Annotated in this window: 113 protein-coding genes, 1 tRNA gene and 1 riboswitch (1 of these 115 cut by a window edge); of the genes, 65 read left to right on the forward strand and 49 right to left on the reverse strand. The window is 62.1% G+C overall.

The window, feature by feature from the left end:
- On the forward strand, positions 1-770 hold a 770-nt coding region (locus HG250_RS07920; RefSeq protein WP_170004470.1), incomplete at its 5' end, for a GtrA family protein.
- A gap of 4 nt (positions 771-774) precedes the next feature.
- Here HG250_RS07920 and HG250_RS07925 read toward each other — a convergent pair.
- Positions 775-2,046, reverse strand: a complete 1,272-nt coding sequence (locus HG250_RS07925) for a glycosyltransferase family 39 protein (protein ID WP_170004472.1) — start codon at positions 2,044-2,046, stop codon at positions 775-777.
- Positions 2,047-2,285: 239 nt separating this feature from the next.
- Between HG250_RS07925 and HG250_RS07930 the strand changes: the two genes are divergently transcribed.
- Both HG250_RS07930 and HG250_RS07935 read left to right on the forward strand, forming a co-directional pair.
- Entirely contained in the window at positions 2,286-2,522 is a 237-nt protein-coding gene (locus HG250_RS07930) for a hypothetical protein (RefSeq protein WP_170004474.1), read from the forward strand.
- Between the two features lie 163 nt (positions 2,523-2,685).
- Positions 2,686-3,894 (forward strand): trans-sulfuration enzyme family protein, encoded by a 1,209-nt coding sequence (locus tag HG250_RS07935; RefSeq protein ID WP_170004476.1) that lies wholly within the window; start codon positions 2,686-2,688, stop codon positions 3,892-3,894.
- Positions 3,895-3,963: 69 nt separating this feature from the next.
- Here HG250_RS07935 and HG250_RS07940 read toward each other — a convergent pair whose 3' ends face one another.
- Positions 3,964-4,155 carry a hypothetical protein gene (locus tag HG250_RS07940; RefSeq protein WP_170004478.1) on the reverse strand — a complete coding sequence of 64 codons (192 nt, stop codon included), beginning with the start codon at positions 4,153-4,155 and terminating at the stop codon, positions 3,964-3,966.
- A gap of 174 nt (positions 4,156-4,329) precedes the next feature.
- Here HG250_RS07940 and HG250_RS07945 point away from each other — a divergent pair, with 174 nt between their 5' ends.
- The 3 genes from HG250_RS07945 (at position 4,330) to HG250_RS07955 (ending at position 7,132) form a co-directional block, all read left to right on the forward strand.
- Complete coding sequence (locus tag HG250_RS07945) at positions 4,330-5,856, forward strand: SulP family inorganic anion transporter (protein WP_170004480.1); 1,527 nt, start codon at positions 4,330-4,332, stop codon at positions 5,854-5,856.
- A 64-nt stretch (positions 5,857-5,920) separates the two neighbouring features.
- The gene (gene apaG, locus HG250_RS07950) at positions 5,921-6,319 is read left to right on the forward strand and encodes a Co2+/Mg2+ efflux protein ApaG (RefSeq protein WP_170004482.1); all 399 of its coding nucleotides are present in this window, start codon (positions 5,921-5,923) and stop codon (positions 6,317-6,319) included.
- Positions 6,320-6,328: 9 nt separating this feature from the next.
- On the forward strand, positions 6,329-7,132 hold the full coding sequence (locus HG250_RS07955) for a LysR substrate-binding domain-containing protein (RefSeq protein WP_170004484.1): 804 nt from the start codon (positions 6,329-6,331) through the stop codon (positions 7,130-7,132).
- Here the strand turns inward: HG250_RS07955 and HG250_RS12970 are convergent.
- Positions 7,098-7,835, reverse strand: coding sequence for a hypothetical protein (locus HG250_RS12970; protein WP_240957005.1), 738 nt, complete (start codon positions 7,833-7,835; stop codon positions 7,098-7,100). The two genes, HG250_RS07955 and HG250_RS12970, sit on opposite strands and share 35 nt — an antisense overlap.
- 211 nt (positions 7,836-8,046) lie before the next feature.
- Here HG250_RS12970 and HG250_RS07965 point away from each other — a divergent pair, with 211 nt between their 5' ends.
- The 34 genes from HG250_RS07965 (at position 8,047) to HG250_RS08130 (ending at position 31,377) form a co-directional block, all read left to right on the forward strand.
- Entirely contained in the window at positions 8,047-9,144 is a 1,098-nt protein-coding gene (locus HG250_RS07965) for a DNA cytosine methyltransferase (RefSeq protein ID WP_170004486.1), read from the forward strand.
- Complete coding sequence (locus HG250_RS07970) at positions 9,141-9,944, forward strand: GIY-YIG nuclease family protein (RefSeq protein WP_205763578.1); 804 nt, start codon at positions 9,141-9,143, stop codon at positions 9,942-9,944. Before HG250_RS07965 ends, HG250_RS07970 begins: the two co-directional genes overlap by 4 nt.
- Positions 9,945-10,370: 426 nt before the next feature.
- Positions 10,371-10,742, forward strand: coding sequence for a 30S ribosomal protein S12 (rpsL, locus tag HG250_RS07975; protein WP_006831873.1), 372 nt, complete (start codon positions 10,371-10,373; stop codon positions 10,740-10,742).
- A 185-nt stretch (positions 10,743-10,927) separates the two neighbouring features.
- Positions 10,928-11,398: a 30S ribosomal protein S7 gene (gene rpsG, locus HG250_RS07980; protein WP_170004488.1), complete on the forward strand. Its 471-nt coding sequence runs from the start codon at positions 10,928-10,930 to the stop codon at positions 11,396-11,398.
- 149 nt (positions 11,399-11,547) lie between these two features.
- Positions 11,548-13,641 (forward strand): elongation factor G, encoded by a 2,094-nt coding sequence (gene fusA / locus HG250_RS07985; RefSeq protein ID WP_170004490.1) that lies wholly within the window; start codon positions 11,548-11,550, stop codon positions 13,639-13,641.
- A gap of 109 nt (positions 13,642-13,750) precedes the next feature.
- Entirely contained in the window at positions 13,751-14,941 is a 1,191-nt protein-coding gene (tuf, locus tag HG250_RS07990) for an elongation factor Tu (protein WP_170004492.1), read from the forward strand.
- Positions 14,942-15,072: 131 nt separating this feature from the next.
- Complete coding sequence (gene rpsJ, locus HG250_RS07995; protein WP_006831877.1) at positions 15,073-15,384, forward strand: 30S ribosomal protein S10; 312 nt, start codon at positions 15,073-15,075, stop codon at positions 15,382-15,384.
- Between the two features lie 184 nt (positions 15,385-15,568).
- Positions 15,569-16,471 (forward strand): 50S ribosomal protein L3, encoded by a 903-nt coding sequence (gene rplC / locus HG250_RS08000; protein ID WP_170004494.1) that lies wholly within the window; start codon positions 15,569-15,571, stop codon positions 16,469-16,471.
- Positions 16,472-16,475: 4 nt separating this feature from the next.
- The gene (gene rplD / locus HG250_RS08005; protein WP_170004496.1) at positions 16,476-17,099 is read left to right on the forward strand and encodes a 50S ribosomal protein L4; all 624 of its coding nucleotides are present in this window, start codon (positions 16,476-16,478) and stop codon (positions 17,097-17,099) included.
- On the forward strand, positions 17,092-17,400 hold the full coding sequence (locus HG250_RS08010) for a 50S ribosomal protein L23 (RefSeq protein WP_170004498.1): 309 nt from the start codon (positions 17,092-17,094) through the stop codon (positions 17,398-17,400). Before rplD ends, HG250_RS08010 begins: the two co-directional genes overlap by 8 nt.
- Before the next feature lie 17 nt (positions 17,401-17,417).
- Positions 17,418-18,254: a 50S ribosomal protein L2 gene (gene rplB, locus HG250_RS08015; protein ID WP_170004500.1), complete on the forward strand. Its 837-nt coding sequence runs from the start codon at positions 17,418-17,420 to the stop codon at positions 18,252-18,254.
- Positions 18,255-18,259: 5 nt separating this feature from the next.
- Positions 18,260-18,535 carry a 30S ribosomal protein S19 gene (gene rpsS / locus HG250_RS08020; RefSeq protein WP_170004502.1) on the forward strand — a complete coding sequence of 92 codons (276 nt, stop codon included), beginning with the start codon at positions 18,260-18,262 and terminating at the stop codon, positions 18,533-18,535.
- A complete protein-coding gene (gene rplV, locus HG250_RS08025; RefSeq protein WP_170004504.1) occupies positions 18,535-18,921 on the forward strand; it encodes a 50S ribosomal protein L22 in 387 nt (128 codons plus the stop codon). Before rpsS ends, rplV begins: the two co-directional genes overlap by 1 nt.
- A 3-nt stretch (positions 18,922-18,924) precedes the next feature.
- Complete coding sequence (gene rpsC, locus HG250_RS08030) at positions 18,925-19,620, forward strand: 30S ribosomal protein S3 (protein WP_170004506.1); 696 nt, start codon at positions 18,925-18,927, stop codon at positions 19,618-19,620.
- A gap of 29 nt (positions 19,621-19,649) precedes the next feature.
- Positions 19,650-20,084: a 50S ribosomal protein L16 gene (rplP, locus tag HG250_RS08035; RefSeq protein ID WP_170004508.1), complete on the forward strand. Its 435-nt coding sequence runs from the start codon at positions 19,650-19,652 to the stop codon at positions 20,082-20,084.
- Positions 20,084-20,302 (forward strand): 50S ribosomal protein L29, encoded by a 219-nt coding sequence (rpmC, locus tag HG250_RS08040; protein ID WP_170004777.1) that lies wholly within the window; start codon positions 20,084-20,086, stop codon positions 20,300-20,302. Before rplP ends, rpmC begins: the two co-directional genes overlap by 1 nt.
- Before the next feature lie 9 nt (positions 20,303-20,311).
- Positions 20,312-20,605 carry a 30S ribosomal protein S17 gene (rpsQ, locus tag HG250_RS08045; RefSeq protein ID WP_170004510.1) on the forward strand — a complete coding sequence of 98 codons (294 nt, stop codon included), beginning with the start codon at positions 20,312-20,314 and terminating at the stop codon, positions 20,603-20,605.
- A 78-nt stretch (positions 20,606-20,683) separates the two neighbouring features.
- The gene (gene rplN, locus HG250_RS08050) at positions 20,684-21,052 is read left to right on the forward strand and encodes a 50S ribosomal protein L14 (RefSeq protein ID WP_170004512.1); all 369 of its coding nucleotides are present in this window, start codon (positions 20,684-20,686) and stop codon (positions 21,050-21,052) included.
- Positions 21,052-21,372: a 50S ribosomal protein L24 gene (rplX, locus tag HG250_RS08055; protein ID WP_170004514.1), complete on the forward strand. Its 321-nt coding sequence runs from the start codon at positions 21,052-21,054 to the stop codon at positions 21,370-21,372. The genes rplN and rplX overlap by 1 nt, the downstream gene beginning before the upstream one ends.
- Complete coding sequence (rplE, locus tag HG250_RS08060) at positions 21,365-21,943, forward strand: 50S ribosomal protein L5 (RefSeq protein WP_170004516.1); 579 nt, start codon at positions 21,365-21,367, stop codon at positions 21,941-21,943. The genes rplX and rplE overlap by 8 nt, the downstream gene beginning before the upstream one ends.
- A 27-nt stretch (positions 21,944-21,970) precedes the next feature.
- On the forward strand, positions 21,971-22,276 hold the full coding sequence (rpsN, locus tag HG250_RS08065) for a 30S ribosomal protein S14 (RefSeq protein WP_170004518.1): 306 nt from the start codon (positions 21,971-21,973) through the stop codon (positions 22,274-22,276).
- Between the two features lie 11 nt (positions 22,277-22,287).
- Complete coding sequence (gene rpsH, locus HG250_RS08070) at positions 22,288-22,683, forward strand: 30S ribosomal protein S8 (RefSeq protein WP_170004520.1); 396 nt, start codon at positions 22,288-22,290, stop codon at positions 22,681-22,683.
- Entirely contained in the window at positions 22,683-23,216 is a 534-nt protein-coding gene (gene rplF, locus HG250_RS08075; RefSeq protein WP_170004522.1) for a 50S ribosomal protein L6, read from the forward strand. Before rpsH ends, rplF begins: the two co-directional genes overlap by 1 nt.
- A 1-nt stretch (position 23,217) precedes the next feature.
- A complete protein-coding gene (rplR, locus tag HG250_RS08080; RefSeq protein WP_170004524.1) occupies positions 23,218-23,562 on the forward strand; it encodes a 50S ribosomal protein L18 in 345 nt (114 codons plus the stop codon).
- Positions 23,562-24,386: a 30S ribosomal protein S5 gene (gene rpsE, locus HG250_RS12975; protein WP_338103892.1), complete on the forward strand. Its 825-nt coding sequence runs from the start codon at positions 23,562-23,564 to the stop codon at positions 24,384-24,386. The genes rplR and rpsE overlap by 1 nt, the downstream gene beginning before the upstream one ends.
- A 5-nt stretch (positions 24,387-24,391) precedes the next feature.
- On the forward strand, positions 24,392-24,577 hold the full coding sequence (gene rpmD / locus HG250_RS08090) for a 50S ribosomal protein L30 (RefSeq protein WP_170004526.1): 186 nt from the start codon (positions 24,392-24,394) through the stop codon (positions 24,575-24,577).
- 576 nt (positions 24,578-25,153) lie between these two features.
- On the forward strand, positions 25,154-25,675 hold the full coding sequence (gene rplO / locus HG250_RS08095) for a 50S ribosomal protein L15 (RefSeq protein ID WP_170004528.1): 522 nt from the start codon (positions 25,154-25,156) through the stop codon (positions 25,673-25,675).
- A 101-nt stretch (positions 25,676-25,776) separates the two neighbouring features.
- The gene (secY, locus tag HG250_RS08100; RefSeq protein ID WP_170004530.1) at positions 25,777-27,141 is read left to right on the forward strand and encodes a preprotein translocase subunit SecY; all 1,365 of its coding nucleotides are present in this window, start codon (positions 25,777-25,779) and stop codon (positions 27,139-27,141) included.
- A 25-nt stretch (positions 27,142-27,166) separates the two neighbouring features.
- Positions 27,167-27,811 carry an adenylate kinase gene (locus tag HG250_RS08105; protein WP_170004532.1) on the forward strand — a complete coding sequence of 215 codons (645 nt, stop codon included), beginning with the start codon at positions 27,167-27,169 and terminating at the stop codon, positions 27,809-27,811.
- 256 nt (positions 27,812-28,067) lie between these two features.
- Positions 28,068-28,436, forward strand: a complete 369-nt coding sequence (gene rpsM, locus HG250_RS08110; protein WP_170004781.1) for a 30S ribosomal protein S13 — start codon at positions 28,068-28,070, stop codon at positions 28,434-28,436.
- A 67-nt stretch (positions 28,437-28,503) separates the two neighbouring features.
- Positions 28,504-28,893, forward strand: coding sequence for a 30S ribosomal protein S11 (gene rpsK / locus HG250_RS08115; RefSeq protein WP_047820301.1), 390 nt, complete (start codon positions 28,504-28,506; stop codon positions 28,891-28,893).
- 111 nt (positions 28,894-29,004) lie between these two features.
- Positions 29,005-30,060, forward strand: a complete 1,056-nt coding sequence (locus tag HG250_RS08120) for a DNA-directed RNA polymerase subunit alpha (RefSeq protein WP_170004534.1) — start codon at positions 29,005-29,007, stop codon at positions 30,058-30,060.
- An 80-nt stretch (positions 30,061-30,140) separates the two neighbouring features.
- Positions 30,141-30,566, forward strand: a complete 426-nt coding sequence (rplQ, locus tag HG250_RS08125) for a 50S ribosomal protein L17 (protein ID WP_170004536.1) — start codon at positions 30,141-30,143, stop codon at positions 30,564-30,566.
- A 247-nt stretch (positions 30,567-30,813) separates the two neighbouring features.
- The gene (locus tag HG250_RS08130; RefSeq protein WP_170004538.1) at positions 30,814-31,377 is read left to right on the forward strand and encodes a hypothetical protein; all 564 of its coding nucleotides are present in this window, start codon (positions 30,814-30,816) and stop codon (positions 31,375-31,377) included.
- Positions 31,378-31,512: 135 nt separating this feature from the next.
- On the opposite strand, the gene HG250_RS08135 is transcribed toward HG250_RS08130, so the two are convergent.
- The 10 genes from HG250_RS08135 to HG250_RS08180 all read right to left on the reverse strand — a co-directional run bounded on the left by HG250_RS08135 (position 31,513) and on the right by HG250_RS08180 (position 42,759).
- The gene (locus HG250_RS08135; RefSeq protein ID WP_170004782.1) at positions 31,513-32,133 is read right to left on the reverse strand and encodes a trimeric intracellular cation channel family protein; all 621 of its coding nucleotides are present in this window, start codon (positions 32,131-32,133) and stop codon (positions 31,513-31,515) included.
- Positions 32,134-32,332: 199 nt separating this feature from the next.
- Positions 32,333-32,761, reverse strand: coding sequence for a VOC family protein (locus HG250_RS08140; protein WP_170004540.1), 429 nt, complete (start codon positions 32,759-32,761; stop codon positions 32,333-32,335).
- 13 nt (positions 32,762-32,774) lie between these two features.
- The gene (gene lpdA / locus HG250_RS08145; protein ID WP_170004542.1) at positions 32,775-34,181 is read right to left on the reverse strand and encodes a dihydrolipoyl dehydrogenase; all 1,407 of its coding nucleotides are present in this window, start codon (positions 34,179-34,181) and stop codon (positions 32,775-32,777) included.
- A 9-nt stretch (positions 34,182-34,190) separates the two neighbouring features.
- The gene (odhB, locus tag HG250_RS08150; RefSeq protein ID WP_170004544.1) at positions 34,191-35,456 is read right to left on the reverse strand and encodes a 2-oxoglutarate dehydrogenase complex dihydrolipoyllysine-residue succinyltransferase; all 1,266 of its coding nucleotides are present in this window, start codon (positions 35,454-35,456) and stop codon (positions 34,191-34,193) included.
- Positions 35,456-38,338, reverse strand: a complete 2,883-nt coding sequence (locus HG250_RS08155) for a 2-oxoglutarate dehydrogenase E1 component (protein WP_170004546.1) — start codon at positions 38,336-38,338, stop codon at positions 35,456-35,458. The genes odhB and HG250_RS08155 overlap by 1 nt, the downstream gene beginning before the upstream one ends.
- A 98-nt stretch (positions 38,339-38,436) precedes the next feature.
- Positions 38,437-39,327, reverse strand: a complete 891-nt coding sequence (sucD, locus tag HG250_RS08160) for a succinate--CoA ligase subunit alpha (RefSeq protein ID WP_170004548.1) — start codon at positions 39,325-39,327, stop codon at positions 38,437-38,439.
- The gene (locus HG250_RS08165; RefSeq protein ID WP_170004550.1) at positions 39,324-39,809 is read right to left on the reverse strand and encodes a hypothetical protein; all 486 of its coding nucleotides are present in this window, start codon (positions 39,807-39,809) and stop codon (positions 39,324-39,326) included. The genes sucD and HG250_RS08165 overlap by 4 nt, the downstream gene beginning before the upstream one ends.
- Entirely contained in the window at positions 39,802-40,791 is a 990-nt protein-coding gene (gene mdh, locus HG250_RS08170) for a malate dehydrogenase (protein ID WP_170004552.1), read from the reverse strand. Before mdh ends, HG250_RS08165 begins: the two co-directional genes overlap by 8 nt.
- Before the next feature lie 333 nt (positions 40,792-41,124).
- The gene (locus tag HG250_RS08175) at positions 41,125-41,457 is read right to left on the reverse strand and encodes a hypothetical protein (RefSeq protein ID WP_170004554.1); all 333 of its coding nucleotides are present in this window, start codon (positions 41,455-41,457) and stop codon (positions 41,125-41,127) included.
- 162 nt (positions 41,458-41,619) lie between these two features.
- Positions 41,620-42,759, reverse strand: coding sequence for a cell wall hydrolase (locus HG250_RS08180; RefSeq protein ID WP_338103885.1), 1,140 nt, complete (start codon positions 42,757-42,759; stop codon positions 41,620-41,622).
- A 259-nt stretch (positions 42,760-43,018) separates the two neighbouring features.
- A riboswitch (cobalamin riboswitch) is annotated at positions 43,019-43,235 on the forward strand.
- Between the two features lie 95 nt (positions 43,236-43,330).
- Between HG250_RS08180 and HG250_RS08185 the strand changes: the two genes are divergently transcribed.
- The 5 genes from HG250_RS08185 to HG250_RS08205 are packed head-to-tail and all read left to right on the forward strand — an operon-like array spanning position 43,331 to position 48,174.
- Complete coding sequence (locus tag HG250_RS08185; protein WP_170004556.1) at positions 43,331-45,238, forward strand: TonB-dependent receptor plug domain-containing protein; 1,908 nt, start codon at positions 43,331-43,333, stop codon at positions 45,236-45,238.
- Positions 45,235-46,125, forward strand: a complete 891-nt coding sequence (locus HG250_RS08190) for an ABC transporter substrate-binding protein (RefSeq protein ID WP_338103886.1) — start codon at positions 45,235-45,237, stop codon at positions 46,123-46,125. The genes HG250_RS08185 and HG250_RS08190 overlap by 4 nt, the downstream gene beginning before the upstream one ends.
- Positions 46,125-47,120: a FecCD family ABC transporter permease gene (locus HG250_RS08195; protein ID WP_170004787.1), complete on the forward strand. Its 996-nt coding sequence runs from the start codon at positions 46,125-46,127 to the stop codon at positions 47,118-47,120. Before HG250_RS08190 ends, HG250_RS08195 begins: the two co-directional genes overlap by 1 nt.
- Positions 47,117-47,878 carry an ABC transporter ATP-binding protein gene (locus tag HG250_RS08200; RefSeq protein WP_170004558.1) on the forward strand — a complete coding sequence of 254 codons (762 nt, stop codon included), beginning with the start codon at positions 47,117-47,119 and terminating at the stop codon, positions 47,876-47,878. The genes HG250_RS08195 and HG250_RS08200 overlap by 4 nt, the downstream gene beginning before the upstream one ends.
- Positions 47,875-48,174 carry a GCN5-related N-acetyltransferase gene (locus HG250_RS08205; protein ID WP_170004560.1) on the forward strand — a complete coding sequence of 100 codons (300 nt, stop codon included), beginning with the start codon at positions 47,875-47,877 and terminating at the stop codon, positions 48,172-48,174. Before HG250_RS08200 ends, HG250_RS08205 begins: the two co-directional genes overlap by 4 nt.
- Before the next feature lie 19 nt (positions 48,175-48,193).
- On the opposite strand, the gene HG250_RS08210 is transcribed toward HG250_RS08205, so the two are convergent.
- The 4 genes from HG250_RS08210 to HG250_RS08225 all read right to left on the reverse strand — a co-directional run bounded on the left by HG250_RS08210 (position 48,194) and on the right by HG250_RS08225 (position 52,903).
- Positions 48,194-50,380: a M3 family metallopeptidase gene (locus tag HG250_RS08210; RefSeq protein ID WP_240957007.1), complete on the reverse strand. Its 2,187-nt coding sequence runs from the start codon at positions 50,378-50,380 to the stop codon at positions 48,194-48,196.
- 236 nt (positions 50,381-50,616) lie between these two features.
- Positions 50,617-51,324, reverse strand: a complete 708-nt coding sequence (locus tag HG250_RS08215) for a hypothetical protein (protein WP_240957008.1) — start codon at positions 51,322-51,324, stop codon at positions 50,617-50,619.
- A gap of 121 nt (positions 51,325-51,445) precedes the next feature.
- A complete protein-coding gene (thpR, locus tag HG250_RS08220) occupies positions 51,446-52,018 on the reverse strand; it encodes an RNA 2',3'-cyclic phosphodiesterase (RefSeq protein ID WP_170004564.1) in 573 nt (190 codons plus the stop codon).
- An 84-nt stretch (positions 52,019-52,102) separates the two neighbouring features.
- Entirely contained in the window at positions 52,103-52,903 is an 801-nt protein-coding gene (locus tag HG250_RS08225; protein ID WP_240957009.1) for a lysozyme, read from the reverse strand.
- A gap of 489 nt (positions 52,904-53,392) precedes the next feature.
- Here HG250_RS08225 and uvrA point away from each other — a divergent pair, with 489 nt between their 5' ends.
- Positions 53,393-56,332, forward strand: a complete 2,940-nt coding sequence (gene uvrA / locus HG250_RS08230) for an excinuclease ABC subunit UvrA (RefSeq protein WP_170004566.1) — start codon at positions 53,393-53,395, stop codon at positions 56,330-56,332.
- A 92-nt stretch (positions 56,333-56,424) separates the two neighbouring features.
- Here uvrA and HG250_RS08235 read toward each other — a convergent pair whose 3' ends face one another.
- The 3 genes from HG250_RS08235 to HG250_RS08245 are packed head-to-tail and all read right to left on the reverse strand — an operon-like array spanning position 56,425 to position 58,363.
- Complete coding sequence (locus HG250_RS08235; protein ID WP_170004567.1) at positions 56,425-57,492, reverse strand: beta family protein; 1,068 nt, start codon at positions 57,490-57,492, stop codon at positions 56,425-56,427.
- Positions 57,492-57,965: an ImmA/IrrE family metallo-endopeptidase gene (locus HG250_RS08240; RefSeq protein WP_170004568.1), complete on the reverse strand. Its 474-nt coding sequence runs from the start codon at positions 57,963-57,965 to the stop codon at positions 57,492-57,494. The genes HG250_RS08235 and HG250_RS08240 overlap by 1 nt, the downstream gene beginning before the upstream one ends.
- Entirely contained in the window at positions 57,965-58,363 is a 399-nt protein-coding gene (locus HG250_RS08245) for a hypothetical protein (RefSeq protein WP_170004569.1), read from the reverse strand. Before HG250_RS08245 ends, HG250_RS08240 begins: the two co-directional genes overlap by 1 nt.
- A gap of 182 nt (positions 58,364-58,545) precedes the next feature.
- Between HG250_RS08245 and HG250_RS08250 the strand changes: the two genes are divergently transcribed.
- Positions 58,546-59,349: a hypothetical protein gene (locus HG250_RS08250; RefSeq protein ID WP_170004570.1), complete on the forward strand. Its 804-nt coding sequence runs from the start codon at positions 58,546-58,548 to the stop codon at positions 59,347-59,349.
- Between the two features lie 9 nt (positions 59,350-59,358).
- On the opposite strand, the gene HG250_RS08255 is transcribed toward HG250_RS08250, so the two are convergent.
- The 6 genes from HG250_RS08255 to rlmN form a co-directional block, all read right to left on the reverse strand.
- On the reverse strand, positions 59,359-59,913 hold the full coding sequence (locus HG250_RS08255) for a septal ring lytic transglycosylase RlpA family protein (RefSeq protein WP_170004571.1): 555 nt from the start codon (positions 59,911-59,913) through the stop codon (positions 59,359-59,361).
- Positions 59,914-60,056: 143 nt separating this feature from the next.
- Positions 60,057-61,274 (reverse strand): argininosuccinate synthase, encoded by a 1,218-nt coding sequence (locus tag HG250_RS08260; RefSeq protein ID WP_170004572.1) that lies wholly within the window; start codon positions 61,272-61,274, stop codon positions 60,057-60,059.
- A 91-nt stretch (positions 61,275-61,365) separates the two neighbouring features.
- Positions 61,366-62,106: a molybdopterin-dependent oxidoreductase gene (locus tag HG250_RS08265; protein WP_170004573.1), complete on the reverse strand. Its 741-nt coding sequence runs from the start codon at positions 62,104-62,106 to the stop codon at positions 61,366-61,368.
- Entirely contained in the window at positions 62,103-62,780 is a 678-nt protein-coding gene (locus HG250_RS08270; protein WP_338103887.1) for a cytochrome b/b6 domain-containing protein, read from the reverse strand. Before HG250_RS08270 ends, HG250_RS08265 begins: the two co-directional genes overlap by 4 nt.
- A gap of 26 nt (positions 62,781-62,806) precedes the next feature.
- Entirely contained in the window at positions 62,807-63,574 is a 768-nt protein-coding gene (locus HG250_RS08275) for an SDR family oxidoreductase (protein WP_170004575.1), read from the reverse strand.
- 29 nt (positions 63,575-63,603) lie between these two features.
- Positions 63,604-64,848 carry a dual-specificity RNA methyltransferase RlmN gene (gene rlmN / locus HG250_RS08280; RefSeq protein ID WP_170004576.1) on the reverse strand — a complete coding sequence of 415 codons (1,245 nt, stop codon included), beginning with the start codon at positions 64,846-64,848 and terminating at the stop codon, positions 63,604-63,606.
- Positions 64,849-65,088: 240 nt separating this feature from the next.
- On the opposite strand from rlmN, the gene HG250_RS08285 reads away from it, so the two are divergent.
- Positions 65,089-65,754, forward strand: coding sequence for an outer membrane protein (locus tag HG250_RS08285; RefSeq protein ID WP_170004577.1), 666 nt, complete (start codon positions 65,089-65,091; stop codon positions 65,752-65,754).
- Positions 65,755-65,824: 70 nt separating this feature from the next.
- Here the strand turns inward: HG250_RS08285 and HG250_RS08290 are convergent, their stop codons facing one another.
- On the reverse strand, positions 65,825-66,325 hold the full coding sequence (locus tag HG250_RS08290) for an invasion associated locus B family protein (RefSeq protein ID WP_338103888.1): 501 nt from the start codon (positions 66,323-66,325) through the stop codon (positions 65,825-65,827).
- 130 nt (positions 66,326-66,455) lie between these two features.
- Positions 66,456-68,435, reverse strand: coding sequence for a lytic transglycosylase domain-containing protein (locus tag HG250_RS08295; RefSeq protein WP_170004578.1), 1,980 nt, complete (start codon positions 68,433-68,435; stop codon positions 66,456-66,458).
- A 109-nt stretch (positions 68,436-68,544) separates the two neighbouring features.
- On the opposite strand from HG250_RS08295, the gene dapA reads away from it, so the two are divergent.
- The 7 genes from dapA to alaS all read left to right on the forward strand — a co-directional run bounded on the left by dapA (position 68,545) and on the right by alaS (position 78,141).
- Entirely contained in the window at positions 68,545-69,426 is an 882-nt protein-coding gene (dapA, locus tag HG250_RS08300) for a 4-hydroxy-tetrahydrodipicolinate synthase (RefSeq protein ID WP_170004795.1), read from the forward strand.
- 98 nt (positions 69,427-69,524) lie between these two features.
- Entirely contained in the window at positions 69,525-70,007 is a 483-nt protein-coding gene (smpB, locus tag HG250_RS08305) for an SsrA-binding protein SmpB (RefSeq protein WP_170004579.1), read from the forward strand.
- A gap of 141 nt (positions 70,008-70,148) precedes the next feature.
- Positions 70,149-70,736: a DUF2062 domain-containing protein gene (locus HG250_RS08310; RefSeq protein ID WP_240957010.1), complete on the forward strand. Its 588-nt coding sequence runs from the start codon at positions 70,149-70,151 to the stop codon at positions 70,734-70,736.
- A 53-nt stretch (positions 70,737-70,789) separates the two neighbouring features.
- Entirely contained in the window at positions 70,790-73,216 is a 2,427-nt protein-coding gene (locus tag HG250_RS08315) for a hybrid sensor histidine kinase/response regulator (protein WP_240957011.1), read from the forward strand.
- A gap of 105 nt (positions 73,217-73,321) precedes the next feature.
- Positions 73,322-74,392: a recombinase RecA gene (gene recA / locus HG250_RS08320; protein WP_170004581.1), complete on the forward strand. Its 1,071-nt coding sequence runs from the start codon at positions 73,322-73,324 to the stop codon at positions 74,390-74,392.
- Positions 74,393-74,589: 197 nt separating this feature from the next.
- Positions 74,590-75,408 (forward strand): class I SAM-dependent methyltransferase, encoded by an 819-nt coding sequence (locus HG250_RS08325; RefSeq protein WP_170004582.1) that lies wholly within the window; start codon positions 74,590-74,592, stop codon positions 75,406-75,408.
- A gap of 81 nt (positions 75,409-75,489) precedes the next feature.
- The gene (gene alaS, locus HG250_RS08330; protein WP_170004583.1) at positions 75,490-78,141 is read left to right on the forward strand and encodes an alanine--tRNA ligase; all 2,652 of its coding nucleotides are present in this window, start codon (positions 75,490-75,492) and stop codon (positions 78,139-78,141) included.
- A 17-nt stretch (positions 78,142-78,158) separates the two neighbouring features.
- On the opposite strand, the gene HG250_RS08335 is transcribed toward alaS, so the two are convergent.
- The 7 genes from HG250_RS08335 to HG250_RS08365 form a co-directional block, all read right to left on the reverse strand.
- Positions 78,159-78,344, reverse strand: a complete 186-nt coding sequence (locus HG250_RS08335) for a hypothetical protein (RefSeq protein WP_170004468.1) — start codon at positions 78,342-78,344, stop codon at positions 78,159-78,161.
- Positions 78,345-78,406: 62 nt separating this feature from the next.
- A complete protein-coding gene (locus tag HG250_RS08340) occupies positions 78,407-80,167 on the reverse strand; it encodes a cation:proton antiporter domain-containing protein (RefSeq protein WP_170004584.1) in 1,761 nt (586 codons plus the stop codon).
- Between the two features lie 69 nt (positions 80,168-80,236).
- The gene (locus HG250_RS08345) at positions 80,237-81,874 is read right to left on the reverse strand and encodes a bifunctional GNAT family N-acetyltransferase/carbon-nitrogen hydrolase family protein (protein WP_170004585.1); all 1,638 of its coding nucleotides are present in this window, start codon (positions 81,872-81,874) and stop codon (positions 80,237-80,239) included.
- Between the two features lie 44 nt (positions 81,875-81,918).
- Positions 81,919-83,139 (reverse strand): NADP-dependent isocitrate dehydrogenase, encoded by a 1,221-nt coding sequence (locus tag HG250_RS08350; RefSeq protein WP_170004586.1) that lies wholly within the window; start codon positions 83,137-83,139, stop codon positions 81,919-81,921.
- Between the two features lie 108 nt (positions 83,140-83,247).
- Positions 83,248-84,324: an NAD(P)/FAD-dependent oxidoreductase gene (locus HG250_RS08355; protein ID WP_240957012.1), complete on the reverse strand. Its 1,077-nt coding sequence runs from the start codon at positions 84,322-84,324 to the stop codon at positions 83,248-83,250.
- A complete protein-coding gene (locus tag HG250_RS08360; RefSeq protein ID WP_170004587.1) occupies positions 84,321-85,007 on the reverse strand; it encodes a methyltransferase domain-containing protein in 687 nt (228 codons plus the stop codon). Before HG250_RS08360 ends, HG250_RS08355 begins: the two co-directional genes overlap by 4 nt.
- On the reverse strand, positions 84,997-86,067 hold the full coding sequence (locus tag HG250_RS08365) for a type III polyketide synthase (RefSeq protein WP_170004589.1): 1,071 nt from the start codon (positions 86,065-86,067) through the stop codon (positions 84,997-84,999). Before HG250_RS08365 ends, HG250_RS08360 begins: the two co-directional genes overlap by 11 nt.
- A 181-nt stretch (positions 86,068-86,248) precedes the next feature.
- On the opposite strand from HG250_RS08365, the gene HG250_RS08370 reads away from it, so the two are divergent.
- From HG250_RS08370 to HG250_RS08390, 5 genes are all read left to right on the forward strand, one after another.
- Positions 86,249-87,886, forward strand: coding sequence for a TolC family protein (locus HG250_RS08370; RefSeq protein ID WP_170004591.1), 1,638 nt, complete (start codon positions 86,249-86,251; stop codon positions 87,884-87,886).
- Complete coding sequence (locus HG250_RS08375; protein ID WP_170004593.1) at positions 87,876-89,642, forward strand: type I secretion system permease/ATPase; 1,767 nt, start codon at positions 87,876-87,878, stop codon at positions 89,640-89,642. The genes HG250_RS08370 and HG250_RS08375 overlap by 11 nt, the downstream gene beginning before the upstream one ends.
- Complete coding sequence (locus HG250_RS08380; protein ID WP_240957013.1) at positions 89,639-90,961, forward strand: HlyD family type I secretion periplasmic adaptor subunit; 1,323 nt, start codon at positions 89,639-89,641, stop codon at positions 90,959-90,961. The genes HG250_RS08375 and HG250_RS08380 overlap by 4 nt, the downstream gene beginning before the upstream one ends.
- Before the next feature lie 239 nt (positions 90,962-91,200).
- The gene (locus HG250_RS08385) at positions 91,201-91,629 is read left to right on the forward strand and encodes a hypothetical protein (RefSeq protein ID WP_170004595.1); all 429 of its coding nucleotides are present in this window, start codon (positions 91,201-91,203) and stop codon (positions 91,627-91,629) included.
- Between the two features lie 45 nt (positions 91,630-91,674).
- Entirely contained in the window at positions 91,675-93,807 is a 2,133-nt protein-coding gene (locus HG250_RS08390) for a M10 family metallopeptidase C-terminal domain-containing protein (protein ID WP_170004597.1), read from the forward strand.
- A 178-nt stretch (positions 93,808-93,985) separates the two neighbouring features.
- Here the strand turns inward: HG250_RS08390 and HG250_RS08395 are convergent.
- Together HG250_RS08395 and HG250_RS08400 are read right to left on the reverse strand one after the other, a co-directional pair.
- A tRNA-Val gene (locus HG250_RS08395) sits at positions 93,986-94,060 on the reverse strand.
- A 104-nt stretch (positions 94,061-94,164) separates the two neighbouring features.
- Positions 94,165-94,554: a response regulator gene (locus HG250_RS08400; RefSeq protein WP_420821316.1), complete on the reverse strand. Its 390-nt coding sequence runs from the start codon at positions 94,552-94,554 to the stop codon at positions 94,165-94,167.
- Positions 94,555-94,646: 92 nt separating this feature from the next.
- Between HG250_RS08400 and HG250_RS08405 the strand changes: the two genes are divergently transcribed.
- Entirely contained in the window at positions 94,647-95,570 is a 924-nt protein-coding gene (locus HG250_RS08405) for an N-formylglutamate amidohydrolase (RefSeq protein WP_240957014.1), read from the forward strand.
- 223 nt (positions 95,571-95,793) lie between these two features.
- On the opposite strand, the gene HG250_RS08410 is transcribed toward HG250_RS08405, so the two are convergent.
- The gene (locus tag HG250_RS08410; RefSeq protein WP_170004601.1) at positions 95,794-96,612 is read right to left on the reverse strand and encodes a SapC family protein; all 819 of its coding nucleotides are present in this window, start codon (positions 96,610-96,612) and stop codon (positions 95,794-95,796) included.
- Between the two features lie 75 nt (positions 96,613-96,687).
- The gene (locus tag HG250_RS08415; RefSeq protein WP_170004603.1) at positions 96,688-98,127 is read right to left on the reverse strand and encodes an FAD-binding oxidoreductase; all 1,440 of its coding nucleotides are present in this window, start codon (positions 98,125-98,127) and stop codon (positions 96,688-96,690) included.
- A gap of 172 nt (positions 98,128-98,299) precedes the next feature.
- On the opposite strand from HG250_RS08415, the gene HG250_RS08420 reads away from it, so the two are divergent.
- Both HG250_RS08420 and HG250_RS08425 read left to right on the forward strand, forming a co-directional pair.
- Complete coding sequence (locus HG250_RS08420) at positions 98,300-98,833, forward strand: hypothetical protein (protein WP_170004605.1); 534 nt, start codon at positions 98,300-98,302, stop codon at positions 98,831-98,833.
- Positions 98,834-99,010: 177 nt separating this feature from the next.
- Positions 99,011-100,486 (forward strand): DEAD/DEAH box helicase, encoded by a 1,476-nt coding sequence (locus HG250_RS08425; RefSeq protein ID WP_170004607.1) that lies wholly within the window; start codon positions 99,011-99,013, stop codon positions 100,484-100,486.
- 42 nt (positions 100,487-100,528) lie between these two features.
- On the opposite strand, the gene HG250_RS08430 is transcribed toward HG250_RS08425, so the two are convergent.
- Positions 100,529-102,847: an ATP-dependent helicase gene (locus HG250_RS08430; protein WP_170004609.1), complete on the reverse strand. Its 2,319-nt coding sequence runs from the start codon at positions 102,845-102,847 to the stop codon at positions 100,529-100,531.
- Positions 102,848-102,954: 107 nt separating this feature from the next.
- Between HG250_RS08430 and HG250_RS08435 the strand changes: the two genes are divergently transcribed.
- Positions 102,955-103,542, forward strand: a complete 588-nt coding sequence (locus HG250_RS08435) for a hypothetical protein (RefSeq protein ID WP_170004611.1) — start codon at positions 102,955-102,957, stop codon at positions 103,540-103,542.
- Between the two features lie 72 nt (positions 103,543-103,614).
- Here the strand turns inward: HG250_RS08435 and rsmD are convergent, their stop codons facing one another.
- Genes rsmD through HG250_RS08450 form a run of 3 tightly spaced genes read right to left on the reverse strand, consistent with a single transcriptional unit; the run spans position 103,615 to position 106,244 of the window.
- Positions 103,615-104,181, reverse strand: a complete 567-nt coding sequence (gene rsmD / locus HG250_RS08440) for a 16S rRNA (guanine(966)-N(2))-methyltransferase RsmD (protein ID WP_170004613.1) — start codon at positions 104,179-104,181, stop codon at positions 103,615-103,617.
- Positions 104,178-105,014, reverse strand: a complete 837-nt coding sequence (locus HG250_RS08445; RefSeq protein ID WP_170004615.1) for a pseudouridine synthase — start codon at positions 105,012-105,014, stop codon at positions 104,178-104,180. The genes rsmD and HG250_RS08445 overlap by 4 nt, the downstream gene beginning before the upstream one ends.
- A gap of 39 nt (positions 105,015-105,053) precedes the next feature.
- Positions 105,054-106,244 (reverse strand): aromatic ring-hydroxylating oxygenase subunit alpha, encoded by a 1,191-nt coding sequence (locus HG250_RS08450; protein ID WP_240957015.1) that lies wholly within the window; start codon positions 106,242-106,244, stop codon positions 105,054-105,056.
- A 73-nt stretch (positions 106,245-106,317) separates the two neighbouring features.
- On the opposite strand from HG250_RS08450, the gene HG250_RS08455 reads away from it, so the two are divergent.
- Positions 106,318-108,033, forward strand: coding sequence for an AmpG family muropeptide MFS transporter (locus HG250_RS08455; RefSeq protein WP_170004617.1), 1,716 nt, complete (start codon positions 106,318-106,320; stop codon positions 108,031-108,033).
- 48 nt (positions 108,034-108,081) lie between these two features.
- On the opposite strand, the gene HG250_RS08460 is transcribed toward HG250_RS08455, so the two are convergent.
- The 6 genes in view from HG250_RS08460 to HG250_RS08485 are tightly spaced (at most 8 nt apart) and all read right to left on the reverse strand, a layout consistent with a single transcriptional unit that may run on beyond the window.
- Positions 108,082-109,392: a bifunctional folylpolyglutamate synthase/dihydrofolate synthase gene (locus tag HG250_RS08460; RefSeq protein WP_205763580.1), complete on the reverse strand. Its 1,311-nt coding sequence runs from the start codon at positions 109,390-109,392 to the stop codon at positions 108,082-108,084.
- 7 nt (positions 109,393-109,399) lie between these two features.
- Entirely contained in the window at positions 109,400-110,248 is an 849-nt protein-coding gene (accD, locus tag HG250_RS08465) for an acetyl-CoA carboxylase, carboxyltransferase subunit beta (RefSeq protein WP_170004619.1), read from the reverse strand.
- A gap of 1 nt (position 110,249) precedes the next feature.
- Positions 110,250-111,038, reverse strand: a complete 789-nt coding sequence (gene trpA / locus HG250_RS08470; protein ID WP_170004621.1) for a tryptophan synthase subunit alpha — start codon at positions 111,036-111,038, stop codon at positions 110,250-110,252.
- Positions 111,035-112,249, reverse strand: coding sequence for a tryptophan synthase subunit beta (trpB, locus tag HG250_RS08475; RefSeq protein ID WP_170004623.1), 1,215 nt, complete (start codon positions 112,247-112,249; stop codon positions 111,035-111,037). Before trpB ends, trpA begins: the two co-directional genes overlap by 4 nt.
- Before the next feature lie 8 nt (positions 112,250-112,257).
- The gene (locus HG250_RS08480) at positions 112,258-112,893 is read right to left on the reverse strand and encodes a phosphoribosylanthranilate isomerase (protein ID WP_170004625.1); all 636 of its coding nucleotides are present in this window, start codon (positions 112,891-112,893) and stop codon (positions 112,258-112,260) included.
- 6 nt (positions 112,894-112,899) lie between these two features.
- Positions 112,900-112,912: the final stretch of an MBL fold metallo-hydrolase gene (locus tag HG250_RS08485; protein WP_240957026.1), read on the reverse strand. 782 nt of this gene lie beyond the right edge of the window; only the last 13 of its 795 coding nucleotides appear in the window; its start codon lies off the right edge, out of view — the gene reads right to left on this strand; the stop codon is at positions 112,900-112,902.

The raw sequence follows: 112,912 nt of genomic DNA on the forward strand, positions 1-112,912 counted from the left end.
GTGCTCTTCCGATCGGGGCGGATGTGGCGGTCGCCTCGCGCTTCGCACCGGGCGGCAGCGTGGCGGACTGGGCGCAGCCCGCCCGCACGCGGCTCTCCACTTTCGCCAATCGCGCCGCGCGCCGCATTACAGGCGTCGAACTGACCGATCCGATGAGCGGTTTTTTCCTGCTGGAGACGGAACTCGCCCGCAAATTAGCCCCGCGCCTGTCCGGCATCGGCTTCAAGATCCTGCTCGACATGCTCGCGGCATCGGAGCGGACGCTGGAGGTGCAGGAGGTGCCGCTGTCCTTCGCCCCCCGGCGGGGCGGGATCAGCAAGCTGGACAAGGGCGTGGCCTTCGACTTTATCGCCGGTCTTTATGAACGCAGCCTCGGCCGCTTCATTCCGACGCGCTTCGCCATGTTCGGCACGGTGGGCGGCATCGGCGTCTTGGTCCATCTGGCGGTGCTGGCGCTGCTGCTCGGCGGTGTGACGGATCGCTTCCCCGTGGCGCAGGCCAGCGCCACGCTGGCGACCATGACGTTCAATTTCTGGCTGAACAACTGGCTGACCTATCGCGACCGCCGCCTGACGGGCGCGGGGCCATGGCTGCGCGGCTGGGCAGGGTTCTGCCTCGCCTGCTCGGTCGGCGCCTTCGCCAATGTCGCCGCCGCCAGCCTGCTGGAAGCACGCGGCGCACCGGTGCTGGCGGCGGCGCTGATCGGCATATTGCTGGGTTCGGTGTGGAACTACGCGCTGTCGTCACGCTTCGTCTGGGGCCGGTACTAAGCCGTCAGACCCAGCCGGGGAGCCACATGTACCGCTGGAACCCGTCCGCCCCCGGCAGCGCCGCCGCCGACAATATGGGATAGAACCACGCGAAGACCGCCACGCTGCCGCCCAGCACCGCCAGCGGCAGCAGCCGCCAGCCCCTCTGCCACGTGGCGTCGAGCGCAAAGGTCAGCGCCGCCAGCAGGAAGCAGGACGGCAGGAAATAATGGTAATAGAACTGCACCGGCTTCGCGGCGACGATCCAGAAACCCAGCGCCACGCCATACAGCACGAAAGCAGCCCAGGCCGCATTGTCGCCCCGCATCACGCCGCGCCAGCCGCACCAGGCAAGCGCCGGCAGGCCGAGCAGCATCGTCAGCGGGTTGCCGATCAGCAGCACCCCGCGCTGCACCCCGTCGACAGGTTCGTACAGATACCAGATCGCCCGCAGGTTCAGCACCCATTCGTCCCAGCGGCTCTGATAGGGGTGCGGCTGGACGACGCTTTCCTGCAGGGCCAGCATCTCGGCATGCAGCGCGATCAACCCGCCCGGCTGCAGGGGCGCGGCGGCGAAGAACAGCGCGGGCAGGAAGGTGAGCGCATAGGTCGCCAGCGGCACTGCGCCGAGCCACAGTACGGCTTCCAGCAGCGAAACACCCGGCACCGGCGCACCCCGGCGGCTCAGCAGCAGCCGCCGCCGCCCCGCGCCCAGGCGATAGAAGAAGAACGCCGCACCTGGCACCATCGCCAGCGGGACGGCGTTCCATTTCGTTGCCATGGCAAGGCCCAGCATGGTGCCCGCCACCGCCAGCCGCCGCCGACCGACCTCCGGTTCGCGCACCGCGCCCGCACATTGCCACAGCGCCACCAGCAGAAACGCTACCATGAACATGTCGAGCATGGCGATGCGCGCATGGACATAGGTAAAGAACCCCGTCGCCAGCAGGATTGAGCCGGCGATGGCAGCGAACCGCGTATCGCGTGCATACCAGCAGGCGCGGCCGAAGGCGAACACGGCGAGCCCCCCGGCCAGTGCGGAAAAGAACCGCCAGCCGACGGGATTGTCGCCGAGGATCGCAATGCCCAGGGCGATGATCTGTTTGCCGAGCAGGGGATGTTCGCGGTTCGGCCACGCGCCCGCACCCAGCATATCGCGCGCGGCGGGCAGATAATGCACTTCGTCGAAGAAGGGCTCCGACGGTATGCCCAGCCGCCACCAGGTGAGCAGCGTCGCCGCGGCTGCAATGGCGATAATCCAGGCGACGGGATCTTTCGGTCGGGGGTTCCGTTGCATCGAACGTGCCTGTATAATTGGAGGGTTGCGGCGGCAATCGGAAAGCGGAACCGGAAAGCGGGATGGGAGAGCGGTGATGAGCAGATGTCACCGTTTATCGACTGCCGGCATCGGTTCGTCTCGAAAGATCGCGCCAGGCGCTACGAAATATGTTGTATATGATAAGAGGCGGAACTATTCGGCCATCGTTTTGTTGATGTATTGAATCGCGCAATTAGGGCGTAACATAGGGCTTAATTATGAAAATTCGCAATCTCGCTTACGCGGCAGCTGCCGCATCTCTGGCCGCAGCGCCGGTCGCCGCACAGGCTGCTGCTCCCGTCGAACGGGTTGCCGCTCCTTCGGCTGAGGAAAACGAACTGTCCCGTTTTGCCAGCATCGGTCCGGCATTCATCATCATCGCCCTCGCGGCGGCTGGCATGGCCGTGCTGCTTCTGACGGATGACGATGATGACGATTTCCCGGTTTCGGTCTGACACCATCTGAATCGGAATTATGGGGGCGGTGCCGCAAGGCGCCGCCCTTTTTCGTGATTGCGGGGAAACGATACGCGCTTCCGCCGCGCAGGCATGCCCTTGCACCTGTCTATCGCCCATTTTCGGTTGCGCCCCGCCGATCCTGCCGCCTAATGCCCATGCCATGAAGAAGACCACCGGCACCGATCGTTCCGTCACCCGCAACTGGCGGCCCCAGACCCGTGCGATCCGCGGCGGAACCTGGCGCAGCGAACATGGCGAGACGAGCGAGGCGCTGTTCCTCACCTCCGGCTATACATTCGACGATGCCGGCACCGTCGCGGCGCGTTTCGCTGGCGAGCAGCCGGGCATGACCTATTCGCGGCTGCAGAACCCCACCGTCGCCATGCTGGAAGAACGCATCGCGCTGATGGAAGGGGCGGAGGCCTGCCGTGCCCAGGCCAGCGGCATGGCGGCGATGACGGCGGCGCTGCTGTGCCAGTTGTCGGCGGGCGATCACTGCGTGGCGGCGCGCGCGGCCTTCGGTTCGTGCCGCTGGCTGGTCGACAGCCTGCTTCCCCGCTTCGGCATCGAAACCAGCGTCGTCGACAGCGCCGACAATACTGCCTGGGAAGCGGCGATCCGCCCCAACACCAGGGTGTTCTTCTTCGAAACTCCGGCCAATCCGACGCTCGACATCGTCGATCTCGAAGCTGTCTGCGCGCTGGCGAAAGCGCACGACATTACCACGGTGGTCGACAATGCCTTTGCCACCAGCGCCCTGCAGCGGCCGATGGAATTCGGCGCGGATGTCGTCGCCTATTCCGCGACCAAGCTGATGGACGGGCAGGGCCGGGTGCTGGCCGGGGCGATCTGCGGCACCGAGGAGTTCATCACCGAAACGCTGCTGCCGTTCCAGCGGAATACCGGGCCGAATTGCGCGCCTTTCAACGCCTGGGTCGTGTTGAAGGGTCTTGAGACCCTGTCGCTGCGCGCCGAGCGGCAGAGCCGCAATGCGCTCGAAGTCGGCCGCTTCCTCGAACCCCGCGTCGCGCGGATGCTGCATCCGGGCCTGCCAAGCCACCCGCGCCACGCGCTCGCGATGCGGCAGATGGATGCCTGCGGCCCGATCTTCAGCTTCGTGGTGGATGGCGGCCGGGCGCAGGCGCATGCCGTGCTGGATGCACTGGAACTGATCGATATTTCGAACAATATCGGCGATGCGCGCAGCCTGATGTGCCACCCTGCCAGCACTACCCATGCGGGCATGAGCGAGGACGACCGCCTCGCCATAGGCATCGGCGAGGGCATGCTGCGGGTGAATATCGGGCTGGAGGATGTCGAGGATCTGATCGAGGATCTCGACCGCGCGCTGAAGGCCGCGGGCCTCTAGAACAGATTCCCGGACAAATACCGACTATCCCACCGCGGGCCTTCCGTGCTCCTTCCGTCCGCCGGTTGGTCAGTCGCGCGGATCGGTATGGCCCCTGGTTTCCAGGTCGTGCTGGATATCCTCTCGCAGGGCACGGGTGCCGGCGTCGGATCGTGCATCCTCTGCCGCGGTGGTCTTTTTGTTGCTCAGATAGGCGAAGATGACGGCGCCGATGAGCAGGATGGGCCCGGCAATGACGACGACGGTCCAGATGGATTCCATGGATTGAGACTCCTTTTGCCCGGACAACGCATGGCCGAGCATTTCTTTCCGCGCTGAACGGCTGGGCGATCTGCGTGCCGGCCACGCGGTTGTGCGTTGCAGCAAAACCTTCTAGGAGCGCGCTTTCATCGTTTCAGGCCCGACGGGGCAAATCACCACAAGCAGGACCGGTCCATGCTCGAAGCCGCGCCGATACAGGAACAGCGCCGCGCCGGCTGGCGCGCCGAGATTCGCAACGAATGGTTCGGCAATATCCGCGCCGACCTGCTCGCCGGGATCGTCGTGGCGCTGGCGCTCATTCCCGAAGCGATCGGCTTCGCCATCATCGCGGGCGTCGACCCCAGCGTCGGCCTCTATGCCTCGGTCGCGATCGCGATGGTCATCGCGCTGGTGGGCGGCCGCCCCGGCATGATTTCCGCCGCCACCGCCGCCGTCGCCGTCGTGGTCATCCCGCTGGTGCGCGACCACGGCGTGGAATATCTCTTCGCCGCCACCATCCTGATGGGCCTCATACAGGCCCTGGCCGCGCTGCTGCGGCTCGACCTGCTGATGCAGTTCGTCTCGCGCTCGGTCATCACCGGCTTCGTCAATGCGCTGGCGATCCTGATCTTCATGGCGCAATTGCCGCAACTGACGAATGTGAGCTGGGAAACCTATGCGATGGTGGCGGCGGGTCTCGCCATCATCTACGGCCTGCCGCGCCTGACCAAGGCGGTACCGTCGCCGCTGGTGGCCATCGTGCTGCTGACCATCGTCGCCGTCTGGTTCGGCCTGCCGGTGAACACGGTCGGACAAATGGGCGATCTGCCCGACGGGCTGCCGTCCTTCATCCTGCCCGACGTGCCGCTGACCTGGGAAACGCTGCAGATCATCCTGCCTTTTTCGCTGACCATGGCGGCGGTGGGCCTGCTGGAATCGCTGCTGACGGCGCAGATCGTGGACGACATGACCCATACCGACAGCAACAAGCAGCGCGAAACGGCGGGGCAGGGCATCGCCAATGTGGGCGCGGCGCTGGTCGGCGGGATGGGCGGCTGCGCGATGATCGGGCAATCGGTCATCAACGTCGCCAGCGGGGGGCGCGGGCGGCTTTCCACCTTCGCCGCCGGGGCGTTCCTGCTGTTCCTCCTCGCCGTGCTGGGCGACTGGGTGGGCCGCGTGCCGATGCCGGCGCTGGTCGCGGTGATGATCATGGTGTCGATCGGCACCTTCAGCTGGGTTTCGATCCCCAATCTGCGCCGCCATCCGCCCACCAGTTCTGTCGTGATGCTGGCGACGGTGGCGGTGGTGGTCGTCACGCATGACCTGGCGCTCGGCGTGCTGACCGGCGTGCTGCTTTCGGGCATCTTCTTCGCGGGCAAGGTCCGCACGATGTTCGCGGTGGAACGGGTGCGGCGCGAACACAGCGCGGTGTACCGGGTGACGGGGCAGATCTTCTTCGCCTCGGTCGACCGCTTCACCCGCGCGCTCGGCCCCGAAAGCGCTTATGCGGATGCCGCGAGCCATGTTGTGATCGACGTCAGCGGCGCGCATTTCTGGGACATTTCGGCCATCGGCGCGCTCGACAAGGTGGTGGACCGGATGCGCCGCAACGGCCGCCACGTGCGCGTGGTCGGCATGAACCGCGCCAGCAGCGACCTGGTCGACAAATTCGCGCTGGAGGACCGCACCGGCCTCGAAACCGGCCTCGCCCCGCATTGATGCGGCAGCGGTTCATGCAGGCGACTAGGCAGCGCGCCCTGCATTCGCTATCCTGCCCGGCGCAATGAGAGAATTCTTCCAGCACGCCGCGATCACGCAGGGCATCACCGTCCGGGTGGCCGCCAGCTTCCTGCCCGAACAATCGCGGCCCGAGGCGGGCAAGTGGTTCTGGGCCTATCACATCCGCATCGAGAACGGCAGCCACGAACGGGTGCAGCTGATCGCCCGGCACTGGCGTATCACCGACGGGCGCGGCATGGTGAGCCTGGTCGATGGCGACGGCGTTGTCGGCGAACAGCCCGTGCTGCACCCCGGCGAAACCCACGATTACGTCTCCGGCTGCCCGCTGCCCACGCCGCACGGGTCGATGGAGGGGCACTACACCTTCCACCGCGAGGACGGCAGCCTGCTCGAGGTGGCGATCCCGCATTTCCCCCTCGCGGCGCCCGCCACCGCGCGCTAGGGCGCAGCAATGAAGCGCACTCACCTCCCCCTCAACGCCCTGCGCGTGTTCGACGCCGCCGCCCGCCACCTCAGCTTCACCCGCGCGGCGGACGAGCTGGCGGTCACCCCCGCCGCCGTGGGCCAGCAGATCCGCGCGCTGGAGGACCACCTCGGCACCGTCCTGTTCCGCCGCACCAGCAAGGGGCTGGAACTGACCAAGGAAGGCAGCGCCGGCCTTGACCCCTTGCGCGAAGGGTTCCTCCGCTTCGAGGAGAGCGTGCAGGCCATGCAGGCCGGGCAGGCGAGCGACCGCTACACCATCGCCGCCCCGCGCGAATTCTACGCCCAGTGGCTCAGCCACCGCCTCGCCGCCTTCCGCCGCGACCATCCCGACGTCACCTTCCAGCTTGTCGCGGACGAGAATGCCGATTTCACCGAGGCCAATCTCGACCTCGCCATCCGCCTTGCCGACGGGCCGGGCGACCTGGAGGGCGTGCAACTCGCCCCGGCGCGCCGCGTGGTGGTCGCGGCGAAGGACGCGCCCGAGGAATGGATCAGCTGGCCCGGCGCGCCGTCATCTTCGGGCGAGGGCGACGGGGCGGAGGCGCGGGTGCAGGCCGGCAATGCGGGCCAGGCGCTCTCTTCCGTGCTGGCGGGGCTGGGCCGGGCGATGCTGCCGATGCTGCTGGTGGAGGATGCGCTGGCCGATGGCCGCCTGCATGTTCTGGAGGGGCCGGACGAGGGCCGCCGCGCCTATTGGCTGATGGCCCCGCCGCCGCAATGGCGGCAGAAGAAGGTCAGGACGCTGGCGGCATTTCTGACGGCGGAATAAGCCCCGCCGCATCTTCGGACCCATCTGCGAAGTCGCAATCGCCTCGCGCATATTCCGCCGCCGAACGCTGGCGGGCGATCATCGCATCCAGCTTGGCATCGATACTGGCGAACACCGCGTCCTCGTCCTCCACGCTGTCCAAGGCGTGCTGCGCCAGCACCTCGGCGCGGATGCTCTCATACAGCGGATGGCCGGGCCGCAGGTTCTGGATGCCATAGCGTTCGGGCATCCGGTGCTGCAGCAGGAAGCGCAGCAGCGCATTGTCATGCCGCACCCATGTGCCGAGCAGCTTCCCGCCCGAGACGATGGGCCGCTCCTCGCCGGCAAGCGCACGCTCGAGCGCACAATCCTCCAGCCGCTGCATCCCGCGCTCCAGCGCCGCATCCCAGGCAGAGGAAAAACCCTCCGCCCCCGGCCGCGCGCGGAGTTTATACAGCGCCTCCAGCGATTTCCCGATGGAGCGCGCCGCCTGTCTCACGATCCCCGTCGCCGCCAGGGTAGCGACGAATCGCCGCTGCAGATCGGGCGTGATCGAATTGGAACGCGGGCGCGCGTGAAGGTAAGGCGCAAAGCCGAGCAACGGATCGTCATCCCCCGGCACATCGCCGGGAAAAGCGGTGGCGGAAGTCCCCTGAGCCGCAATCGCCCGCGTGGAGCGGGAGGCGTTGAGGGACGGGCGATGCGGGTCACGAGGGTCTGCCATATCCCCGCCCAGATTGCAGAAAGCGAGGGAGTAGGAAAATGGTTTGTCGGCTGCATTAGGCATTGGATCATGCCCGGATTGATCCTGCCGGTCTCGGCTGAACGAAACTTTCTGGGGAATTCTCCTCCAAACTGGACATAACAGGAACAAAGGACTTCACAGAGCTTCTCGGGATAGTTACCGAACGCCGCACGGAAAGGATGATGATTTGATGGCAAGCAGCGTTGAGCTCTTCTCAGGATGCGGCGGTATGGCTTTCGGGCTTGCGCAGGCGGGTTTTGGTCACCGATCTCTCGTTGAGTTCAATGAGTGTGCAGTTGAAACTATGCTGCACAACAAGCGCAGAAAAGTTAATCTCGTTGAGAAATGGCCGGTAGTTCACGGCGATGTTCGGCAAGTCGATTGGTCTGAATTTTCGGGAACCGACCTAGTCGCGGGTGGCCCGCCTTGCCAGCCTTTTAGTATTGGCGGCAAGGCTGCTGGTCAAAATGATAAACGAGACATGTGGCCAGAGGCTGCTAGGGCTGTTGCCGAAATTGCTCCAAAAGCGTTTTTGTTCGAGAACGTGAGAGGTCTCGCCCGACCTCGTTTCGAATCCTACTTCAACAACATACAGAAGAAGCTTGCTCGCCCGACCAGCGACTTAAGCTATAGTGTAGCAGTTCAATTGGTGAATGCCGCTGATTTTGGGGCAGCGCAAAAGAGAAACAGGATTCTCATATTCGGCTTGAAAAATGCCGAGGAAGGCTATTTCCAGCCGCTGATGCCAACCCATTCTCGCGAGCGGCTGTTGTGGGAGCAGTGGATTACAGGCAGTTATTGGGATGAACACGAGATCCTTAAGAGTTCTCGAGAGATCGCGAGAGTAGATGCTGCGACTGTCGAGCGGATGCGAAAAAAGAGGATAGAGCCAAAAACAAAACGGTGGGTAACGGTTCGGGATCGTCTTAAGGGATTGGGCGAACCATCAGGGGAAGGCGATCATCGCCTGCAACTCGGTGCGAAAGTTTACTTGGGACATACCGGCAGCTTGCTGGACCAGCCAGCTAAAGCGCTAAAGGCCGGCGATCACGGCGTACCGGGTGGTGAGAACATGATGGTCAAGGATGATGGTTCGGTACGCTATTTCACTGTTCGTGAATGTGCGAGGCTCCAAGGTTTACCAGACGATTATCAGTTTCCAAGAAGCTGGACGGAGTCGATGCGCCAGCTTGGGAACGCTGTTCCAGTTGAGTTGGCAAGGATAGCTGGAGAGCGAATTATGAACTTGCTCTCGCCTAGGAATGAAGATTTTGCCATTGCTGCATGATGGATACGGAGCGGAAAGAAATCGATTCTCCTGAGGTTGCTGGCTATGTCGAATTCGAATTCGATTTGCCGAAGGCGCTTCTCCACCGTTTAATTGAAGTGTTTGATGAAATTTCTGCGGCGGCGCTTTCTGTCACCAACGTAAATGAAATTCCCGATGAGCAAGGTGTATACCAGCTTTTTCTGGATGGTGCGTTAGTTTACGTGGGGAAAACTGATGGGGAAGCAGGTTTGCGGTCGCGATTGAGTCGCCATGCAACGAAGCTTCTTCATCGGCATTCGTTGAGTGCTGACAAAGTTTCTTATAAGGCAGTTCGGGTTTTTGTCTTTACTGCCATGGACTTGGAGGGTGATTTAATCCGCCATTACGGTGGAGTTAAAATGCTTTCTTGGAATGGCAGTGGTTTTGGGTCTAATGATCCTGGTAAAGAACGAGATACAACGAAAGTTAAACTGACCAACTTCGATGCTCAATTTCCGATCGATATCGACCGTGAAATCCATTTCCCAATTGATGCAGATGAAAGTGCTGCATCAATTTTGGCAAGGTTAAAATCTCTTCTACCCTATACGCTTCGATTTGAAATGAGTGGTCCCAAAGGTCGTAAGCCCCACGCAGACCTTGAGGTTACCATTCCGGGAAGTTTAAATGGCCCGGCAACGGCGAGAACTGTTTTGGCGCATATCCTTTCCGTGTTGCCATCAGGGTGGAAGGCCACCGCTCTTCCTGGCTACATCATCATGTATAAGAATGATGCTCGAATTATCCCGAGTGGGTTGGTCGTTGCGACTGCACCTTGACCCGCAGCCAAATCCAACATAGACGGCCCCCCATCCGAGACTCGGCGCTCTAACCGGCGCTGCTTCGGTCAGATAGAGCTGAACATTGCCGGTCATGTCCGGGGGCCTGTCGCTTGATGCGGCTTGGCTCTTTTCTATTGGGGTGGCATTTGCCTCCCTCGGGCAGCCGTCAGAGTAACCCGGTGGCTTTGGGCCATTCGTGGTGGAGCGTTTCAGGCTCGTGCGAACAGACCGCTTCCGGCGCAGACATGCGCCGCGTGCGGCTTTTGCCCGATCCCCCGTTTCTCCCGAACAACTCAAACAGCTACCAGCCCCAATGGCCGGGAACCGCGCCCCTTCAGGAAAAGTGGGCACCGGTTTTCCGCCCGGAAGGGGCACCCCCGACGCGCACTAGCGCGCGTCGGGAAAACAAGGTGAAGAGAATTTATGCCGACAATCAACCAGCTGGTCCGCAAGGGCCGCGTTCCGCAGAAGGCCAAGTCCAAGGTTCCTGCAATGGAACAGAACCCGCAGAAGCGCGGCGTTTGCACCCGCGTCTATACCACCACGCCGAAGAAGCCGAACTCGGCGCTTCGCAAGGTGGCCAAGGTGCGTCTGACCAACCAGCGCGAAGTCATCTCCTACATTCCGGGCGAAGGTCATAACCTCCAGGAACATTCCGTGGTGCTGATCCGCGGCGGCCGTGTCCGCGACCTTCCCGGCGTGCGCTACCACGTGCTGCGCGGCGTGCTCGACACGCAGGGCGTGAAGGACCGCAAGCAGAGCCGTTCCAAATACGGTGCCAAGCGTCCGAAGTAAGGTTTAGCCACGGTAGAGGTCCGGCTCCGGCCCGCTTCCCCGCCCGGTATTGTTTTTTCCGGCCTGAATGGCCGGGCGCGGTGTCGGCCCGCTCCCCCTCCCAACCACCCGGTCCAGCATGGGATCCTATCGGGTGGTTGGGAGGGGGAGAGGGTCGGAGCCGCCCACTCCGAAGGAGTTCGAGAATGTCACGTCGTCGTCGTCCCGAAAAGCGGGTCATCCTGCCCGATCCCAAGTTCAAGGATCTGGTGCTTTCGAAATTCATGAACAATCTGATGCTGGACGGGAAGAAATCCACGGCCGAGCGCATCGTCTATGGCGCGCTGGAAGTGGTGGAAACCAAATCCAAGGCCGATCCGGTGCAGATGTTCCATGACGCGCTGAACAACATCAAGCCGCAGGTCGAGGTCCGCAGCCGCCGCGTCGGCGGTGCGACTTACCAGGTGCCGGTCGAGGTTCGCCCCGAACGCGCCCAGGCGCTCGCCATCCGCTGGCTGATCACGGCGGCGCGCGGCCGTCCGGAAACCACCATGTCGGCGCGCCTGTCGGGCGAGCTGATGGATGCGGCCAACAATCGCGGCAATGCGGTGAAGAAGCGTGAAGACGCGCACCGCATGGCCGATGCCAACCGCGCCTTCAGCCACTATCGCTGGTAAGGCGCTGCTTTTCTGACCGGCCAGAGCGTGGCCCCTGCCGGACAACCCGGCGGGGGCACGTCTTTAACCGGTCGGTGCAGTAACTATATAACCGGGGCGGGGCGCGTGTGGCGCACCCCCCATCCGCTCTAAGATCACAGGAAATCACCATGGCCCGCGAATATCCGCTGGAACGCTACCGCAATATCGGCATCATGGCGCATATCGACGCCGGCAAGACGACCACGACGGAGCGGATCCTTTACTACACCGGCAAATCCTACAAGATCGGCGAAGTCCACGACGGCGCCGCGACGATGGACTGGATGGAGCAGGAGCAGGAGCGTGGCATCACGATCACCTCCGCCGCCACCACGACCTTCTGGGCGAATGAGGATGGCAAGGGCGAAAAGCACCGCATCAACATCATCGACACCCCCGGCCACGTCGACTTCACCATCGAAGTCGAACGCTCGCTGCGCGTGCTCGACGGCGCGGTAGCGGTCTTCGACGGCGTCGCAGGAGTCGAACCCCAGTCCGAAACCGTCTGGCGCCAGGCCGATAAATACGGCGTTCCGCGGATGTGCTTCATCAATAAATTGGACCGCACCGGCGCCGACTTCTATTACTGCGTGCAGTCGATCATCGACCGCCTCGGCGCGAAACCTTTAGTGCTGTATCTTCCCATTGGCGCGGAAGCTGACTTGCGCGGTGTTGTCGATCTGGTGAACAACCGCGGTATCGTCTGGGAAAACGACGGGTTGGGCGCTGAGTTCAACTATATCGACATTCCTGAAGAGCTGGCCGACAAGGCCGCGGAATACCGCGAAGCCCTCATCGAAACTGTCGTCGAACAGGATGACGAGGTCATGGAGACCTATCTCGAAGGTCAGATCCCTGATGCGGCGACACTAAAGCGACTTATCCGCAAGGGCACGATGAATCGCGATTTCGTGCCCGTGTTGTGCGGCTCGGCCTTCAAGAACAAGGGCGTTCAGCCGCTGCTCGACGCGGTCGTCGATTACATGCCGTCGCCGCTCGACGTTGCCGACATTAAGGGCGTTCTGCCCGACAGCGACGAGGAAGCAACCCGCCCCTCCAGCGACGATGCGCCATTCTCTGCGCTGGCATTCAAGATCATGAACGATCCCTTCGTTGGTTCGCTCACCTTTACGCGGATCTATTCCGGACAGCTTGCCAAGGGCAGCGTGCTGAATTCCGTGAAGGAAAAGAAGGAAAAGATCGGCCGCATGCTGCTGATGCATTCCAATAATCGCGAAGACATTGATGAAGCTTTCGCGGGCGATATCGTGGCCATCGCGGGTCTGAAGGAAACGACGACCGGTGATACGCTGTGCGCCTCCTCGCATCCGATCATCCTCGAGCGCATGGAATTCCCCGAGCCCGTCATCGAGCTTTCGGTGGAACCGAAGACCAAGGCCGACCAGGAAAAGATGGGTGTCGCGCTCAACCGCCTCGCGGCTGAGGATCCGTCCTTCCGCGTGACGACCGACCATGAATCCGGTCAGACGATCATCAAGGGCATGGGCGAGCTTCACCTCGACATTCTCGTCGACCGCATGCGGCGCGAATTCAAGGTCGAGGCGAATGTCGGTGCGCCTCAGGTGGCCTATCGCGAATCGCTCGGCCGAGAAGTCGAAGTCACCTATACGCACAAGAAACAGTCGGGTGGTTCGGGCCAGTTCGGTGAAGCCAAGGTTATCGTCACCCCCGGTGAGCGTGGCCAGGGCGTCATTTTCGAAGACCAGGTCAAGGGCGGTAACATCCCACGCGAATACATCCCGTCGGTCGAGAAAGGCATGCGCGAGCAGGCCGAAAGCGGCTTCCTCGTTGGCTTCCCGATCATTGATTTCACCATCAAGCTGATCGACGGAAAATATCATGACGTCGACTCCAGTACCGTGGCCTTCGAGATCACGGGGCGCGGTGCAATGCGGGAAGCGGCGCAGAAGGCCGGTATCAAGCTGCTGGAGCCGGTAATGAAGGTCGAGGTAGTGACGCCTGACGATTATCTGGGCGATGTCATCGGCGATCTCAACAGCCGCCGCGGCCAGATCCAGGGGACCGACACCCGCGGTAACGCACAGGCTGTCGAGGCTCATGTGCCGCTGGCCAATATGTTCGGTTATGTGAACGAGCTTCGTTCATTCACCCAGGGCCGTGCCAATTACTCGATGCAATTCTCGCATTATGACGAAGTGCCCGCAAGCGTGGCACAGGAAGTCAAGGAGAAGCTCGCCTAAGCGCCCTTGCGTTTAGCATAGCAAGCCGCTAGGGGCGGCGCCTGCTGAGCGGGTGCCGTCCTTCTCCCGCGATAGAAGTTACAAACATTCCAACAGAGGTTACATTCACATGGCGAAGGCAAAATTCGAGCGGAACAAGCCGCATTGCAACATCGGCACCATCGGTCACGTCGACCACGGTAAGACCACGCTGACGGCCGCGATCACCAAGGTCATGGCGGAAGAGCATGGCGGTGCCGCTGTCGATTTCGCAAATATCGACAAGGCTCCGGAAGAGCGTGAGCGCGGCATCACCATTTCGACCGCACATGTCGAATATGAAACCGGCGCACGCCACTATGCGCATGTCGATTGCCCGGGTCACGCCGACTACGTCAAGAACATGATTACCGGTGCGGCGCAGATGGACGGTGCGATCCTGGTTGTGAACGCTGCTGACGGCCCGATGCCGCAGACTCGCGAGCACATCCTGCTCGCCCGTCAGGTCGGCGTGCCTGCTCTGGTCGTGTATCTGAACAAGGTCGATCAGGTCGATGACGAGGAAATCCTCGAACTCGTTGAACTCGAAGTGCGCGAACTGCTCTCCAGCTACGATTTCGACGGCGACAACATCCCCATCGTCAAGGGTTCGGCTCTGGCTGCTCTTGAAGGCCGTGACGACAACATTGGCAAGAACTCGATCATCGAACTGATGAACGCAGTCGACGAGCACATCCCGCAGCCCGAACGTCCGATCGATCAGGCCTTCCTGATGCCGATCGAAGACGTGTTCTCTATCTCGGGTCGGGGTACTGTCGTTACGGGCCGCGTCGAAACCGGTATCGTGAATGTTGGCGACGAAGTTGAAATCGTCGGCATCAAGGACACCTCGAAGACGACCGTTACGGGCGTTGAAATGTTCCGCAAGCTGCTCGACCGCGGCGAAGCTGGCGACAACATCGGTGCACTCGTTCGCGGTGTCGGCCGTGATGATGTCGAGCGTGGCCAGGTTCTGGCCAAGCCGGGATCTGTCAACCCGCACACCGAATTCAGCGCCGAAGTCTACGTGCTGTCGAAGGACGAGGGTGGTCGTCACACGCCGTTCTTCGCCAACTATCGCCCGCAGTTCTACTTCCGTACCACGGACGTGACCGGCGAAGTGATCCTTCCCGAAGGTACGGAAATGGTCATGCCTGGTGATAACGTGACGATCTCGGTCAAGCTCATCGCTCCGATCGCGATGGACGAAGGTCTCCGTTTCGCAATCCGCGAAGGTGGCCGGACCGTTGGTTCGGGGGTTGTCAGCAACATCACGAAGTAATATAGGCTGCTGCAACGGCGGAGATTCGTTTCCGCCTTTGCAGAACATCTTCGATTGGTTGCCCCGCTCTCTCCCCGAGAGGAGAGGGGGTGGGGCAAGTTCTTATTGCTCTTTCTCATCGGTAGTTGGAAATGGAAGCCCAGAATATTCGCATTCGCCTCAAGGCGTTTGACCACCGCGTTCTCGACCAGGCAACTGGTGAGATTGCAGACACCGCCCGCCGCACGGGCGCGCTGATCCGGGGTCCCATTCCGATGCCGACGAGGATCGAGAAGTTCACCGTAAACCGCGGTCCGCACATCGACAAGAAGTCGCGTGAGCAGTTCGAAGTTCGTACGTACAAAAGGCTGCTCGACATCGTGCAACCGAACGCCCAGACGGTCGACGCGCTGATGAAGCTCGATCTGGCTGCCGGCGTTAACGTGGAAATCAAGCTGGCTTAATTTCTGCTGGCCTGCTTACGCGGGCCGATGACTAAGGGATACCGCCGGGCTTTGCCCGGGCCGCGTCCCCCGTCTCGTTGCTCCCTAGCCGGGAGTGGCAACTGGCCCGGGCGGGGCGACGCATCACAAAATGGGCTGGCAAGCCCCTGAATGGTTCAGGGGCCTCTGTTGAGGAGTTTTGACGATGCGCACAGGCGTGATCGCTAAGAAAGTCGGGATGACTCGCCTCTTTCAGGAGGATGGACGGCACGTTCCCGTGACCGTTCTCGCCTTGGAGGAATGCCAGGTCGTGTCGCACCGCACAGCTGACCGTGACGGCTATTATGCGTTGCAGGTCGGCTCGGGTGAAGCCAAGCAAAAAAACGTCAACAAGCCGCAGCGCGAGCATTTCGCCAAGGCCGAAGTGTCGCTGAAGCGCAAGGTTGCCGAATTTCGGGTGGAGAACGACGAAGGGCTGCTGCCTATTGGTGCTACAATCAGTGCGGATCACTTCATCGCCGGACAGAAGGTCGATATCACCGGTCATACGCAGGGGAAGGGTTTCGCGGGTGCGATGAAGCGCTGGAACTTCGGCGGTCTCCGTGCGTCACATGGCGTGTCGCTTAGCCATCGTTCGCATGGCTCCACGGGTATGCGCCAGGACCCGGGCCGCGTCTTCAAGAACAAGAAGATGGCCGGTCACATGGGTGACAAGCAGCGCACCCAGCAGAATCTTGAAATCGTGCGAACCGATGCCGATCGCGGACTGTTGTTCGTGAAGGGCTCGGTCCCCGGCCACAAGAACAGCTGGCTGATGGTTCGTGACGCGGTCAAGCTGCCGATGCCCGAAGGCGCGCCGTTCCCCGGGGCGATCTTCGAGAAGAAGTCCACGCTGCCGGAAAGCGAAGATGCGCAGGCTGGCATGGTCGAGAGCGGTGCGGTCAATGAGATCGATACCGGTCCGACGCAGGCTGAAGAGGAAGCGATCCTCGCGCAAAAGAACGCGGGTGCCGCAGCAGAGAATACGCCGGCCGCCGGTGAAGAAACCGATCCCGTTAACAATCCGTCCACCGCCAAGACGGCGTCGGACGAGAACAAGGAGGGCTGATCCGGTGAAGGTGAAGGTCCAGAAAATCGACGGCGGAAGCGCGTCTGGCGATGTTGAGCTGAACGATGCCGTGTTTGGGATTGAGCCCCGCGCCGATATCCTGCATCGCGTCGTGACGTGGCAGCTTGAGAACCGCCGTGCGACTGCACGCCCGGTACGCGAGCGTTCCGACGTGGCGCGCACCGGCAAGAAATATGGCAAGCAGAAGGGCGGGGGCGTAGCCCGTCACGGTGATCGCAAGGCGCCGATCTTCATCGGCGGTGGCAAGGCTCACGGTGCGCGCAAGCGTGACTTCGAGCAGTCGCTTAACAAGAAGATCCGGCAGCTCGGCCTCAAGATGGCCCTGTCGAGCAAGGCTCGTGACGGTCTGGTTGTTGTCGACAGCCTCGACATTCAGGATGGCAAGACCAAGGCGCTCGCAGCCGAGTTCGGCAAGGCTGGCTGGAAGCGGGTTCTCGTCATCGATGGTGAGACCGTAAACGAGGGCTTCGCTCGTGCGGCCGGCAATTTGCCTGGAGTGAACGTGCTTCCTGCCGTAGGAGCCAATGTCTACGACATTCTCAACCATGACACGCTGGTCCTGACCAGGGACGCTGTCGAAAAGCTGGAGGCCCGGTTCAATGGCTAAGCAGCAAACAGTCGACGCGCGTCATTATGACGTCGTCCTCGCGCCGCATATCACTGAGAAGGCGACCTTGCTTTCCGAGCACAATGCAGTCGTGTTCAAGGTGGCGAATGACGCGACCAAGCCGCAGATCAAGGATGCCGTCGAAGCATTGTTCGGCGTCAAGGTCACCGGCGTGAACACCATAGTCCAAAAGGGCAAAACGAAGCGCTGGAAGGGTCGTCCCTACAAGCGCACGGATGCCAAGAAGGCCATCGTAACCCTGGCAGACGGCGATTCCATCGACGTCACCAGCGGCGTCTGAGGCCGGAGGAACGAACCATGGCACTCAAGAATTACAAACCGACAAGCCCCGCGCGCCGCGGGCTTATTCTTGTCGACAAATCCGGGCTCTACAAGGGCAAGCCGGTCAAGGCGCTTACCGAAGGCAAGCACAAGACCGGTGGCCGTAACAACAAGGGCCACGTGACCTCGCGCGGCATCGGCGGCGGCCATAAGCAAAAATATCGTTTCGTTGATTTCAAACGCCGCAAGTGGGAGATGCCCGCGACCGTCGAGCGGATCGAATATGATCCCAACCGCACGGCGTTCATCGCGCTTATCAAATATGAAGACGGTGAGCAGAACTACATTATCGCTCCGCAGCGTCTCGCTGTAGGCGACAGTGTCGTTGCAGGTGAGCGGGTCGACACGAAGCCGGGCAACGCCATGCTTCTCGGGCAGATGCCGGTTGGCACCATTTGCCACAATGTCGAGATGAAGCCCGGCAAAGGCGGTCAGATTGCGCGTTCGGCAGGTGCTTATGTGCAGCTGGTCGGCCGTGACCGCGGAATGGTGATCGTTCGTCTGAACTCGGGCGAGCAGCGTTACCTGCGCAGCGATTGCATGGGTACGGTTGGTGCGGTATCCAATCCGGACAATTCGAACCAGAACCTGGCGAAGGCCGGCCGCAAGCGGTGGATGGGTGTGAAGCCCCTGACGCGCGGCGTTGCCAAGAACCCCGTCGATCACCCCCATGGTGGCGGTGAAGGCCGTACCTCGGGTGGTCGTCACCCGGTCACACCCTGGGGCAAGCCGACGAAGGGCGCCCGCACCCGCAGCAACAAGCAGACGGACAAATATATTATCCGTTCGCGCCACGCCAAGAAGAAGAGGTAAGCGACATGGCTCGTTCCGTCTGGAAAGGTCCGTTTGTCGACCTTCATCTGCTCCGCAAGGCGCAGAATGCCCAGGAAGCTGGTGGCCGTGCCCCGATCAAGACCTGGTCGCGCCGCAGCACCATCCTTCCCGATTTCGTCGGCCTGACATTCAGTGTCTACAATGGCCACAAGTTCATTCCCGTGTCCGTCAGTGAGGACATGGTCGGTCACAAGCTCGGTGAATTCGCGCCCACGCGCAGCTTCCCCGGTCATGCCGCTGACAAGAAGGGCAAGCGCTGATGGGCAAGGCAAAATCTCCCCGCCGCGTCGCTGAGAACGAGGCTCTCGCGGTCGGCACGACCATCCGTGGTTCGGCTCAGAAGCTGAACCTCGTTGCTCAACTGATCCGCGGCAAGAAAGCCGAAGAGGCGCTCAACATTCTCGCTTTCTCCAAGAAGGCGATGGCCCGTGATGCGACCAAGGTGCTGGCGTCTGCCATCGCCAATGCGGAAAACAATCATGATCTGGACGTCGACTCTCTCGTTGTTGCGGAAGCAAGCGTCGGCAAGTCGATCACCATGAAGCGCTTCCACACGCGTGGCCGGGGCAAGAGCACCCGTATTCTGAAGCCGTTCAGCCGGCTGCGTGTCGTGGTTCGCGAAGTATCCGATGAAGTGGAGGCCTGATTCATGGGTCAGAAAAGCAATCCGATCGGCCTGCGCCTGCAGATCAACCGTACCTGGGACAGCCGCTGGTATGCCGAAGGGCGTGACTACGCACAGCTGCTGAAGGAAGACATCGAGATCCGCAAGCACATCGTCGAGACGCTGCCGCAGGCCGCTATCTCGAAGGTGGTGATCGAGCGCCCGGCCAAGTTGTGCCGCATCTCGATCTACGCTGCGCGGCCCGGTGTCATTATCGGCAAGAAGGGCGCGGATATCGAGAAGCTGCGCAGCAAGCTCGCCACGATGACCGCCAGCGAGGTGAAGTTGAACATCGTCGAGATCCGGAAGCCCGAAATCGACGCCAAGCTGGTGGCGCAGGGCGTGGCAGATCAGCTGATCCGCCGTATCGCCTTCCGCCGTGCCATGAAGCGCGCCGTTCAGTCGGCACTGCGGCTCGGTGCTGAAGGTATCCGGATCGTCTGCGGTGGCCGGCTTGGCGGTGCGGAAATCGCCCGCGTCGAATGGTACCGCGAAGGCCGCGTTCCGCTGCACACGCTTCGCGCCAATATCGACTATGCCGAAGCCGAGGCGCTTACCGCCTACGGCATCATCGGCATCAAATGCTGGATCTTCAAGGGCGAGATTCTCGCGCACGATCCTACCGCGCAGGACCGCCTGATGATGGAAGCCCAGACTTCCGGCGTCCGGCCCGCGCGTTGATTTTGGCGCATTGAGATAGGTATTAAGCAATGCTGCAACCAAAGAAAATGAAGTATCGCAAGGCGTTCAAGGGCCGGATCAAGGGCGATGCACGTGGCGGAACGACGCTGAATTTCGGATCCTATGGTCTGAAGGCTCTTGAACCCGAGCGCATCACCGCACGCCAGATCGAAGCTGCGCGCCGAGCGATCACGCGCCACATGAAGCGCCAGGGCCGGCTCTGGATTCGCATCTTCCCGGATGTTCCTGTATCGAAGAAGCCTGCCGAAGTTCGTCAGGGTAAGGGCAAGGGCTCTGTCGAATATTGGGCCGCACGGGTCAAACCTGGTCGCATCCTGTTCGAACTGGATGGAGTGGCCGGTCCGCTGGCTGCAGAGGCTTTCAGCCGCGCGGCGATGAAGCTGCCGATCAAGACGAAGGTCGTGGCACGCTTCGGCGACACCTCGCATCTTGGAGGCGAATGATGAGCAAGATTGAAGATTTGCGCGGCAAGAGCGACGATCAGCTTACCGAGGAACTCGTGGAGCTGAAACGTGAGCAATTCAATCTGCGCTTCCAATCCGCCACCAACCAGCTGGAACGCCCGGCGCGCATTCGCGAAGTTCGCCGTTCGATCGCCAAGATCAAGACGCTGCAGACGGAACGCTCCGCCAAGGCTTCCAGCGAAGCTCAGGGGGCATAAGGAAAACCGATGCCGAAACGTATTCTGATCGGGACGGTAACGTCCGACAAGACCGACAAGACCGTGACCGTGCTGGTCGAACGAAAGGTGAAGCACCCGCTGTACGGGAAGATCATCCGTCGTTCCAAGAAGTACCACGCGCACGACGAAGGCAATGAATTCACGATGGGCGATACCGTCCGCATCGAGGAAACCAAGCCGATCTCGAAGACCAAGACCTGGCGCGTCATCGACCGGGTGCAGGCCAGCAAGGGTCAGGCCGTCGACGCCGACCTTGAAGTCGGAGCTGCCACCCCCAACTGAGGGGTCCGGCCGAACGACACCGTGTTTTTTGGAACTGCCGGGCGGGACTCGGCAAGCCACTAGGAAGGAAACGCATCGATGATCCAGATGCAGTCAAATCTAGACGTTGCCGATAATAGCGGCGCGAAGCGCGTTCAGTGCATCAAGGTACTGGGCGGGTCGAAGCGCCGGACGGCCAGCGTCGGCGACGTGATCGTCGTCTCGGTGAAGGAGGCGCAGCCACGCGCACGCGTCAAGAAGGGCGACGTTCATCGCGCCGTGATCGTTCGTACCCGCAAGGACGTGCGCCGCCCCGATGGCAGCGTGATCCGCTTTGACGGCAATGCGGCCGTTCTTGTTAACAAGAACGAAGAGCCGATCGGCACCCGCATTTTTGGCCCCGTGGTCCGCGAATTGCGCGGCCGCGGCTTCATGAAGATTATCAGCCTTGCTCCGGAGGTGCTCTAATGGCTTCCGCTAAGATCAAGAAGGGTGACACTGTCGTTATCCTGTCCGGCAAGGACAAGGGCGAGACCGGCAAGGTTCGCACGATCATGCCGAAGGACGGCAAGGTGATCGTCGAGGGGATCAACATGATCTCCCGCCACCGCAAGCCTGACCAGGCCAATCCGCAGGGCGGCATCGATCGCCGCGAAGCCGCAATGCATCTTTCCAAGGTCGCGGTTGCCGATCCCAAGGATGGCAAGCCAACCCGCGTGCGTTTCGAGGAACGCGACGGAAAGAAAATTCGTGTAGCCGTGAAATCCGGAGAGACGATCGATGGCTGATTATACGCCCCGCATGAAAAAGCGTTTTGACGACGAGATCGTCAAGGCGATGACCGAGAAGTTCGGCTACAAGAACCGGCTCGAAGTCCCGCAGCTTCAGAAGATCACCTTGAACATGGGTGTCGGTGAAGCCAGCCAGGACAAGAAGAAAGTCCAGACGGCGGCTGAAGAGATGGCGCTTATTGCCGGCCAGAAGCCGGTAATCACCAAGGCGAAGAAATCCATCGCTCAGTTCAAGCTGCGCGAGGGTATGCCCATCGGTGCGAAGGTGACTCTGCGCCGGGAACGCATGTATGAGTTCCTTGACCGCCTCATCACCGTAGCGATGCCGCGTATCCGCGACTTTCGTGGCCTGAATCCGCGTTCCTTCGATGGCCGTGGCAATTACGCCATGGGGCTGAAGGAGCAGATCGTCTTTCCCGAAATCTCGTACGACAAGATCGATACGGTGAGGGGCATGGACATCATCGTTACCACCACGGCGAAGACCGACGAAGAGGCGCGTGAATTGCTGCGTCTGTTCGGTTTCCCGTTCCCGGCTGAACAGTCGGAAGAGAAGGAAGCGGCATGAGCCGCTTAATGGAGAGAGCTTAAGTCCATGGCGAAACTGAGTTCCATAAACAAGAACGAGAAGCGCAAGCAGCTCGTGAAGAAATATGCGGCGAAATACACGAAGCTGAAAGCCATTGCCGATGATACCTCGCTTGATGAGGGTGAACGTCTGATTGCGCGCCTGAAGCTTGCCGAAATTCCTCGCAATGCAAACCCCACCCGTGTGCGCAACCGCTGCACCACGACCGGCCGTCCGCGCGGCTACTACCGCAAGTTCGGGCTTAACCGCATCGAACTCCGCAATCTTGCCAACAAAGGCATGATTCCGGGCGTGACCAAGTCCAGCTGGTGAGGATCTGACGAATGGCTATGACCGATCCCCTGGGTGACATGCTCACCCGCATCCGCAACGGCCAGCGCGCGAAGAAGGACTCCGTCCTTTCGCCCGCTTCCAAGCTGCGCGCCAATGTTCTCGAAGTCCTCCAGCGCGAAGGTTATATTCGCGGTTACTCGGAAGATGCGAGCGGCAAGCATCCGGCGCTGCGGATCGAACTGAAATATTTCGAAGGCGAGCCTGCGATCAAGCACGTTGCCCGCGTTTCGAAGCCTGGCCGCCGCGTGTATTCGGGCAGCAAGGAACTGCCGACGATCCGTAACGGCCTCGGCATTACCATCGTGTCGACGCCTCGTGGGGTGCTTTCGGATAACGAAGCGCGCGGCGAGAATGTCGGCGGCGAAGTGCTGGCGGAGGTATTCTGATGAGCCGCATCGGCAAGAAATCGGTAGCGATCCCGAGCGGTGTAACTGCCAAGATCGAAAGCAAAACGCTGACGGTGCAGGGGCCGAAGGGCACTCTGTCCATGGGTCTCGTCGACGATATCGCCTATGCGGTCGAGAATGACGAAATCAGCATCAAGCCTGCGAATGACAGCCGCAAGGCGCGTGATTTCTGGGGCATGCAGCGGACGCTGGTCTCCAATCTGGTCGAGGGCGTAACCGAGGGTTATACCAAGGTGCTCGAGATCAACGGTGTCGGTTACCGCGCCCAGGCGCAGGGCCGCAAGCTCAAGCTTCAGCTTGGCTACAGCCATGATGTCGATCTCCATGTGCCTGAAGGTGTTGAGGTCAAAACCCCCGATCAGACCACGATCGAGATCAGCGGCATCGACAAACAGGCCGTTGGGCAGTTCGCTGCGGAAGTCCGCAGCTGGCGAAAGCCGGAACCCTATAAGGGCAAAGGGATCAAGTATCGCGGCGAGTATATCTTCCGCAAGGAAGGGAAGAAGAAGTAAGATGGCCAAACTTTCTCTTTTCGAGCGCCGCCGCCGACGTGTCCGTACCGCGCTGAAGAGCCGGTCGGGAACTCGCCCGCGCCTTTCGGTTCACCGCACGGGTCAGCATATCTATGCGCAGATCATCAGCGATGCGGAAGGCCGGACGCTTGCTGCTGCCTCCTCGCTGGGTGCCGATAAGTCCGGTGCCAATGTCGAAGCCGCCAGCCAGGTGGGCAAGGATATTGCCGCAGCTGCGAAAAAGGCGGGCGTTACGACTGTCGTGTTCGATCGCGGTGGTTTCCTTTTCCATGGCCGCGTCAAGGCGCTGGCCGATGCCGCCCGCGAAGGCGGGCTGGAGTTCTGATTATGGCTGAAGAAAACAAGCCCGAAAATGCCGCGAACACGCCTGCTGTCGCAGAAACCGAACACGCGGTGACCCCGCAGCCCAAGGTTGACAACGCCGGGGCTACACCGACTCCGACTGTTGCCCCTACGGAAGCGTTCGAGAACCAGTCGCCCGCTGCCGGCGATCCTTCGCAGCCGCGCAACCAGCGCAATTCACGTGGTGCTGGCGGCCGTGACGGCGGACGCGATGGTGGCCGTGGTCGCGGTCGCGGACGAGACGATCGTCGCGGTGGTCGCCAGGAAGAAGATGACGGCATTATCGAAAAGCTGGTGCACATCAACCGCGTTTCAAAGACGGTGAAGGGCGGCAAGCGCTTCGGTTTCGCTGCACTTGTCGTGGTCGGCGACGGTACAGGTCGCGTTGGTTTCGGCAAGGGCAAGGCCCGCGAAGTGCCGGAAGCGATCACCAAGGCAACGGCTGCGGCCCGCAAGAAGATGGTCCGTGTTCCCCTGAAGGAAGGTCGCACTCTGCATCATGACGGCAACGGGCATTTCGGTGCGGGCAGGGTCACCCTGCGTACGGCCCCTCCGGGGACCGGCATTATTGCCGGCGGCCCGATGCGTGCAGTGTTCGAGAGCCTTGGCGTTTCGGATGTGGTGACGAAATCGGTAGGCACCTCGAATCCCTACAACATGATCCGGGCTACTTTCGATGCTCTGGTCAATCAGACATCGCCAAAATCCGTTGCCCAGCGCCGCGGTAAGAAAATTGCTGACCTGCTGGGACGAGGCGGGTCCAATGATGCGGAGGCGGAAGCAGAAGCGGCCGCGGTTACGGAGTAAGCGACATGGCCAAGAACAGCACCATCAGGATCCGGCAGATCGGCTCGCCAATCCGCCGTCCCAAAGGCCAGCGCGAGACGCTGGTGGGTCTCGGGCTCAACAAGATGCACAAGACTGTTGAACTACAGGATACACCCGAAGTCCGGGGCGCGATTGCGAAGCTTCCGCATCTCGTGCAGATTGTCGACTGATTGACCATCAACAAACCGAAACGCTCCGGGAATGAATTTCCGGGGCGTTTTGTCTGCCTTTTGCAGGTTTCGCAAAACGCAGATCAGAAGCATCGTCCTTGGCAAAGGGAGCCGTAAGACGGCAATTGATCCTGCCGCTCCGGGCGCCACGGGATGTGATGTACGGCATTAAGTCTGCTCGCCCCGCCATTTCGACCACTTATCTTCCTCAATATGCCTGACGCGATCATCTGCTCATGGCGCAGCCCGGTTGATCATGGCGCAGATGCAGCTCTGGTAGGAGCGGCTGCGACCAGCCAGTGCATATCGACGCGGTGTAGTCGATCTTCGACCGCTTTACTGCGCAAATTCCGCTGCACCGTTATCTACACTGATGTCCGACAGGCTGGAGATGAGAATGATATACAGTGCCATCGTAGTGCAGGCCTGACGCCAATGTCTCTGGGCACGGCTGCCTTGAAGGCCCTTTCAGGTGGAAGGCGGGACAGGTGAAATGGGGGGTGACTCTGCGGCGCCTTGGCGCTAAAGGCCCTGCTTCACATCAGCGCGAACAAAAGCGAAAGCGAGTGCAATCTCATGAATCTCAATGAACTCCACGACAATCCTGGCGCCCGCAAGAAGCGGATGCGCGTCGGACGCGGCATAGGCTCGGGCAAGGGTAAGACTTCCGGCCGCGGCCAGAAGGGGCAAAAGAGCCGTTCGGGCGTTGCTGTCAAGGGTTTCGAGGGCGGCCAGATGCCGCTCCACATGCGTCTCCCGAAGCGCGGTTTCAACAATCCTTTCGGCAAGGATTTCGCCGAAGTGAATGTAGGCATGATCCAGAAGTTCATCGACGCAGGCAAGCTCGACGCGAAGAACCCTATCGACCATGATGCATTGAAGGCCGCTGGCCTGGCTCGTGGCGGCAAGGATGGTGTTCGCCTTCTGAACAAGGGTGAGCTTTCCGCAGCAGTGACGTTGAAGGTGGCCGGAGCTTCCAAGCGCGCGATCGAAGCTGTCGACAAGGCAGGTGGTTCGGTCGAGGTGATTGTACCGCGGGTTACCGCCCAGGCGGAGCGGGTCGCAGCCAAGAAGGCCGGCAAGACCGCTTCCAAGTAATCAGCCGATCGGAGGGCGGGGGTTCGACAGCCGGGCCGCCGCCCCCTATCTATCCTGACCGAGGCGCAATTTCGGCGCGAAACCGGGACGATCACGTTAAAATGGCATCACGCGCCGACAATATCGCCAGCAATATGAGTCTCGCCAACTTCTCCAAGGCGACGGAGCTCAAGAAGCGTATCTGGTTCACTATCGGAGCACTGATCGTGTTCCGGTTCCTCAGCTTCGTTCCGCTTCCCGGCGTTAATCCGCTCATCCTCGGATCGCTTTATGACAGTGCCCGGGGCGGCATCCTCGATCTGTTCAATACCTTCTCGGGCGGCAGTCTCGAGCGTATGAGCCTGATCGCTCTCGGCGTGATGCCGTATATCACCGCATCGATCGTCATCCAGCTTGCCGCATCGCTTCATCCGGCCCTCGCTGCGCTGAAAAAGGAAGGAGCGACCGGGCGGCAGAAGCTGAACCAGTACACCCGCTACGGCACTGTTTTCCTGACCGCCGTGCAGGGCTGGTTCCTCGCATCGGGGCTTGAAAGTTTCGGCGCCGCCAGCGGCATGCAGGCGGTGGTCGATCCCGGCATCATGTTCCGCATCGGCGCCGTCATCAGCCTGATCGGCGGTACCATGTTCCTTCTCTGGCTCGGTGAACAGATCACGAGCCGGGGTATCGGTAATGGCGTGTCGCTCATCATCATGGCCGGCATCGTCGCACAATTCCCGACCTTTACCGCAAATCTGTTCGAAGGGGGGCGCAGCGGCTCTATCAGTCCTGTCATCATCATCGGCTTCATCGTCATGGTCGTGATCCTGATCCTGTTCATCTGCTTCATGGAGCGGGCGCAGCGCCGGTTGCTGATCCAGTATCCGAAGCGCGCGAGCGCCCGGGGCATGATGCAGGCCGACCGTTCGCATCTGCCGCTCAAGCTCAACACGGCAGGCGTCATCCCGCCGATCTTCGCCAGTTCCCTCCTTCTGCTGCCGCTGACGATCAGTCAGTTCGCCGGCAATTCCATTGATCCGAGCACCACGATGGGCGGGTTCATCAATTCGCTGAACTTCTACCTTCAGCATGGCCAGCCCATTTACATGACGCTGTATGCGGCCGGCATTATCTTCTTCTGTTTCTTCTACACCGCAGTCGTCTTCAATCCGGAAGAAACTGCCGAGAACCTCAAGAAGAACGGCGGGTTCATCCCTGGCATCCGGCCCGGCAAGCGGACGGCGGATTACCTCGATTACGTCCTGACGCGGGTGACGGTGGTCGGTGCCATCTATCTCACCCTGGTCTGCGTCATCCCGGAATATATGATCGCCCAGACCGGCATACCTCTGTTCCTTGGCGGAACGAGCCTGCTCATCGTCGTGAACGTCACGGTGGATACGATCAGCCAGATCCAGTCACATCTGCTGGCGCATCAATATGGCGATCTGATCAAAAAGGCGAAACTGAAAGGCCGACTGCGCTAGGCGTAGCGGGATGGGGGACGCGGGCATGAACATCATCCTTCTGGGGCCTCCCGGTGCGGGCAAGGGAACGCAGTCGCAGCGGCTCGTGGAGCATCACGGCATGCGGCAGCTTTCCACCGGCGACATGCTGCGAGCGGCGGTAAAGGCCGGCACACCCATCGGGCTGAAAGCCAAAGCGGTCATGGAGCGGGGCGAACTTGTGTCCGACGCGATCGTGTCCGAACTCATCGATGCCGAACTGACCGCCATGGGATCGGACGTCGGCGCGATCTTCGACGGCTATCCGCGCACGGCGGCGCAGGTGGAAGCCTTGGACGAGATCCTCGCCCGGCACGGCCGCGATCTCGATCATGTGATCGAGCTCGAAGTGGATGAGGATGCTCTGGTCGAGAGGATCAGCGGGCGATATTCCTGCGCGAATTGCGGCGCAAATTATCACGACGTCTTCAATCAGCCCGTGCGGAACGGCACATGCGACAAATGCGGGGCGCATGAATTCAAGCGGCGTCCCGATGACAATGAAGAAACCGTGCGGACGCGCATGCGTGAATATCGCGCCAAGACCACGCCTATCCTTCCCGGTTATGAAAGCCGCGGCCTTGTAAGCCGGGTCGATGGCATGGCGTCGATCAAGGAGGTGACCGCGGCCCTGGACGACTTGCTGAACTGAGCTCCTTTTTGCTGGTTCGCTGCACGCCGGCACAAATTGCCAGTGCGAGGTTGACGCCTTGCGCGAATCGCCATATGAGCCGGCCTCATTCGAAGCGTTCGAGTAAGGTCCGGAGGGTAGGTTCCGAAAAGGTGTCTGCTTACCGGATATTTGCCATTCCGGATTGCTTGCAGCTTCGATGATATCAGCGATGAGATAGGAGCGCCTGTCCCCTGACAGGGCATCGGTGCGCTTCCTGTGGAGCATGGAGAAAAAAGTGGCTCGTATTGCCGGGGTAAACCTCCCCACGAACAAGCGCGTTATCATTGCGCTGACCTATATTCACGGGATCGGTCGCACGACCGCCGTGGATATTGCCAACAAGCTGGGAATCGATCACGCGGCGCGTATCCAGGATCTGTCGGACGCCGAGATCCTGCAGATTCGCGAAACGATCGACAGCGACTATCAGGTCGAGGGTGATCTTCGCCGCAACACGGCGATGAATATCAAGCGGCTGATGGATCTGCGGTCCTACCGCGGTCTGCGCCATCGCGCCGGTCTGCCGGTGCGCGGTCAGCGCACCCATACCAACGCTCGTACCCGCAAGGGCAAGGCCAAGCCGATCGCCGGCAAGAAGAAGTAAGTACGGCTCCGGCCACTGACGGCCTGCTGCTGCTTACCCGAACTTCTTTCAAGACAGGATACGAACCATGGCACGCGAACCCCAGCGCATTCGGCGCCGCGAGCGGAAAAACATTTCCAGCGGCGTTGCGCATGTAAACGCCAGTTTCAATAATACGATGATTACCATTACCGATGCCCAGGGCAATGCGATCAGCTGGTCCAGCGCAGGGATGATGGGCTTCAAGGGTAGCCGGAAGTCGACGCCCTACGCCGCTCAGGTGGCGGCCGACGATGCAGGCAAGAAGGCTGCCGAACACGGCGTCCGTACGCTGGAAGTCGAAGTCAAGGGGCCAGGGTCTGGCCGTGAAAGTGCGCTGCGCGCGTTGCAGGCGGTGGGCTTCACCATCACTTCGATCCGGGACGTTACGCCGATCCCGCACAATGGCGTACGTCCGTCGAAGCGCCGCCGCGTCTGATCCTGCCCGGCGGCCCGGCCATGCCAGGCGCGCCAACTCCTCAAGGGGCCGGTCAGAACGAGTGTTCCGCTCGAGGCCGGCTCCGCCCGTATCTGAACCTAGGGGAAATCCATGTCCGTCAATATGAAGAACTGGCAGGAACTCAAGAAACCCAATGGCCTCGAGGTCAAGGAAAGCGGCGACAAGAGCCGCAAGGCGACCTTCGTCGCGGAGCCGCTGGAGCGCGGTTTCGGCCTGACGCTGGGCAACGCGTTGCGCCGCGTGCTGCTGTCCAGCTTGCAGGGCGCGGCCATCACGTCCATCAAGGCAGAGAACGTCCTCCACGAATTTTCCAGCCTGGCGGGCGTTCGTGAAGATGTGACCGACATCGTGCTGAATGTGAAGCAGATCGCCCTGAAAATGGAAGGCGAAGGCCCCAAGCGTCTGCAGCTGTCCGTCACCGGGCCTGGTGAAGTGAAAGCGGGCGATATTGCTGTTTCCGGCGATATCGAGGTCATGAACAAGAACCTCGTCATCTGCCATCTCGACGAAGGCGCTTCGCTGAACATGGAACTGACGGCGGATATCGGCAAGGGCTACGTTCCTGCCGTTCAGAACCGCCCTGTCGATGCTCCGATCGGGCTCATCCCTGTCGATTCATTATACTCGCCGATCCGGCAGGTCAGCTACAAGGTCGAAAATGCCCGCGTTGGACAGGAACTCGATTATGACAAGCTGAGCCTGACGGTCGAAACCGACGGCACGGTTACTCCCGACGATGCCGTGGCCTACGCCGCGCGCATCCTGCAGGACCAGCTTTCCCTTTTCGTGCATTTTGAGGAAGGCGTTCCGCAGCCGAGCAGCGCGATGATCGGCGTGGCCGCGCAACCGGAAGAAAGCGATGCCAACCAGCTCAACCGCTATCTGCTCAAGAAGGTGGACGAGTTGGAACTCAGCGTCCGTTCGGCCAATTGCCTCAAGAACGACAACATCATCTATATTGGCGATCTGGTACAGAAGACCGAGGCGGAAATGCTGCGAACGCCGAACTTCGGCCGCAAGTCGCTGAACGAGATCAAGGAGGTTCTCTCCAGCATGGGCCTGCGCCTCGGGATGGACATTCCGGGCTGGCCGCCGGAGAATATCGAGGAAATGGCCAAGAAGCTCGAACAGGAACTTCTCGGCTGAACGGGTCGGGGCGGCGCACCCGCAAGCGCCGCCAGTACCGGGCTACCTGATACGGGCCCCTTACGAACGGAGTACAGAATATGCGTCACGGTATCTCGCAACGTAAACTCAGCCGCAAATCGGGTCATCGCAAGGCCTTGTTCCGCAACATGGCCGGTGCGCTGATCAAGCATGAACAGATCAAGACCACATTGCCGAAGGCGAAGGAACTGCGCCCCTATATCGAAAAGCTGATCACGCTGGCGAAGCGCGGCGGATTGTCGAACCGTCGCCTCGCTGCCGGACGTCTGCTCGACGATGCCCAGGCGCGCAAACTGTTCGAGGTTCTGGCTGACCGATATTCGGATCGTGAAGGTGGCTACACCCGCATCATCAAGGCCGGCTATCGCGCCGGTGACGCGTCGCAGATGGCTATTATCGAACTGGTAGACCGCGATGTCGATGCCAAGGGGCAGGACAGTGGTCCGGTCATGAACCAGGACGAGGAAGAATTCGAAGCGGCCTGAGCATACTGTCACAGGAACACCGAGTGGGCCGGCGGATCGAGTTCCGCCGGCCTTTTTTTGGGAAGCTGTCGGGGAGTGCCGGGCATTCTGCCAGCCCTTCCGCCTTTCAAGCGCGTTCTGTTCACAAAATAGCAGTATTATATGAACCTTTTTTGACAGCGCAATTCAGCGTTACCAAATTCCGTCTGGGGTAGAACCTTGTCATGATCGCCGCCCTCCATAGCGGTGCTAACGAAAGGTTTGTACGATGAAGAGCATTTCCAGAACCCTGACCAAAGCAGCGGTTGCTACCGTCGCCGCCGGGGCAGTGGCGGTGGCTTCCGCAAGCCCGGCTTTCGCTCAGCGATACTACGATCGCTATGATGACGATGATGGCATCAGTGCCGGCGAGATCATTGCCGGAGCCGTTATTCTGGGCGGCATTGCGGCAATCGCGTCTTCTGTCGGACGCGATAGATATGATCGTTATGATCGGTACGACGATCGTTATCGCGATCGCTATGATTATCGGGACAATTACCGCCGTGGCTCGGCCCGTCAGGCGGTGGATCGCTGTGTTCGTGCCGCAGAGCAGGACGTGGGCCGGTACACTTATGGACGCGCGAATGTGATGCAAATTCGCGACGTCGACCGCAAGCGGAACGGCTATCGCGTGAAGGGTTCCATTGCCGTGCGTGATGGTTACGCCTCACGCCGTGGCAGCCGCTACCGCGCTGATCGGCGCGGCTACGACACGGGCCGATTTACCTGCGACATCCGCAATGGCCGGATAGTCGACTTGAATTATCGCGGGCTGCGCGGCCTGCGCTGATCGGTGCGTCGGTCGTTCGCATCCCCTCGATACGATCTAAAGGTGTAAGGGGGGGTGGCAGCGCCGGTGCTGCTCTCCTGTAAAGGGAGCGGTCACGAAACATTCGGAAGAACAGAAAAATTGCAACGGGGGGTTCTAGCGGTCCCGATAGGCTGGCAGCGCCAGCTTCCACTGGATCGCTGCGGCGCGCAGGGCGAAGCCGGCCAGGGTGGCGAGCGGCCATGTGACATAGCGCGGCAGCCCCGCCGTGTCTCCCGCCATTGCCAGGAGGGCAGAGAGGCCCGCGGCGGTGACGTAAAGTTCCGGTCGCATCAGGATGGAGGGCCGCCCTGCGACGATATCGCGGATGATCCCGCCTACGCAACCGGTCACCACGCCCATGACGACCGCAGGGATCGGCGGAATGCCATACGACATGCTCTTGGCCGTGCCCAGAACCGCATAGCCGGTCAGACCCAGGCCATCGGCGAATTCGAGTAGCTTACCTTCCCACCAGCGCGTCGGCGTCAACCATGATATGCAGGCCACGCCGAGGCATACCCCAGCGACCCAGGCATCCTCTATCCAGAACACGGGCGCGCCGATCAGCAGATCGCGAACCGTGCCGCCGCCGACGCCGGTAACCAATGCAAAAAACGACATGGTGACGAAGGTCTGCCCCTCGCGGGCCGCGATCAGCGCGCCCGACAGGGCAAAGATCGCCACGCCGAGCAGGTCGAGCCAATCGAGAACCGGCGTCAACACCTCGACGGCCATCATGGGACTCGTCACTGCAGGATCGTCCCTCGGCGGCGGAACAGTAGCACCGCACCGATCAGCACACCTGGCGGCCATCCGAACCGGATGGGCCCACCAACAAGATGGCGATGCATCGTGAATAGGAACATGCTTCGTATCCTGCAGCCGGCTGTCGGCCAGATAAAACACCGGCTGGCGCCATGCCAGCGCAGTTACCTCAATCCCGCGCGAAAATCCGGCTGTTATCGGCGAAGGCTTTCATCTCGACCGCATTGCCGCTGGGGTCGTGAAAGAACATGGTGGCCTGTTCGCCAGCCTGACCGGCGAAACGAATATGGGGCTCGATCACAAAACGAATCTCGGCCGCCCGCAACCGATTCGCGAGTTCATGCCAGTCTTCCATCGACAGGATGATGCCGAAATGCGGAACCGGCACATCATCCCCATCCACGCGGTTCGACGCGGCGGCGCGATCCGCAACCAGGCCGGGCGCCTGATGCGCCACGATCTGATGCCCATAAAAATTGAAATCTACCCAATCCGCGCTGCTGCGCCCTTCCGTGCAGCCCATCACCTCGCCCCAGAACGCCCGTGCGGCGGTCAGATCGTGAACGGGGAAGGCCAGGTGGAAAGGACGTAGAGACATCAGATCGCTCGTTCTAGATGTGGATCGCGCTGCCGTTCACCAGCATCGCGGCTTCCTTCAAGGCTTCCGAATGCGTGGGATGGGCATGGCAGGTGTAGGCGATATCCTCGGCCGTCGTACCGAATTCCATCGCCTGCGTCGCCTGTGCGATCATCGTTCCTGCCAGCGCGTTGATGCACCATACGCCGAGCACGCGATCAGTCTCCGCATCGGCGATGACCTTGACGAAGCCTTCCGGTTCGCGGTTGGTCTTGGCGCGGCTGTTGGCCATCATCGGGAATTTGCCCGTCTTGATCTTCCGGCCATCCTCCTTCGCCTCTTCCTCGGTCAGGCCGACGCCTGCCATTTCCGGCATGGTGTATACGACGCTGGGGATCAGATCGTGGTTCACTATGCCGGTCTGCCCGGCGATGTTCTCGGCCACGGCGATACCTTCGTCTTCGGCCTTGTGCGCCAGCATCGGCCCGGGAATGACGTCACCGATGGCCCAGACCCCGTCGACCGCCGTGCGGAAGTCGTGATGCGTTTCGATCTGGCCGCGCTTGTTCTGCTCGAGCCCGATTGCGTGCAAATTCAGCCCCTCGACATTGGGGCGCCGCCCGATGGAGACCAGCACGTGGCTCGCTTCTATCGTCGACGACTCGCCGCCATCGGCGGGTTCGACCGTCAGCGTGACGCCTTTCACCGTATCCTTCGCGCCGGTGACCTTTGTCTGTAGCTTCAGGTCCATGCCCTGCTTCTTGAAGATCTTCGCCGCTTCCTTGCGCACATCGCCATCCATACCGGGCAGCAATTGATCGAGATATTCGACGACCGTGACCTTGGCGCCAAGGCGCCGCCAGACAGAGCCGAGTTCCAGCCCGATCACCCCACCGCCGATCACGACCAGATGTTCCGGCACCTGGTCCAGCTTCAGCGCCCCGGTGGAGTCCACGATCCGGCCCCCATCATTATCGACATCGATGCCAGGCAGGGGCGTGACGCTTGATCCCGTCGCGATCACGATGTCCTTCGCAGTGACGCTCTTGCCATCGACTGTAACAGTATGCGCGTCCTCGAACGCGGCGCGGCCCTTCAGCCATTCCACCTTGTTCTTCTTGAACAGGAACTCGATGCCGCCGGTCAGTTCCTTCACCGCCTTCGACTTCTCGCCCATCATGGTGCCGAGGTCGAGTTCGACCTTCGGAGCCTTGATGCCCCATTTCGCCATGTGGCCGTTCGCTTCGTCGAACAGTTCACTACCATGCAGCAGCGCCTTGGACGGAATGCAGCCGACATTGAGACAGGTGCCGCCCAGCGTATCGCGGCTCTCCGCGCAGGCCGTTTTCAGGCCCAGCTGCGCGGCGCGGATGGCGGCGACATAGCCGCCGGGCCCGGCACCGATGACAAGGACGTCGTAATCGTAGGTTTGGTCAGCCATGTTCGGTCCTCAAAGGTCGATCAGCATCCGCGTGGGATCCTCGATCGCCTCCTTCATGATTTTCAATGCGGTAACGGCCTCGCGCCCGTCGATCAGGCGGTGGTCGTAGGAAAGGGCGATATACATCATCGGCCGGATGACGATTTCCCCGTCGACCACGACGGCGCGGTCCTCGATGCGGTGCAGGCCCAGCACGGCGCTCTGCGGCGGGTTGATGATCGGGGTGGACATCAGCGATCCGAAGACGCCGCCATTCGAGATGGTGAAGGTTCCTCCCTTCATGTCGTCCATGGTCAGCGTGCCTTCCTTGGCCCGCTTGCCGAAATCGGCAATGTCCCTTTCGATCTGGGCGAAGCCCTTCCGGTCGGCATTGCGGATGACCGGGACGACGAGGCCGTTCGGCGCGCTGACTGCCACCGAAATATCGACGTAATCGTGATAGACGATCTCGTCACCCTCGATATAGGCATTCGCGGCGGGCACGTCCTTCAGCGCAAGGCAGGCGGCCTTCGCGAAGAAGCCCATGAAGCCTAGCTTGATGTCGTGCTTCCTGGCAAAGAGTTCCTTGTATTTCTCGCGCGCGGCGACGACGGCGCTCATATCGCAATCGTTGAAGGTGGTGAGCAGCGCCGCCTCCTCCTGCGCACCTTTCAGGCGGCGGGCGATGGTCTGGCGCATACGCGTCATCTTCACGCGTTCCTCGCGGCGTTCGCCTGCAGCAGCGGGAGACGCTGATGTGGCGGGAGCGGTCTCGCCAGCCTGCGCTGCTGCCTGACTGCCCAAGCCCTTGGACTTTGCCGCTTCCAGCACGTCTTCCTTGGTCAGGCGGCCATCGCGGCCCGATCCCTTGACACTGGACGGGTCGATGCCGTGTTCCAGAACGGCGCGGCGCACCGCGGGTGACAGGGTCTGATTGCCGGCACCGCTGTCGTCACCCGAAGCTGGCTGCGCGGCTTCGCTCCGGTCGCCGCCACCTGAACCGGAAGGTTTTTCCTCCTGTTTGCGTCCGGCATCCGATCCGCCGGCGGCAGGGGCCGCGCCTTCCTCGACCAGCGCGATGATCGCACCGACCTCGACCGTGTCGCCGACCGCAGCGCTGTGTTCGCTCAGCACGCCTGCAACGGGCGAGGGCACTTCCACCGCGACCTTGTCGGTTTCCAGGCTGGCGATGGGTTCATCCAGCGCGACCGCATCGCCAGGCTGTTTCAGCCATTCGCCGATAGTCGCTTCGGTAACCGATTCGCCCAGTGTCGGGACTTTGACTTCGCTTGCCATTATTTCGCTTTCCTGGATTCGGTCTGTGTCTGGGGTGCCGCGCCCGGCCTGATCAGGGTCGATCCGATGCGTGCGCCTTCACGTTCGGCATGCCCGCCATCGGCAAGGCCAAGCGCGATATTGACCAGCGCCTGCTGCTGCACCTCGTGCCGCTTGGCAAATCCGGTCGCCGGGCTGGCCGCGACTTCGCGCCCGGCATAAAGGGGGCGCATTTTCTTGCCGGCCCCGACGGCCGCATCCTCGATCTGGCGGTCCACGAAGAACCAGGCGCCATTGTTGCGCGGTTCTTCCTGGCACCAGACGATCTCTTCGAGATTGCTCATCCGCGCTATGCGAATGGCCAACGGTTCACCGGGGAAGGGGTAGAGTTGCTCGATCCGGATGATGGAGACATCGTCCAGGCCTTCGGCATCGCGTTTCTCTATCAGGTCGAAAGCGACCTTGCCCGAGCACAGGACGAGGCGCCGCACCTTGTCGTCGGCGATGTCCTTCGTGTCCGACACGATCCTGCGAAAATGGCTGTCGCCGGTGAAATCGGCCCGCTCGGAACGTGCCATCGGGTGCCGCAGCAGCGATTTCGGCGTCATGATGATGAGCGGTTTGCGGAACGGCCGCAGCATCTGCCGCCGCAGGACGTGGAAATAATTGGCCGGAAGCGTGATGTTGCAGACCTGGATATTGTCATTGGCGCAAAGCTGCAGGAACCGTTCGAGCCGCGCGCTGGAATGTTCCGGCCCCTGGCCTTCGTAGCCATGGGGCAGCAGCATGACGAGGCCGTTCGCCCGCAGCCATTTCACCTCACCCGCTGCGATGAACTGGTCGATGATGATCTGAGCGCCATTGGCGAAATCGCCGAATTGCGCTTCCCACAACACCAGCGTTTTCGGATCGGCGAGCGCAAAGCCATATTCGAAGCCGAGTACGCCATATTCGGACAGCGGGCTGTCATAGACCTCGAACTTGCCGTGGGGCAGGGTGGCGAGGGGGAGATATTTGCGCTCATTGGTCTGGTCGATCCACATCGAATGGCGCTGGCTGAAGGTGCCGCGGCCCGAATCTTGACCCGACAGGCGTACGCCGTGTCCCTCGGTGACGAGGCTGCCGAATGCGAGCGCCTCGCCCGTAGCCCAATCGAACCCTTCGCCGCTCTCGAACATCTTGGCCTTGGCGTCGAGCACGCGGCCAAGGGTCTTGTGGATGTTCAGATCTTCGGGAACGGTGGTCAGCGTGCGGCCGAGGCTATCGAACAGCTTGCCCTCGATCGCGGTATCGACGTTGCGCCGCGCGGTTTCGGCATCGGCAGGCTTGTGCAACCCGCTCCAGCGCCCCGCGAACCAGTCGGCCTCGTTGGGCTTGTAACTGGTGGCGGCGTCGAATTCCTCGGTCAGATGATCGCTGAATTCGGTTTCCAGTGCAGCCAGATCGTCTTTGGAGATGACGCCTTCCTCGGTGAGGCGGCTTGAGTAGAGAACGCTCACCTTGTCATGCGCGCGGATGCGGTCATACATCAGCGGTTGAGTGAAACTCGGCTCGTCGCCTTCATTGTGGCCGAAGCGGCGATAGCACCACATGTCGATCACGATATCCCGGCCAAAACGCTGGCGATATTCGATGGCCAGCTTGCAGGCGAAGGTCACGGCTTCCGGATTGTCGCCATTCACATGCAGGATCGGCGCCTGCACGCCCTTCGCCACATCGCTGGGATAGGGGCTGGAGCGCGCGAATTGCGGGCTGGTGGTGAAGCCGATCTGATTGTTGATGACGAAGTGGATGCAGCCGCCGGTATTGTACCCGCGCACACCCGAAAAGCCGAGGCATTCCCAAACGATGCCCTGGCCAGCAAAGGCGGCATCGCCGTGGATCAGCACCGGCAGCACCTGCTCGTGCTTCTTCAGATCGTCGCGGATCGCCTGCTGCGCGCGGGCCTTGCCCAGCACCACGGGGTCCACGGCTTCCAGGTGGCTGGGGTTGGGAACCAGGCTCATATGCACCTTGATCCCGTCGAATTCACGGTCCGTGCTGGTGCCGAGGTGATATTTGACGTCGCCCGAACCGCCGACATCGTCGGGATTGGCGCTGCCGCCCTGAAATTCGTGGAAGATGACCTTGTAAGGCTTGCCCATGACGTTCGAGAGGATGTTCAGCCGCCCCCGGTGGGCCATGCCGTAGATGATCTCGCGCACGCCCATCGCGCCGCCATATTTGATCACCGCCTCCAGCGCCGGGATCATGCTCTCGCCGCCATCGAGGCCGAACCGCTTGGTGCCGACATATTTCTTGCCGAGGAATTTCTCGAACTGTTCGCCGCGCACCACGGCTGACAGGATGGCGCGCTTGCCCTCGTCGGTAAACTGGATGACCTTGTCCGGCCCCTCGATCCGCTCCTGCAGGAAACGCCGCTCCTCCACGTCGGAAATATGCATGTATTCGAGGCCGACCTGCCCGCAGTAATTCGCACGCAGGACGTCCACCAGCTCGCGCGGGGTGGCCCATTCCATGTTCAGCGTGCCGCCGAGATAGACCTCGCGGTCCAGCGCAGCGCCGGTGAAGCCGTGCCAGTCCAGCTTGAGATCTTCAGGCAATTCGCGCTGCGACAGGTTCAGCGGGTCGAGATCGGCAGCAAGATGCCCGCGTACCCGGTAGGTCCGGATCAGCAGCATGGCGCGGATGGAATCACCCGCCGCCTGTTCCACGGCCGCATCGTCCATGACCTTGCCGGCCTTCGCCGCAGCATTTTTGACCGCAAGTTGCATGGCGGTGGGATCAAGCGCAGCAGTCAGATCGTCCGTGCCATCCAGCGGAGGCCAGTTCGGCCGGTCCCAGGAAGGGCCGGGCTGCGGACCTTCCTGATCGGGCAGGAAATCGTGGCTTTCATCACCCATGCGGGTCACCTTTCGCGCGGACAGTCATATTGCCGCATTTGTAAACGTCGCCGCCCGGCAGGGCAGGGCGGACCGGCACTGGCCCGCCCGGCCCGGCCTCAGGCGTTTTCCTTCAGCATCGCGTCAAGCGTGGTGCCGAGTTCGCTGGGGCTGGGCGAAACGCGGATGCCCGCATCCTCCATCGCCGCGATCTTGTCGTCGGCGCCGCCCTGACCGCCGGAGACGATCGCCCCGGCATGGCCCATGCGGCGGCCCGGAGGCGCGGTGCGTCCGGCGATGAAACCGACCATGGGCTTGCGGCGGCCCTTCGCGGCCTGTTCCTTGATGAAGGCTGCCGCTTCCTCTTCGGCGCTGCCGCCGATCTCGCCGATCATGATGATCGATTTCGTCTCGTCGTCGCTGAGGAACAGGTCGAGCACATCGATGAAATTGGTGCCGTTGACCGGATCGCCGCCGATGCCCACAGCCGTGGTCTGGCCGAGTCCGACCTGCGTGGTCTGGTGCACCGCTTCATAGGTCAGCGTGCCCGATCGCGAGACCACGCCGACGCTGCCCTTCTTGAAGATGGAGCCGGGCATGATGCCGATCTTGCATTCGCCGGGTGTCAGCACGCCGGGGCAGTTGGGGCCGATCAGGCGCGACTTGCTACCTTCCAGCGCCGCCTTCACCCGCACCATGTCGAGCACCGGGATACCTTCGGTGATCGCGATGATCAGTTCGATCTCGGCATCGATTGCCTCGCAGATGGCGTCGGCGGCGAATGGCGGCGGCACATAGATGCATGATGCGGTCGCGCCGGTTTCGGCCTTCGCCTCGCGCACCGTGTTGAAATTCGGCAGGCCGATATGCGTGGTGCCGCCTTTGCCGGGCGTTACCCCTGCGACCATCTTGGTGCCATAATCCAGCGCCTGCTGCGTGTGGAATGTGCCGGTGTCGCCGGTCATCCCTTGCGTGATTACCTTGGTATTCTTGTCTACGAGGATGCTCATTTCTTCTCTCCAAGTTCGACGACAGTCGCGCGGAAGGCAGGTTCCTGCTTCGATCCTGTCGGTTTGAGCAGGACGAAATCGCGTCCTGCCATATATCTGAGATCACCACCCTTGCTGCCGGCGCTGGTGAAGGCTTCGCCAAAGGAACTCCGCAATTCGCCGAATGCCGCTGACGACGAGAGCCCGCCGACCACGACGCAGACCGCCGCGTCCTTGGAAAGCATCACGATGGGGGCGCCCCGCTCCTTGCCGAAAATTGCAAGTTCGGCCTCGACCTTCTCGCCATCCCTTTCATATTGCGCCGCTTTCCAGCCACGCTGGATCAGCACATCGGGATCGACCGTTTCCGGCGAAGTGGCGGCGGCGCAATCCCGCACGGCACTTGCGGCGCTGCCGCCACCGACCGCGGGAAGGGCGGCCGATGCAGCAGAGGCCCCGGCGAGGATTACCGCCGGGGCGAAAAGGGCGAACGCCTTACGCAAGGCTGCTGTCGATGCCCTTGCAGGCTTCCAGAAGTTCCCTCACCGCGTCAACGCTCACGTCGAAGTTCTTCTTCGCTTCCTCGTTCAACTCGATCTCGACGATCTTTTCGACGCCGTTCGCGCCGATCACCACCGGCACGCCGACATACAGATCGTTGACACCGTACTGGCCGGTCAGGTTGGCGGCTGCGGGCAAGACCCGGCGCTTATCCTTCAGATAGCTTTCCGCCATCATGATCGCGCTGGTTGCGGGGGCGTAGAACGCGCTGCCATTGCCCAGCAGACCGACGATTTCGCCGCCGCCCTTGCGGGTGCGGTCGACGATCGCGTCCATCTTGTCCTGCGTCGACCAGCCCATCTTGATGAGGTCGGGAACGGGGATGCCGGCAACGGTCGAATATTCCAGAACGGGAACCATGGTATCGCCATGGCCGCCGAGAACGAACGCCGTAACATCCTCGACCGAAACGTCGAATTCATCGGCCAGGAAGTGGCGGAAGCGCGCGCTGTCGAGCACACCGGCCATGCCGACGACCTTCTCATGCGGAAGGCCGGAGAATTCACGGAGCGCCCAGACCATCGCGTCGAGCGGGTTGGTGATGCAGATGACGAAAGCGTTTGGCGCATTGGCCTTGATGCCTTCGCCGACGGCCTTCATGACCTTGAGGTTGGTGGCGAGCAGATCGTCGCGGCTCATCCCCGGCTTGCGCGGAATGCCGGCGGTAACGATGCAGACATCGGCATCCGCGATATCGGCATAGTCGCTGGTGCCCTTCAGCTTCGCGTCATAGCCTTCGACCGGCCCTGCCTGCGCCAGATCGAGCGCCTTGCCCGACGGCATGCCTTCGGAAATGTCGAACAGGACGACATCGCCCATTTCCTTCATTGCGGCGAGATGGGCGAGCGTGCCGCCGATCATCCCGGCGCCGATCAGCGCGATCTTTCTGCGGCGGACGGGGTTGTTGGCTGTATCTTTGGCCATGCGTCTCGTGTGGTCCTTCCCGGGCGGGATCGGATTTGCGGCGGTTTGGCAACCGGCCCCCACGTCCCGCGGCGGAGCCTGTGCCCGATGAACTTGCGCGCCGGACTAGGCCCGGCAACTTGTGAATGCAACACCAAAGCCCCGACCCTGCCGACTATCTTCATAAAACGCTTCGCAAACGCTTCGCATTAGCATCAGGACAATTTCTGTTCAACGGAATGACGTTTGGCTGGCGGCTTCGTTCCCTCAGCCTGACTTGCAGCAGGAGCGGCCGGCAGGATCACAGCTTCGCAACATCCAGAACTGCAGCCGTGCCGGAGCGGTGCAGCGCTGCTATGCTTGCTGGTCCGGACACGCCGAAGCTTCCAGCCTAGCTGCCGCCCGCCGGTCGAGCTTGCCGCAAATCCCGAGCCAATGGCGGTAATCCGTCATGCTGCCGGCATCGAGAGCATCCCGCGCCCTCTGCACAGCGGCATCGGCTGCATTCATCCCATGAAGCGCGAAGTGGCGCAGGGATTGCTGCAGCCGCAGATCGTCTTCGCGGCGCGCCAGGTCGGATGCCGGTCCATTGTCATTCGCGTATCTTGCCTGTCCGCGCCGGGAGAGTGCGCGTGCGACCGGGGAACAGGCAGCGGCGGAGCGTGCAGCGGCGAAGTGAACCGTCATGACGGCAAGAACCCTTGTTTTTCAGCCGGCGATCATCTGCCGCCCTTCGTCCTAGTGATAATCGCGACCCGCTAAGGCTTTGTTCCAACCCAGGGTTTCCAGCCGCTTAACGATGAGAAGCCCCCTTAATTGTGAGAAGCCCCCTTAATTATGAGAAGGGAGTCAGTCCGGCTGGGCTATCCAGCGGCCGCTGTTGCGGTATTCCGGCCTGACCTGACCTGACGCTGGCAGATTCGACCGATCCGCTGGCGGTATCGTTCCCATCGCCTCCACCTCTGCGCGGGAGGTCGGGGTCACCTGCTGCTGACCGGTCGAGGGTGTCGCGGCGCGCGGCATGATGTCGCGGCGTTCCGCACTGGCCTGCTCCGTCTCGCGGGAGGCTTCCTGCTGCGCCTTGCGCTTCGCCTCGGCAAAGATGCGCTCATATTCCCGCGCCAGCAGGATGGGGTCCGTCGCGCTTGCCGGTTCGGGCGCCATGCTGCGGGGATGCGGTGCCGGCAGGGGCTCGCCGCCGCGATACCGCATCGAGAATGCGCTCTTCATCCCTGCCGCACCGCGCCAGCGATAGAATTTATGTGCGCCGATCGTGCCGATTCCATGCAGGCTGGGCGCCCAGTAGGGCGCGATCCAGATGGTATGATAATGGGTGGCGAGGCCGACGGGAGCATAGGTCTCGCCGCTCAGCGCAGCATGGGCCACCTGCCGCGCACGGGCGAAGGTCGCAGGCGAAGGCCGCCGCGCCAGCGCGCCGTCACAGGTGAAGCTGAACTGGCATCCGGTCTGCCGTTCCGAACCCTGGAACACGACGCCGCAGACACTCGCGGGATAGCTGGGATGCGCCACGCGATTGAGAACCACCTGGGCGACGGCCCGCTGACCATCGGCGCTTTCGCTCGCCGCTTCGTAATAGACCGCCATGGACAGGCATTGCAGCGCCCGCGCCTTGTCGATCCCGCTGCCTGCGATACGAAACTCCGGTGCTGATCCGGCGATGCGGCTGGTCGCAATTTCGGACGGCGCAACCATATGGTTCCCTGCGGGTAGCAGGCCGGAGCCGGAGGTCGGCAAGGCTTTGCCGGCCAGATAGTATAAAGCGGAAGCCGAAGAACCTGCCTCCGGCGTCTCGGCGGAACGGGAAGCGGCTGCATCCGCCACTGCGCTCTCGCCCTTCCATAACGGCCATGCGCCTGCCACGCCCAGACCGCCGGGCGCGGTCAGCGCGGGAAGCGCGATCGCTGCCGAAAGTGCGATCAGCCGCCGCCTGCGCTGCGCCGCTGCCCGCCGCAAACCAGCGCCAGCCACGGCGCCGCGATGGAAGCGCGCGCGGAAGTCCGCAGGCCGCAAATCATCAGGCAGCATCGCATCGCTGAAAGGGTTGGCGTATGGGGGCAGTCGATGTCTCCTGAAAAATTCGCGCACCGGGCGCGTATCGCCTGAATAGGCCCCAGGCGAATCCCGCAACATGCGCTGCCCCATAGCAGGACAGGTAAGGAGATCGAGTTAACGAGTGTGGGTGGCGGACTTGCAGCAGCAGGGTTGCCGCCCGCTGCGGAGCAGGTTAGGGGCGCGTCACGTCATGGGTTGCCCGTATCGGTTTCGATGCGGGCCTAAGAGGGAAGCCGGTGCAATACCGGCGCTGCCCCCGCAACTGTGACCGGGGAGCCTGCGTTCCAATTGCCACTGGCCCGTTGCCTGCTGCACGCAGGTTCGGGCCGGGAAGGCGGAACGCAAGGTGTCGATCCGGGAGCCAGGAGACCTGCCCCTGTCGGTCGTTCCAGCCACCGGGCGGGGTGTATCGGAGGCAGATGTGAAACAGGCGTATGCCTGCTTCCCGTCGTGGGCGACATATGTTCGTCCATTTATGGGAAATGTCATGCGTAACTCACTGTATATACTCCTCTCCGCATCCGCTATTGCCGTGGCCGCACCTGCCTTGGCTCAGGACTTGCCGACTGGCGCCGAACACGGCGGATCGACTGCAGAAGAACTGATCGTCATCGGCACCGGTCTGCCGGACGCCGCCGACCGGACGGGCCAGGCGATCACCGTGCTGGACGAGGAGGTGCTGGATTCCATCCAGAGCCCGGACCTGTCGCGCGCCCTGCGGCGGCTGCCGGGTGTCACCCTGACGCGCAATGGCGGGCTCGGCGGTTTCACCGGTGTGCGGGTGCGCGGGTCGGCTGCTGAACAGGTGCTGGTGCTGATCGACGGGGTGCGGGTGAACGACGTTTCCAGCCCCGGCGGCGGCTATGATTTCGGCGGATTGATGGGCGGAACAATCGAGCGCATCGAATTACTGCGAGGGTCCAGTTCGGTCATCTGGGGTTCCGACGCGCTTGGCGGCGTGATGAACCTGACGACGCGCCGTGCAGCCGGGCTGGAAGCCGATGCGGAATATGGCGGAGATGACAGGTTCAGCGGCAATCTGGCCTATGGCATCGAAAACGGCGCGCTTTCGGCGGCCTTCGGCGGAGGCTATGTCACTGAAGAAGGCTTCTCCTCGGCGGCATCGGGAACCGAGGCGGACGGGTTTCGCCAGTATGATGCCACCGCACGCGCGGACATCGCGCTCGGCGGCGGCCTGTCGCTGAACGCCGCCGGACGCTTCGCCGATTCCGAGCTGGAGATCGACGGATTTCCCGCCCCCGCTTTCACCTTTGCCGACACGCTGGAACGGCAGGACCAGCGTGAAATCTCGAGTCGCTTTGGCGCGGATTACACCGGCGATGATCTGACTGTGCGAGGCGGCATCGCGCTGGCCGACATCAGCCGCGATCTCGTCGATGAAGGCGTGGGGCCGGAGCCTTATTATGCAACCGACGGGCAGTCGGTCCGGGCGGAAATCTTCGGCCGTGTGCGCCTGCCCGGAACGTTCGCCCTGGATTTCGGCGGCGATTACGAATGGACCGATTTTCGTGCCGATGACGGTTTCGCCGCCACCGATGGCTCCGCCGAACTGCGTAGCGTCCATGCATTGTTCGGTCACTATGGATCGCGCCTGACCCTTGCCGGCGGCGTGCGCTACGACGATCACTCCCGTTTCGGCGGGGAATGGAGCCTCGGTGCCAATGCCGCCTATGCCCTTGCGCCCGACCTTCGCATCCGCGCATCCTATGGCGAGGGGTTCAAGGTGCCCACCCTGTTCCAGCTGCTGTCCGATTTCGGCAATGATGCCTTGCAGCCCGAACGCAGCAAATCCTATGATGCCGGACTGGAATATGGCGCACGCGACGATGCGTTTTTCGCCGCAGTCACCGCCTTTCGCCGCGACAGCGACAATCTGATCGATTTCGTCTCCTGCTTCGGTTCGCCCTCGCCGATCTGCACCGGTCGCCCCTTCGGCACCTATGACAATATCGGCCGGGCACGGGCGCAGGGCGTGGAGGTGGAAGGCAGCGTGGCGCCGGATGCAAACACCCGCTTCGGCCTCGTCTATTCCTACATCGACACGGAAAACCGCACTGCGGATGGCAGCGCATCGGGCAACCAACTGGCCCGCCGGCCAGCCCACGCGCTGACCGCCAGCGCCGACTGGCAGACACCTTTCGGTGTGGTGCTGGGCGGAGATATCCGGCTGGTCGGCGACAGTTTCGACGATGCCGGCAATCTCGTCCCGATCGACGGCTATGCGCTGGCCGATATTCGCGCCAGCCTGCCCTTCGGCGACCGTTTCGAGCTTTTCGGCCGGATCGAGAATGTGACCGACGCGGACTATGTCGAGGTAGCAGGCTACGCCACGCAGGGCCGCGCTGCCTATGTCGGTGCGCGGCTGCGGATGTGAGGCGCGCCGCCGCCTTGCTCCTCGCCGTGCTGGCGGTTCAGAGTGCCGCCTGTGCGCCGCCCGGCGCGGCCTCGGCGGCGGCTGCGTCTTCAAACGGTAGCGCGCAGGCGGCGGAACCTCTCCGGTCCCGGCCCACCATCGTCAGCCTCAACCCCTGCACGGACGCGATCCTCGCGGAAGTGGCAGCACCGGGACAGTTGCTGGCACTTTCGCACTACAGCCATGATCCCCGGGCCTCGTCGATGAATGTGTCGCAGGCCCGGCGTTTCGCGGCCACGGGAGGAACGGTGGAGGAGGTTCTGGCGCTCGATCCCGACCTGGTCGTGGCGGGCGATTTCCTGCCGCCCGCCACCCGTGCGGCGCTGAACGACCTGGGAATCCGCGTGGAGACATTCGGCATCGCGCGCAGCGTTGCGGAAAGCGCGGCGCAGGTGCGCCGCATCGCTGCACTGGCGGGCCATGCCGGGAGGGGGGAGAGGCTTGCCCGCCGCATCGAAAGCGCCATGGCCGCTGCCGAACCGGTCACCGCACAGCCGCCGGTTCGCACGATATTGTGGCAGCCGGGCGGCATCGTTGCGGGTGAGAACGCGCTGGTCAGCGAATTGATGCGGCGTACTGGTTTTTCAAGCTACAGCGCCGAGCAGGGAATGGGGCAGGCCGATTACCTGCCACTGGAACGCCTGCTTGCCGACCCGCCCGATCTGGTGCTGGTGGCGGGGCAGGAACGGATGCAGCGGCATCCGGTGCTGGCGAAACTGCCCCGAATGCAGCGCGCCGACTTCGATCCGGCGCTGCTTTATTGCGGCGGACCCACCATCATCCGTGCGGCCGAGCGGCTGAAGGCGGTCAGGTCGGATATGCACGCCAGAAGCGGGGATGGCGCGTGATGCTGCTGCACCGGTTAGATGCTCGGCCGGATTTTCGGCCCAATCTGCTGCTTGCCCTGCTGATTGCGCTGGCTCTGCCAGTGTCGCTGCTGGCGGGGCGGGTGTGGATCGACCCTGCAACCACGCCGAACGCGGCCGTGATCCTTGCCCAGCTGCGCCTGCCGCGCGGGTTGCTGGCGCTGGTGATCGGCGGCGGGTTGGGAGCGGCGGGAGCTGCGATGCAGGGCTATCTTCGCAATCCGCTTGCGGATCCGGGCCTGTTCGGCATCGCGCCGGGCGCGGCTTTGGGTGCCGTCATCTGCCTGTGGTTCGGCGCGGCCCTGCCTTTCGCCTCCACCGGCCTGCTAGTGCCGATCTTCGCCCTGATCGGGGCGGGCGGCGCGATGGCGCTGCTGTCGCTCATCGCCGGGCGAACGGGCGGTATTGCCCTGTTCACGCTGGCAGGCATGATGATCGCCAGCCTTGCCGGTGCGCTGACCAGCCTTGCCATCAGCCTTGCGCCCAACGCCTTTGCCATGTCGGAAATCGTCAGCTGGCTGATGGGCGCGCTGACCGACCGCAGCTGGAGCGATCTGTGGATCGCCCTGCCGTTGACCGCTGCGGGCATCGCCTGCCTGCGCCTGGCGGGAACGGGACTCGATGCGCTGATCCTGGGCGAAGCCGCAGCGCGGTCCATGGGCATGAACCCGCAGCGACTGCAGGCGCTGCTGATCGCCGGCGTCGGCCTGACCGTCGGCAGCGGAGTGGCGGTGGCGGGGATCGTCGGCTTCGTCGGGCTGATCGTTCCGCATCTGGTTCGCCCGCTGACCGACCAGAGGCCGTCCAGCCTGATCATGCCGAGCGCGCTTGCCGGGGCACTGCTGGTGCTGGTGGCGGACAGCGTCTGCCGCATCCTGCCGCTGGTGACGGAATTGCGCCTCGGCATCGCGCTCAGCCTGATCGGCGCACCTTTCTTCCTGTGGCTGCTGCTGCGGATGCGAAGGCGGATGGCATGAGCGTGCCAGCGGTTCTGGAGGCATCCGGCCTTTGCGTCGCGCGGGGCGGGCGGGGCGTGCTGAACGATGTTTCGCTAAATATCAAAACGGGCACCGTCACCGCGATCTGCGGCCCGAACGGCGCGGGCAAGTCGACCTTGCTCGAAGCCTTGGCAGGGCTGGTTCCGCTCCAGAGCGGGGCCGTGCTGCTGGGGGGCAGGGCGCTGGCGGAAATTCCTGCGCTGCAACGGGCGCGGCAATTGGGCTATCTGCCGCAGGCGGCGGAAATCGCCTGGGACGTCGCGGTCCGCAATCTGGTCATGCTCGGGCGGATGCCGCATCGCGATGCCGATCACCGCATCGTGCAGGATGTGATGAAGGCGCTCGATCTGCTGCCATTCGCCGCGCGCCCCGTCTCGCAGCTATCGGGCGGTGAACGCGCCCGCGCGCTGCTGGCGCGGGTGCTGGCGGGAACCCCGGAATGGATATTGGCGGATGAACCGCTGGCGGCTCTGGATATCGCGCATCAGGACAATCTCGTCTGCCATCTGAGGCAGGCGGCGAAGGGCGGGGCAGGGGTCGTGCTGGTCCTGCACGATCTCGCGCTCGCCATGAACCATGCCGACCGGATCGTGGTGCTGGACGAAGGGCGCATCGCTGCGGACGGGCCGGGCGCGGCGGCGCTTGCCCCTGCAATCATCCGCCGGGTCTGGGGCGTGGAATGCGAATGGCTGGGGAGCCAGGGCCGCTTCGCCCTGTCCACCGGACCGGCCCGATGACGCGCGAAGATCTGGAGGCGCGCTGGTTCGCGCTCACACGCGAAGAACTGCCGGGCATGGCACGGGAGCGGGGCTGGCCCATCCACCTCGACCATTGCTTCCAGCGCATCCTGCTCGACAATGCCGTGGGCATGGCATGGCGCGATGCCATTCGCCCACCGGCCTATCGCAACACGAGCGATGAGCAACTGGAGAAAGCTGTCGGCCTTGGCGAAGCGGCGGCGAGAGGGGAGGAGGACCTCGCCGCTCTCAACCGCCGCTCGCTGGCCTGGCGGGGCAAATCTTTGCCCCGCTGACCCGGTTCGCAAATCAGCCTCAGCCGGTTTCGTCGGCGAGGTTCGGCTTCGGATCGTTGCCGACCAGGCCGCGCGCTTCCAGCATCGGCTGCACATCGGGCTGACGACCGGCGAAGTTCTCGAACATCCGGAAATAATCCATCGTCCCGCCGCGGCTGAGCACGGTCTCCCGGAAATGATCGCCGTTCGCGCGGGTCAACCCGCCGTGATTACGGAACCACTGGCGGCTGTCGCGGTCTAGCATTTCCGTCCACAGATAGGAATAATAGCCAGCGGAATACCCTTCCGGGCTGCTGAAGATGTGGCGGAAATAGGGGCTGCGGTAACGTGGCGGCACCAGTTCCGTTTCGAGACCGAGTTCGCCCAGCGAACGCGCTTCGAAGGCGCTCACTTCCTCGGGCGTGTCGATGGCAGCCGCCTCGGCCGCACTGAGCGAATGCCACTTCATGTCGAGCAGCGCCGCTTCCATCGTCTCACCCAGCGCATAGCCCTGGTTGAACAGCGCGGCTTCCTCGATCTTGGTGATCAGTTCGGCCGGGATGGTTTCACCCGTCTGATAATGCGTGGCGTAATTCGCCAGCACCTTCGGGTCCGTCGCCCACATCTCGTTCACCTGGCTCGGATATTCGACGAAGTCGCGCGCCGTGGCGGTGCCGGAAAGCGAGGCATAGGTCTGGTCCGCGAAGAAGCCGTGCAGGGCATGGCCGAATTCGTGGAACATTGTCTGCACATTGTCGAAGCTGACCAGCTGCGGTTCACCTTCGGGCGCCTTGGGGATGTTCAGCACGTTGTAGATGACAGGCTTGGTGCCGTAGAGCCTGGACTGGTCGACGAAATTCGACATCCACGCCCCGCCGCGCTTGCTGTCGCGCTGATAGGGATCGAAATAGAACAGGCCCAGTTCCGAACCGTCGCGGTCGAACACGGTGTAGGTGGTGACGTCGGGATGGTAGACCGGCAGGTCGGTACGCTGTTCAAAATTCAACCCGTAAAGCTGGTTGGCCGCGTAGAAAACGCCGTTTTCCAGCACGTTCTCGACCTCGAAATACGGCTTCACCGCGCTTTCATCGAGGTCGTAGCGCGCCTTGCGGACCTTTTCGGCATAGCGATCCCAGTCCCAGGGCTGCACCTTGAAATTGCCACCCTCGGCGCGGATGGCCGCGTTCAGCACCTCTGCCTCGCGCCGCTGGGTGGCGGCGAGGGCGGGCACCATCGCTTCCATGAAGTCGATCGCGGTCTTCGGTGTTTTCGCCATGCGATCGTACATGACATAGCTCGCCCAGTCGGGCTGGCCGAACAGGGCTGCCTTGCGCGCCCGCAAGGCGGCGATTTCCGCCACCATGGCGCGGGTATCATTGGCGTCGCCGCGATTGGCGCGGTTGATGCTGGCCATGAACAGGGCCTCGCGCGCGGCGCGGTTCTCCATCTCCGGCAGAAGCGGCTGCTGCGTGGTGTTCTGCAGGGCGATGACATACTGGCCCGGCAGTCCGCGTTCGGCGGCCGCCTTGGAAGCGGCTTCGATGGTGGCAGGCGACAGGCCGGCGAGCAGCGAGGCATCGTCGACGACGAGCGCGTTCTCGTTCGTCGCCTTGGTCAGCAATTGCGAAAATTCGGTCGTCAGCGTCGAGAGCCGCGAATTGATCTGCTTGACTTCCGCCTTCTGCGCCTCGGTCAGCATCGCGCCGGCATGGACCATCTGCTCGTATGTTTCCTCCAGCAGCTTGGCATCTTCAGGCACCATCGCCATCGCGGCGCGATTGTCGTAAACCGCCTTCACTCGCCGGAAAAGCTGGGGGTTCAGCTGGATCGCATCGGAATGCGCGGACAGCTTCGGGCTGATTTCGGCATCGATCGCATCGAGCGTGTCGTTCGTGTTCGCACCGGTCAGCGCGTAGAACACGGAAGCGACGCGGTTCAGCATCCGGCCCGAGGTTTCCAGCGGCACGATGGTGTTGGCAAAAGTTGCGGGCGCGGGATTGTTCGCGATTGCCGCGACCTCGGCAGCATGGATGCGCATCGCCTGTTCGAAAGCCGGGCGGAAATCGGCAGGCCGGATCTGGTTGAAATCGGGCGCCAGGAACGGCAGCGTGCTGTCGGCGGCGAAATAGCCGGTGCCTGTGGGGATGTCGGCATTCAGGAAAGGTCCGGCTTCGGTTCCGGGCAGGGTTTCACTCGTTCGGGCAGAGGCCATGTCCATGTCGTTCATCGTGGTGCATCCTCCAAGCAGCGCGCCGATCGCGGCTGCGGCCAAATATTGAGCTTTCATATCGTCTCCGTCCAGATCGTCATTTTCGTTACAGAGCAGGACCTTGGCGGCATGTGCATGTATGCTCGCTGAAGTCGCGCCCATCCCGATTGCCCGATCTATGCTGAAAAGGCCAATCGGTTTCTGTTGTAACTGTTAACCGTTGCCAGGCGCTAGCGGGAAAGATCGCGGACGGTTCAGCGCGCAGGCAGCTCGCGCCCTGCACCGGCATCGGCTTGCTGGCTCGCCGCGCTGGCCGCTTCGCCCAGCGCCTGCCGGTTGACGGTGACGATCTTGGGCCGTTCGCCAGGTTCGGGCACCACCAGCCAGAGCGAGCCCAGTTCGAAATAACCGCCTTTGCCTTCCACCACCGCCATATCCGCCAGATCGACATTCTTCATCATGTCGAGAATGCCCGCGTCGAACACTTCCTCGAATGCGGCATCGACATCTTCCTGCGCGGTCAACTCGCGGCGATTGCCTTCGGCATCGATGTGGAGGACGGGAATGCCGACTTCGCTCAGGATCGCGGCCTTGTCGCCGCGCCTTGCGGCGCCGCGAATGGTATCGAGCGCCGCTTCGAACTGGCTCGGCGATGTTCCGGTCGCACAGGAAATCGCGCCGCCTTCGGCCCGGTCGTTCTCGCGGTCGAAATCCACGTCGGGAGCGGCGCCGCTGGCGCTTTGCCGTTCCCACACCAGGAGCAGGCAATCTTCGGCAGGCTCCTGCGCCGCCGCCGCGAGTACCGCGTCACTGACAGCTGCCGAAGCGTCGGGCGCAGCCGGCGGTGGCGCCTGTCCGCATGCGGCAAGCAGGCCGGCAGAGAGTAAAGACAACATCCGCGTGGCGGCAGCACTCCGCCGAAGCGGCGGATAGAGACGGAGGGGCTGCAGGCGGGTTCTCATGGTATCCTTGGGGCATTTCGTGAATACGGCCGAACGGCAGTGGTGTGGCGATCAAGGGTAGATAAGCCGGGGCGCTGCTATGACAACGCGCGAAAAAGCGGTGGGTTGCGCCTGGCCTGCATCATTCCGGCCCGGCGAGATGGGGCTGGCCGCAGCTTGTTTCGGCCAGCGCGATTTCGGCCACGGCGCGATAGAGCGATCCGCTGCGCCGCAAATGACTTTCGAACAGGACCACCGCGTCGACGGTGAAGGCATCGCTCCGCAAATCGCCCCATCTCGCAAGCCATGCCGTCGCATCGCCGCTCATGCTGTTTAGCCGGGCCAGCGTGACATGTGGCGTGAATTTGCGCGTCTCGGCAGGCAGGCCCACCGATTGGCACACGCGTTCCACCTTGTGCTGTAACCGGCGCAATTCGGGTGAAGGCGCAAGCCCTGCCCACAGGGCACGGACTGCCCCCTTGCGCGTGAAGAACCCGGTCCCTGAAATCTGCAAGTCGAACGGTGGCATTGTCACCGTGGCGAGCGCGTCGGCAAGATCGTTAGCCTGCGGCGTCTCGCATTCTCCGATAAATCGCAGGGTGAGATGCAACTGGTCCTCATCCTGCCATCTCGCCGCCTCGACACCGTCCATCGTGTCGATCAGCAGGTCGCGGACCGGCTGCGGAAGGCGGATGCCGACGAAGATCCTGTGCATTTCTGCGGTCCCTGGGTCGGGGTCAATCACGCAATCTGAAGGCGGATGTTCCGAAACATTGCACGCCGTGAGAGGGGCGCACGATCATGCGAGCCGGGGGTCTTCGTAATTGGCGTCCATGAAGATGGCCATGCGGCGTTCGCTGCGGTTCACCAGTCCGCCTGCCACCTGACCACCGGCATGCGTGTAATCGAGTTCCCTGGCGATGCCGACATAATCGCCGGCCTGTATCGCGGCATTCAGGCGCGGACTTTCGGCTTCGCTGACATTGCCTTCGCCCACGTTGTAGACGAGATCGACCAGCGCATCGAATTCGTGCTGATGCAAGGCAAGCCCGCCGACCAGACGCGCCACGGCTGCTTCCGCCTTGGCAAGATCGGCTTCGAGGAATTGAATGACCTGATCGTAGCTGATCCGCTGACCGACGGAGAGATTGTCCGCCGGCGTGACCAGATGACCGACGCCGACGGTGGGATAGCCCGCGACGTCGCGATAGACAGTCAGGCGCACGCCTTCTTCCTGCACCAGGGCCTCCTTGAAACTTTCGCTGGTCGTCATGGAGGCAGCGTTCTGACGCAGATCCTGCATGAAGGGCGAGGCATGGGCCGTCTGCTTCTGGTTCTCGTTCGGCTGGGTGGTGAAGGCGGCCAGGCCCATCGCGCCTGCCGACAAGGCCATCACGGCCGTCCTGCGGCGACCGATGTTGCGCAGCTTGCCCGCCGGGCGGCCCGTGCCGCTGCCGGATGGATGAGTGTGCCCGCCCGTCTTGCGCCCGCCGTCACGGCCGGCTTCACGCGCCCGCAGGCGCAGTTTGACGGTGAGCGCCATGGCGCGGTCGAGGCCGGTCGGGGTGGAAATCCCCGGCGCAGTTCGCATTTCCGGCATGTTGATGTTCAAAGTACTGATGGCTCTACCCCGTAATAGCTTGTTCTCGTGAAATCGCGGTGTGTCTGCCGGCCGATCTCCCGGTTTCGTCGCACTGGTTCATGCGACCGGGCCTGTTTCGCCCCTCTGCCCAATCAACGGGCGGGTATGGAAATAGGTCCGGAATTGGTCCTGTCACAGGACCGATTCGCGGTTTCGCTGACCCTGAAATCGGGCACCTTTGCACATTTGTAAGAGCGCGCGGGACCAGCCGTTGCATATCAGGGACGAACGCGCGCGCCATGAATGCAAGTGAAATTAGCAGGAGATTTCAGTTACCTGCGGTTAATCTTTGGCGGTGCCTTCAGCCATGTGTACCTGACTTGATGCGAAACACCGCCAGCCACCGCTTGTGGCGCGCCCGGTTGTAAAGCGCCGGCCAGCGCCCACATCGCGCGGAGCGCATCCGGCGCTCTTGACCCAATCGAACATTTGCGGAACACGCGCTTCATGGCCTTAACCAAGATTTCCGTGCGCGGTGCGCGCGAACATAACCTCAAGGGCGTGGATATCGATCTGCCGCGGGATTCGCTGATCGTCATCACCGGGCTTTCCGGGTCGGGCAAATCCAGCCTCGCCTTCGACACGATCTATGCCGAAGGGCAGCGCCGCTATGTCGAGAGCCTGTCGGCCTATGCCCGCCAGTTCCTTGAAATGATGCAGAAGCCGGATGTCGAACATATCGACGGCCTCAGCCCCGCCATCAGCATCGAACAGAAGACCACCTCGCGCAATCCGCGCTCCACCGTGGCGACCGTCACCGAGATCTACGATTACATGCGCCTGTTGTGGGCGCGAGTGGGCGTGCCCTATTCGCCCGTGACCGGCGAACCGATCGAGGCGCAGACCGTCTCCACTATGGTCGACCGGGTGATGGAACTGCCCGAAGGTACGCGGCTGTACCTGCTTGCCCCCGTGGTGCGCGGGCGCAAGGGCGAATATCGCCGCGAACTGGCCGAATGGCAGAAGGCGGGCTTCACCCGCGTTCGCATCGACGGCGAAATGTACCCGATCGAGGAAGCGCCCGCGCTCGACAAGAAGTTCAAGCACGACATCGAGGTCGTGGTCGACCGGCTGGCGGTTAAGGCCAAGGACGATACAAGCATCCAGACCCGCCTGGCCGACAGTTTCGAAACCGCGTTGAAGCTGGCGGACGGCCTCGCCTATGCCGACCTCGCCGACGGGGTCGTGCCGGGGCGCGAGGCGGATGGCGCAGGTGCTGACGGCGGACAGATGAAGGGCGCCATGAAGGGTGCTGGCCTGCCCGCCAATCGCATCGTTTTCTCCGAACGCTTCGCCTGCCCGGTGTCGGGCTTCACCATCGAGGAGATCGAACCGCGCCTGTTCTCCTTCAACGCACCGCAGGGGGCCTGCCCCACTTGCGACGGGCTGGGCGAGAAGATGCTGTTCGACCCGCAGCTGGTCGTGCCGAACGAGGCGCTCACCCTGAAGAAGGGCGCGGTGGTGCCCTGGGCCAAGTCGAACCCGCCGTCGCCCTATTACATGCAGGTGCTCTCCAGCCTCGCCGCCGCCTATGATTTCGACCTCACCACCCCCTGGCAGGACCTGACGCAGGAGCAGCGCGACACCATCCTGCACGGCACGAAGGGCAAGGCCGTGCCGCTCACCTTCAAGGACGGGCGCAAGCAATATACGGTGAACAAGGCGTTCGAGGGCGTCATCGGCAATCTCAACCGCCGCATGCTCCAGACCGAAAGCGCCTGGATGCGCGAGGAGCTCGGCAAATACCAGACCGCCCAGCCGTGCGAAACCTGCCACGGCGCCCGCCTTAAGCCCGAGGCGCTGGCGGTGAAGGTTGCGGGCGAGGATATCGCCGGCCCCACCCGCATGTCCGTCGCCGATGCGAAGGAATGGTTCCTCACCCTCGAACCCAGGCTCACCAATCAGCAGCAGCAGATCGCCCGCGCCATATTGAAGGAGATCAACGAACGGCTCGGCTTCCTCGACAATGTCGGGCTGGACTACCTCAACCTCAACCGCACCAGCGGCACGCTGTCGGGGGGCGAGAGCCAGCGCATCCGCCTCGCGAGCCAGATCGGCAGCGGCCTGTCGGGCGTCCTCTACGTCCTCGACGAACCCAGCATCGGCCTGCACCAGCGCGACAACGACCGCCTGCTCGAAACGCTGAAGCGCCTGCGCGACCTCGGCAATACCGTCATCGTGGTGGAACATGACGAGGACGCGATCCGCACCGCCGATTACGTGGTCGACCTCGGCCCCGGCGCGGGCGTGCATGGCGGCGAGATCGTCGCCGAAGGCACGCTGAAACAGGTGCTGAAATCGAAGAAGTCGCTCACCGCGCAATATCTGAACGGCACGCGCGAGATTGCCGTCCCGAAACAGCGTCGCAAGGGCAATGGCAAGAAGGTCACCGTCCACAACGCCCGCGCCAACAATCTGCAGAACGTCACCGCATCGATCCCGCTCGGCACCTTTACCTGCATCACCGGCGTGTCGGGCAGCGGCAAGTCCAGCTTCACCATCGACACGCTGCACGCAGGCGCGGCGCGGGCGCTGAACGGAGCGCGCGTGATCGCCGGAGCGCATGACAGGATCACCGGCCTCGAAAATTGCGACAAGGTGATCGAGATCGACCAGTCGCCCATCGGCCGCACCCCGCGTTCGAATCCGGCGACCTATACCGGCGCCTTCACCAATATCCGCGACTGGTTCGCGGGCCTGCCGGAAAGCCAGGCGCGCGGGTACAAGCCGGGGCGGTTCAGCTTCAACGTGAAGGGCGGCCGGTGCGAGGCGTGCCAGGGCGACGGGCTGATCAAGATTGAGATGCACTTCCTGCCCGACGTCTATGTCACCTGCGAACAATGCGGCGGCAAACGCTATAATCGCGAGACGCTGGAGGTCCGCTTCAAGGGCATGAGCATCGCCGACGTGCTCGACTTGACGATCGAGGATGCGGAGGAATTCTTCAAGGCCGTCCCCCCCATCCGCGAGAGGATGCACATGCTGAACGAGGTGGGGCTGGGCTATGTCAAGGTGGGCCAGCAGGCGACGACGCTGTCAGGGGGCGAGGCGCAGCGCGTGAAACTGGCGAAGGAACTCGCCCGCCGCAGCACCGGGCAGACGCTGTATATTCTGGACGAGCCGACCACGGGCCTGCATTTTGAGGATGTGCGGAAACTGCTGGAGGTTCTCCAACGGCTGGTGGACCAGGGCAATTCCGTGGTGGTGATCGAACATAATCTCGACGTGATCAAGGTCGCCGACTGGATCCTCGACCTCGGCCCCGGAGGCGGCGTCCGCGGCGGCGAGATCGTGGCCGAAGGCACCCCGGAGGAAGTGGCCAAGGAGCCGCGCAGCTACACGGGGCACTATCTTGCGCCGATGTTGGAGAGGGTGGGGCAATACTAAGTGGAGAAGTGACGTTGCCAGTATGTCGACAAAGGGTGATCGCCTAAGGTCGCAAGCAAGTGGCCCTGCACGCTGTGAAGTTGACGCAAACTTTAAAGGTCATCGCCCACTACCTCATCGCCTACGTGAAGTCCGTCCGGATTTGAGAAGTGAGCCTGCTGATGAAGATGCAGGTTGACGCGGACTGCCGCCGCCATTGCTGGTGCTTTGATTGACCCGTCGGACCCTTCGGCCGTCTTCTCGATCATGTATTCACCCCAAAGTCCTAAGGTGCCATCCCATTCGGCATCTTCAAGCACGCGATTCGCTATATCTTCGTAGTCCTCGCCGCCTTCGCTCCGCCAACTCAGCCATGACGCGGTCTTTGCGATATCGATGCGCGGTACATTCCTCATAGGAACAGGCTTAGTCGGGGGGCGGGTGCTCCCCCAATCACCGTAGACGAGTTCGCCACCGTTTACCGCTCGTCGAACCTCTTGAAACAGACCTCGCTCGTTCACCGGAATGATAAAACGGTCGCCCAGACCGCCGAAAGCATCGGGGAAGCTGCTGCCAGCCACCACGATCTCTATTGTTGGCGACAAATCAACAAGCGTTTGAACGATGCCGGAGCACAGCGCGGCTTGGGTCAAGATATTTGGCCCCCAACCACAATCGACTACGAAAACTACATTCTCCAACCCTCGTTGGATTACCGCATCAGCAATGTTGATAATCGCACCGGGTTGGTTCGCAAGTGCACGAACAAATAGCCCTCGCTCTAGTTCTTCTACCTGTTGCAGCTGATCTTCGATCTGAGGTTCCCGGTCAGTTATACCACGGAACACAGGAATTCGGTTTGGGCCGCTTTCAACCACATCGTAGTAATTGCGGTACCCATCCGTAGGATCAAAGAGTGACGCGAATTCAACCTTGGCAAGTTTGGCAGGATCAGGATGCGCTTCATATTTAAATTCGTCTAAATCAAGACCGTAGAGACGATTACCTATCGCTTCATCTAGAGTATCTAAAGCTTTGTCGAGGGTTTTTGAGTTAAGCCAAGGGCGAAGCTTAACGATCGGTATCATCAAATTTTTGCTGCTTTCTGGCAACTCGCGTAAAGCCCTTACTTCTGCAAGCCGCAGATGCAACAGCGGCACATAAGCCTTACCTTCGAGCATCAGACCCCTAACTTTATTCGCATGGCAGGCTCCGAAACTCTTAGCTGCTTAGCCATTCTGGCTACTTTTTCCTCAGTTGGCAATGTTGCATACTGAGCGCTTAGCCTTTCGACAGCTGCATCAGGCATAATAATAAGAGATGCTAACTTGTTTGCTTCAATCTCGTGGCGAGAGCTCAAATTCGAACGATACATTGTGTTATCAACTACACCGCCGCGGATCAGCTCCTTGTGCAACAGAAAGTGTGCAATTTCATGAGCTAAAGTAAACCTCTGCCTTTCTACGCTTTCATGCCTATTAAGCTTGATTCGAAATCCAGATGCCGAAGTTTTTGAAGGCTCTATTAAACCCGAGATTCCTGGCTTGAGTGGCGAACGAAAAACTTCGATGCCCAAATCGGAAGCCAGAGCACCAAGCTTAACTGGCACACTCTCAAGATGACGCTTTATAATCTCTTTGACCGTCTCACTCATCAGACTTCATTCTCATCAAATGGGCTTTGATTTTCGATGTCTTTCTTCGCATTTTTCGCGAGTTGCGCTTCTCGTCGCGCGTCATCCCGAAGCGTCTCGACGAGATCAGCGTACCTTTGATCTGAAGGGCTAAAGCGCTTTTCCAAGAATTCCTCAGCGTGCGTTCTGACCCGGTCATCAAATGTTTTCCAACCGACCAATGCCATCCCGCCTAGGAAAATCGCCAGCGCGGCCAAAATGACCCCGAGTGCGGTTAGGATGATCGCCACGAAATCCGCCCCGCTGATGTTTGGATTTGGTTCCATGCGCAGATTTGAGCCAGCCCACAAAAGGTATGCGAGCGACGCTCCGACGATGAGGTAGAATGCGAGCTTGGCGAGCGAAACAGCGTGCCTCATAGAGCATATCCTAGGAACAAAAATGGAACATTGCAACCTTGATAAAACGAGATCGAGAGGAAACAACCCCTTACCTTGGACGAAGAGTGTCTGAGGATGAGGGAAGCTTTGGCTAGTCTGCTGTCCTACAGGTAGTTCCTGCTATAACTGGCTCGGCTTCCTTCATCAATGTAAGTTGAACCATGACTGCCCTCATCCCCCACGACACCTTCACCGACACTACCACGCAAGCAAACCACACGATCCTCACCCCCGAGCGGCAGGCGGATTTTCTCGCCAGTCTGCAACTCTATGGCAATGTGCGGCTGGCCTGCCGCGCGGCTTCGGTCTCGCCGCAGACGGCCTATCGGGCGCGGCGGCGGCTCGCCGGGTTTGCGAGGGGCTGGGATGCGGCTTTACTCAGCGCGCGCGCTCATGCCGAGGAGGTGCTGGCGGACCGCGCCATTAACGGGGTGGAGGAGGCGGTGTTCTATCACGGCGAGGAGGTCGCGCGGCGGCGGCGCTTCGATTCGCGCCTGCTGCTCGCCCATCTGGCGCGGCTCGACCGGCTGGAGACCCGCGAGGACGTGGCTGCCACTCTCCCGCTGCTCGACGATCAGATCGACGCCCTGCGGCGCGGGGAGGAATTGCCCCAAACGCCCCCGGAAATTGAATCGCAGGACCGTGTTCCACCCGTTCCATCCTGCGCCTGCGGCCAGGCGGAAAGCGGCGATGAGGACGAGGCCGAGGCGGGCGCGGAGGACGAGCTCGACGAAGACGAATATTGGGCCGAGTACTGGGCCGACCAGCTGGAGGACAAGACGCCGCTGGGCCGCACCCTCACGGCGATGGAATATGCGCGCCCGCCCGGCGCGCCGCTGCCGCATCAGCTGGGCGATGCGGAAGAGGTCGAATATTGGCAGATAGTCGCCTTCGAGGCCGGTCAGGACGAATGGTGGCTGGTGACGGGAGAGGACGATCTGGACTCGCCCGACGCCGCCGCCTGAATTGCGGCCTCAGTCCAGCAGGGCCAGCTCCACATGGCCGTGGCCGCGCTGGACGATGCCGATACCCTCGGCGGCGGAGCGCGACAGGTCGATGATGCGGTTGCCGTGGAACGGCCCGCGATCGTTGATCCGCACCGTGACGCTGCGGCCATTGGCGGGGTTGGTCACCTGCACCAGCGATCCGAAGGGCAGGGTGCGATGCGCGGCGGTCAGCTGGCCGGGGTCGAACCGCTCGCCGCTGGCGGTACGCTTGCCCGCGAACCGCTTGCCGTAATAGCTGGCATTTCCCGATCCGATGACGCGGGCGGCTGGCTCTTCCTCCACCGGAGGGTCGATCCGGGTGATGTCCACCACGTTGCCGGCAGGCTGCGGCATTGCGGGCAGGGCGCGGAACCGGACGAATTCGGCGGTAAACTCGGCGGAAACCGCCTGCTGCGCGGCAACCGGGGCACCGGAAAGATTGGGGAGGAGCAGCACGGCGGCAATCGTGGGGATGCGGCGGCCGGCGGTGTGGCGACCCGACCGGAGGAACCGGGGACGGGCGAAAAGCTTGGGGCTGTTCATGGAGGGTGCTTTTACAGACCCAATCTAAACAGCGGCAGTCCAGCCAAACCGCTCCGCCCCTGGAATCACTCCACCCGTCCCGAAAATGCGGGAACCTTTGTGCACAATGGCCGTTCTGGCGCGAAACCGGGGGAGAGAATCGCTTAAGCGCGATCCCGCTGGGCCAGCAGCCTGAGGCGCAGGGCATTCAGCTTGATGAACCCCTCCGCATCGCGCTGGTCATAGGCGCCTTGGTCGTCCTCGAAAGTGACATGGCGTTCCGAATACAGGCTGTTGGGCGATTTGCGCCCGACGACGCTGACGCTGCCCTTGTACAGCTTGAGCCGGACCGTGCCGCTGACCTTCGCCTGGCTGTGATCGATGGCCGCCTGCAACATCTCACGCTCGGGTGAAAACCAGAAGCCGTTGTAGATCATCTCGGCATAGCGGGGCATCAGTTCATCTTTCAGATGCGCCGCCCCCCGGTCCAGCGTGATCTGCTCGATCCCCCGATGCGCCCGGGCGTAGATTTCACCGCCCGGCGTTTCATACATGCCCCGGCTCTTCATGCCGACGAAGCGCCCCTCGACCAGATCCAGCCGCCCGATACCGTGCTTGCGGCCAAGATCATTCAGGGCGGTGAGCAGGATGGCAGGGCTCATGCCCTCGCCGTTCAGGCCAGTACCGTCGCCCCGCTCGAAGTCGATGGTGATATATTCCGCCTCGTCCGGCGCGTCTTCGGGATTGGCAGTGCGGGAATAGACGTAGTCGGGCGTCTCCTCCCACGGATCTTCCAGAACCTTCCCTTCGGAAGACGTGTGCAGCAGATTGGCATCGGTGGAGAAGGGACTTTCGCCGCGCTTGTCCTTCGGAACCTCGATCTGGTGCTTTTCCGCCCAGCCGATCAGCGCACTGCGCGATGTCAGATCCCACTCCCGCCACGGCGCGATGATGCGGATGTCAGGGTTCAGTGCATAGGCACTGAGTTCGAAGCGGACCTGATCGTTGCCCTTGCCGGTCGCTCCATGGGCGATAGCATCGGCGCCGGTCTCCTGCGCTATCTCGATCAGCCGTTTGGAAATCAGCGGCCGGGCGATTGAGGTGCCGAGCAGATAGTCGCCCTCATACCGAGCATTCGCGCGCATCATCGGGAACACGAAGTCGCTGACGAATTCCTCGCGTAGATCGTCAATGTAGATATTCTTGTCCGGCACGCCCATCCCGCTGGCCTTGCGGCGGGCAGGTTCCAGTTCCTCTCCCTGACCGAGATCGGCGGTGAATGTCACCACCTCGCAACCATAGGTAACCTGTAGCCATTTCAGGATAACGCTGGTGTCGAGGCCACCCGAATAGGCGAGGACGACCTTCTTGATATCCGACATGCGCAATTCCAACCGATTGTGACCTGAATATAGACGCGCCTATCAGCGGAGCAGGGGTATCGCAAACAAGAAGGGTTTATTCAAAAGGAATTCAGATGCCGGCGTACCATTGATAGCCGCGATCCTCCCAGTAGCCGCCTTCGCCGCCGCCGATGCCATCGAGGCTGGCGACCGCTTCGATCCCGGTCAGATATTTGGCGTGTTTATAGCCGAGTTGCCGTTCGATGCGCATCCGGAGAGGCGCACCATTCCTTATGGGCAGGGGTTCGCCGTTCAGTTGGTGGGCGATAATGGTTTGCGGGTGGTAGGCATCGAGAAGGTCAATGCTCTCGTAATAAGCGTTGCCATTCAGTTCATCGGCGCAGCGAAATACAATGAAGCGGGCGCTGTCCTGCAATCCTGCAGCGTCGAGCACGAGGGAAAGTTGAGGACCGGTCCACTGGCCGATGGCGCTCCATCCCTCGACGCAGTCGTGCCGGGTGATCTGCGTGCGCTGAGGGAGGCGGCGGATATTTTCGATGCTGAAAGCAAGGGGATTGTCAACCAACCCGCCCACGGTCAGCCGCCAATCGGCAAAGCCATTCGCGGCAGATAGAGCATAGGAGGCCTCAGCGGGCCGCGTCGTTCCGTTACCCCGAAAAAAGGGCGAGATGTCTTCTGGAGAGTATTCCTTCACCAGTGCCGTTCTGCTTTGGAACAGGCGCTGCGCCTTGCGGTGCAAATCTTCGGCTGTGTCGAACACGGTCGATCCGCCGCTGTCGGCGACTTTAGAGCACGCTCCCACCAGGGTCACGCCCATGGCGAGCAGAATATCCCGGCGATGCAGGCTCATTTGCGGTTCCCGAGGATCATGGATCGCATCTGTCCGATCGGCCCCGATACGAAGACCAGCGCGACATGCAGGACGAAAAAAACGAAGATTGCCCACGCTGTGATGAAATGAAGCGATCTGGCGGACTGCCGGCCGCCCATCAACTCGATCATCCAGCCAAGCGCAGGTTCCCATCCAGGACTGATCGCCATGCCGGTAAAGATCATCAGCGGCAGCATGACGCCATAGACCAGCCCGTAAGACAGCTTCTGGAAGAAATTGTACTTGCCGTCGGCAGGATCGAATTCGAACCGGAGGTGGTTCCGGACATCCTGCTTGATCGCATTCCGGTCCCACTCCCTGCCGCGGGTCGCTATATCACGGCAGAAATGACGATTGGCAAGCATGCTGATCCAGATGAACAGCAGTCCCACCGCATAGGGCAAGGCTGCGGTCAGGTGCCAGTCCCTCGCCGCGGCAAGGCTGTAATAGTCCGGTATGGTGGCCCAGCCTGGGAAGCGCATGACGGCGAACCAGGCATCTTCGGGCAGGAACCCGGCGTCGCCCCAGTAAAGCCACGGATGCGCGTTGGAGATGTTCAGTCCCGACATGAAGAGGATGACGATGCAGGCGAAGTTCACCCAGTGCCAGATGCGCGTCGACGCTCGGTGTCGCGGCGGGAAGGGGGCAGTCACCGCAGCTTCTCTTTCCGGCTGAGGGGTCATGGACGCGCTTTCTCACGCGCCAGATAGATGACGTCGCGCGGTTGCGACAGAAGATGCTGTCCACTGTCGATGAAAAGGCTTTCGCCGCTCTGCAAATTTCCTTCCGCCAGCCACAATGCGGCCTGCGCGACTTCTGCTGCTTTCGTCTTGCGCTGCAACAGGTTCAGGCGGTGCGAAACGTCGGTCTCCTTAGGATCCTGATCATAACTGGGCAGGATCGCACCGGGCGCAAGATCATAAATGCGATCGTCAGCATGAAGGGAACGGTCCAGTGCCTGCATGCCGGTTGCGGCAGCCAGAGCATGCTTGCTGGCCGTGTAGGAAAAGAAATCCGGGTTGGTATTCTCGAGTTTCTGATCGGTGATGTTGATCACCACGCGCCCGCTCCTGTTCTCTCTGTCCGACAGGAAGGCCTGTGCCATCGCGGCAGGCGACCGCGCGTTGACGGCCATCGCCCGGTTGAAAACCTCCTCATCCGGTGCATCAGCCTCGTCCGGCTGGAAAACCGACGCGCAATTCACCAGCACCTGCCAATCATCTATCCGCTCCAGCAGATCGGCCACCACACCCCGTGCTGCGGCAGTATTCAAAAGGTCGCAGCGGACGATCTCTGCCGATGAAAGGCTGTCGCACAAAGCCTGCGCCTCTTCGCGCGAGGTACTGTAATGGATGACGACATGCCATCCGGCATCGCCGAATGTCCGCGCGATCGTGGCGCCGATCCGGCGCGCGCCGCCGGTGACGAAAACGGATTTGCGGGTCAACTGCAAGACCCTGCTACTGGCATGGACATTCAGCCAATTTCCGCTGCCTCCCGGTCGCGCTGCGCACGCGTCTTCTTTTCGGCGGCAGTTTTCAGTTGACCGCAGGCGGCATCGATGTCCCGCCCGCGCGGCGTGCGGATCGGTGCACTGATCCCGGCACCGAACACGATGGCGGAAAAGCGCCTGATCCTGTCCGGAGTGGAACATTCGTAGGGTGCGCCGGGCCAGGGGTTGAAGGGAATAAGATTGACCTTGGCCGGAAGATCGTAGTCGCGGATAAGTCTCACCAGTTCCCGCGCGTCTTCGTCGCTGTCGTTCCTGTCCTTCAGCATCACATATTCAAACGTGATCCGGCGCGCGTTTGAAGCGCCGGGATAGGCCGCACAGGCGGCGAGCAGTTCCTCTATGCCATATTTGCGGTTGATCGGCACGATCTCGTCGCGAACATTCTTGGTCACGGCATGCAGGGACACTGCCAGATTGACGCCGATCTCTTCACCGCAGCGCGCCATCATCGGCACCACACCGCTGGTCGACAGCGTGATGCGGCGCTTCGACAGCGCCAGACCGTCACCGTCCATCACGAGTTGCAACGCATCGCGCACATTGTCGAAATTGTAGAGCGGCTCACCCATTCCCATCATCACGATATTGGTAAGACGGCGGCCAGCGGAGTCGTAGCCTTCCTCCTCCTCGCCTTCGGACTTGGGCTTGTTCGTCATGGACGCACCGTCCGGCCATTCGCCCAGCGCATCGCGGGCGAGCATGACCTGCCCGACGATTTCACCCGGAGTAAGGTTCCGGACCAGGCGCATGGTTCCCGTATGGCAGAAGGTGCAGTTCAGGGTGCAACCGACCTGGCTCGACACGCACAAGGTGCCGCGATCGTCGTCGGGGATGAAGACCATCTCGAAATCATGGCCGTCCGGCGTCGACAGCAGCCATTTGCGGGTACCATCTTCGGAAAGCTGCGCTTCCATGACATCGGGCCGGCCGACCACGAAACGTTCCGCAAGCCAGGGCCGCAGAGATTTCGCCATATCCGTCATCGCATCGAACTGACGCACGCCGCGATGATACATCCAGTGATAGATCTGTTTGGAGCGTAGCCGCGCCTGCTTCGGCTCCATACCCGCAGCTTCGAAAAGATCTCTGATCCGTTCGCGCGGAAGGCCCGTCAGGTCGATACGTCCATCGGACCGCGGCGTGACGCCACGAGCAACAGGTACGGGATCGATCTGGCCGGGGATTGGCATCAAAGCTGTATGCGACATGACATGGATATAGAGTGCCGGGCACGAAAGCGCAAAGCTGGCGGAGAAAACTTCCGACTTTGATTCGGGAAGCATATCGCCTGAACCGTTCATAGTCGCGCAAGAATGTGTTGCACTTATGCATCATCCTTATCGTTGTGCTATGTTAATGAAACAAACCTTCCGTTGGGGCCGTTTCAATGGTCCACGACGCGGCGAACCTATCAGACCGCCGGGTCGAATGAACGGAGAAACCATCTGATGAAGTACACAGTCGCAATTCTCGCCGCCACCTCGGCCGCCGCAATCGCTTCGCCTTCCATGGCACAGGACACGAACGCCGCTTTTACCGGACCGCGCGTAGAGGTCTTGGCCGGGTTCGACAGCTCGACCGCAGGCTCCAGCATCGATGACGATATCAATGTGGATAATGACCAGTCGATCGAAGGCGTCGCCTATGGTGCGGCCATCGGTTACGACGTTGCCTTTGGCGGCGCTCTCGTCGGTGTCGAAGCCGAATATACCGGCTCCACTGCAGACACTGATTTCGAGGACGGCGATTTCGAAGGCTTCGGGTTCGGCAATGTCGAGACCGGCCGTGATCTCTATGTCGGTGCTCGCATCGGCGTGCTGGCGCAGCCCGACCTGCTGGTCTATGCCAAGGGCGGTTACACCAATGCCAAGTACAACCTGCGGGACACCAACGGCACGCGTCGGTTCGAACAGGACCTCGATGCCGACGGCTACCGGGTCGGTGCAGGTCTCGAATATGCTCTGAGCGGCAACAGCTTTACTAAAATCGAATATCGCTATTCCAATTACAGCGATGCCGAGATCGATTTCAGCAACGATGTGCCCGACAGCGACCGGTTCGACATCGATACCGACCGTCATCAGGTAATGGTGGGCTTCGGCTATCGTTTCTGATTTCAACTGATTTACGACCACCGAGGGGAACGGGTCGGAAGCGCAAGCTTCCGGCCCTTTTCCGTTCCGGCTATCGGTATTGCGCGCAGGCCACTGTCGCTGCATCCATCGCGGTCGCCGCGCCGGAAAGATCATACGTGTTCGAGAACCGCCGCCCGCGCACATCCCGGCTCCCGACGATCATCCGCCCTGCGACACGCATCGCGGCGATGATCGCCGCGTCCATCCTGGCGTCACGCGCCCAGGCATCCCCGCCGCCACTGGCGAGCCGAAAACGCTCTCCCCCGATACGGAGGGTAACGGGTGCGCCCGGTTCAATCTTGCGGGACAGCCTGACATGCAACTGGCCGCGTATGTTCCGCCGGGGCCAGGTGCCAATAGAGGCGAATGGGCGATACTGCCGTTCAAGCGTGGTGGGTTCTGCCACCGCGATGGCATAGCAGCGCGGCACCGAGGGATCGCGAAAAGCGCCCCAGTTCTGAAATATGCCGAGACTGTCGCGTGCGCCGGCCGTCTGGGGCAGGGCAGCCACGCACAGCGCTGCTGAGAACATCGCGAGAGCGTGCTTCACCGGCAAATCATTCCAGTCAAACCTCGATCGGCCATGGTGAAGGCTGGCGAATTACGGCCGGCCTGCCCCAACAAAAAGGCCGCGCCGATCTCCGGAACCGATGCGGCCTGCTGCTTTTTCAAAGGTCGGATCAGCCGGGTGCCTTGCCGAGAAACTGGCTGACGCCGCGGGGGCGCCCATATTCCGCCTGCCCCGGGTTCATCGCTTCGTAGACCACCGCGTTTTCCAGCACGCGCTGGACATAATTCTTCGTTTCGAAGAACGGGATCTCCTCGATCCAGCGCAACCAGTCGATATTGCCTTCCCGGGGGTCGCCGTTCTGCCGCAGCCATTTGTTCACGTTGCCCGGCCCGGCATTATATGCCGCGACCGCCAGCGGATAGCTGCCGCCGTAGTAATTCAGCATCCGGTCGAAATAGGCCGTACCCAGTTGCAGATTGTAGGTAGGGTTACCGATCAGGTCGCTGGACATGTAGTTCATGCCAAGCTTGCCCGCCTGCTCGCGGGCAGTACCCGGCATCAGCTGCATCAGCCCGCGCGCGCCGGCATGGCTCACCCGTGTTTCGTCGAATTCGCTTTCCTGCCGCGCAATGGCATGCACGAAAGTCCAGTTGGCGCCCCGCGGCGTCGAGAGTGTCGGGAAACCGATCCCGGTAAAACCCGAAAAATTCTTTTCCGGCGCGACGCGGCCGATCACGACCCCCAGTTCCGGAAGATTCAGCCCATTGGCGAGCTCACCGGCCAGCGCAAGCTCACCCGGCGTCTCGGCGGAATCGGCGAGGGCCGTATAGAAGTAGCGCGCGGTCTGCCAGTCGGACCCGCCCCGCGACAGGGAGCGGACAGCCTGCACCAGCGGACTGCTGATGAATTCCGCTCGTTCCTCCTGCGTCGGAACTGCCAGCGTCTGTCCGGCATAGGACGGAATCGACCGGCCGAGACGTTCCAGCGCCAGCAGCCCGTAATAATATTCCGGGTACTCGGCAGCCATTTCAAAATACCGGTTCGCTTCGGCGGCGTTTCCGGCGCGCGCCGATGCATTGCCCGCCCAGTAGAACCCCTTAGACCGTGTCTGCGGAGTCTGTGCAGCCGCGCCATAGCGATAGAACAGAGGTGCTGCCGCATTCCCGTCGCCAAGCTGGTAAAGCGCATTGGTCCCCCCGAGCCACATCAGCGACGTGTAATCGTCACGGAGGCGGTAGCTCATCGTCGAAACGTCGGCGCCGGGAGCGAAGATATCGTCCGCAGACGCGGCGATCCGAACGGCATCGCGCGCGGAGGCATTACGGGCATTCGCCAGCATTTCGGTGACGAAAGCCTCGGCGCTGACCGCCGGGCGGGAAAACCCGGGACGATTGGCAAGGAGCGACACTGCGGCACTGCTCTGCCCGCTGTTGCGATATTGCCGCGCGATATTGTAGACATATCCGGGATCGCTCGAGGCGCTTGCCGGGATCGGCAGGCCCGCTTGCGCAGGATCCTGCCCCTGCAGAAGAGCCAGGCGCGCCATCGCCACGTCGCGGTAGGCGGGTGAGACATTGACGATCTGGCGAGCGGCCGCTTCGTTCCTGCCCTGCCAAAGCAGCGCATCCATTCGCGCATTATGGTCCTCAGCCGAAAAGCGCGAACCGAACAGGCCGGTGATATAGGCTTCCGCAGGGCCGCTCATTTCGCCGCCGCGCCACGCCTTGCGGGCGTAATCGGCTGCCTCTGGCCGGTTCAGCGTCGCCAGCGCAAGCGCGTAACGGGCAAGGCCGCTGTTGGTCAGCGGCGGTTTCGCATCGAAATAGGCGACAAGTTTTTCCGGGCCGACCGCACCGCGATCGAGTGCGTCTTCGGCAAAGGTGCGAAGCTTCGTCTCCATCGGGAAGCCGGGGTTCGCCAGGATGAACCCGGCATAATCCTCGAATGCGAGGCTGTCCGTCTTGGAAAGATAACGCCAGCGATCGACGGCGGCATCTGCGCGCGTCGGCGCTTGTGCGATCATCTGCGCGCGGATCTGGTCGCCTGCCGGATCGGGCAAGGTGACCTGCTGGGCCATGGCGGAGGTTGCGGTGGAGGCCAGAGCGGTACTGGCCAGAATGCTTGCGAATGTAAGTGAAATACGGTCCATGCTGGACACAATGCCGCATCGCTCATTATCAGGCAATGAATAGAACCCGTTACGCGCGTTGTCGCAAGGCCACTCGTTTACCGTATCGGATCAAATGCATGAGGCCCAGATGTTTTCCGGATCGATCCCCGCCCTGATTACACCCTTTCGCGACGGCAAGGTGGACGAAAGCGCATTCCGCCGTCTCGTCGATTGGCAGATCGAGAACGGATCCACCGCTCTGGTGCCTTGCGGAACCACCGGCGAGGCATCGACCATCTCGAATGCAGAGCATCACCGGGTGGTGGAAATCTGCGTCGAACAGGCTGCGGGGCGCGTTCCCGTGATCGCCGGTTGTGGCAGCAACGATACGCAGAATGCCTTGCTCCACATGCGCTTTTCGCAGAAGGCGGGAGCGGCGGCGGCACTTTGCGTGGCGCCTTACTACAATCGCCCCAGCCAACGTGGGCTGATCGCCCATTTCAGCCATCTCGCCAGCAATTGCGACTTGCCTATCGTTCTGTATAACGTGCCTGCCCGCACGGTTACGGATATAGCGCCGGAAACCGTCTGCGAACTCGCGCAGAGATTTCCCGACCGCATCGTGGCCATCAAGGATGCGAGCGAGGATCTTTCCCGCGTCGCGGATCACCGCATGGGTATCGGCCATTCCTTCTGCCAATTGTCCGGAAATGACGAGCTGGCGCTGCCGTTCAATGCCGCGGGCGGGGCGGGGTGCATTTCCGTTACCGCCAATGTCGCACCGAAGCTGTGTGCCGAATTCCAGAGAGCCTGCGCCGATAACGATCTGGTGCGGGCGCGTGAGTTGAACGACCGGCTATATCCTTTGCATTATGCCATGTTCGAAGATGCCAGCCCCGCACCTGTAAAATACGCGCTTTCCCGCGTGCACGACTGGCTCACCGATGAAGTGCGGCTGCCCTTGTGCGCCGCCAGCGACGAGGCTCGCGCAGCGGTGGACGCAGCACTGGAACATGCCGGAATCGGGTAGGACCAAGCGTTTCTGCACGGCACCTGCTGCGGGCCGAGCCGCAGCAAGACCTGCCAGTCACCTTTCCCTTTCCGCCAACCGGTCCTACATCACACACCATGGCACGTCCCAAACCCGAAACTTTCGACAAGCAGAAGACCGTGGCGGAGAACCGCCGCGCACGTTTCGATTACGCGATCGATGACAAGGTCGAAGCAGGGCTTGCACTGCAGGGGACCGAGGTGAAGGCCTTACGCGCCGGACAGGCGACCATCGCCGAAAGCTACGCCGAAGTCCGCGACGGACAGGTCTGGCTGATCAACGCCAACATCCCTGAATACAGCCACGGGAACCGCCTCAACCATGAACCGAAACGACCGCGCAAGCTGCTTCTGCACGAGCGCGAGATCGCCCGTCTGACCGGCGCGGTCGAACGGAAGGGCATGACGCTGGTGCCGATGAGCATCTATTTCAACAAGTCGGGCCGCGCCAAGGTCGAACTGGCGCTGGCGAAAGGCCGCCAGGCGCAGGACAAGCGTGCTTATATCAAGGACAGGGACTGGCAGCGGGACAAGGCGCGCGTGATGCGCGAGCATAATTAGAGCAGCTGTCGTTCACGGGCTGGCCATGCCATTTTCGTTAGGGCGGGCGCTTGTAAGCAACGCCTGAACGCTGGCGGCGATCATGCACCGCACCGCAGGGTTGCGCTCTTGAAAACGGACGCGCAAGGGAAGCGCGAAACAATGAACCGCAAGCCTACGAAAACCTTTCTGGCAGACTGGATCGTGCGGCATATGCCGACGCGCGAGCAGATGGCCGACAATCGTTATCTTGCGCCCATTGCCCATCGCTTTCTCAGCCCGGAACTCTGGCGTTTTACCCGGCGCAGCGTGCCGCGCGGTGTCGCACTGGGCCTGTTCGCGGCCTTTATCGTGCCGGTCGGACAAATTTTTCTCGCCGCCTTCCTCGCCCTGCCGGCCAGGGCCAATGTTCCTGTGTCGGCGCTGGTGACCTTCATCACCAACCCATTTACTCTCGCCTTCTGGCTCGTGGTCGCGAACCGACTTGGCGAATTCATGTTGAAAGTCGATCCCGACACGGTTCGGGTCGCACAGGACCAGTTCGCCAGCGGCAGGTGGCAGAAATTCGGATGGTTTCTGGAAACGGCCGGTGTCACGGCCGTAGGCTTTGTCGTCATGTCGATCGTGTCTGCTGCCATCGGTTATCTGGTCGCAAGCTTCGTCTGGCGCATCATCGTCATTCGGCGGCGGGACAAACGCTTGCGCCTGCATCGGAAAGAAACGCCTGCACCGGCGCAAACCGGCGAGTGAAAGAAAAGATGGATTTAAAGCCGCGCCATGATGCTGCAAGGCAGCATCATCTAATGCTGATCTTGATTGCCGCTTTCGTGGCAAGCGTCGCCCTGGTCTGGATCACGAGCGGTCATGCGGGGGCAGCCATCGCCTATGCCTGCGGCCTTGCCGCGTTCGCCGCCTGCGGGGCGGCCTTCGCCAGATACGGCGGGCAAACGGAGAAGGACGGCACTGCCGCCCCCGACTGGTCCGTTACCGTCGCGGCGATTGAGGCACCGGACGTGGCGATCGCAATAACCGACCGCGCTAACAGGATGGTCTGTGCCAATGCGCTCTACACGCAGTGGTTCGGTACATCTCATGCGCCACCTAATCTGCCGGTGGACCGCAGCTCGCTGGAGAAACTTACCCGTGCGGCGCGCGATGCATGGCGTGACGGCGCGGGCACTGCCGATCCGCTGGAGGCAAGCGATAGTCAGACGATCTGGACTGCCGCTGCCGATCGTGCGGGAAGGGGCGAGGACTATCTGATCTGGCGTGTGAACCGGCAGGTTACGCCCGATCCTGCGCTGTCGTTGTCCGCTGAACTTACCGGGCAGTTGGGTCGGCTGTTCAGCCAGGCGGGGATCGAGAGCGCGTTGGTGGGTGCGGACGGGATTATCCAGGCGGCGGGCGCAGGGTTTGCGGAACGGGCCGCAGGCGATGCCAGTGCCACTCTGGCGGGGCAGGATTACGTGAGCCTGCTGCGATCAGACGAGAAGGACCGCATCTTCTACGCCCGCGAAGGGCGACGCGGTACTCCGCAGACGCTGATTCATGTGCCGCTTTCCGAAGGCGCGATGCCGGCGGCGGATGAAGCGCCATCGCTTATGCTGCTGGTCGACAGTGGAGTAGGGATCGGGGGATCGTCAGGCGCCGGCTTCGATACCGGATCTATGAAAGCGCCAGCGATACCCCAGCTGGAAGCGCTGCTGGGTGCCTTGCCCCTGGGCCTTGCCATGACCGACAGGGACGGGCGCCTTCTTTTTGCCAATTCGGCATTCACTCGTGCGGTCGGATATGAGGGCAGGGCATTGCCGCAATATCCGTCCGATCTCGTCATGCGCGAGGATAAGGGTGCTTTGGCCGACGCCGTTCGCCGCTTCGGGAAGGGCCCTGCCAACAATGGTGACATGGCCGTGCGCCTTCTCGATCAGCCCGATGAACCCGTGTCGCTCGGTCTGGCGGGGGTGAGGGGCCTGGGCGAGGCGTCGGTTCTGCTCAGCCTTGCCGACAGCAGCGAGGAGACGAAGCTGAAGCGGCAGGTGGCGCAGGCGACCAAGATGCAGGCGGTGGGCCAGCTGGCAGGCGGCGTCGCACATGATTTCAACAATGTTCTGACCGCGATCATCGGCTATTGCGACCTGATGCTGCTGCGCCATACGCCGGGTGACAGCGATTATGACGATATCCAGCAGATCAGGGCCAATTCGAACCGTGCGGCCAGCCTGACCCGGCAATTGCTCGCTTTCTCCCGCCAGCAGACGCTGCGCCCTGAAATCCTGCAACTACCCGATGTGGTGAGCGAGGTTAGCCAGCTCCTGAAGCGGTTGCTGGGGGAAAAGGTGACGCTGAGGGTCCGGCACGACCGCGATCTGGGGCCGGTGCGCGCAGACCCGCAGCAACTGGAGCAGGTTATCGTCAATCTGGCTGTCAACGCGCGTGACGCGATGCTGGCGTCGCCCGAAGGCACTGGCCGGCTGACGCTCGCCACACGGCGGGTTTCGGCCAGCGACATCCGCAAGATGGGATCAGACATCCTCCCGGTGGCCGATTACACCGTGCTTCTGGTGCAGGACACCGGCGGCGGCATTCCCGCCGACAAGCTGGGCAAGATTTTCGAACCTTTCTTCACCACGAAGGAACTTGGCAAGGGAACCGGACTCGGGCTGTCGACCGTTTACGGCATAGTCAAACAGTCCGGCGGGTTCATTTTCGCCGACAACATCGGCACTGCGGGCCAGAAGCCCGAAGGTGCCCGGTTTACCGTCTATCTTCCCGTATATCATGGGGAACTGCCGGAGCAGAAAACCGCCGAACCGGCAGAGGTCAAGCGCGAGGCCACCCCGTGGTCGGGCGGAGGGCGCGTTCTGCTGGTCGAGGATGAGGACATGGTCCGCGCCGTTGCCGAAAGGGCGCTTTCACGCGCAGGTTACAAGGTCACGCCCTGCTCCGATGGCGAGGAAGGTCTGGCCGCCATTGCCAATGGCGGAGAATACGACGTGGTAGTCTCCGACGTGGTGATGCCGGGCATGGACGGGCCGGCGATGGTGCGCGCCATACGTCGGGTCTATCCCGATCTGCCGGTGTTGTTCATGTCCGGCTATGCCGAAGAACAGCTACGCCGGGACATCGACGTCGAAAACATGCATTTCCTTCCCAAGCCGTTCAGCGTTCAGCAGATCGGCGAACGCGTGGGAGCGATCCTGTCCGGCGGCGGGACACGCGACGCCGCCTAGCGGAACCGGATTATGTTCCCCTCTTGTTCTTGCATCGGCGATGCCCTATGTGACATGCCGGGCATAAGCTTGGTGCTGGCCTAGAAAATGGATGGAGGCCGTGTCATGGCAGCGAATCTGAAACTGGTTGAAGGCAAGGAAAACAATTTGGACCGTCAGAAAGCACTCGATGCCGCATTGGCCCAGATCGATCGCGCATTCGGCAAGGGCTCGGCAATGAAACTTGGCAGCCGGGAAGCCATGAATGTCGAGGCCATCTCGACAGGGTCGCTCGGTCTGGACATCGCCCTTGGTATCGGCGGGCTGCCCAAGGGGCGAGTGATCGAGATTTACGGTCCCGAAAGCTCTGGCAAGACGACGCTTGCACTGCATGTCATCGCTGAAGCGCAGAAGAACGGCGGCACGGCTGCATTCGTCGATGCGGAACATGCGCTGGACCCGGTCTATGCCAGGAAGCTGGGCGTCGATATTGACGAGTTGATCGTCTCGCAGCCCGATACGGGCGAACAGGCGCTGGAAATCACCGATACGCTGGTGCGATCGAACGCAATTGACGTGCTGGTGGTCGACTCCGTCGCTGCTCTCGTCCCCCGCGCCGAAATTGAGGGCGAGATGGGTGACAGCCACGTCGGCCTGCAGGCACGCCTGATGTCGCAATCTCTCCGCAAGCTTACCGGATCGATCAACCGGTCCAAATGCATGGTGATCTTCATCAACCAGCTGCGGATGAAGATCGGCGTGATGTATGGCAATCCCGAAACCACGACCGGCGGCAACGCGCTCAAGTTCTATGCTTCGGTGCGCCTTGACATCCGCCGGACCGGGCAGATCAAGGACCGTGACGACATCATCGGCAACTCGACGCGGGTCAAGGTCGTCAAGAACAAGGTCGCACCTCCGTTCAAGCAGGTCGAATTCGATATCATGTATGGCGAGGGTATATCGAAGATCGGCGAGATCCTCGACCTCGGCGTGAAGGCCGGCATCGTCGAGAAGTCAGGGTCCTGGTTCAGCTATGACAGTGTCAGGATTGGGCAGGGGCGCGAGAACGCCAAGACGTTCCTGAAGGAGAATCCGGAAATGCAGGCAAAGCTGGAAGCGGCAATTCGCGGTAGGGAGGACAAGGTCGCCGAAGAAATGATGACCGGTCCCACCTCCGAAGACGAGGCAGAGTAACGCCCGGTTCACAACGCCTGTTGAACAATCTTCAGCTGCCTTCAATCTGACCGGATTGGAGGCGGCTATTCGCTGGAAGTCTGCAACGAAACAGGCGGACAAGGGTTTGAATTGATCTTCCTTAATTCTACCGAACCCTGCAAGGGGCAAAAGAACTCATCGGTCGCATGATCAGCATGAATTAGCGGGGGCCGATAATGACCGGAAGAGATGAGTGGCGCACGAATGTCGGCGTGAAATGGGCCGCCGAATGGCGCCGAACCGACCGCAGCTTCACGGGGTTGACGGAAGAGCTCCTGAGACACGCTCTTGCGATTCCGGTGCACAACGTGCTCGATATCGGCTGCGGAGCCGGAGAAATCGCACTGGCATTGGCGCGCGCACGGCAGCAGGCCACGATCACTGGCATAGATCTCAGCGCCGATTTGATTGCGGTCGCGAAGGCAAGGGGTGGCAATCTCCAGAACCTGCAATTCGTTACAGGCGATGCGCGGAACTGGCAGCCAGGAGGGCAGAAGGCCGATCTCCTGATCTCCCGGCATGGCACGATGTTCTTCGATGATCCTGTTGATGCGTTCTGCAATCTTCGCTCCAGCGCTTTGCCTCATGCCCGGCTGATCTTTTCCTGCTTTCGCGAGCGCAAATTCAATGAATGGGCGACCGAATTCGCCGAACTGTCGCCCATTGTGGATGCACCGGACGACGAAGCCCCCGGTCCCTTCGCATTTGGCCGGCAGGAGCGAATTCATGAATTGCTGTCCGCTGCAGGGTGGAGCGGCATCACATATGAGCCGATCGACTACGCCTATGTAGCCGGGTCCGGGCCGGACGCGGTAGTCGATGCGAAATCCTATCTTCTCGCCATAGGCCCCGCAGCCGCTGCCGCCGCAAGGCTCGACGGTTCGGCTCGTCAGCGGTTCGAAAATGGCATGGAAACATTGCTGCAAAGTCGTTGCGAGCAAGGCATCGTCGCGTTCAGGGCAGCTGCCTGGATTGTCACCGCCCGGCCGAACTGATTTCCCTCGCGCAGCGAACGGCCACGAAACGGCTGCTAAACCCGCTTGTCGCCATCGCCACGAAGGCTTACCTGCCTTTCCATGTTCTCGACCAATGACATTCGCCGTTCCTTTCTGGATTATTTTGCCGGCATCGGCCACCATAAGGTGCCCAGCGCGCCGCTTGTTCCCTATAATGATCCATCGCTGATGTTCGTCAATGCGGGCATGGTGCCATTCAAGAATGCGTTCACCGGATTCGAGACGCCTCCGGCCGAGCGCGCGACCAGCAGCCAGAAATGCGTGCGCGCCGGGGGCAAGCACAACGATCTCGACAACGTAGGGTACACCGCGCGTCACCACACGTTTTTCGAGATGCTCGGCAATTTCAGTTTCGGCGATTACTTCAAGGAAGAAGCGATCCTCAATGCCTGGACGCTGCTGACCCGCGAATGGGGCCTCGATCCTGACCGCCTGCTGGTCACCGTCTATCATTCAGATGATGAAGCCCATGACCTCTGGCGCAAGATCGCGGGTCTGCCCGAAGACCGGATCATCCGTATCGCCACGAGTGATAATTTCTGGTCGATGGGCGAGACTGGCCCCTGCGGCCCGTGCAGCGAGATATTCTATGACCACGGCAGTCATATCGCCGGCGGCCCTCCCGGTTCGCCGGATGAGGACGGCGACCGCTTCATCGAAATCTGGAACCTTGTGTTCATGCAGTTCGAACAGGCGGCAGATGGCACCCGTCAGAACCTCCCACGCCCGTCCATCGACACCGGCATGGGTCTGGAGCGTATCGCCGCCGTGCTCCAGGGCGTGCACGACAATTACGACATCGACACCTTCCGCACACTTATCGAGCAATCCGTTGACCTGACGGGCGTGGCTGCGGAAGGAAAGGCGCGCGCCAGCCACAGGGTCATCGCGGATCATCTGAGGTCGGTCAGTTTCCTCATGGCCGATGGCGTTCTGCCGAGCAATGAGGGGCGGGGCTACGTGCTCCGGCGGATCATGCGCCGCGCCATGCGCCATGCGCATCTGCTCGGCACCGAACGGCCGTTGATGCATCGCCTCGTTCCGGCACTGGTGGGTGAGATGGGCCAGGCCTATCCCGAACTGCAGCGCGCCCAGGCACTTGTGGAAGAAGTGCTTGAGCGTGAGGAAACGCGCTTTCGTCAGACGCTGGACAAGGGGCTGCGGCTGCTCGACGACGTAACGGCTGCGATGACCGCCGGCGATGCTCTCGACGGGGAAACGGCGTTCAAGCTTTATGACACCTACGGCTTTCCATACGATCTGACCGAGGACGCCTTGCGCGACCGGAACATCGCAGTGGACCGGGCGGGCTTCGATGCGGCGATGGCACGGCAAAAAGCTGCCGCGCGGGCGGCCTGGAAGGGTTCTGGCGAGGCGGCCTCCGGCGAGTTCTGGTTCGACATTGCCGAACGTGAAGGGTCGACGGAATTCACTGGCTATTCCTCCGTGGATGGCGAAGGCCGCGTTGTCGCGCTGGTGCGGAACGGTGCCGAGATCGAAACCGCTCACGCGGGCGAAAATCTGACGATCATAACCAATCAGACGCCCTTCTATGCTGAAAGCGGCGGGCAAACGGGAGATACCGGCAGGATAACCACGCCGGAAGGGCTGACCGTTGAAGTCACCGAGACGTCCAAGCCGCTGGGCCGATTGCATGCCCACACCGGCAAAATCCTGAAAGGCGACATCGCTGTCGGAGACACGATTCATCTGAAGGTCGATGCCGAGCGCCGCGATGCGATCAGGGCGAACCATTCTGCGACCCATCTGCTGCATGCGGCGCTGCGCCATCGTCTGGGGAATCATGTTACGCAGAAAGGGTCGCTCGTGGCGCAGGAGCGTCTCCGCTTCGACTTTTCTCACCCGAAACCTCTGACCTCGGACGATATCGCTGCCATCGAAGCGGAAGTGAACAGGGAAATTCGCGCGAACGAGATCGTGGCGACCAGGTTGATGAGCCCCGATGAGGCGGTTGAGGCAGGCGCGCTGGCCCTGTTCGGTGAAAAATACGGCGACGAAGTGCGCGTATTGTCAATGGGGCGGTCGATGGAAGGTCGCAATTATTCGGTCGAACTCTGCGGCGGCACCCATGTCGATGCGACCGGAGACATCGGCATGTTTCGGATAGTGGCCGAAAGCGCCGTATCTTCCGGCGTTCGCAGGATCGAGGCGCTTACCGGAGAAGCCGCGCGCCAATGGCTCGTCGGCCGTGAAGAAGACTTGAAGACCATCGCCTCGACGCTCAGGACCGCTCCGGACGACGTCAAGGACCGCGTCGCGGCGTTGCTGGAGGAGCGCAAGAGCCTGGAGCGGGAACTTGCCGAGGCGCGCCGCCAATTGGCCCTGAGCGGCGGCGGTGCGGACAAGGCGGCTACGCAGGATGAGGACATCGGAGGCGTAACCTTCAGCGGGCAAGTGCTCCACGGCCTCGATCCCAGGGAACTGCGCGGTCTTCTGGATGAGACGAAGAAGCGGATCGGATCAGGCATCGCAGCAGTTGCCGCGGTGAATGACGGGCGTGCGGCATTAGCAGTCGCCGTGACGGAAGACCTGACTGCACGGTACGATGCGGTAAAACTGGTGCAGGCCGGCGTTTCGGCACTGGGCGGCAAGGGTGGTGGTGGAAGGCCGGACATGGCGCAAGGCGGCGGACCGGCAGGCGACCGTGCCGATGACGCGATCGAAGCCGTGCGCAAGAGCCTGCGAGGCTGAGCGCACGGCACCCGGACTCAGCTTTGCCGGTTGCCTGATCGTGACTCGTTCTCAGATTCGCTGCCACGTGACGTGTCATTATTCATGTTGCAATCGGCCCGGCCCTTGCTGGTCACGCTGCCGGCGCTCTCGTCCGCGACATTCTGCGGCTTGAATTTCTCGTCATTGCTTTTCGGCTTGGTCGGATCGGTCTTGTCGGACATTCAGGTTCTCCTTTCCCTCTCAATGGCTGGAGAAGCATAAGGTTGCCTGACCAGGCGCAAATTCAGGTGCTGCCCAATGTGCGGGTCCGTAATTGCGGTTTGGCCGATAATGCGCCCTGTTCCTGTATCTGCGACCGGAACTGATCGCGTTTCTCGTGGATGGAAGCGATTACCGGCCCCATCGGGACACCCAGATCGACCAGCACCGCTTCGGACAATTGCAACGAACTTTCCAGCGTCTCCGGAACCGCGTGGCTTGCGCCGCTGCGATAGAGTTCCGCTGCATGGGCGGTATCGCGCGCGCGGGCGATGATGGGCAGGTCGGGATAGGTTTTTCGCAGCTTGGTCGTCAGGCGCTGCGCCAGCACGGGTTCGTCCATGGTCAGTATGACTGCCGGTGCGTTTTCGACTCCGAGGCGGTCCAGCGTATCGTTCCGTGCCGCATCCCCGAACATGGCGCGATATTCACGCCTTTTGGCCTGATCGACGATCTCCGGATCGGAATCGAGCATGATGTAGCTCTTGTCGTGCGTCGCCAGCATCTGCGCGACCAGGCGGCCGACCCTGCCCGCGCCGATGATGATGACGCGGGGAACACCGCGGTCCTCCGGCGGAAGTTCGACCTGCGGCTCCACCCGGCGCGCAATGCTGCGTCCGAGCCTTGCCAGAATGGGAGTGACGGTCAGACCGATGGCCGTCACGATCTGCCAGAATTGCGCCGTGCCGGGCTGGATGAGCAAGGCCGAACTCGCTGCGGCAAGCACGATGAGTGTGGTTTCGGAAGGACTCGACATCAGGATGCCAGTTTCCGCAGCCGTGCTCCGCCGCGCCCCCATCAGGCGCAGCAATATGCCAGTGACGGTAGCCTTGAAGGTCAGGACCAGCACCAGGGCAAGGGCGATCATGCCGAGATTGTCCCAGATCGTCATCAGGTCGACACTCATCCCGACGGTGATCAGGAACACGCCGAGGGCCAGGCCCTTGAACGGCTCCATGATCGTTTCCACCTCGCCATGATATTCGGTTTCGGCGATGAGCAGGCCTGCAAGCAGTGCCCCGACTATCGGTGAAAGGCCGGCGAGTGCTGTCGCCAGGCTGGCGCCGATCACGACCAGCAGGGTCGCTGCCAGAAACAGTTCGGGGCTTTTCGTGCGAGCGGCCTGTGCGAACAGGCGGGGCAGGGCGAGCCGCCCGAGAACCAGCAGGCCGACCACGACCGCGCCGCCGAGCCACAACGTATCGAGCAGACCCTCCCACCCCTCGCTCGCCGCATAGGGAGCCATCGCGCCGAGCATGAAGATGATCGGCACGATGGCGATATCTTCGAACAACAGCATCGACAATGCGGCGCGGCCGACAGGCGATTGCGTGCCCGAGATCGGCAATACGATAGCGGTGGACGACAGCGCCAGCGCCAGTCCAAGGCCCAACGCACCGGTCCAGTACTGGCCCATCATCGACAGGAAGATCGAGATCAGCAGGCCGATTATCAGCAGTTCGAGCGCGCCAAGGCCGAATACAAGTCTTCGCATTTTCCACAGCCGGTTGAACGATAGTTCGAGGCCGATGGTGAACAGGAGGAGGATGATGCCGAGTTCTGCGAAAGGTTCCAGCGCTTCGGGATCCGTGATCGTGATATGCGTCAGCCACGGCTGCTGATAGACCAGGCTGCCGAGGCCGAACGGTCCGACGGCGATACCGATCAGGATGAAGCCGATCACGGGCGTGATGCGGAAGCGGGTGAAGACGGGGATCACGAGCCCCGCCGCTCCCAGGATCACGAGCGCGTCCGACAGTGCGGGAGAGGAAAACTCGGCTGCCATCTAGCCGGGTGTTAGCGTAAGCGCTGCGCCGCGACTAGGCGGGTTGTGGAGCTTTCGACCGATTTCCGCTTACCCGCCGCCCGGCGTCGGCGGCCCCGTCGGTCGGGTGATGGACGAATCGTGATCCTCGCCGATGCGGGTATGCTGCGGCAGCGAGCCGACGCTCTTGTCCCATTCAATACGGTACAGGTCGAAACGGCGGTCAGCCAGATTCTGCACCGTCCCCTCGGCGCGGGCCCAGGAGAGATCGGCAAGATTGACGTCGCTGATGGTCAACGTCTCGACATTCTCGGTGGCCTCGGCAGCGATGCCGTCGCGGGCGAAGGGAAAGTCGCACGGCGTCAGGATGCAGCTTTGTGCATATTGGATGTCCATATTGCCGACGTTCGGCAAATTGCCCACGTTTCCGCTCATCACCACGTAACACTGGTTTTCGATAGCCCGCGCCTGCGCACAATAGCGTACCCGCATGTATCCCTGCCTGCTGTCGGTGCAGAAGGGCACGAAGATGATGCGGGCGCCTTCATCCACGAGACGGCGGGCGAGTTCGGGAAATTCGCTGTCGTAGCAGATCAGAACCCCGATCGGGCCGCAATCGGTCGGGATGGCGTCGATGGAATCGCCGCCCTTGATGTTCCACCAATAAGCCTCGTTTGGGGTGGGGTGGATCTTCTCCTGGCTGTGAACCGAACCGTCACGGAGACAGACGTAGGCGACGTTGTGAATATCCCCATCATCCATGCGGGTCGGGTGCGATCCGCCGATGATGTTGATGTTGAACTTCAGCGCCATGTCGGACAGCGCCTTGCGGATACGAGGCGTGTATTTGCTCAAGGCCTCGATAGCCTCCATGGGGCTTAGTTCCTTCTCTTCGAAGGAAAGCAGCATCAGCGTGAAGAGTTCGGGAAAGACTATGAAGTCTGCCTCGTAATCTGCCGCGACATCGACGAAATATTCTACGTGACGCATGAATTCGTCGAAGTCTGCAACTGCTCGCGCCTGTAACTGGCACGTGGCGATCCGCACACTTTCAACACCGCGAGGCAGGCGGTGCTTTTTAGGCGCATCGCTGTCGATGTAAGGATTGCGCCAGGCCATCTTGACCGCGAAAGCCTTGGATTTCTTGTCTTCCGGCAGATAGTTCTTGAGAATGCCCATCGGTTCGAAACCATTGGCAAGCTGGAACCGCAAGACCGGATCGTGCAGTTTCCCGTCGAGTACCTGGTCGAGATAATCCTGCGGACCCTCCACCTTGCGCCAGTGCCGCGACAGGTTCGGCATCCGTCCGCCGAAAACGATCCCTGTCAAATCCAGCTGTTCGGCAAGGCTGCGCCGCTCCTCGTAAAGACGGCGGCCGATGCGGGTGCCCCGGGTCGCGGGATCGACGCACATTTCATAGCCGTACAGCCAGTTTCCGGTCGGATTATGACGGCTGCCGAAACCATTGCCGGTGATCGTGTCCCAGTTCTGATCCGACAGCGCGATCCGTTCGTCCAGTCGCATTGATGCGCAATAGCCGACCAGCACGCCGTCCAGCTTGGCGACGAAGCACCCTTCGGGATAATTGTTGATCTGCCCGCGGATCTCGCCGTGGGTATAGGCCGGAAGATCCTTGTACGCGCGGCGCACCAGATCGGCGATCGCGCGTACGTCTTTCGGTTTGGCCTGGCGGATTTCCAGGCGGGCCTTCCGGCGTTGTTCGGTCATCTCACTCTTTGCTCACTGACAGGCTGGCATCCGACAGGAAAGCGTCAGCCGGCCTGCGACATTTCGGCTTCGAGGCCTTCCACGATAGCTTCGAAGAACTGTTCGGTGGTCAGCCAGTTCTGGCCGGGGCCGATGAGCAGTGCGAGATCCTTCGTCATCTTGCCGCTCTCGACCGTCCGGATGCAGACGCGCTCCAGCGTCTCCGCGAACTTAACCACTTCCGGCGTGTTGTCGAAGCGGCCGCGATAGATCAACCCGCGCGTCCATGCGAAGATCGAGGCGATGGGGTTGGTGCTGGTCGCCTTGCCCTGCTGATGCTGGCGATAATGGCGCGTGACGGTGCCATGCGCCGCTTCCGCTTCCACCGTCTTGCCATCGGGCGTCATCAGCACCGAAGTCATCAGACCGAGGCTGCCGAAACCCTGTGCCACGATGTCGGACTGGACGTCACCGTCATAATTCTTGCAGGCCCAGACGAATTTGCCGTTCCACTTCAGGGCCGAAGCGACCATGTCATCGATCAGGCGATGTTCGTAGGAAATATCCTGTTCGGCGAACTTGTCCTTGAATTCCTTCTCGAAAATTTCTTCGAAAAGATCCTTGAAGCGGCCGTCATAGGTCTTGAGGATGGTGTTCTTGGTCGAAAGATAGACAGGCCAACCGCGGTCGAGGCCGTAATTGAACGACGCACGGGCGAAATCCCGGATCGAATCGTCCAGATTGTACATCGCCATCGCGACGCCGGGTTCCTGAAATTCGTAGACGTCGAGATCGATCTTCTTGCCGTCTTCTCCTTCGAAAACGAGGCGCAGCTTGCCGGCACCGGGTATGCGCGTGTCCGTCGCGCGGTACTGATCGCCGAAGGCATGACGGCCGACGACGATGGGATCGGTCCAGCCCGGCACCAGGCGCGGCACATTTTCGATCACGATAGGTTCACGGAAGACGACACCGCCCAGGATATTCCGGATGGTTCCGTTGGGCGAGACCCACATCTTCTTGAGATCGAACTCCTCGACCCGTGCTTCGTCGGGCGTGATCGTCGCGCATTTGACGCCGACACCATGTTCCTTGATCGCATTTGCGGCATCGACCGTGATCCTGTCGTCGGTCGCATCGCGACTTTCGATGGAAAGATCGTAATATTTCAGATCGACATCGAGATAGGGGAGAATCAGCCGTTCACGGATCCATTCCCAGATAATCCTGGTCATTTCATCGCCGTCTATTTCGACGATCGGGTTCTGCACCTTGATCTTGGCCATTGTTATCCTGCTCGTTCAATTCGAAAAAAGGTTGCTGCGCTCCTAGACAGGGCGGCACGCCAGCGCAAGGCAGGGCGATATCCTGTCGGACGGGTCAGCCGGCACCTGTCAGTCGATGCGCGTCAGATGCATCAGCAGGCGAAATGCCGGCGGAAATGCCCGGCCCGCGCGGATCCCCGCGATTGCTCGTGACGGATGTTCTGCCAGAGCCCGCGCCGCTCGCGCGAAACCAACCGGCCGCCGTGCTCTTGCGGCGAATGCGGCCTGGTAGCCGCGTGATCCGGCAGGTCCGTTCGCCAGCCAGTGCCGCGCTGCCATCGTTCCGCTGGCAAGAGCGATGGAGATACCCTCGCCCGCAAGCGACGGGATGACGGCGGCCTGATCCCCCAAACGATAGAGCCCATCTTCGGTGTCCCCGGCGATCCAGCCATAAGGCACCGCGCCGATGCTGTCGATTCGCTGTTCGCGCCAACCATCCCGCAACCGTTCCGCAAAACGGGGGTGGCGGCCGGACAGCATTGCAAGGAGTTCGAGCGGATCCTTGTTTGCCTGCTCGAACAGGGATTTCTTCAGGGCCAGGCAGATATTTGCAAAACCGCCATCCTGCAGCACGATCCCCGCATATCCACCATCGAACAGGTGCAGCTCGATGCCCTCGCCGATCAGCTGCCGCAGGAAAGCATCTGCGGGCACCCGCAGACGCAGGCCGAGCGCCGGGTCGGCGGCTACCCTTGGCCGGGTCTCGCCACGGACATCGTGCTTGCCGGTGGCGAGAAACAGCCCGTCCGCTTCATACCGCCGGTTCCGGCCCAGCGCGGCGCCGGGTTCGACCGACCTGATCGTGTCGATTGCGATCCGCACGCCCGATTCTTCGGCCCTGCGCCGCAATGCGCTGTCGAGCCTGTGCCGCGACAGTCCGAAAGCGGGGCTGGGAAGTGTCAGTTCCGCCCGCTCATCCCTTGCGAAAAGCACCACGCGGCGCACGGGCGCTGCTTGCAACGCCGCGATGTCGATGCCGAGTCCTTCGAGGGTGCGGATCGTCCGCCAGCTGTGAAAGCCGCCGCATAACGGATCACCCGCCTCCGCATCCCGGTCGATCAGCAATGGTTGCACATTCTCGCGCGCCAGGACGATCGCGGCGGCGCAACCGGCCGGCCCGGCACCCACGATGACCGGCCCCTTCATCGTAATTTTTCGACGCAGAGCCGATAGGGAAAATATCGCTTCACCGTTGCTTCGGTTACCTCTGCCTCGGCAAGCAGCGGCGGCCATTCTTCGGGCCGGTAGCTGCGCGCGATGGACATCCTGCCGTCATGCCGCACGATCGGGTGCCAGCGCATCAGACCGGCCAGGACCGGGTAGAGCAGGTGAGCGACGCGGTGCCGGTGCAGGTCGTTGACGAACCAGCCAAGCGCAGCCTCGGAGTCCATGAAGCGAAGGAATGCGACCAGCTGATCATGCGTCATGTGATGGGCGACGAGGCTGGAGATAATGCAGTCGAAACCTTCGTCCGCAAAGTCGGCATAATCGCCCGTGACGAATTCGACCCGTTCGCTTGCCGCGCTGGCAGAGCGGGCGGCGTGTTCACTGCTGGGGTTGAGATCGACGCCCACCAGTTGCGCCTCCACGCCCCTTGTTTTCGCCCACCGGGCGATGCGACGAAGCATGTCGCCATCGCCGAACCCCACATCGAGAAGGCTGAACCGCTGCCTGTTCCCGATCGCCCGATCAAGGAAGGCGAGCGTCGGCCGGTAGGCCATGGTGATGCGATTGACCCTGGCGAGGTCATGCACGACATGCCGGTAAGTGGCAGGGTCCAGATCGGGACCGTCCATCAGTTCTTCCGCGATGAGGCGTTCAGCCAGCATCGTCGATCCATCCGAAGCGGAACCCTTCCATCGCCAGACCGGGACCGAAGGCGAGAGCGACGCCGTTGTCCGGGCGGTTTTCCATGATGGTGGCCAGGGCGAACAGCAGCGTTGCGGACGACATGTTCCCGCAAGCGCGCAGCACATCGCGCGAAGCGTCGAGGCTGCTGGCCGGCAGCGCCAGCGCCCGTTCAACCGAATCGAGGATCGACCTGCCCCCGGCGTGAACCGCCCAGGCGTCGATGTCGGCGATTTCACCCGCACCTGCGATGCGGCGCACCAATTCAGGGTTCGTCAGCGCTTCTGCCAGGCGGCCCGGGACTGCGCCGGAAAGATGCATCGCGAAGCCTGTGTCGCCGATGGTCCAGGTGATGAGTTCGTCGCTTTCTTCCAGCGCCACCGACAGTCCCTCGCCGATGGCCAGGCCGCTGCCTTGGTTACTGACGATGGCGGCCGCTGCTCCATCACCGAACTGCAGCATGGCCAGAAGCGGTTCGATCTGATCGGCGGGTTGCAGGTGCAGGCTGCTGAGTTCCACCGTCACGACCAGCACCCGTGCATCGGGAACCGACCGGGCGAGATGCCCTGCCGTTCGCAGCGCGACCGCGCCTGCATAACACCCCATGAAGCCGATCAGCACCCGTTCGACCCGATCGGAAAGCCCCAGGCGCCGCGCGATAATCTGATCGATGCCCGGCGCTATGAACCCTGTGCAGCTTGCGACGACCATATGCGTTATCTGCCCGAGATCGGGCAGGGCGCGGATGGCTTCCATCGCAAGCAGGGGCGCTTCGCGGGCGTAGATCCGCATCCGGTCGGCAGTGCCCGGCGGAACGTCGCCTGCATAGAAGCTGCCGGGTTCCAGCCTGGCGTCGGCTTCGGGCAGAACGGACCAGCGGTGCCGGATTCCAGACCTCTCGCACATCCTCGCGAACAGCCTCGCCTTTCGCACATCGGTCAATTGCCGCTTCGCCCATTCGCGATAGGCCGGCTGTACGTCGCAGCTCGGAACCGCCGTGGCGATCGCATTGATGCGGGGGGAAGACCGGTGGGGCTGCATTGTCGAGGTCAAAGCGTTACATGATCCCATAGGTTCCGCTACCATGATGCATGACGGTGTTATTGCCAATGGCGGCGGCCCTGCCTAACCAGCATGGCACGGCATGCATCGCCAAATCATGCCGAATAGTTCAACGGCGGCACAAGGAAGGCGATTCTTACGATGATGCCGCATTTCGGCCATGCTTGATTTCCTGCTGATGGCTGCACTCGTTTCGACGAACGCCTCTGTTCAGGACACCGACCGCGCGACCGGCCGGGAAACCGGCGGGCTGCAGGCCAATCCGCAGCAGGGCGCAACTCCGGTCCCGCTGGAACGTGTCGAAGTGCCGGCTTCGACGGGAGAACCGCAGCAGGTCCAAGTGGTTCCGACGTTGCCCATACGTCCGGCCGAGGTGGTGCCGATGCCCGCTCCGCCCTTCAGCCTGCCGGTGCCGGAACGGAACCCGCTTGCGACCGACCCGGCGAGTGATCCCGTGCTGATGCTGGTGCGGCAAAGCGACGATCCTGCAAGATTTCGGGCAACGCTCGCTTCCGCGATCGCGACGAACCCGGTGACGGATGAGGCGCTCGCGCAGACGGCGGAGGCGGAGGCGAACGAGGATCTGGCCATCAGTTCCCGCTATCCGGTGGCGGATTTCACCCTTTCCTATTTCGGCACTATCGCACGAAACTTCTCCGACGATCCCGGCAATCTGCTGGAAAGTTCGCGGCCTCGGTCGCGCGCCGACGCCTTGCTCCGCATCCAGCAGCCGCTGATCGATTTCGGGGCAAGCGCCAGCAGGGTCGCAGCCGAACGGGACCGGGTGGCAGCGGCGATTTATGGGGAGAGCGTTGCCGCGAACATCGTCGCGCTGAATGCCGTAAACGCCTGGAATGGCGTCTTCGGTTTTCGCGCCCTGGTGCGTCTGGGCAGCGCGTTCCAGAGCACTCAGGAGGATTTGCGTGTGCTGGTGGAGGAACGCATCGCCAGCGGAGTGTCGGCGCGGGGCGATTATGCACAGGTGGAAAGCTATCTTGCGGCGGCGGACGCGCGGCTCGCCGATTATGGCCGTGCTGCCGCCAGCGCGGAAGCCACCTTTCGCGAATTGACAGGCACGCCCCCGCCGCAGGCCATCGGCCCGGTTCCCCTGATCGCGCCGGTGCCGGACCTCTCTGCGGCCGAGCGTTTCGCGCTGACCGTCCCTGCCGTACTGGCCGCCCGCAAGCGGGCTGATGCAGCGAGGCTGGACGTTGCGGCGACCAAAGCGGACCAGCTGCCGCGGTTGACCGCCGGCATAGATGCTGGCGATTACGGCGTACTTGATAGCGGCCGCGATTACGATGTGCGGGCAAATGTCGCTCTCACCTATCGGCTGGGCGGCAGCGGCCCGGCACGCGTCGATGCCGTCGAAGCGCGTGAGTTGTCGGCAGAAGCGTCATACCGGCGGATTCGCAACCAAGCGCTTCGGGACGCTCGCATTGCATGGGGCGATGTCGAGGCGCTGGAAACGGCGGCAGCGGCGATCGAGGCGAATTATATCGCGAGCCGGACGGCGCGGGACGTGTTGCTCGAACGTTTCCGGGTGGCGCGCGGCAGCCTGTTCGACGTGCTCGCGGCAGAGGATAATTTCTTTCAGGTTGCCGCGCGATACGTTCAGGTGATGACGGAACTTGGCGTCGCGCGCTATGTCCTGCTGGCCCGGACCGGACAGTTGCTTCCGGCTATCCACATGTCCGGCGCCGATGCCGGGGTGATGCTGTCGGGGCAGACAGGCAGCGGGCAAGACGGGGATGCTTTCGCGTCCGAACTTCCGAAGGTTCAACCGAATGAGCGATAATCAGCAGACTGGCGGCTTCGCGGATCATGACGACCGCAACCTTTATGCCGAAAGGCCGCCGCGCATTGCGGATTGGCTGACCGAACCCATTCGTGAAAATCGTGCGACTTATATCAAGGTCGGCGTCGCCGCTGCGGTGATCAATCTTTTCGGCCTTGTCACCTCGCTTTTCACCATGACCGTCTACGACCGGGTCGTGCCGAACGAAGCTATCGAATCCCTGGTGGCACTGTCGATCGGGCTGGGCCTGATCCTGATATTCGATTTCGTCCTGCGCATCCTTCGCGCCTATTTTGTCGATCTTGCCGGGGCAGATATCGACCGCGACGTGGGCCGCCGCGTGTTCGATCGGCTGATGCAGATACGCCTCGACAGCAGACGCGGATCGACCGGCGCGCTCACCGGAATGATGCGCGAGCTTGAAACCCTGCGCGACTTCTTTGCTTCCGCCAGCATCACCGCTCTTGTGGATGTGCCGTTCATCATCCTGACCTTGGCCGTGATCGCGCTGATCGGCGGGCCGATCGTATTCGTGCCTCTGGCCATGATCCCGCTGGTGCTCATCGCCGGACTGGTGACCAAGCCTGCGCTGGACCGGGTGTCGGCAAGGGCGATGAACGGCGGCCTCTACAAGCAGGGCGTGCTGGTGGAATCCATCGGCGCGCTGGAGACGGTGAAGGCGAGCGGGGCGGGGCCGATGCTTCGCAAGCGCTGGATTCAGGCCATCGACGAACATTCCGACAATTCGCTGCGGCAGCGGCTGATATCCAGCATCGCAATCACCGTCGCGACGACGGTCAACACCTTGTCCTATGCCGGCGTGGTGATCGCGGGCGTATTCCTGGTAGCTGACGGGCGGTTGACGGTTGGCGGGCTGGTCGCATGCTCGATCCTTTCGGGGCGGGCGGTCCAGCCCCTGACGACGATTGCCGGCCTGATGTCGCGCCTGTCCTCGACCCGCATCGCTTACGATCAGGTCGAAGGCATGATGCGCCAGCCAAGCGAAGGGCCGGTCAGGACGCCCTTGCGGCCCAGCACCACAGCGGGCACTGTCGAACTGCGGAACGTGTCGTTCTCCTATCCCGGCAAGGTGGAAAAGGCGCTGGACAGCGTCAACCTGCGCGTCGCAGCGGGAGAACGCATTGCGCTTATCGGCAAGGTCGGCTCCGGCAAATCGACCATCGCCCGCCTCGTCCTCGGATTGTTCGAGCCGCAGGAAGGTCTGGTCCTGATCGACGATAACGACATCCGCCAACTTTCCCCCACCGACATGCGCATGCGGATCGGCACGGTGGTGCAGGAAACATCCCTCCTTTCAGGAACCGTGCGGGAAAACATCCTGCTCGACCGGCCCGGACTGGATGACGAGGAGATGCTGCGCGCTGCAAGATTGTCGGGCACGCATGATTTCATGGGCGGCATCGTCAATGGCTACGATCTCGTTCTGGCCGACCGAGGGGAAGGGCTGTCGGGCGGGCAGCGCCAGTCCATCAGCATCGCCCGCGCACTGGCAGGCAGGCCGCCTATCATGATCTTCGACGAACCGACCAGTGCGATGGATGCCCGATCGGAAGCGGATCTGCTCGCTCGCCTCGAAGCCGAATTGAAGGGACGCACCGTGATCCTCGTGACGCACCGTCCATCGTTGCTGCGACTGGTTGACCGGATCGCAATCGTCGACCGTGGCAAGATCGTCCGCGACGGGCCGCGTGACACGATCCTGCGCGATCTGGGGCAGGAAAGGGCTGCGGCATGAACATGGCTGATGAGGATACCGGCGAGACCGTCACGCAGGATTTCACGACGCGGCTCCGGCCCAGGGCGGCATCCAGCCTGCTGCTGTGGATCATTCTCGCATTTCTGATCGTCGCAATCGTATGGGCGGCGCTGACCGATATCGACCGCAGTGTCCGCGCGCCCGGCCGCGTCGTGCCGAGTTCGCAACTGCAGGTGATTTCCAACCTCGAAGGGGGGATCGTCAGCGAAATCTTAGTCGAGGCGGGCGAGCAGGTAGAGGCGGGTACGCCGCTGGTCCGGCTCGACCAGACGCTTGCCGATGCGGAACTGGGCAGCACACGCTCCACCATCGCTGCGCAGAACGCCCGGCTGGCACGGCTCGAAGCGGAAGCCACCGGCCGCGCCCCCGCCTTCCCGGGAGCGACCAATCCAAGAGAAGCCGAACAGATCGCTATCGAGCGCCAGCTTTATGCAGCGCGCGCTGCGGACCTGGACAGCGCAACTGCCGCCGCACAGGCCCGCATCAACCAGGCAGAGCGCAGCGTTGCAGAGGCCGAGGCGAATTACCAGTCGCGCGTGTCGCAGCGGCGGGCCACTCAAGCGGAACTGGCGACGATCCAGCCACTGGTCGAGCGCGGCATCGAACCGCGCCTGTCGCTGGTGCAGCTTGAGAACAGGATCGCAGTGAACAACAGCGAGGTCGCGGCCGCCGCCGAATCAGTCAGCCGCGCGCGCGCTGGCGTGGCCGAGGCGCGTGCATCGCTGGCGCAGATGCGGCAGGACTGGCGTTCGCAGGCGGGGAGCGAACTGGCGAACACACAGGCGGAGGCGAGCGCCCGGCGTGCCACTCTGCCCGCGCTCGCCGACAGGGCCCGCCGCACCGTGCTGACGGCACCGGTTGCCGGGCGGGTGAACCGCGTGCTGGTTTCCACCATCGGCGGTAGCGCACCTGCCGGCGAACCGCTGGTTGAACTCGTGCCCAGCGAGGATCGCCTCGTGCTGGAAGCGCGGGTTAGGCCGCAGGACATCGGCTTCGTGGCAATCGACCAGCCCGCAAGGATCGACATTACCGCTTACGACTCCGCCATCTATGGCTCGCTGGACGGGCGGGTCGTAACCATCAGCCCCGACGCCACCGAGGACGAAAGAACCGGCGAATCCTATTACCTGCTGACCGTCAGAGCAGACACCCAATCGATCGAAGGGCCTGGTGGACGGCAATTGCCGATCGGCCCGGGAATGACTGCGACAATCAGCCTGCTGGGCGACAAACGGTCGGTGCTGAGCTACATCCTCACACCAATCACGCGGGTAACCGAACGCGCATTCCGGGAATAGATGAAAAGATGCACGTTAAGGTTCGTAAAGCAGAACGAGATATAATAACCATTGTTTCGGTTAAGCTCAAGCTCTAGTTATCAGCTACTTGCCGGCGGCGAACGGTCGCTTGAACTCTGCCGGTGTCGGGGGTCGATGCCATTTTCCGCGCTTCTGTTTTCTTGCTTGCCAGCATGTCTGCGGCGCTTCTCGCGTGTTCCGGTACCGGGCACAGTGAGGAAGTCGCTCGCCGGTCGGACGTGAGCGTGCCCTTAGCCTTCCAGGGTGTGGAGCGGGTGCAGGTTCTTTGCTTGGTGCAGGGTGAAAACGGCGTTGCGCCGGCAGCGGAGCGCGACATTCTCTGCGACACCATCGTGGAAGAAGCGACAAGGGCGTCACCTGTGCCGGTTGCGGCGATAATGCTCGGCGATCCGCAGGTACTGGCACCCGCCAGCCTCACCATTCTTGCACATGGGTCGATAACCGGCGCCCGCGACCAGCGGCTGCTGGCGCTTGCCATGCGCCCCTATAGCGTAACGGCGGGGCAGTCCGACATCTTGTTCGGTGCCCCGCCGCAGGTGGTGCGTCTTGGTGACAAAGCAGCGCTGCAGGCCGCCGTTGGCGAGGCGCTGAACCACATACTTCCATGGCGGCAAGGTCAGGCAGCAGCCAGACCTGTCGCCAATTGAGCGAGTGCACCTGATTTTCTACGTTTCTTGGAGAGGATGATCGAGATGAAGACTGAATTTCTTGCCGGAACGACCGGTGGCGCAATAACGAGGTCGATACTTTCCAGGGGGTCGGAGCCCGCTTTCGATCCGGATATTCTGACCGCCCATGTCGCAGCGTCTGACAGTGTCGATGCGTCTGTCGATTACCTCGCCGGCACGACGGCCGCGAATGGCAAGCCGATCTGGTCGGTCGAGCAGATCGCGGCGCACCTTAACCGTTCCGGCGCCAGCTGGACCGAAGGGCCCGATCCGGCGCCGCAGCGCGGCGACGAGGATCCCAATACCATCACTTTCGGCTTCTTCGAAAATCAGAACGAACTTTTCGAAAACGGCTACGTCTATTTCATCGGCGCGAATGGCTACGGTTTCAGTGAATATTTCAATTTCGCAAGCTTTTCCGAAGCACAGCGCGGCGCGGCACGCGAATCGATGCAGAGCTGGGATGACGTCGCTGCGGTGACCTTCGTCGAGACGGCAGCGGGCGATGCCGACATCAATTTCGGTAATCTGGCGAGCGCACCGACCACCCAGGCCTACGCCCGTCTGCCGTTCGGAACACTGACAGGCGATCCCGCCTTGAATGCGCAGATTGCGCCGATTGCCGGCGACGTGTGGATTTCGGCAAGCCAGGCCAGCAATTTCCAGCTCGATGAAGGTGGCTATGGCCTGCAGACGCTGACGCATGAGGTCGGTCATGCCCTCGGCCTCTCGCACCCAGGTGGCTACAATGCTGCTCCGGGCCTGCGGATCACCTATGAGAGCAATGCCGAATATTATCAGGACACGCGCACCTATTCGGTCATGTCCTATTTCAACGCGAGTTCCACGGGCGCGCGTCATTTCGACTTCAATCTGTCGACGACGGTTTATGCAGGCGTACCGCTGATCCACGACATCGCTGCCATTCAGGCGATGTATGGCGCAGACATGACGACCCGCACGGGCGACACGACATACGGGTTCAACAGCAATGCCGACCGTGATGCGTTCGATTTCGATCTGACGCCCGCGCCGGTCATGGCGATCTGGGATGCGGGGGGCATCGATACGCTGGATGCCTCGGGCTATGCCAGTAATCAGATCATCGATCTGCGCGAGGGTTCGCTCTCCAGCATCGGCGGCGTAACCTTCGACACGGCCCCGTCCTTCGAAGAAGTGAATGCCAACCGGGCGGAGGCAGGTTTCGGCCCGATTACGCGCGCGACCTATGATGCCAATATGGCGGCTCTCCAGCAGAACCCGGTCGTCGGGCAGCTGACCGACAATGTCGGCATAGCCTATGGCACAGTGATCGAAAATGCAGTGGGCGGTTCGGGCGACGATCTGCTTGTCGGGAACAATGTTGGTAATGTTCTGACCGGGGATGCCGGCAATGACACGCTGGTAGGCGGCAATGGAATCGACGTCCTGACGGGCGGTGCTGGCAGCGATATTTTCTTCGCCGAAATCAACTCGACGACGGTTGCGAGCAAGTCGGGGCCGGTGTCGCTGGACATCGTCACCGATTTCGTATCCGGCACCGACAGGATCGACCTGGGGCTGATCGATGCCAATACCGGAGTTGATGGCCAGCAGGGCTTCGTCTTCGTAAAAAAGGGAAGCGGGCAGGCTGGCGAACTCTATACCAAGACATTCGGCAATCTGAATGCTGCTGAAAAATCGCTCGGCATCGACATTCCCGGCTATTCCGGCCCCAATACCGCGCTTGGAAAAGTCACCGTTGTCTTTGGTGACGTGAATGGCGGGGGCGCGGATTTCGCTTTCGTGCTGATCGGGACATCATCGGTATCGCTGGGCGACTTCATCAACCTTGGCGGCAATTTCGACGCTGCCGGAACCATTTCGGCATCCCTGGCGAACGTCCTTGCAGCCAGCGGCGGAATAGGCGGAACGGCTATCGCAGCCGCTCCCGAAGTCCTGCTCGATGGTGCCGAACTGTTTGCCGGCGACAGTATGGATCAGCTGCTGGCGTCGGGCGCAGGTTCCCATCACCATGGGGGCGCCCGCAACATGGTCGACATGGCTGCTTTCGCCCCGTTTAACGACGGTGAATTTGCTACGGGCGCTGGCCTGTTTACCGAAGGCAGCCGGTTCGACGGTCTGGAGCAGCTGGCGCTTCACACCAATTTCGCCTGAACTCTCCTGAAAAATTACAAAGCCTCGCCGGAGAAACCCTCCGGCGAGGCTTTGTGTCCTAATTTTCTGCAGAGTGCCTTATTATTTCCACAGGGTCTAACCGCGCCGGCACCGCAGGCAATTCCGGAATAGCTCCCCTATATGGGAGGGCATGTCATGAACTTTCAGAAGGTTGCGATGGTGGGCGTAGGAAGAGTTGAACTTCCGACCCCTGCGATGTCAACACAGTGCTCTACCACTGAGCTATACGCCCACACGTTACGCAGTACCCGGCTGGCGAAACACCTTTCGGGAAGCAGCCCCTTAGCGGGGCTGCACTATGCGTGCAAGACCATTTCTGAAGTGTTCAGGCAAATGTCAGAGGCTTATCGCCGCAGTGCCCGCAAACACACGCTCAACCTCAAGAACAAGATCCTTAAGGTGAAACGGCTTCGACAATACCTTCGCCTGCGGCTGCTCCCTGCTGGCCTTCAGCGTGACCGCTGCGAATCCGGTGATGAACATGACCATCGTGCCGGGGCTGATCTCGCTGCATCTCTGTGCCAGTTCGATGCCATCCATTTCGGGCATAACGATATCGGACAGCAGCAGATCGTAGCCGTCACTCAGCAGAGGAACCGCCTCGGTGCCACAAGCCACGCCTGTCACGGCATAGCCCGCGTTTTCCAAAGCACGCGTCAGATAGGTTCGCATCGGTTCGTCATCTTCGGCCAGAAGGATGCGCAGGCGGTCCGGTGAATTGCTCATGGTCATTCCGGTAGCCCGGATCGCTTAAGAAATCTTTGGCAAAACCGAAGCTGGACGATTTTGACACACCATCTGCAAACGTACATCCCGGCATGATGAACGATGCGACGACCGAACCGATGACTTCCTGGCGCGATGTCGCTCCGTTTACAATGTCAGGCAGTACGGATTGCGCCGTTCCGCTGTTGATCGCCGCACCGCACGGTGGGCGCGTGTACGGGGCCGATCTGGCGCAGGACATGCGCCACTTCGCCAGCGTGTCGATCAAGCTGGAGGATCGCTTCGCCGATCTCCTCGCTCTGAATATCGCGTCCCGTGTCGGCGCGGCAAGCCTGATTGCGCATGTGCCCCGTGCCGTGATCGATCTCAACCGATCTTCAGACGATATCGACTGGAGCATGGTGAGCGGTAAAAGCCCCGAAAACGACGTGCGGCCAGGCGGCAATCGGCGCGCCCGCAGCGGCCTAGGCCTGGTGCCGCGGCGATTGCCGGATACGGGTGAGATCTGGCGCGGGAGATTGCCCGCCGCCGACCTCCAGAGCCGTATTGAAATGGTGCATCGCCCCTATCACGCGGCTCTTGCCAAGGCGCTCGGGATCATGCGCGATCGTTGGGCGGCGGTTCTTCTGCTCGATCTGCACTCCATGCCCCCGCTACGTTCGGAAGGGCGGCATCCGGCCGCGCGCTTCGTCATTGGCGACCGGTTCGGCGGTAGCTGCGCGCCCCGGCTCGCCGCTCAGGCTTTGCATTTTCTGAACCTGCACGGACATGACGCGGCGCACAATCGTCCTTATGCGGGCGGCTATATCCTCGACCGGCACGGTGCACCCGCACGGAATGTCCATGCCCTGCAGCTGGAAATATGCCGGTCGTTATATCTGGACGACCTGATGACCGAGCCGAGTTCGGGTTTCGATGATTTATGTGATCTGCTGACAGGGTTTTGCAGCCATCTGGCGAGCCGGGTTGCCGATATGGCGATGTCCGCCTCTGGGGGCCGACTGGCAGCCGAATAAGAAAAAAGAACCACCCCGTGCAAGATGCACGAGGTGGCCAAGGTTCAGGGAGGAAGCGCAAATGAATGCGCCAGTCCGGCGGGCTATGAGGGGGGGCACCGCCGGATGCGTTTGAAATGGGACAGGCCGACCCTTTTTACAAGGTTCGGCCTGTCGCGAAATCCAGTCCTTTTGCCGCCTCGCCAGTCAGGTCTGGCCATCCTTCCGAATCGGCCAGATGATTTCAGTTCACCGGATCGAAACTGCCCGCCGTACCGCTGCCCTCGCTGAACTGCTCCTGCGGCTTGGGTCCCTTGCCCTGGCCGACCTGGCGACCAAAGATGTTCCGCATCAGGTCCAGCGACATCATGTGGGCGTAGATCAGGGCGATCAGGCCGTTCTGGTTCCAGCCCCGCAGAGTATCACCGCGCAGCTCCCGCAATTTGTCCTGGTTGACCATCTGGAAGCCACGATAGACGAAGGGCTTGTCGGGATTCTCGGGCGAGGTGATGGCAATCTCGCCATCCATCAGCAGATCATGCTTCTGCAGTTCCTCGATGAAGGTCTTGGTTCGCGCTCCGGCTTCTTCGAAACGCTGGCAGAAAGTCAGAATTCCCTGCGTGGCTTCGGATGGCTTCTTCTCATCATCGAACAGACGGTCGCCTTCGTCGTAATCGCCGATCGCCTCGCAGGTGGGATCGAAGCAGAGCGAAAGCTCTTCACTGTTATCGTTGAGCTTGGCCAGCAGATAGGGATAGCGGCGTACATAGGCCGGAATGTAAACAGGCTCACTGATCTTGCCGTCTTCGTCCACGAAAGTGTTCACGCCTTCATTCAGGCCCATCAGGGCAAGCGGAAGCGGGTTTGCACCGGATGAAAAGATGATCGGGTAATGGCGCTGCGCCTGCGCGAATTCGTCGACGGTCAGGGGAATGGCATGCTGGCCGATCAGCCAATCTGCCCTGTCCATCGTCTTGCTGCGGTAATCGGCATGGTCGCGGCTGTTGAGAGGCATCAGATCCTTGTAGAACAAGGGCAGGGTGGGCTGAGGCGCGCTGGCCATCGGGATCTCTCCAAGTCACAAGGGGGCAAACGGTGAAGGACGGCAGGCATTGCCGCCCGTGTGAAGCGTTGCGCCTTACGGATTACCGCCACCGGTTGCAACCGGCACCAGCTTGCCGGGGTTGAGAATGCCCTGCGGATCGAGCGCTGCCTTCACCGTTTGCATCAGGGCCAGATGGACCGGATCGCCCGTCCTGCCGAGTTCGTCCCGCTTCATCTGCCCGATACCGTGTTCCGCGCTGATGGAACCCCCTTCCGATGTAACCAGATCATGCACGAACCGGCTTATCGGCTGACCAACTTCGCTTTCCCACACGCCCGGTTCCGCGCCGGCAGGGGCAAGCACGTGAAAATGCACATTGCCATCGCCCATATGACCGAACGCGGTCGCCCTGGTGCCCGGAAACCGTGCTTCCACCAGCGGGATCGCCCTGGCGATGAACTCCGCCATCCCGGCTACCGGCACCGAGATGTCATGCTGCATCGCCGGGCCGATCGCGCGTTCCGCTGCGGAGATCGAATCACGCAGGGTCCAGAAATGTTCTGCCTGGGCCTCATTCGCCGCGATCGTCGCATCGCCGATCAGATCGCTTTCCAAGGCCCCGCTAAGCAGGCTTTCCATCTCGCCCTTCACTCGCGATTCTTCTTGCGAAGCATGCACCAGCTCGATCAGAACATGCCACGGATGATTGCCGGCGAGCGGCAGGCGCGCACCGGGCAGATAATCGCGCACCGCGTTTATCGCCTGGGCTGGCATGATCTCGAAACCTTCCAGCTTTTCAGGTGCATGTTCCTGGAGGCGCAGCAGAAGCTGCCGGGCCTGTCGCACGTCGTCAACGCCGGCCCAGGCGACCATGCGCCCGCCCACGGGGGATACGAGCCGGAGCGTCGCCGCTGTCACGATGCCCAGTGTGCCTTCGGATCCGATCAGCAATTGCTTCAGGTCGAACCCGCGATTGTCCTTCTTCAAGGGCACCAGCGCGTCTAATATCTCGCCATTCGCCAGCACCGCCTCCAGCCCCAGCACCTGGGCGCGCATCGATCCGTGCCGCAGCACCTGCGTTCCGCCGGCATTGGTGGAGACGAGTCCGCCGACGGTGGCCGACCCCCTGCCGCCAAGGGTGAGCGGAAAGCGCAGATCTTCGGCCAGGGCCGCTTCCTGCAAGGTCTGGAGGATGACCCCTGCGTCACAGGTAATCTGGCGCGCCTCGCGGTCCAGGCTGCGGATCGTGTCCATCCGGCGCAGCGACAGCAGCAACGCGTTACCCGATGCATCCGGGGTCGCACCGCCCGACATGCCGCTGTTGCCCCCCTGTGGGACCACGGGAACACGGTAGCGCGCGCAGAGTGCGACGAGTTTAGCGACTTCCTCAGTGGATCGGGGCAGGGCCATCGCACACGCGCGCCCATGGTAGCGGCCACGCCAGTCGGTCAGCCACGGTGCCATGGATCCGGCATCGCTTGTCAGTCCGCGCGCGCCGAGCAGCCCGGCAGCTTCTTCCAGAAAGGTCTTCATCTGCATCGTCATCCGTGTCTGGCACAGAAAAGGCGTTGCCCGCCACCCGGTTCATGCAAGGCGCAGCTGCGATTAAGCGGATATTCAAGCGTTTATCTCTAGGCCGCCCATCATGTCTGTTCGGGGCCATGCTGGCTTGAAATCCATGAGGGTGGCTTTACCATCGATGCGAATGTCGCGTGCCCTCATGCCTGCCGCCCTGCTGATCGGCTTCGTGGCCGTGCTGCGGTCTTCCATGTCCCTGGCGGCAACCCCCGTCGCGGAGGCGGGCGCTGTTCCGGATCATGGCTGGGTTGCGCTCGAGGCGATGGAGCGGGCCGCGATACAGCACCAGGTACGTATCGAACGCCGGGTTACGATCCGCATCTCGCCACTTTCGGCCGTATCGCGGCAGCAATTGATAACGCAGGGTGCGCGGGTCCAGACGCGGCGCATGATGGAGCGGCCGCGCAGCGAATGCCTGCCTCTCTCCTCGATCCGGGCCGTGCAGGCGCTGGAAAGCAACCGGCTGGTCTTCTACATGCAGGACCGTCAGATGATCAGTGCCGTCATGGACAATGCATGCAGCGCCACCGATTTCTACTCCGGTTTCTATGTCGAGCCTGCAGGAGACGGGATGCTGTGCGAACAGCGCGACATGTTGCAGGCACGCAGCGGAGCGCGATGCGAAATCGCGGGGTTGAGACAGCTGGTGCCGGCCGACTGACTCTTTTAACCGGCACGGGGCAAAGGGGCGTCCCGCATAGGAATATTGACTTTTGCACCGTGAACCCGCAAAGGACGCCCGGTTTCCTTGGGCCTGCACGGCCGGGTGAACCGTCGCGGGCGCGTGCCCGTGGGCCAAACGGGCGTGTTGCCCATTTATCCGGACATATTTGCCATAATGACATTCGCCGATCTCGGCCTTTCCGACGAACTGCTGAAAGCGGTCGAAACTGCGGGCTATACCGAGCCGACTCCGATCCAGGCGCAGGCCATTCCCGCCGTGCTGATGATGAAGGATCTCGTTGGCATCGCGCAGACCGGCACTGGAAAGACGGCAAGTTTCGTCCTGCCGATGATCGACGTGCTGGCGAGCGGCCGACGCCGTGCCCGGATGCCGCGCTCGCTGATACTCGAACCCACCCGTGAACTGGCCGCTCAGGTCGCCGAGAATTTCGACAAATACGGCGAGAACCACGATCTGAAAATGGCGCTGCTGATCGGCGGGGTTCAGATGGGCGATCAGGTGCGAGCGCTGGATGAAGGTGTCGACGTCCTGATTGCGACTCCGGGCAGATTGATGGATCTGTTCGAGCGCGGGAAGATCCTGCTGAACGGATGCGAATTGCTCGTCATCGATGAGGCGGATCGCATGCTCGACATGGGTTTCATTCCCGATATCGAATTCATCTGCGACAAATTGCCGGTGCCGCGCCAGACCATGCTGTTTTCCGCCACCATGCCGCCGCCAATCGAAAAACTGGCGAAGAAGTTCCTCGTCAATCCGAAGCGGATCGAGGTCGCGCGTGCCGCCACGGCGAACGAGAATATCCAGCAGTTCAAGGTTCCGGTATCGCCGCGCAAGAAGAAGGAGGCGCTGCGCCACTTCCTGCGCACGGACGACGTGCGGACGGCCATCGTCTTTTCGAACCGCAAGACAACCGTTCGCGACCTGGCCAAGACGCTGCAGAAGGAAGGCTACGCCGCGGGCGAAATCCACGGCGACATCGATCAGAACACGCGCAACCGCGAGTTGCAGCGGTTCAAGGATGGGGATATCAACATCCTCGTCGCCAGCGACGTCGCTGCGCGCGGGCTGGACGTGAAGGATGTCAGCCATGTGTTCAATTACGACACGCCGTGGCATCCCGACGATTATGTCCACCGCATCGGCCGGACCGGCAGGGCGGGCGCCAAGGGGCGTGCGTTCACTTTCGTGACGGCTGACGATGCCGAAGCGATCGCGAATGTGGAGAAGCTGACCGGCATTCCCATCCCGACCTTCGGCAAGGAAGACATTCTGAACCCCGTGCCGGTCAGGTCGTCGCCAGAACGGGATCATGGCGGCCCTATCGAAGAGCAGCCTAAAGAGAAGCCGAAGCGCAGCCGCCGCAAGCCCGCCGCACCGAACGAGGGAGCGAACAGCACCGGCTCCGAAGAAACGCCTCGGCGTGATTCGCGGAGCACACGAGACGGCGGTGCGGACGATAGATCGCGTCCGACCGATCCATCCGGAAGCCGTCGCGGCAGGAATTCGCGTCAACCCGATGCGAAGGCGAAGCCGCAGAAGGCAGTGACGCATCTGGATGGCGATGTGACCGACGCGGACTGGAATGGACCCGTTCCCGGCTTCCTGGGTGTTTCCGCACTGAACTGAGCCTGGCCTGCGCCTTATGCCGCGGCGAAGCAGCCGTGGCATTCAGTCTGCCGGTTTCACGAAACTGTCGATCACGCGTTTGACGCCGCTTTGTTCGAAATCGATTTCGAGCTTGTTCCCTTCCTGCCCGATCACCGTGCCATAACCGAATTTGTCATGGAACACCCGATCGCCCAGCGCGACGTCGCCGCGCGGCTTGGCGGCGAAGCTGGCAGCACTGCGGCCGGGTTCCTTCACGCGCACGGGTCTGGTGTCATAGCCGGTGGTGAGCGCACGCTGCCAGCCGGGGCCGCGCTGCTGGCTGCGATCCGGGCGGCTGGCGACCAGATGTGCGAAGGGATCTTCCGTTTCGGTCCAATTTGCGCGCCATAGCGAAGCACCCCCGGTCATCGTGGTCTCCCGCTCGACATTCGCCTGGGGCAACTCTTCCACAAATCGTGACGGTATCGAACTTGTCCATTGGCCGTAAATGCGCCGGTTTGCCGCGTGCAGTATCGTGCAATGCCGCCGTGCGCGGGTGATCGCGACGTAAGCAAGGCGGCGTTCCTCCTCCAGGCTGGCAAGGCCGCCTTCGTCCAGACTCCGCTGACTTGGAAAGACGCCTTCCTCCCAACCGGGCAGGAAGACATTGTCGAACTCCAGCCCCTTGGCCGCATGCATCGTCATGATCGTGATCTTTTCACCATCGTCAGCGCGCTCATTATCCATCACCAGGCTGACATGTTCGAGGAAGTCGCCCAGCGTCTCATATTCCTCCATCGCGCGGGCCAGTTCCGACAGATTCTCAAGTCGGCCCGCGCTTTCTGCGGACTTGTCGGCCTGGAGCATGGCTTCATAACCCGATTCCTCCACCACCTGCCGCAGCAGTTCCGAAGGCGAAATCGTGTCGGCCAGGCTCCGCCAGTGCAGGAAATTGCGCATCAATGCACCGATGGTGCCCGCCGCGCGCTTCGGCAGTTCGTCGCTGTCCGCGAGTTCGAGGGCCGCTGCCGCCAGCGGTAACGAAGTCGCGCGCGCATGGCTGTGCAGTTTCTCGAGCGTCTTCGCACCTAACCCGCGCTTCGGCTGATTGTAGATGCGTTCGAAGGCGAGATCGTCCTGCGGCTGGGCAATCACGCGCAGATAGGCCAGCGCATCGCGAATCTCGGCGCGTTCGTAGAAACGGAAACCGCCGATGATCTTGTAATTGAGCCCGATCTGAATGAAGCGATCCTCGAATTCGCGCGTCTGATATTGCGCGCGGACCAAAATGGCGACCTGATCCAGCGAAGCGCCCTCCCGCTCGAGCCGTTCGATCTCCTCGCCGACGCGTCGTGCTTCTTCAGGCCCGTCCCAGATACCGATGATCCGGACCTTGTCGCCTCCTTCGAATTCGGTCCAGAGTGTCTTGTCCAGCCGCTCGCTATTCGTGTGGATCAGCCCCGAAGCCGCCGCCAGAATATGCGGCGTGGAGCGGTAGTTCTGCTCCAGCTTCACGACCTTGGTGCCGGGGAAATCCTTTTCGAAGCGCAGGATATTGGCCACCTCCGCACCGCGCCAGCTGTAGATCGACTGGTCGTCATCGCCCACGACACAGATGTTCTTGCGGGCCTGCGCCAGCAGGCGTAGCCAGAGATACTGCACCTGGTTGGTATCCTGATATTCGTCGACGAGGATGTATTTGAAACGCTGCTGATATTGTTCCAGCACGCTGCTTTCACGGCGGAAGATGTTCAGCATGTGAAGCAGGAGATCGCCAAAATCGCAGGCATTCAGGGCCTTCAGCCGGTCCTGGTACAAGCGGTACATCGCCTGCCCCCGGCCGTTCGCATAGGCTTCGTTCTCGGTAGCATCGAGATCTTCGGGGTTCAGCCCGCGATTTTTCCACCTGTCGAGCAGCCCTGCCAGCTGGCGAGCCGGCCAGCGTTTCTCATCCAGATCCTGATCGGAGATCAGCTGCTTCAGCAGCCGTATCTGATCGTCTGTATCGATGATCGTGTAATTGGATTGCAGGCCGACCAGTTCCGCATGGCGGCGGAGCATTTTCGCTCCGATCGAATGAAACGTGCCGAGCCATGGCATGCCTTCCACGGCGGGCCCGATATGATGCCCGACCCGTTCGCGCATTTCGCGCGCCGCCTTGTTGGTGAAGGTGACGCACAGGATCTCGCTCGGCCAGGCGCGCCGCGTGGCGACCAGATGGGCAAGCCTTGCCGTAAGGGCAGCGGTTTTCCCCGTACCGGCACCCGCCAGCATCAGAACCGGCCCTTCCACCGTCAGCACGGCCTCGCGCTGCGGCGGATTGAGATTGGCCGCATAGGGCGGAACGTCGCCGGCTCCGGTTGTGTCTGCCAAGGGGGGGTGAGGGTAGCGATCGGTCATGTCAGGGGTGAACAGCTAGGGAACATCATGCCCGGAAGCAAGCGTTGCCGGAACAAGTGGCGAGCTATTGCGTAGACTCGGCAAGTAGCAGAATGGAGTGACGAATTATGAAAAATCTTATCCTCGCCGGAGCAGCCGCCCTCGCAATGGGCGTAATGCCTGCCGCCGCAAGCGCCCAGACATCGGCCACCATGAGCGCCGATGCGTTCCCGATGAACCAGATGCAGCAGCAGACATACATGGATTGGGCCGATGAAAATCGCACTGACTATCAGAGATGGGATCGCAGCACGCAGGAATATTTCTGGTCGCTGACGCCGCAGCAGCGCGAAGGCTGGTGGGCACTGAATGCCGAACAACGCAGCCGCGTTCTCGCCATGACCCCGCAGCAGCGCACGCAGGCCTGGGCATCGATCGAAGCGCAGATGAACGGGGCCACGCCGCCAATGGCCAACAACATGGCCACGAACAGGGCCGGCATGAACACTTCCGCGATGAACAGCAATGCGCGTATCAATTACGTCAGCAATGCGACCGTGCAGAACATACCTGCTCCGCATCAGGGCGAATACCCGATCTGCAGCAACAACAGGTCCGATAATTGCATGAACCCGTGGGAAGCCGGTCGCCGCGGCCCGGGGGTCGATCGCCCGCTGAACTATTTCCCGGGTGAAGCCGGTCCCCGCAGCCGCTGATCGCGACTGCAGGCCGAAGTCGGTAATGCGAAAACGGGTGCCTGAAAAGGTGCCCGTTATTGCGTGCGCGCTCTATTCTGCCGAAGCGTCCGCAGCGCGGCGCAGACGCAACAGGCGCAGCTTCCCCTTGCCGACCTTGCGTTCTGCTTCGACATCAAAGCTTTTCAACAGCACATCTTCTCTGGCACCGGTCTCCAGAGCGATCCAGGTAGCAGGGCCAATCCACCCGAGCCGGAGCAACCGTTCCAATGCGACAGGCCCAGCGCCGGTTTCATAAGGCGGGTCGAGCAAAATGAGATCGTGAGGAACCTTGGCCGGCCCAAGCGACAGGACCGATCCGGCGCGAACATCGCTGTTCAGTCTTGCATCGAGTGAGGCAACATTCTTGCGGATGACCGAGAGGGCGGTCTCATCCTGTTCCACGAAAAGGCAGTAGGATGCCCCGCGCGACAGAGCCTCGAGCCCCAGCGCACCGGAGCCTGCGAACATATCGGCGACGGTCAGGCCCTCGAACGTGCCGAGGCGGCTATTCAGCATGCTGAACAGGGTTTCGCGCATCCGGTCAGCTGTCGGGCGCGTTAATTCGCCCTTTGGTGCCGCCAGGTTGCGGCCGCGCCATTTGCCGGCGATGATCCTCATCGCCGGTTCTGCGCCCGCGAGAGGCGCGTTTTCGCTGCCTGCTCCGGCGTTCCGCGCAGCAATTCCTTACGCAGCCGTTCGACGTCCTTCTGCGGGACTTCGGAAACGCGGCCCTTCTGCACATCTCCCAGTGTGTAGGGGCCATAGGCGAGCCGCATCAGGCGCGACACTTCCAACCCGAAATGTTCGAGGATGCGCCGTACCTCGCGGTTCTTCCCTTCCGTCAGGGTGAGTTCGATCCACTGGTTCACACCCTTGCCCCTTTCAAGATTGGCATCGATGCGCCCGTAGCGAACGCCGTCGATGGTGATGCCGTGAATGAGTTCTTCAAGCTGCGCCTGCGTGATGCCGCCGAAAGTGCGCGCGCGGTAGGTGCGCGGCATTCCGGTGCCGGGCAGTTCCATCGCTCGCTTCAGCTCTCCATCATTGGTAAGCAGCAGCAGGCCTTCGGTGTTCATGTCGAGCCGGCCGATCGGCATGACCCGCGGCGCGTCTTTGGGCAAGGCATTCCGCAGGGCCGTGTAGATGGTAGGACGACCGGAGAAATCCCGTTCCGCCGTCAGCATGCCGGTGGGTTTGTGAAAGACGAACAGGCGTGCCGCTTCGGGTTTGCCGACGGCCTTGCCATCCACGGTGACACCCTTCAGATCGGGAAGGATCGTCGCTGCCGTATCAAGCACCTTGCCGTCGATCGCGACTCGTCCATCGGCGATCATGCGTTCCACTTCGCGGCGGCTTGCGACACCTGCGCGCGCCAGCAGCTTGGCAATACGATGGCCTTCGGGCCGATCGCCAGCGGGATCCCAGGACTTGTTGTCACTTTTATTGGTCATGCAGGGGCAATAGGGGCAGAGCGGGAACGAGCCAAGCAGTCAGTTCGAAGCGCGCAGGATCCCTTCGAGCGTTTCATGGAAGCGATGTATTCCGGTTTCCAGGGTGCCGAGCGACAATTGCGTTATCGCGCCGCTGGAAAGGCCCTGTTGCCCAAGTTCGGCAGCACGAAAATCTTCCGCCGCGAAGACCCCGCCGTCGAGCAGGTTCCAGCTCTTCTCCCAATGAGCGCGCGCCTTGTCAGTCTGCGGTTCTTCGGGAATGAGCATGAAATCTTCGACCACAGTTTCACTTTCGCTGCGCGGCATCAGCACCAGTATGTTGAAATAATCCGGGCTGGGAACGATCACGGTCGCAGGCAAAAGTTGATAGGCGAAAGTGATATGCCGCCGCATCGCCGCCATGTCCATTGCCGCAGGGTCGATCAGATCCTCCGCCCGCCCGACAGCCGATCGCTGATGCGGGCCGATCAGATCGCCCGCGGTAATACCGTCCTTGAAGAAAGCCCCGATGGTCTGCGAATGAAGCCGCGTGACATGGTAGCTTTCAAGGAAGGCATCCATGATGAGCTTCCAATTGCCCGCAACGCGGTGCGTTCGTCGCCTGTAAAGCACATGCTCCGCCATGCCGAGCGCATCGAAATCCTCGCCCAGGGCTTCGGCATGGGTAAAGTCGGCCTCTTCGGCAGGGGAAAACCAGATAAGACCGCCGGTTTCGCGTGAGGGTAGCTCGACGAGGCCGAAGTCGTTCTTGTCCAGTTCGGGAAAGGTATCGGGCCGGGGCAGGGCGATCAGCGCACCGTCGAGCCTGTAGGTCCAGGCGTGATAGGGGCAGACGAGCCGCCCGGCACACTGCACCTCCGTTCCTTCGACAAGCCTGGTGCCGCGATGGCGGCACACGTTGAGAAACACGTGAACCTTTCCCTGCCTGTCACGCGTGACGAGCAGGGGACGCCCGGTCGCATCATGCGGCACGGCCATGCCGGGGCCGGGCAGCAGGGCCGAAGGGGCGATTACCTGCGGCATCCGATCGAACAGAGCGGTCTTCTCGCGCGCCCAATGGGCAGGGTCGGTATAGACGCTGGCCGGCACATGACGGATATGCTGCACTTCATCATGCCTGCCGCTTCCCCCGCCCGCAGCGATCCTTTCGGCCAGGGCGAGCATGCCCGCAGTCGGGCTGCCGCCCTCTGCCGGTTCATTACGGACGACGGGTGTTCGGCTGTCGTTCATTGCAGGCTTCCCTTAATCCAGCGCGTTGTTAAGGCTACATCAGATCGTAGCACGAAAAAAGGGACGGGCGTATATGGCGGAAACGGCGGAACAGGACGGCAAGCCCGGCTGGCGCAAGGTGGCACGGGCGCTGAGGCATCCGAAAACCGCCTATATGCTGCTGTTCGGTTTTGCCGCCGGCCTGCCCTATGCGCTGTTGCTGGGCACGCTTTACGCCTGGCTTTCCGATGCCGAGGTCGATCTTGAAACAATGGGCGTGTTTTCGCTGATCGGACTCGCCTATGCTTTCAAGTTCCTCTGGTCGCCGGCGCTCGACCGGGTCGATATTCCCGGCCTGCGCCGCCTGGGTAAACGCAAGCAGTGGATCGTGACGGCGCAGATCCTGCTCGGTGCCATCCTCGTCATCCTGTCAACTCTGGACCCTCTCGGCGCGCTCGGCGTCTTCTCGCTTCTGGCAGGGATCGGTGCCTTCGCCAGTGCGACGCAGGACGTGGTTATCGATGCATGGCGCGTGGATGTTGCCGACGATGTAGCAACCATCGACATCCTTTCGACAGTCTATCAGATGGGCTACCGCGTGGCCGCGCTGGTTGGTGGCGCTCTTGCCCTGTTTCTGGCCGAACGAACCGACTGGCCAACGGTCTACATGGTAATGGGCGCAGTCATGCTGGTGGTCGGCTTCGCGGGTCTGTGGGCGCCCGATACCGACGCCTCCGCGCCCGATGCCGAAGATGTCGACGCCATGGTTGCCATGCGCAACGAAGGCGAACTCACCCCGCGCGTGCGCGGCATTGCCCTTGCCGCCGTTGGACTGCTCTGGGGCTGGGCACTGGTGACCGTCGGGGTTTTCATGATCCGGTCGCTCGGCAGCGACCCGGAAGCTCGGCCCGATTCGGTCGAATTCATTTCCACCATGGGTCCGCTGATCGTCGTGGCGACCGTGGTCCTGCCGTCGCTGATCGCGGCATGGCTGGTGAAGATGCAGCGGTCCGGCCAGCACCTGGTGCGGGAAACCCGGCCTGCCGCTACAACGGGCGAGCGGGCGATGGATCACCTTTATCGTGCCTTGGTCCTGCCGCTGACCGATTTCGTCGGGCGCCTCGGCTGGGCGCTGATCATCGTCTTCGCTCTGGTGCTGACTTACCGGATCACCGATGCAATATGGGGCAGTTTCGCCTATCCATTCTATCTGGGCGAGCTGGAATATACGAAGGACGAGGTTGCGGTCGCGTCCAAGTTTTTCGGCGTCGGCGCCTTGATTCTCGGCCTGGCGCTGGGTGGCTATCTGCTGACCGCCATCGGACGTATGCTGACGCTGACTCTCGGCGCGTTTCTGGCGGCTGCCACGAACCTGCTTTACGCCGATCTGGCGCTGGGCGGGAGGACGATGGAGGCGGTGAGCAATGCGACGGGATTCGCCTGGCTGGTTACCCAGACAGGTGGCGACGCCCGGCTGGCCAAGCTGATGATGGCGATTGCGGGCGAGAACGTCGCCGTCGGCATCGCGGGAGCTGCCTTCGTGGCCTATCTCTCGTCCATCGTGTCGAAGGGCTACAGCGCCGTTCAATATGCGCTGCTGTCATCGCTGACCTTGCTGGTCGGCACCTTGGGACGCGGTGCGCTGGGCAAGATGATCGAGGAGCAGGGCTATTACGACGTGTTCATCCTGACCACGGCCATCGGCATGTTCGCCGTGGTGCTGTGCATCGTGGAGTGGGTGCGTATCGCCCGATTGGGACCTGAGAAGTCGGGCGTCGTCATTCCCGACGAAGGTATCGCACCGGCCTGAGAGTATTGGCCTGAGAGTATTGGCCTGAAAGTATGGGCTCGACCGCACCTAGTCCGGGACCTCGCCGGACAGCCGCAGCACGTTTCCGGCAAGGTAGAGCGATCCGCCGATGAGCACCGGCAGACCGTCGGGCGGTATGGCCTGCAAGGCTTCGAGAACGTCGTAGGCCCTCTGCACGCCGCTGCCGAAGCTATCCTGTCGATGAAATTCATGCCCCGGCACCGGAACGGCGGTGATGCTGGCGAGCCTGTCGCCGAGCGCATCGATCAAGGCCCCCGGATCCTTGTTGGCGAGCATCCCGACGATGAGGTGCAGGCGCTGCTCGGCAAAGTGCCGGGCGATGGCGCCACCCGCGTCGCGGTTATGGCCTCCGTCCAGCCATAGAGCGTGGCTGCCCGCCGCGACGGCCAGAGGGCCGGTCCTGATGGCCTGCATGCGTGCGGGCCACCGCGCATGGCGAATGCCGGCAGCCATCGCATCGGGCGAAACGGCGACGAAATCCTGATGCCGCAACATCGCGATGGCAAGGGCGGCATTGTCTGCCTGGTGCAGGCCCGGCAGCGATGGAAGCGGCAGGGTGAGATGGCCATGCCGGTCCTCATATTCGAGGAAGGTCGCGTCTGCCCCGGAGGTCCAGTGCCGGCTCCGCATCGCCAGCGGCGCACCCGCCGCCATGGCCGCGCGTTCGACCTCCAGTTCAGCGTCGGGCGGATAGGACAGGGTAACGAGATTCGATCCAGGGCGAACGATCCCGGCCTTCTCGAAGGCGATTCGCGCCAGCGGCTGTTCGGGCGTTCCTTCTTCCGGTACCAGGAGGAACTGTTCATGATCGATCCCGAGCGCGGCGATGCCGCAGGCGGCGGGGTGGGCGAAGACATTGGTGGCGTCGAACCGTCCACCGAGGCCGACCTCCACGACACAGGCATCGGCCGGCATGCGGGAAAATTCCAGCAGCGTTGCAGCGATGGTGGCTTCGAAGAAACTCGGCGCCAGATCGGCCCCGGCATCCAAAACCTCCGCCAGAACCGCGGCAAGAGCGCTGTCCCCGATCAGTTTGCCAGCCAGACGAATGCGTTCGTTGAAGCGCACCAGATGCGGACTGGTGGCGACATGGACGCGCAGGCCATCCGCCTCCATCATCGCGCGCAGGAAAGCGCAGGTGGAACCTTTCCCATTCGTGCCCGCGACATGAAAGACTGGCGGCAGCCGGTCCTGCGGATTGCCCAGCCGGCCAAGCAGCGTGCGGATCGTATCGGTGCCCAGCCGCCCCTGCGGCACACTGAGCCTTGCCAGCCGGTCCAGTTGCCTTTGCACGGCAGGATTGTCCGACCGTGCGAAATCGCCGATCGCGCCCGGCATTCCTGCCTCAGGCTGCCGCGCGGGGTTGCAGATAATCCAGCATCGCCGCCAATGTGCTGCGCAGATCGCTGCGCTGGACCACCATGTCGACCATTCCGTGCCGGTGCAGATATTCCGCCCGCTGGAACCCTTCGGGCAGTTTCTCGCGAATCGTGTCCTGGATGACGCGCTGGCCGGCGAAACCGATCAGCGCGCCGGGCTCGGCGATCTGCACGTCGCCCAGCATGGCATAGCTGGCGGTAACGCCCCCGGTCGTCGGATCAGTCAGCACCACGATATAGGGCAGGCCGGCGTCGCGAAGGCGCCGCGTCATCACCGTGGCCTTGGGCATCTGCATCAGGCTGAGGATGCCTTCCTGCATCCGCGCGCCGCCTGCCGCCGTGACGACGATGTAGGCGCAGCCGCGTTCAAGCGCACGCTGGGCACCGGCGCAGAAGGCGGAGCCCACCGCCATGCCCATGCTGCCGCCCATGAAGCCGAAATCCTGCACGCCGACCACGGCCGGATGCCCCTCGATCGTCCCCGAACCGACGGTGAAGGCATCGCGGTGCGGGTTCTTCGCCCGCGCCAGCTTCAGCCTTTGCACATAGGGCTTGGTATCACGGAATTTCAGCGGATCTTCGCGCACCTCGGGCTGCGGAAGCACATCATACCCTTCGTCCAGCACCTGCTCCAGCCGGCGGTCGGCACCGATCCGCCCGTGGTGATCGCAGCGCGGGCAGACTTCGAGATTCTCGTGATATTCCCTTGCGAAGACCATTTCCTGACAGCCGGGGCACTTGATCCACAGCGTGTCGGGCGATTCCCGCTTCGGCAGGAATGGCAGGGAATTGCGAACCTTGTTGAACCAGCTCATGTCAATCCTTTCGCGCGGCGTGAACCGCCTGCGCCAGCGATGCGGTGAGGGCACGGAGATGTTCCGGCGCATCCTCGCCATGCTCCGCGACCAGTTCGACCAGCGCGGACCCGACGACCACGCCATCGGCGACCCGGGCGATGGCGCCCGCCTGTTCGGGCGTGCGCACGCCGAAGCCGACCGCTACGGGCAAATCGGTAGCAGCCTTCAGCCTGGCCACTGCGTCCTTGATGCTGGCCTGCGCGGCCTGCTGCTTGCCGGTGATCCCGGCGACGGAGACGTAATAGAGAAACCCGCCCGATCCTTCCAGAACGCGCGGCAGACGTCTGCCGTCGGTGGTGGGGGTGGCAAGGCGAATGGGCGCGACCCCTCTGGAACGCAGCGCAGGGCCGAGCGCGTCGTCCTCTTCCGGCGGAATATCGACGCAGATCACGCCATCGACGCCCGCCTTCACACATTGCCCGGCGAACCATTCCGGACCCCGGCGGACCATCGGATTGGCATAACCCATCAGCACCAGCGGCACATCGGAATGGCGGGCGCGGAACTGCGCCGCCATCCCCATGATGTCCGCAGTGCGCGTACCCTTCGCCAGCGAACGAATATTCGCATTCTGGATCGTCCCGCCATCCGCCATCGGATCGGTGAAGGGCATGCCGAGCTCGATCACATCGGCGCCGCCCGCGACCAGCGCATCGAGATTCGCGGCCGTATCGCCGTCGCCTGCGGTGAGGAAGCAGACGAGGGCCGGGCGGCCTTTTGCAAAAGCCGAAGCGAGCCGCTCGCTCAAATCTCCACTCCCAGCTTTTCGGCCACGGTGAAGATGTCCTTGTCGCCGCGCCCGCACAGATTGGCGAGGATGATGCTGTCCGTTGGCATGTCCTTCGCGCGCTTCTGCACGGCGGCGATGGCGTGGCTGGGCTCCAGCGCGGGAATGATGCCTTCCGTGCGGCACAGCAGCTGGAACGCTTCCAGTGCCTCGTCGTCGGTGACGGCGGTATATTCGACCCGGCCGCTGTCCTTCAGCCAGGCATGTTCCGGGCCGATGCCGGGGTAATCCAGCCCGGCGCTGATCGAATGACCTTCGGTGATCTGCCCGTCCTCGTCCTGTAGCAGATAGGTGCGGTTGCCATGCAGCACGCCGGGCGATCCGCCGAGCAGGGACGCGGCGTGTTCGCTTCCGTCCAGCCCATGCCCCGCAGCCTCGACGCCGAGCATCTTCACGTCGGGATCGTCGAGGAACGGGTGGAACAGACCCAGGGCATTACTTCCCCCCCCGATGCAGGCGACCAGCAGATCGGGCAGGCGGCCCACTCGAGCCTGCATCTGTTCGCGTGCTTCCTGCCCGATGATCGACTGGAAATCGCGCACCATTTCGGGGTAGGGATGCGGACCTGCCGCAGTGCCGATGATGTAGAACGTGTCATGCACATTCGCGACCCAGTCGCGCATGCCTTCGTTCATCGCATCCTTCAGCGTCGCCGCGCCGCTGGTCACGGGCACGACTTCCGCCCCGAGCAGCTTCATGCGGAACACATTGGGCTGCTGGCGGACCACGTCCGTCGCGCCCATGTAGATGGTGCAGGGCAGGCCGAAACGCGCGCAGACCGTGGCCGTGGCCACGCCATGCTGGCCCGCGCCGGTTTCGGCGATGATCCGCGTCTTGCCCATGCGGATCGCCAGCAGGATCTGCCCGATGCAATTGTTTATCTTGTGCGCGCCGGTGTGGTTCAGCTCGTCGCGCTTGAACCACACCTGCGCGCCGCCGAGCGCTTCGGTCAGCCGTTCCGCGAAATAGAGCGGGCTGGGCCTGCCGACGTAATGTTCCAGCAGGTCGTCGAATTGTTCGCGAAACGCAGGGTCGGCCTGCGCCGCGCGGTATTCGCGTTCCAGATCCAGCACCAGCGGCATCAGCGTTTCGGCGACGTAGCGCCCGCCATAGGCGCCGAAATGGCCATTTTCGTCCGGCTGGGCGCGAAAGGAATTGGGAATGTCTCTCATGGGTGTGCTCATTGCCGTGCCGCTTTGCAGAAGGCGGCAATCCTGTCCACATCCTTGACACCCGGCGCGCTTTCCACACCCGACGAAGTATCGACCAGCGGCGCGTCGGTGCGGCGAACAGCCTCCGCGACATTGGCCGGCGTCAGCCCGCCCGCCAACCCCCAGGGCGTGCGGCCGCGCCAGTTCGCAAGCAGGCCCCAGTCGAACGCTAACCCCATGCCGCCGGGCAATGCGCCCTTCGGGGTCCTGGCATCGAACAGGACAAGGTCCGCAGCGCCGTCATAGGCTTTGGCCGCCGCGATATCGCTGCTGCTGGCGACGGGCAGCGCCTTCCATACGGGCAGGCCGAACCGCGCCCTGACCTCGGCAACACGAGCGGGCGGTTCCGAACCGTGCAGCTGGATTCCGTCCAGCTGCCCTGCCGGCACTGCTTCGCTCAGCAGAGCGTCCCCGGCACCGACGAACAGGCCGATACGGCGGATGCGGTCGCCCGACCGGCGGGCAAGGTCACTGGCCAGCGGTGCCGACAGGTGGCGGGGCGATGGGGGATAGAATACGAAACCGACATAGTGGGCCCCGGCACTCATGGTCGCGTCGAGCGCATCCGGAGTCGTCACGCCGCAAATCTTGATTTCCGCCGCCATTGTGGATCAGAGCCGTTCC

The sequence above is a fragment of the Pseudopontixanthobacter vadosimaris genome (assembly GCF_012979275.1).
Classification (GTDB): Bacteria; Pseudomonadota; Alphaproteobacteria; order Sphingomonadales; family Sphingomonadaceae; genus Pseudopontixanthobacter; species Pseudopontixanthobacter vadosimaris.

Excerpts from the sequence above, each read along its gene's own strand:
- accD (WP_170004619.1), bottom strand. The coding sequence starts at position 110,248 with ATGAGCTGGTTCAACAAGGTTCGCAATTCCCTGCCATTCCTGCCGAAG.
- HG250_RS08245 (WP_170004569.1), bottom strand. The coding sequence starts at position 58,363 with ATGAGGCACGCTGTTTCGCTCGCCAAGCTCGCATTCTACCTCATCGTC.
- trpB (WP_170004623.1), bottom strand. The coding sequence starts at position 112,249 with ATGAGAGACATTCCCAATTCCTTTCGCGCCCAGCCGGACGAAAATGGC.
- rpsC (WP_170004506.1), top strand. The coding sequence starts at position 18,925 with ATGGGTCAGAAAAGCAATCCGATCGGCCTGCGCCTGCAGATCAACCGT.
- rpmD (WP_170004526.1), top strand. The coding sequence starts at position 24,392 with ATGGCCAAGAACAGCACCATCAGGATCCGGCAGATCGGCTCGCCAATC.
- HG250_RS08185 (WP_170004556.1), top strand. The coding sequence starts at position 43,331 with ATGCGTAACTCACTGTATATACTCCTCTCCGCATCCGCTATTGCCGTG.
- rplX (WP_170004514.1), top strand. The coding sequence starts at position 21,052 with ATGGCTTCCGCTAAGATCAAGAAGGGTGACACTGTCGTTATCCTGTCC.
- HG250_RS08205 (WP_170004560.1), top strand. The coding sequence starts at position 47,875 with ATGACGCGCGAAGATCTGGAGGCGCGCTGGTTCGCGCTCACACGCGAA.
- HG250_RS08325 (WP_170004582.1), top strand. The coding sequence starts at position 74,590 with ATGACCGGAAGAGATGAGTGGCGCACGAATGTCGGCGTGAAATGGGCC.
- HG250_RS07945 (WP_170004480.1), top strand. The coding sequence starts at position 4,330 with ATGCTCGAAGCCGCGCCGATACAGGAACAGCGCCGCGCCGGCTGGCGC.
- HG250_RS08360 (WP_170004587.1), bottom strand. The coding sequence starts at position 85,007 with ATGCTGGCTGAACGCCTCATCGCGGAAGAACTGATGGACGGTCCCGAT.
- HG250_RS08405 (WP_240957014.1), top strand. The coding sequence starts at position 94,647 with ATGATGAACGATGCGACGACCGAACCGATGACTTCCTGGCGCGATGTC.
- HG250_RS08480 (WP_170004625.1), bottom strand. The coding sequence starts at position 112,893 with ATGGCGGCGGAAATCAAGATTTGCGGCGTGACGACTCCGGATGCGCTC.
- HG250_RS08310 (WP_240957010.1), top strand. The coding sequence starts at position 70,149 with ATGAACCGCAAGCCTACGAAAACCTTTCTGGCAGACTGGATCGTGCGG.
- HG250_RS08390 (WP_170004597.1), top strand. The coding sequence starts at position 91,675 with ATGAAGACTGAATTTCTTGCCGGAACGACCGGTGGCGCAATAACGAGG.
- smpB (WP_170004579.1), top strand. The coding sequence starts at position 69,525 with ATGGCACGTCCCAAACCCGAAACTTTCGACAAGCAGAAGACCGTGGCG.
- HG250_RS08225 (WP_240957009.1), bottom strand. The coding sequence starts at position 52,903 with ATGCCGGAAATGCGAACTGCGCCGGGGATTTCCACCCCGACCGGCCTC.
- rpsS (WP_170004502.1), top strand. The coding sequence starts at position 18,260 with ATGGCTCGTTCCGTCTGGAAAGGTCCGTTTGTCGACCTTCATCTGCTC.
- apaG (WP_170004482.1), top strand. The coding sequence starts at position 5,921 with ATGAGAGAATTCTTCCAGCACGCCGCGATCACGCAGGGCATCACCGTC.
- HG250_RS08340 (WP_170004584.1), bottom strand. The coding sequence starts at position 80,167 with ATGGCAGCCGAGTTTTCCTCTCCCGCACTGTCGGACGCGCTCGTGATC.
- HG250_RS08425 (WP_170004607.1), top strand. The coding sequence starts at position 99,011 with ATGACATTCGCCGATCTCGGCCTTTCCGACGAACTGCTGAAAGCGGTC.
- HG250_RS07940 (WP_170004478.1), bottom strand. The coding sequence starts at position 4,155 with ATGGAATCCATCTGGACCGTCGTCGTCATTGCCGGGCCCATCCTGCTC.
- fusA (WP_170004490.1), top strand. The coding sequence starts at position 11,548 with ATGGCCCGCGAATATCCGCTGGAACGCTACCGCAATATCGGCATCATG.
- rpsG (WP_170004488.1), top strand. The coding sequence starts at position 10,928 with ATGTCACGTCGTCGTCGTCCCGAAAAGCGGGTCATCCTGCCCGATCCC.
- uvrA (WP_170004566.1), top strand. The coding sequence starts at position 53,393 with ATGGCCTTAACCAAGATTTCCGTGCGCGGTGCGCGCGAACATAACCTC.
- HG250_RS08375 (WP_170004593.1), top strand. The coding sequence starts at position 87,876 with ATGAGCGATAATCAGCAGACTGGCGGCTTCGCGGATCATGACGACCGC.
- HG250_RS12970 (WP_240957005.1), bottom strand. The coding sequence starts at position 7,835 with ATGGCAGACCCTCGTGACCCGCATCGCCCGTCCCTCAACGCCTCCCGC.
- HG250_RS08295 (WP_170004578.1), bottom strand. The coding sequence starts at position 68,435 with ATGGACCGTATTTCACTTACATTCGCAAGCATTCTGGCCAGTACCGCT.
- rplR (WP_170004524.1), top strand. The coding sequence starts at position 23,218 with ATGGCCAAACTTTCTCTTTTCGAGCGCCGCCGCCGACGTGTCCGTACC.
- HG250_RS08105 (WP_170004532.1), top strand. The coding sequence starts at position 27,167 with ATGAACATCATCCTTCTGGGGCCTCCCGGTGCGGGCAAGGGAACGCAG.
- HG250_RS08285 (WP_170004577.1), top strand. The coding sequence starts at position 65,089 with ATGAAGTACACAGTCGCAATTCTCGCCGCCACCTCGGCCGCCGCAATC.
- HG250_RS08240 (WP_170004568.1), bottom strand. The coding sequence starts at position 57,965 with ATGAGTGAGACGGTCAAAGAGATTATAAAGCGTCATCTTGAGAGTGTG.
- HG250_RS07970 (WP_205763578.1), top strand. The coding sequence starts at position 9,141 with ATGATGGATACGGAGCGGAAAGAAATCGATTCTCCTGAGGTTGCTGGC.
- rpsK (WP_047820301.1), top strand. The coding sequence starts at position 28,504 with ATGGCACGCGAACCCCAGCGCATTCGGCGCCGCGAGCGGAAAAACATT.
- HG250_RS08175 (WP_170004554.1), bottom strand. The coding sequence starts at position 41,457 with ATGACGGTTCACTTCGCCGCTGCACGCTCCGCCGCTGCCTGTTCCCCG.
- HG250_RS08200 (WP_170004558.1), top strand. The coding sequence starts at position 47,117 with ATGAGCGTGCCAGCGGTTCTGGAGGCATCCGGCCTTTGCGTCGCGCGG.
- HG250_RS08335 (WP_170004468.1), bottom strand. The coding sequence starts at position 78,344 with ATGTCCGACAAGACCGATCCGACCAAGCCGAAAAGCAATGACGAGAAA.
- HG250_RS08195 (WP_170004787.1), top strand. The coding sequence starts at position 46,125 with ATGCTGCTGCACCGGTTAGATGCTCGGCCGGATTTTCGGCCCAATCTG.
- HG250_RS08445 (WP_170004615.1), bottom strand. The coding sequence starts at position 105,014 with ATGACCAATAAAAGTGACAACAAGTCCTGGGATCCCGCTGGCGATCGG.
- HG250_RS08155 (WP_170004546.1), bottom strand. The coding sequence starts at position 38,338 with ATGGGTGATGAAAGCCACGATTTCCTGCCCGATCAGGAAGGTCCGCAG.
- HG250_RS08215 (WP_240957008.1), bottom strand. The coding sequence starts at position 51,324 with ATGAGAACCCGCCTGCAGCCCCTCCGTCTCTATCCGCCGCTTCGGCGG.
- HG250_RS08420 (WP_170004605.1), top strand. The coding sequence starts at position 98,300 with ATGTCGCGTGCCCTCATGCCTGCCGCCCTGCTGATCGGCTTCGTGGCC.
- rplP (WP_170004508.1), top strand. The coding sequence starts at position 19,650 with ATGCTGCAACCAAAGAAAATGAAGTATCGCAAGGCGTTCAAGGGCCGG.
- HG250_RS08120 (WP_170004534.1), top strand. The coding sequence starts at position 29,005 with ATGTCCGTCAATATGAAGAACTGGCAGGAACTCAAGAAACCCAATGGC.
- rplV (WP_170004504.1), top strand. The coding sequence starts at position 18,535 with ATGGGCAAGGCAAAATCTCCCCGCCGCGTCGCTGAGAACGAGGCTCTC.
- lpdA (WP_170004542.1), bottom strand. The coding sequence starts at position 34,181 with ATGGCTGACCAAACCTACGATTACGACGTCCTTGTCATCGGTGCCGGG.
- rpsJ (WP_006831877.1), top strand. The coding sequence starts at position 15,073 with ATGGAAGCCCAGAATATTCGCATTCGCCTCAAGGCGTTTGACCACCGC.
- HG250_RS08460 (WP_205763580.1), bottom strand. The coding sequence starts at position 109,392 with ATGCCGGGCGCGATCGGCGATTTCGCACGGTCGGACAATCCTGCCGTG.
- HG250_RS08450 (WP_240957015.1), bottom strand. The coding sequence starts at position 106,244 with ATGAACGACAGCCGAACACCCGTCGTCCGTAATGAACCGGCAGAGGGC.
- rsmD (WP_170004613.1), bottom strand. The coding sequence starts at position 104,181 with ATGAGGATCATCGCCGGCAAATGGCGCGGCCGCAACCTGGCGGCACCA.
- HG250_RS08370 (WP_170004591.1), top strand. The coding sequence starts at position 86,249 with ATGCTTGATTTCCTGCTGATGGCTGCACTCGTTTCGACGAACGCCTCT.
- HG250_RS08010 (WP_170004498.1), top strand. The coding sequence starts at position 17,092 with ATGGCTAAGCAGCAAACAGTCGACGCGCGTCATTATGACGTCGTCCTC.
- rpsL (WP_006831873.1), top strand. The coding sequence starts at position 10,371 with ATGCCGACAATCAACCAGCTGGTCCGCAAGGGCCGCGTTCCGCAGAAG.
- HG250_RS08410 (WP_170004601.1), bottom strand. The coding sequence starts at position 96,612 with ATGGCCAGCGCGCCTCAGCCCACCCTGCCCTTGTTCTACAAGGATCTG.
- tuf (WP_170004492.1), top strand. The coding sequence starts at position 13,751 with ATGGCGAAGGCAAAATTCGAGCGGAACAAGCCGCATTGCAACATCGGC.
- dapA (WP_170004795.1), top strand. The coding sequence starts at position 68,545 with ATGTTTTCCGGATCGATCCCCGCCCTGATTACACCCTTTCGCGACGGC.
- recA (WP_170004581.1), top strand. The coding sequence starts at position 73,322 with ATGGCAGCGAATCTGAAACTGGTTGAAGGCAAGGAAAACAATTTGGAC.
- HG250_RS07955 (WP_170004484.1), top strand. The coding sequence starts at position 6,329 with ATGAAGCGCACTCACCTCCCCCTCAACGCCCTGCGCGTGTTCGACGCC.
- rpsH (WP_170004520.1), top strand. The coding sequence starts at position 22,288 with ATGGCTATGACCGATCCCCTGGGTGACATGCTCACCCGCATCCGCAAC.
- sucD (WP_170004548.1), bottom strand. The coding sequence starts at position 39,327 with ATGAGCATCCTCGTAGACAAGAATACCAAGGTAATCACGCAAGGGATG.
- HG250_RS08350 (WP_170004586.1), bottom strand. The coding sequence starts at position 83,139 with ATGGCCAAGATCAAGGTGCAGAACCCGATCGTCGAAATAGACGGCGAT.
- HG250_RS08435 (WP_170004611.1), top strand. The coding sequence starts at position 102,955 with ATGAAAAATCTTATCCTCGCCGGAGCAGCCGCCCTCGCAATGGGCGTA.
- rplF (WP_170004522.1), top strand. The coding sequence starts at position 22,683 with ATGAGCCGCATCGGCAAGAAATCGGTAGCGATCCCGAGCGGTGTAACT.
- HG250_RS08400 (WP_420821316.1), bottom strand. The coding sequence starts at position 94,554 with ATGAGCAATTCACCGGACCGCCTGCGCATCCTTCTGGCCGAAGATGAC.
- HG250_RS08260 (WP_170004572.1), bottom strand. The coding sequence starts at position 61,274 with ATGTCGGATATCAAGAAGGTCGTCCTCGCCTATTCGGGTGGCCTCGAC.
- rplQ (WP_170004536.1), top strand. The coding sequence starts at position 30,141 with ATGCGTCACGGTATCTCGCAACGTAAACTCAGCCGCAAATCGGGTCAT.
- HG250_RS08315 (WP_240957011.1), top strand. The coding sequence starts at position 70,790 with ATGCTGATCTTGATTGCCGCTTTCGTGGCAAGCGTCGCCCTGGTCTGG.
- HG250_RS08235 (WP_170004567.1), bottom strand. The coding sequence starts at position 57,492 with ATGCTCGAAGGTAAGGCTTATGTGCCGCTGTTGCATCTGCGGCTTGCA.
- HG250_RS08255 (WP_170004571.1), bottom strand. The coding sequence starts at position 59,913 with ATGAACAGCCCCAAGCTTTTCGCCCGTCCCCGGTTCCTCCGGTCGGGT.
- HG250_RS08140 (WP_170004540.1), bottom strand. The coding sequence starts at position 32,761 with ATGTCTCTACGTCCTTTCCACCTGGCCTTCCCCGTTCACGATCTGACC.
- HG250_RS07965 (WP_170004486.1), top strand. The coding sequence starts at position 8,047 with ATGGCAAGCAGCGTTGAGCTCTTCTCAGGATGCGGCGGTATGGCTTTC.
- alaS (WP_170004583.1), top strand. The coding sequence starts at position 75,490 with ATGTTCTCGACCAATGACATTCGCCGTTCCTTTCTGGATTATTTTGCC.
- secY (WP_170004530.1), top strand. The coding sequence starts at position 25,777 with ATGGCATCACGCGCCGACAATATCGCCAGCAATATGAGTCTCGCCAAC.
- rplB (WP_170004500.1), top strand. The coding sequence starts at position 17,418 with ATGGCACTCAAGAATTACAAACCGACAAGCCCCGCGCGCCGCGGGCTT.
- rplN (WP_170004512.1), top strand. The coding sequence starts at position 20,684 with ATGATCCAGATGCAGTCAAATCTAGACGTTGCCGATAATAGCGGCGCG.
- rplE (WP_170004516.1), top strand. The coding sequence starts at position 21,365 with ATGGCTGATTATACGCCCCGCATGAAAAAGCGTTTTGACGACGAGATC.
- rpsQ (WP_170004510.1), top strand. The coding sequence starts at position 20,312 with ATGCCGAAACGTATTCTGATCGGGACGGTAACGTCCGACAAGACCGAC.
- HG250_RS08210 (WP_240957007.1), bottom strand. The coding sequence starts at position 50,380 with ATGAACGACATGGACATGGCCTCTGCCCGAACGAGTGAAACCCTGCCC.
- HG250_RS08430 (WP_170004609.1), bottom strand. The coding sequence starts at position 102,847 with ATGACCGATCGCTACCCTCACCCCCCCTTGGCAGACACAACCGGAGCC.
- HG250_RS08365 (WP_170004589.1), bottom strand. The coding sequence starts at position 86,067 with ATGCAGCCCCACCGGTCTTCCCCCCGCATCAATGCGATCGCCACGGCG.
- odhB (WP_170004544.1), bottom strand. The coding sequence starts at position 35,456 with ATGGCAAGCGAAGTCAAAGTCCCGACACTGGGCGAATCGGTTACCGAA.
- rplO (WP_170004528.1), top strand. The coding sequence starts at position 25,154 with ATGAATCTCAATGAACTCCACGACAATCCTGGCGCCCGCAAGAAGCGG.
- thpR (WP_170004564.1), bottom strand. The coding sequence starts at position 52,018 with ATGCACAGGATCTTCGTCGGCATCCGCCTTCCGCAGCCGGTCCGCGAC.
- HG250_RS07930 (WP_170004474.1), top strand. The coding sequence starts at position 2,286 with ATGAAAATTCGCAATCTCGCTTACGCGGCAGCTGCCGCATCTCTGGCC.
- HG250_RS08345 (WP_170004585.1), bottom strand. The coding sequence starts at position 81,874 with ATGACCGAACAACGCCGGAAGGCCCGCCTGGAAATCCGCCAGGCCAAA.
- HG250_RS08455 (WP_170004617.1), top strand. The coding sequence starts at position 106,318 with ATGGCGGAAACGGCGGAACAGGACGGCAAGCCCGGCTGGCGCAAGGTG.
- HG250_RS08250 (WP_170004570.1), top strand. The coding sequence starts at position 58,546 with ATGACTGCCCTCATCCCCCACGACACCTTCACCGACACTACCACGCAA.
- rplC (WP_170004494.1), top strand. The coding sequence starts at position 15,569 with ATGCGCACAGGCGTGATCGCTAAGAAAGTCGGGATGACTCGCCTCTTT.
- HG250_RS08265 (WP_170004573.1), bottom strand. The coding sequence starts at position 62,106 with ATGAGCCTGCATCGCCGGGATATTCTGCTCGCCATGGGCGTGACCCTG.
- HG250_RS07935 (WP_170004476.1), top strand. The coding sequence starts at position 2,686 with ATGAAGAAGACCACCGGCACCGATCGTTCCGTCACCCGCAACTGGCGG.
- HG250_RS08135 (WP_170004782.1), bottom strand. The coding sequence starts at position 32,133 with ATGGCCGTCGAGGTGTTGACGCCGGTTCTCGATTGGCTCGACCTGCTC.
- HG250_RS08355 (WP_240957012.1), bottom strand. The coding sequence starts at position 84,324 with ATGAAGGGGCCGGTCATCGTGGGTGCCGGGCCGGCCGGTTGCGCCGCC.
- HG250_RS08380 (WP_240957013.1), top strand. The coding sequence starts at position 89,639 with ATGAACATGGCTGATGAGGATACCGGCGAGACCGTCACGCAGGATTTC.
- HG250_RS07925 (WP_170004472.1), bottom strand. The coding sequence starts at position 2,046 with ATGCAACGGAACCCCCGACCGAAAGATCCCGTCGCCTGGATTATCGCC.
- mdh (WP_170004552.1), bottom strand. The coding sequence starts at position 40,791 with ATGGCCAAAGATACAGCCAACAACCCCGTCCGCCGCAGAAAGATCGCG.
- rpsN (WP_170004518.1), top strand. The coding sequence starts at position 21,971 with ATGGCGAAACTGAGTTCCATAAACAAGAACGAGAAGCGCAAGCAGCTC.
- rlmN (WP_170004576.1), bottom strand. The coding sequence starts at position 64,848 with ATGTCGCATACAGCTTTGATGCCAATCCCCGGCCAGATCGATCCCGTA.
- rpmC (WP_170004777.1), top strand. The coding sequence starts at position 20,084 with ATGAGCAAGATTGAAGATTTGCGCGGCAAGAGCGACGATCAGCTTACC.
- HG250_RS08415 (WP_170004603.1), bottom strand. The coding sequence starts at position 98,127 with ATGAAGACCTTTCTGGAAGAAGCTGCCGGGCTGCTCGGCGCGCGCGGA.
- HG250_RS08130 (WP_170004538.1), top strand. The coding sequence starts at position 30,814 with ATGAAGAGCATTTCCAGAACCCTGACCAAAGCAGCGGTTGCTACCGTC.